Genomic DNA, 113,809 nt, shown 5'->3' on the forward strand with positions numbered 1-113,809 from the left:
CGCATGGGCTGCTTGTCACCCGGCAGGAACGTTACCTTTGGGTAGCCGACCGCGCCGCCAACAAGATCATCGTGGTCGATACCGAAACTGACGACGTAGTGAACGAGATAAAACTGGCTGGCGTCGTATCGCGGGACCCGGCACCGGACATTCTCGGAATATCGCCGAGCGGCGATCGGGTGTACGCGACGCTGCGCGGACCGTTCCCGCTCACCGGCAACAATCCGGAGCTCAATAACGCTCAGGGACAGACGCCCGGCATAGGGGTGATCGAGGTCAAACGAGGCGGCAAAAGCGGAATGCTGAAGCTAGTCGCCCCCGTCTCGAACGTCGACGATACTGACGATGAGGAGCGCGCCGACCCGCACGGAATTGCCGTGCGGAGTCGCTGAGGACCGAATGCGTAGCGAGTACGCCGGCTGGACTAAAGCGTCACAAGAGCTCGGGGGGAACGCACCCGCCGGTCGATTCAGCACCGCACCAAAACCCCGTCGCGCCGCCGACAGCGGTCGGCTTATCGTAGGCTCGCGCACGGGCAGATAGAGCGCGTTGCGTTGTGATAACTGATTGCGTGGTCATTGCTGGCGCTCTCCCGAGGCTCTAGCGGACGGTAACTTCGGCGATCATCCCTGCCTGGTAGTGTCCCGGAACATGGCAGCCGATCTCGAATCGGCCGGGTCGATCGAACCGCCAAACCAACTCTTTCGTTTGGCCCGGCTCTACGGTCACGGAATTCGGGCTGTCATGGGGCGTGTCGGGAGCGGCATGCATCTCCCCGGCGTGCGATTCCTGCTCCGCAACCGTACCGATGGTTGCCTCGTGCGTCAGTCGGCCGATGTTATTAACGATCAGGCGCAATGTTTCTCCGCGATTTATCGTAAGCGACGAGGGATCGTATTTCATGCTGTCCAGGGTTTTGATTTCGATCGTGCGCGTGACTTCGTCGGGTTTGCCGGGTTGACCGGCGGCCGATTGTTCAGAACCGGAGTGCTCTTCCGGCAGATGTTGATCTTTCGATACCGGCGATTCGAGGTCCTGCGCCTGCACTACGAGGGCAGACATGACTAAAGTAGCAAGAATGGCGGCGCGGTAGATCGAACGTGACATCACGATATTCTCCTTATCGAAATTCGAAGACGTTTTGTGGCGTGCCCTCAAACTACGACATAGATCTTGAGTGGCGCAAAAAAGTCCGGAGACCGCTTCTATTTCTTATCGGTGCCGAGCTACTAGAGCATTTTCTGATTCGGTGTAAGGGAGCCCCATATGTAGGTCGGCAATCCTTTGCCGACGTACCGGCTCGGCAAAGGGCTTTGTCGGCAAGGGATTGCCGACCTACGTTCTTCCCGCCCTACACGAATCCGTACACCGGGATGAAAAACGCTCTAATCCTCTCCGTATCTTCATTGCGCTTTCGCCGATTCCTGGAACCCCAGGCGCTCGCCAGGCTTGGCGACTTCATACCAGGCCACGACCCGCTCCGCGTCCGGATCGCCTTCCTCCGGAGCCCAAGCAGCGAAATCTTTGTCCTCGACGGGGCGGTAAGGGCCCGGTTTGACCTCGAACATGACCGTCTCGGGTGCCAGAACGACCACGGCATGCCAGGTGTACGGCGGAATTTCCACCGCCATATCGCCTCCCGCGGCGCTCAGGTCGATGCGCTCCAGGACGGTTCCTTTTTCGTCGAAGGTAATGATGGAAAATGCGCCGCGCACCGCCAGCATCAGTTCCCATCCGTCCGGGCGCGCGTGGCGGTGAGGGCGGACGTAGGTTCCGGGCTCCATGGCGTTGAACAGGCGCTGGATCGGGTCCTCTAGGTCGCGGTGAATGTTCAGGTTTTTCCGAAGCCTGGGAGAGGCTGCGGCCTCGCCCATCAGCCGGAGGAGCTGTTTGTCGCTAATCGTTTTCAAAACGTCCATGGTCGTCTCCTGATACGGCGTCGGCAAGCGCTTCGCGCAGCGGGTTATGGCCGGTTTGCCGGCTTTCGCGCGGCGCTTGTGCATCGCGAGTCTGAAATGGGTCTGCCGGTAATGATGAACGAAATCGCGCGGCCGGGTCTTGTCTGTAGAATTGCGCAAGGAGGTCGTAGATTTCCGGATATTCCATGCGCACCAAGTCTGGCGCTTCGAAAAAGTATTCGCTGAGCACCGCAAAAAATTCTCCGGGCGCTTCGGCCGCGTAAGGATCTATGGGAGTCTTCTCCTCCTGGTCCACGCGATCGTTGAAATCTTCGAACGCGGCCGTGAACGCGTCAGTCCAAACCCGCCGCGCCATCCCGCGATGCAAGTTCGGGAAACCGTCGGCTGCGCCATTGAGCATGTCCAGCTTATGAGCCATTTCGTGGATGACGACGTTATAGCCTTCGCAATGTCCGGAACCCTGCACGTCCGCCCACGACAATATGACCGGCCCGCGCTCCCAGGATTCACCGGTCAACACATCTTCCCATTCGTGCATGACGCCGATAGCGTCGAATTCCGAGCGAGGGCGTATGAATCCGCCGGGATAAACCACCACCGTACGCCATCCGTCGTAGCAGTCGAAGTCCAGATTGAGAATAGGGAGACAGGCCAGCGCGGCGATTCGGGTGCGCACCCGGTCGTCCAGAATCATCCCGCCCGCCGGTTCGAAAATCTTTTCGTGAACGAAAAGGGTGGACAGTTGACGCAGACGCTCCCGTTCTTCGTTATTCAAGAGATCGAAAATTCGAAGCCCCGCGAGCGACCAAAGCCAGGTCGATTCGGATATCAGCCCCCGCTGAAGCAACTTGCGGCGCCGCCGCCGGCGGAGTAGACGAAAGGGCGAGATCATGGCCGACCCAGGACAGCACTCGGACGGTCCGCGCTCATCGCGGCGCAGAGCATGGTTTCGGTCGTCCAGCACATGCTCCACGCCCCGCTGTGGTCCACGGCGATCCAACCGTATTCGCGCTTCCGCTCGACGGCTTCACGATAGGTCGCTTCCGAGGCTTGCACGATGTTGCGGCCGTCCCGAACACGCGTTTCGAGACGCACCGCAACGCCGTCATCGACGATTTGTTCTCCGATGCCGGTGCAACTGACGGCGGCGTAGCCGGAGGCATAATTGCCCGCCACCGTCGCCGAATCGGATATTCGTTCCGGAAAATTGAACCGGCCGCCGCCGGTGGACGTGGCGGCCGCCAGACGGCCCCGCTGGTCCAGGACCACCGCGCCCACCGTTCCGGCGCCGACCGAGGGCCCGGTCTGCCGCTCCAGATACTCCGCCCAGCGCCGCGCCCGCTCCGGGGGAACCGGGTTTTGCGGCGGCATGCCGAGTTCCCGGGCCAGAAGCTGGGCTCCCAAGGGACCGAGCACCGATTCCGCCCGGTTCTGGAGCGCCCGGGCAAGTTTGATGGGATGGACCAAGTGAGTCGCAAGCATGACGCCCGAGAATTTCAGGCGCTCGCCGTCCATCAGCGAGGCCGAGAGACGCGCAAGTCCGTCGCTTTGCAAGGCCGAGCCGTAGCCGGCGTTGAACAGAGCCGATTCCTCCAAGCGCTTGACGGTTTCCGTCACGGCATCGACGGCGGATTGGCCTCGGCAAATCTCGGCCCATGCCGACGCTGCCAAATCGCCGATAAAAGTCCAGCGTTTCTCGCTTAGTCGGGGATCCGATTCCGGGGAGCCGGCGCCGCCGTGGATCAGGAGAACCGGCGGGCGGGCAATCTCAGCAAAGCGTTTTTCCATGCGGCTTACTGCATATTGATGTTCGATTCGGCGCGATGACGTTTGTCGGTGTCATCCCGTGCAGGAATAACCCAGCGGGCAATTTGTCTAAGATGCGAACTTCGACATATCTTGTCAAAAAAGGGCTTTTCCGGTTCGCGGTCAAAGGATGGGGCAAGGCCGTTTCAACACGATAAAGATCGGCTTCGGGTTCTATGGAGACTCCCCTTCCCCAGATGTCCTGCTTACCGAAAACGACTTGCGTTTCATACATTCTGTGAGGAACCTCCTATGTACAACTATTTTGCCCTTTCTTTGGTCGCCCTGGTCGGCATCGTCGTGTTCGACGACGATCCGACCGGCGTCTCGCTACAGGAGTGGATACTCTACGCGGTGCTGCTCTATGCGGCGTTTTCGTTCTTTCGGCGCTATCTGGCGCAGATCCGGCAGCAGATTCGACGGGGCGGATAAGCGCTCTTGCCCATTTATGCGCCTCGGCCGCCAGGTGTACTCACGTAACATCCGGCGCGAACAACTCCAGGTTTTGCTGAATTCGATCATAGATCAGTCGCGAGCCGACGATTCGTGCGGCGGAATGCAGGTCGTGCCTACAGCTTTCGTTCGGCACGATAAGATGTTCGACAATATGTCCGCGCACCGTCAGGTAATCGGAAATCAGAGAGCGGTGGCAGCACGACGGATCTTTCTCGGCACACATGAACGCCGTCCGGCAGATTCGTGCCAGCCTTAGTATTTGTTCCACGGCTTCGCGGAAATCCGGCGTCTCCATATAGGCGGCATACGACCGGAATCCCGGATTCAAGACCCTGTGTTTTACATCGTCCGGTGTCGCCGATCGCCATCCGCCCAGATTGTCGCCTTCCCATTGATACTGAATGCCGGCCTGCGTTAAAGCCCGTTCCAGCGTAGGACGGTTGAATTGTCTAAAACGCGCGGAACCGGGCCTGCTGCGTACGTCGACCAGACACCCGATGCCATGCCTCTTGAGCATATCGATCAGTTCGTCAGAGCTTCTGTTGCTGTGGCCGATGGAATAGAGTTTCATGGCTTCACTTCCTTCTTGCTGATTGTTTTTTCCCATTTCCCGAACCGGCACACCCCGCCGGCAGTCCGCCGATGATTCGGGCGGACGTTCGAGTTCGTATGTAATGCACTTTTTGGACTCGAAAAACAATCAGAAGCATCCCGACATTCTGACCTATATCTCGAAATAAGCCGTTGCAGGCGGGCAATCCTTCGCTGACGAGACTTCGGCAGTTTCAGCCATAAGCAAGTTCCGGGCTTCTATAGTGTCTTCAAGTATTCGAGCACGGCCTTGCGTTCTTCCGGGCTCAAGCCGTCGCCGAAAACATGGCCGGCATTGGAGTGGCCGGGCAAGGTCGTATCGTAGATTTTTTTCCGTTCCCGCAGGTCGTCCGTACCGGCTTTCCCCTGCCCCAGCGCCGTGTAGCGCCAGCCCAGGCCGACCGGATCGTAATCGGCCGCGGACGACTCGTACGACCGCGTCCAATACTTCGGCCGTTTCGAACTGTCGAGCAAGGCTTCGATGGTCGGCACCGATCCGTTGTGGAGGTAAGGAGCGGTAATCCAGATTCCGTCCAAAGGCGGAGCGAAATAACCCGGCGCCGGGGCGGCGCGAGCCGTTTCGCCGTAATAGGAGCCGTTGAACCATGCGATGAACCGGTCCGATGCGCCGCCGACAGCGTGTTGCGCCAACACTGGATCGGTGCCGATTTCGTCGAGTCCCAGCACCAGATTGGGATAAATCGGCTGTTCGCCATAGGTACCGTGGCAGCCGGAGCATGTTCGCTCGAATACGGCGCGCCCCTGTTCGGCCAGCTTGCCGTCGAGACCGAAAGGCCACGGCGGCGGTTTGAGCGATGCAAAGTAAGCCAGAATATCCGGCGCGTAGGCATCGATATTTCGCACGGTATCGACGTCATCGGCGCAGAATATGGCGCCCACCATCATGGCCCGTGCGAGATCACCGCGGCCCTCGGCGTTGTAGAACAAGGCGTTCTTCTTTGCCATGCGCCACCAGGGCGGAATGCTGACCGGCGCGACCGATTTCGGCGGCGGCTCGATCAGCGGTTCCGGCGACCATGCCAGCGTTTCCGGATTCCGGTGAGCGATCAGCGCGAACGTCATATTGATGGCCGGATTCGCGCCCATCGTGTCGGTGATCATGTAAGGGGCAATGGCACGGATTCGGTCCGCCCAGCGCCGCCATTCCGCCGCTTCGGCCTCGTCCTCCACGTATGCGCCGACGCCTTCTGCGGCAGCCGTACGGTCCTCGGTGAAATCGAGATTTTCGTTGCCTAGGCCGATGACCAGCTTTCCGGCGAAGAAACCGGCATGGCAGGACAGGCAATTGTTCACTACGAGCTCCACGCCCTTGGGTGTCGTGTAAGCCGTGAGGTTGTAAGGCAACTCGGCGTTTCGGCCGGGTCTCCCCAGAATAAGCGTCATGGGCTCGGGCGCCGAGGCCGTCTGTTTGTAGGCCGAATAAGGCATGCCGCAGGTGATGTACGGCGCGTTGAGCAATGCCTCGTAACCTTTGTTCGGATCGCCTGGCCGCTGCTGTTCGGCAGGAACGGGTCCGGCGGGCGAATAGCTGACGGCGTTCGTCCGTTCCCTCGATTCGCAGGCCGCCAGCAAGAAAGCCGTAAAGACGATCGAAGCGACGGACGATGTTTTGGCATTCGGCATGTTCGACTCACAAGCTGGTTTTTTTAGCGGAAAAATTCTTTTTTTGGGAATCAAACCGTCAATAGCCGGCCAATTCGACGAAACCCCGCCCCGAAAGCGCTTTACCGCGAGGCCCGGTTCCGGACACCGAGACCGCGCCGGACCAGGCGCGAACGGACCGGACGATTTCCTGATCTTCGACTAAGGGAGAAAGGCGCAGTTCGGCTTCGAGCTTCGGCAGCCTCACGATCCAGCCTACCGGATAAGGAACTCCCGAGGGGTTAGACCAGTAGGTGGCGGGCTCGAGCCGAACGTCGTTTCCGGAAATCGGAACAGCGCGGCCATCGGATTCGATCAGGAGCCCGCTCGACACTGGCGGCGCGCTGCCGTCCTTGCGCCTCAGCTGGAAAAGCAGGAGCTCACGGCCATTGTCGAGCTGCAATTGATAGCGGTTCAGGACCAGTTGTCCGCCCGGCGGGGCTAGTTTTCCCCAACTGCGGCTGAGCCAGGCCTCGCCGGTTACCTTATGTCGATGCTCGCCCAACCGAACCGTTCCGGATATCGCCATACGGCTAAGCAAATATGCGCGAAGACGGCCTCCCGCAGCAGCCGGGAAGCTTTGCCCAGCCGGCACGACAGCGGGCTTTCGGGCCTCCAATCGGAGGTTGAGTTGCGTCCCGTCGGTGTCGGCCTGCAAGGCGAAGGACGTGGTTTCTCCCAGCGGCACCCTTAGCTTCCAGTCGTCCAGCCAGACCAGCCCGGAAACGGGATCATACCCGCTCATGCCCAGTGCCGCTCTTGCAAAACGCTCGGATGCCCGATAATGGCCATTGCTCGCATCGAGAAATGCAAACAGCCCCCGATACACGTCGCGGGTGGCCCAGGCCGATGGCCTTTCGGGCTGTTCCGGCTGAAGACCGAACCGCGTAAAGCTCAGTAGAAAGCCGTATCGGTGACCGTCCGGCGTGTTCATTTGGCCGGTGAATTCCCAGATTTCCATGGGGACGTCCGGATGAATCCCGTGATCGAACGGAAAAGACACGGACCGGTCGGAACGGTCCTCCGGAAACCTGTCCGCAATTTTTCGCAGCGTTTTCGAGAAAGACGAAAAAGGCATCGCATCGCCGGACGAAACTCGCTCCGGGGGCTGCCGGAGTGTCGACGACGGTACGAGCGACAGCATGACTGCGAGCAGAACGGCGGCTATCCGCACGATAATATTGCCGCGGCCAGTTGCCATATCACTGTTTCCGGCTGCTCCAAACTGTCTAATGCCTAACAAAGATCGTGGTCAGCATGCAAATCAAGCTTTTCAACCCCATCAAGCAGGCGCGCCAAAAACTCGACTCTTTCCACCGGCTCCGCGGCTTGGCGGCTTTGGTGTCCGCCTGGATCAAAGCGCTAGTCGGAGCCGTTCGTAGCGAAGGCTTGGATTATCGCGCCACGAGTCTCGCCTACACCACGCTTTTGGCCATCGTGCCGGGTCTCGCCTTGTGCTTTTCGCTCCTGAAGGCTTTCGGCATCAACAATCAGCTCGAGCCGTTCTTGCTGCAAATGCTCGCTCCTTTGGGCGATAAGGCGGGCGATTTGACGAAAGCCATTCTCGGCTTCGTGACCAAGGTCAACGTGGGCGTGCTCGGCTTCGTCGGTTTGGCGGTGCTCATCTACACCATTATTTCGGTGCTGGAAAAAATAGAAGCCGCATTCAATCACATCTGGCGAGTCACACAGGCCCGCAGCTTCGCCCGCCGGGCCAGCGACTACCTCAGTGTGATTCTGCTCGGTCCGGTGCTGATTTTTTCGGCCATCGGTCTCACGGCCTCGATGCCCCATGCCAGCGCAGTCCGGCGACTGATCGCCCAAGAACCTTTCGGCACCCTGTTCTATCTGGGCGGCAAGCTCCTCCCTTATTTGATGATCATCGTGGCGTTTGCGTTCGTCTACATTTACATTCCGAACACGCGGGTACCTTGGCGGGCCGCGTTATTCGGCGGTACCGTGGGCGGCGTGGTATGGAAGCTGGCGGGCCTGCTGTTCGCCAAGTTCGTGGTCGGCTCGACCAGTTACCACGCCATTTATTCGAGCCTGGTCATCGTCATTTTGTTCATGATCTGGCTCGATCTCAGCTGGCTGATCCTCCTGCTGGGCGGGCAAGCCGCCTTCTATTTCCAGCATCCCCATTACGTGCTGGGAAAAAGCCGTTTCTTTCAGCTCAGCAACCGCTTGAAAGAGAGGGTCGGACTCGCCGTCATGTACTTGATCGGCGAGCGTTTCGTTCATGCGGATAAACCCAGGACCATCGACGAGTTGGCGGAGCGATTGTCACTGCCGTGGGAAACGGTAAAAGACAGCCTGGACATACTGCAAGCCGGCGGGTTGGTCGTGGAAGCGGGAAAAGGCGATGAAAGCTTCATTCCGGCCCGCGATATCGCCGGAATCACCGTCTGGGACATTCTGACGGCCATGCGCACGAAACGCGAGGATGCCGCCCTTTCGTCCCATGCTGCTTTCACGTTGCCGGAACTCGCGAAAATCGCGGAGGATTTGGAAAATGCCTCGGCGACGACCGCTTCGGCCCGCCGTTCGCTGCGGGATCTCATCCTGGCTCAATCGCCGTCGACGCAGGGAGATTCAGAGCAGCTTCGTTCTTCGTGCTCTTAGCCATGCCGTGATGTCGAGAATTTTCTCGATTGACGTAACGCCCAGAGCGTCACGCCCTCCCGCACCGAATCGGCGCTCGGATAGCAGCGGACGGTCGTGACGCAAGGCATCACGGAGAGTAAAACGCGATAAATCCGTCACTGATCGGAACATCCGTGATTGCCCTCTGTCACAAGGCAGATACTGCCCATGAATCGTGCTCAGCGACGGCCAAGTCGCGGTACGGTTGGTAATCATCCTTCACGTAATGGAGTACGTCATGTGCCGTTTTCGCAACCCGCCTTTCATCATTTCCGCCTTAATCCTGTGGAGCGGCGCAGGCCTCGCTGCTCAGCCCGCCGATGCCGTGGCCACGATCACCGCCCACAATCAGGTGCGCTCCGCCGACGGGGTGCCGCCGCTCGTCTGGTCGGACGAGCTCGCCACCATCGCCACCGACTACGCCGCCACGCTGGAGCAGCAGGGCTGTCCGCGCGAACTGCCCCACAGCCCTGCCAGTGATCAGGGAGAACTGGGTGAAAACCTCTACTGGGCCGGCCCGGTGATGTGGTCCGATGGCCGCACCGAACCGCAGCAGCTTACCCCGGCTCAGGTTGTCAATTCGTGGGCAGCCGAAAAGGCCAATTACAACTACGAGACCAACAGCTGCGCCCCCGGCAGGATGTGCGGCCACTATACCCAGTTGGTGTGGGCCGCAACCACCGAAGTCGGCTGCGGCTATGCAGTCTGCACCAACAACGCCCAAGTGTGGGTCTGCAACTACCGCCCCGCCGGCAATGTTACCGGCCAGAGTCCTTACTGATCTCCCAGGCGCACACGCACCGCGCGATTGAACGTATTTCTCGCCTCCTACTTTGCGAAGGAGGCGAGACATGGTTGCGGCGTGCCGCCCGGATCGCCTGCGGTCCCACCCGCCACACTACATTGAGCCGTCGAGCGGCTCACCAAGGAGCCAGAGCATCTTCAGGATCGGTTTAGCGGTCCAGGGGATAGTAGGTCGGGAATCCTGTCCCAATCGCAAACGGACCTTTAGTCGGTCCCTTCCAATCGCAAACGGCCTGGCCAATCCGCCAAGTCGCGCTGTCGCTCGCATCACGATTTTTCCTGATGTCCTCCGAATTGCCAGCGCAAGGCGGACAGGAACTTGTCGGCAAACTCGCTGCGTCCGCGGGACGAGAACCGCTGAAACAGCGCGGCGCTCAACACGGGAGCGGGGACGCCTTCGTCGATGGCGGCGAACGCCGTCCACCGCCCCTCGCCGGAATCGGACACATGTCCCGAGAATCTCTCCAAATCCGGTGATTGCAGCAAGGCCGATGCCGCCAGATCGAGCATCCAGGACCGAACCACGCTGCCTCTCCGCCACAATTCGGCGATCTCGGGCAGATCGAAATCGAAACGGTAATACTCGGGATTGCGCAAGGGCGCGGTTTCGGCATCATGGGATTGGCGTTCGAAGCCGATTCCGGCGTTCTTCAGAATATTGAAGCCTTCGGCATAAGCGGCCATGAGACCGTATTCGATGCCGTTGTGAACCATTTTGACGAAGTGGCCGGCTCCATTGGGACCGCAATGCAGATACCCCTGCTCGGCGCTGGCCAACCCGGTGTTTTCGCGTTCCGGAATACGCGGGGCCGCATCCTGGGGCGGTGCCAAAGCCCGAAAAATCGGATGCAGTTTTCGAACGGGCTCCTCGTCGCCGCCGATCATCAGACAGTAACCCCGCTCCAGGCCCCATACGCCGCCGCTGACGCCAACATCGAGGTAATGGACGCCGCGCGGCTTCAAGCGTAGCGCTCTATTCATGCTGTCGCGATAGTGAGAATTGCCGCCGTCGACCAGGATGTCTCCGCTTTCGAGCAAGGGCGAAAGCTTGTCTATCAAATCGTCGACGAAGCCCGCCGGAATCATTAGCCAGACGACGCGCGGCTTGAGCAGTTTGTCCGCCAAATCCCGCAGGCTGTCGGCGGCTATGGCACCCTCCGAAGCCAACATCTCAACGGGTTTTCGCGAGTTGTCCCAAACCACGCAGGAATGATTGCCCCGCATCAGCCGGCGCACCATGTTGGCACCCATTCGCCCCAGACCGATCATACCGATTTGCATGGGCTGTCTCCTTTCCATTCGAGAGATATCGGTACGTATGCGCTACGAAATCTTCCTTGCGCGGAAGAACGAGCGCACGGTTCTCAATGCACGATCGCGTATCTCAATGTTGACAGTTCGGACACCAATAAGTTGAGCGCTGCCCTAGCCGCTGCGTTCGGATAAGCTCGCCGCATCGGCGGCATAGTTCGCCGGTCCGTCCGTAAATTTGCAGGGTTTGCTGGAAATACCCCGGACTTCCGGTTTCGTTGACGAAATCGCGTAGCGTGGTTCCGCCTTGTTCTATCGCTTCGGAAAGGACCTCCCGTATCGATACGACCAGTTTTTCGTAGCGAGGCAGAGCTATGCGGCCGGCCGGTCGGCGCGGATCGATGCCGGCCCGGAACAAGGCTTCGTTGGCGTAGATGTTGCCCACACCCACCACGATGCGGCTGTCCATGATGAAGGATTTGACGGACACGCTGCGGCCCCGGGCTTTTCCATGAAGATAGGGCGCATCGAAGTATTCACTTAAGGGTTCCGGCCCGAGTTCGGCCAGGAGGGGATGAGTCGAAGGATCGTCTTCCGTCCAGACGACGCAGCCGAAACGGCGCGGATCGTGGAAGCGGAGACAGGTTCCGTTGGCGAGGATGAAGTCGAGATGGTCGTGCTTTCTGGGCGGGCTGTCCGGGGCGAGGATGCGGAGGCTTCCGGACATGCCCAAATGAACGATCAGCGTTCCGCGGTTTGTGCCGATCAGGATGTATTTGCCTCGGCGCTCGACCGTCCGAATGGTCTGACAATCGAGCTTTTCCGGCAGATCCGGCGGAACCGGCCAGCGTAGCCGAGGCTGGCGAACGACTATCGCCTGAACGGTCTGCCCGGTTAGATGAGGCGAAATGCCGCGCCGCGTGGTTTCGACTTCCGGCAGTTCGGGCATGGCGGCGTTATCGGGCAGCGTCCGACAGCTTGAAGAAGCGTCAGTCCGCCGCCTCTTCCCCTTCTTCGCCCGGCTCTGCCGATTCTGCCGGTTCTTGCTGTTCTTCCGCGTCCGCTGGAGATTCTTCCTCGGTCTCCTCGTCTTCGGCTGGGGACAGTTTCGGCTCCTCGGGCTTGAGTTCCGGTTTTTGCAGGCTGAGCAGCTGTTTTGCGGCGTTTCCGGTCACTTCGTACTGAAGCCCCAGATCCGGTCGGACAAGAAGGAGATCCGGCTCCCGCTGCATGATGAAGAACTCGACCGGATTGCCCTCGGCCAGGGTAATTCGGATTACATCGCCTTGAGCGGGCTGTTCCACCCGCTTCACATCGATGGCTCTCGCCGTATTCCAGGCGTTGAGGAGATCCGAAATGCTTTGATTGGGTTCGGCCGACGGCTCCAGAATCCATTTGCCGTCCTGCCCCAAGGTAGCTTTCAAGCCCGGTATGAAAATCTCTTTGATTTTCGCGTCTTCGGGCAGGAGCTTCTTGTCCACGTAATCCGTGGCGGATGCGGTGAGGTGATGAAAGAAATCGTCGTTGACCAGGTGCAGGGTATCCCCGATTTGCACGTAACGCCGCATGTTGATGGGATCCGAGCCGCCGAACTTCATCGTGGTCGCATCCAGAATCAACGTGGCTTTCGGCTTGTCGAGCTCGAATTTGGGGAGGTCCTCGGCACTTACCGGGTACTGCGCTTCGCTGTTGGCCTCGGCGATGCCGATCAGCTGCCGGACGCGAATGTCGTTGGCCGGGGCATAAAACGGCTTGGTCAAGCGCCAGTGCCCGTTTTGCTTTTCGAAGGTGATGGCGTCCTTATTCTGCAAGGTGATGGCGGTAAGCGCATTTTCGTCGATAGCCGCGAGAGGCGTAGTCTCGGGCTTTTCCTTGCCGGGCTCGAAAAATGCAACGGCGGCAAGGACGGCTATGACGATCAATAGCGCTAGATTCAGGATCAGTCTCGATTTCATTAACGTCTCCGGCGTTTAAACCAAATGGCAGCTCCCGTGCCGATCAGCCCGGCGGGCAAGGCGATCAGGAAACCGATGGCGATCACGCCGGAAGCGACGGGCGACAGTTCCAGCTTCCGGTCCGGCGCCGTCTTGGCTGGAATATTGATCAAAGCCTCGTTTTGGCTCAGCCAATGAACGATGTTGAGGCCGAGATCCAGATTGCCGCCGTTGCCGAGAAAGGCATTCGACAGGAAGTCGCCGTCGCCGATCACGACGATTCGCTGTTCGGACGGCTTTTCACCAGCATCCTTGGCCGCCCCGGCTTCCGGTTGTCCGGCTTGTTCCGCCTTCGATCCTTCGTTCGGCTTAGCTTCAGACGGCTTTGCTTCGGACTTGCTTGCCGAAGCGGCCGGCTCCGTCTTATCCGTCGGTTTTATCTCGCGGGTCAAGGTGTAACCGATCTGGAGCGGGCCTTTGCGCTCGCCTTTGTCCGCGTCGAACTGGATTTTTCCTTCGATCGCTCCGGTCTCGGTCCAGGAGCGAGCCAGAGTGCTGAGCAGAGGTTCCCGCTGGAAATCTCCGTCTGCGCTTTTGTCCAGCGCCGCCGTGGCCGGGAATAGCGTCATCGTCTGAAAATTGAACGTGATCGGATGCGCCGGATATTCCGCGACAAGGGCGAAAGTGGGGTCGTCTATGCCGAAGAGCTGGGTGGATGCATCCACCACGGTTCCGGGCAGGAACTTGATTCCCAGCTGCTGGGCGAGCGGATCCAAACCATGCAGTTCGCCGGGGTCGGTCAGCCACAACAGATTTCCGCCGTTTTTCACATAGTTCTGGACCAGCGTAATTTCACCGGGAAGGAAGTTCGCTCGCGGCCCCGCCAGGACAAGCACGTTGGTGTTGTCCGGAATGTCGGGCGTCACCGCCAGATTCACCATCGACACCGTGATGCCTTTCCGCTCCAGTTCTTCGCCGAACTGGCCCAGATCATGGTTGGCCTGGCCTTGCGGCGACCGTTCCCCATGACCCTCGAGGAAGACCACGTGCCGTTCCTTGGCCACGGCCAAGCGCTGCAGGGCATTGGTCAAGGTGGCCTCCTCGGCGTTTTGAATTTTTTCGGTGCGGCCCTGGTAATCCACCATCATTTCGCCGTCCATGGTGATACCCAGCTCCCTGACTTTATCGGGCTGAGTATCCGGATTGACGAAATTCAGCGTCAGGTCGTTCTTGTAACGGCTGTAGCGTCCGACCTGGTCGCGGATTTGGTTTCGCAGCTGGGCGTTTTCCCGAGCGTACGCGGTAATCGTTACCGGTTCTTTGATCAGGTCCAAGACCTTGCGGCTGGCCTCGGAGAGAGTGTGACGGCCTCCCGCGGTCCAGTCGAACTGGGCCGTGTAGCGCGTGCTCAGCCAGGCCACAAGGCCGACAACGGCCAGAAACAGCAAGGTGAAGAGAAGGTTTTGCAGGCGTAGTTCGAGGTGCGTCTTGCGGTTGATCTTCATTTTTGCAGGCGATCGTTATCCAGACGATGGACGCTCAGAACGAGAAACGTGAGCGTAAAGAGCAGGAAGTAAATCAGATCGGTCGTCGATATCAGACCTTTCAGCAAACTCTCGTAATGGCGCAGGAGCGAGAGATATTCGAGCACGCCGCCCGCCGAGTTGCCGGTCCAGTCGATGATCCACAGCAGCAGCAATGCCCCGAACGTGCTGACAGCGGCGATAGTCGGCTGGCTAGCGAGCGCCGACATGTATAGCCCCACGGCGGCGAACCCGGCCAGCAGCAACATGAGGGCGATGATGCAGGCCGCCAGCTTGCCCATGTCCAGTCCGCCCCCGACCAGCAGCGACAGCGGCATCAGACCGATCATCGCGACCATGATGAGTAGGAAGGCGAACACGCCGAGATACTTCCCGAGAATGATCTCGGTCATCGACACCGGAGCGGTAAACAGAAGGCTCAGCGTGCGGTTGCGGCGCTCCTCGCTGATCAGCCGCATCGTCAGGAGCGGCGTCACCAATAGGAGAATGACGCCGGCATTACCGAACAGCGGGACGGCGATCAGGTCGGTGACTCCGGGCGCATCCTCCATGCCGGCGATGCGGGCTTGCAGCATCACGTAGTAGTCGAGCTGCGCCAGAAACATGTAGCCCAGAATGATCTGGATCACGCCCAGAATCGACCAGGCCAAAGGCGAAAGAAACAGCGTGCGGAGCTCTCGCCCCGCGATGACTAAGGCCATCATGCGGCTTGCTCCTCCATAACGGGAGTGTGTTGGGTGATGTCTATGAAGATTTCTTCCATGCTGCGCCGTTCGGGGGTCAGTTCCAGCAGTCCCCAACCCAGCGATACCGCCGCCTCGGAGATCCGTTCGGCCGGGTTTTTGTCCTTGTCGTGAAAGATTCGATAGCGCCGCTCTCCGAGGTCGTCGATTTTTTGAACGCCGTCGATGGCATAGAGCTTCATGAGATCGGCCCCTAAACGGGTTTCCAGCACCACGCTGGAGGCGCGCATCTGCTGTTCCAGGCCCTCGATGCTGTCGCTGAGCACCAGCTTGCCCTTGTGAATGATTTGCACGCGGGTGCAGGATTCCTGGACTTCGGGAAGGATGTGCGTCGAGAGAATAATCCCGTGCTGCTTGCCGAGCTCGCGGATCAGTTCGCGAATCTCCCGGATCTGGATCGGGTCCAGCCCCACGGTCGGCTCATCGAGAATGATGACCGACGGGGAATGCAGGATCGCCTGGGCGATACCGACCCGCTGCTGATAACCTTTCGACAGATTCCCGATCAATCGCTCGCCGACGTCGGTCAAGCCGCAACGCTCTTTGGCGCTATCGACCGCTGTCGGGATTTTTTCCCGGGGAATCTGATGCAGTTTCCCGCAGTAGTCCAGGTATTCGTCCACCGTCAGCTCCCGATAAACCGGCGGTATTTCGGGCAAATAGCCCAGCTCCCGCTTGGCCTCCTTGGGATTGTCCAGTATGTCGATCCCGTTGATGAGGATCTGCCCGGAGGTAGGCGCGAGATTGCCGCAGATCATCTGCATGGTGGACGACTTGCCCGCCCCGTTGGGGCCGAGAAATCCCAGAATTTCGCCCTTTTCCAGGCTGAACGTAACGTTGTTGACGGCGCAGTGATCGCCGTAATAGCGATAAAGTTGTTCGACTTGAATGAGTTGAGTCATAGCGCGCGTAAGATACAAAAATTTTTCCGAAAGGCAAGATACGGGCCACTTGGGCACCAGGTGCCGCACGCCCGTAAAAAATAGCGGAACCCAATAACGGTACCACAGAGCAGTCCTCGCCGTCCTGATCGTGTTATTTGGAAGCGGCGAGTGCGCCGACTGGACTGAGTGTATCCAAAAGCAAGGCGAGCCTGTGCGCCATCGTTTCGGACGCAGCACGCAAGCCTATCGCAAATGCCGTTCAGGACGCTTGCGACCGCCCCTCTCGACCGCTTCGAGCCACTTATCCAGCAAATTCCGATGTTTTCCTCCAGCAAGCTTTTCCCGGACCTCTACACTCTTATGGAGCAACGAACTCCACAGCCTGACTTTTGAACATTCGTCGGACAATTGATAATTGATGCAGCGGCGGAAAACCGAGCAAGTGAAGTCTATACGGCCTAAGGACAGTCCCGGGCGACGGGAAGCATCGCCGACCATCCGCGGTACCGGGGCCGCAACCAGCCGGGCGGCCGAGTCCTTTCTTCCCGATTTTTGCAGCCTCTCGACCGCCCTGATGCTAGTCGTTTCGGCCGAATTACTGGCTTTCGTTCTGACGCTCGCCGATTCGTCGTCCGATTACGGCTTCTGGTCCGACCTGGGGCTGCGCTCGCTATTCATCGTCTGGATCGCGCTGACCAGCGGAGTCGTCCTTTGCAGTATTCGCTCGCGGCTCGCCCGACTAGACGCCCTCTGGTGCGGAGTGGCGACCTTCTCCGTCATCCAGACCGCGACATTTCTGATTGCCTGGCTAGGCCATGACGGCCCGTTGAATCCGGGACATGCCATTTCCTTTGAAAACCTCGACGGTGTCTATTATTTGAAAATTCTCGGGGCCAGCAGTCTCATTACGGCGGCCTGGCTGCGCTACCTCTATATCCAATCGCGCTGGCGTCTGCAAATCCGGGCCGAAGGTGAAGCCCGGCTCGATGCACTACAGGCGCGGATGCGCCCCCACTTTCTGTTCAATAGTCTCAACACCATCGCCAGCCTCACTCGGAACGATCCGAAAATGGCGGAAGAACTTCTGCTGGATTTGGCCGAGTTGTTCCGCGCGGTACTCAAGAAAGAGACCAAATGGGTGGCGCTGAAAGACGAAGTGGGCCTGACTTGCCAATATCTCAACATCGAGCGGCAGCGTCTCGGCGAACGTCTGCGCATCGACTGGCGTCTGAAGGACGCTCCGGAGGACGCACTGATCCCTCCCCTGAGCATTCAGCCGCTGGTGGAAAATGCGATTTATCACGGCGTCGAGCCGTCTCAGCGTGGCGGCAAAGTGGAGATCGGCGGTCAACTCACGAAACGGCATCTCGTTCTGACGGTAAAAAACACTCTGCCGGAAGCGGATGCGCGCCGCTCGCGCCAAGGTGCAAGGATAGCTCTGGCCAATCTCCGCGCTCGTCTCGAAGCCTGTTTTCCGGGCGAGGCGCGTCTCCTCACCAGCGTGGTCGACAATTGCTACCAAGTTCGAATCGTCTTTCCTTATCTTCCGAAGAATCATGAAAATCCTGATCGCCGACGATGAGGCGCCGGCTCGAAGCCGTTTGCGGGATTTGCTCGGCGAGATCGACTCGTCATTGATCGTCGTCGGAGAAGCGGCCGACGGCGAACAGGCCTTGAGGCTCGCCGCTCAGATCCAGCCGGATGCGGTTCTGCTGGATATCCGAATGCCGTGGATCGACGGCATCGGAACCGCACGCGAACTCGCCCGATTGCCTCAGCCGCCGGCCGTGGTCTTTACGACGGCTTACGACGAACATGCATTGGAGGCATTCGAGGTCAGCGCGGTCGATTATCTCCTCAAGCCGGTGCGAAAGGACCGTCTGGCCGCCGCCTTGCGAAGGGCGGAACGATTTACCGAAACCGCGTGGAATAAACTCGAGACCGCCCTACCTGCCGGACAATCGACCCGTAGCCATTTATGCATCCACAGCCATGGCGACATACGATTGATTCCGGTCGACACGGTGCTTTATTTCCGCGCCGAGCAAAAATATACGACGGTGAGGACCCCCGACGGAGAAACCTTGATCGACGATTCGTTGAAGTCTTTGGAAGAAGAATTCGGAAAGAGCTTCATTCGGATTCACCGCAACGCCTTGGTGGCAATCGACCATATCGTCGCACTGGAAAAATCGTCCTCCGGCGGCACGGCGCTTCGTCTGCGCGGCATCCCCGAGACCTTGGAAATAAGCCGTCGGCACCAGCCTTCCGTAAGAAGCCAGCTAAAACAACTCGCTACGATTGGTGAGGACGGCTGATTTGATACAATGGCTTAATTTACGCACGGTCGATACTGATGCCACAACGTATACGCATCGCCACCCGCAAAAGCGCCCTGGCCGTATGGCAGGCGGAACACGTCGCGGCGCGCCTGAGGGCCGCATGCCCCGATATCGAAGTCGAATTGGTGAAAATGGTCACGCGCGGCGACAAATTGCTCGACGCCCCGCTGGCCAAGGTGGGCGGCAAAGGTTTGTTCGTGAAGGAACTGGAGGAGGGGCTGCTGGCAGAAACGGCCGATCTGGCCGTCCACTCCATGAAAGACGTGCCGGCGGAACTGCCCGACGGCCTGCATCTCGCCGCCATTCTGCCGCGCGAGGATCCCCGCGACGCTTTTGTTTCCCTGCGTTACCCGTCCTTCGATGTGCTGCCTCCGCACGCGAAGATCGGTACCTCCAGCCTTCGCCGGCAATGCCAGATCAAGGTCCGTCTCCCCGAATGCGAAACGCTCAATCTTCGGGGCAATGTCGACACCCGCCTAAATAAGCTCGAGACCGAGCAGTACGACGCCATCATCCTTGCTGCAGCGGGATTGAAACGGCTCGGCCTGAGCCATCGGATTACGGAAATACTTTCGACTGAGACCAGCCTCCCCGCGGTCGGCCAAGGCGCCATCGGCATCGAATGCCGCCGGGATGACATTTGGCTGAACGAGTGTCTAAAAGCATTGCACCACGAGGAAACGGCTATCTGCGTCACGGCAGAGCGAGCGCTCAACGAGCGCCTGAACGGTGGCTGCCAGGTGCCCATTGCCGGATACGCGGAATTGTCCGGGGAACATCTGAGACTGCGTGGGCTGGTCGGCACGCCTGACGGAAGATCACTGATTCAAGGCGAAATCGAAGGTTCTTACGCCGATCCGCAGGACTTAGGGACAGCCTTGGCCGAAGATTTATTATCGCGCGGGGCCGATCGCATCCTGAACGCACTCTATGCCTGACATGGCAAGCTCGACGAATGCCCCTCTAGCCGGCATAGGCATATTGGTCACCCGACCGCGGGAACAAGCCGATGGCCTGTGCGCTCTAATTGAAGCCGCCGGCGGCCATGCAATGAGGCTGCCGTTGCTGGAAATCGTCGCTGTCGGCGATCCTACCGCAGCGGCGGAACTTTTATCGCGGCAAGACCGGTGGGATTGGTTGATATTCGCGAGCCCCAACGCCGTCCGCTTCACTCTGGCGATTCATGGCGGGTCGTTCAATCCGCCGCGGCCGGCGCGAATTGCGGCTATCGGCCAGACTACTGCGGAAGCGCTGACCAAGGCCGGAATTCGGGTAGACCTGATACCTAAACCGCAGTTTAATAGCGAGTCGCTCTTGGCGTCGCCGGAAATGACTGATGTATCCGGCAAATCGATATTGATCGTCCGGGGCGAAGGCGGACGGGAGCATCTTGCGCAAACACTCAGGGCTCGTGGTGCGGAAGTTGCCTACGCGGAAGTTTATCGCAGAATTCTTCCCGCGACGGATATCGGTTATTGGATTGACCTGTGGCGCCAAGGCGGTATCGACATTGTAACCATCACCAGCGGAGAGGCTTTGAATAATCTTACGCAGCTCTTGGGCGAGGCCATACACGAGTTCGCCGAGCATACCCCGCTCGTGGTGCTCGGCTCGCGCGTCGAAAAACTGGCTCGCGATCAAGGCTGGCGTCATGTGATCAGTGCGGAGCCGGCCTGCGATCAAGCCATAGCGGAGACGATAATTCGTCATGTCGAAACGAAGAGAACCGCTCAAGACCGCCCGGCCAGCCGATAATCGGCCTGCTGATTTCGAGTCCTTTCTCCAATAAAAGCTATTAAGGTTCAATACTACGGGGATACAGCATTGGTTGACGTAAATAACGAATTGATGTCGGCCACCGGCCAGCCCGCCAATGGAGCGGAAACCGAGGCCGTAAAGACATCTGCCGCCCCCCCCAAGAAATCCCGCAGCTTCGCGTGGATCGGTTATCTCATCTTGCTCGGCATACTGGGTCTTACCGCCGGGGGCTGGTACTTTCTTCAAGAGCTACGCTCCAAGCAGGAAGGTCTGGGCGGCCAATTGACCAGCAAGGACCAGCAAATCATGGAGTTCACGCGGCAGTTGAGCGCGATGCAATCCGAGATGGCCACACTGCACTCCCAGCTCGCCACCCTTCAATCTCAGGTGACGACGGAGGATTCGAAATTCGAGCGGCTGATCGGCGATCAGTCCGCCCAGCTCAACGAGAGATTGAACCTGACGCGGAACGAACTGAATGAATCGGTTCAGCGCATCCAACGACAGCTCAACAAGACCCGTGGCGATTTGTTGGTAGCGGACGCCGAGTACCTTCTGAGCATCGCCAACCAAAAACTTCACCTGATCGGCGACGTGAAAGCCGTAATTGCTGCCATGGAGGCCGCGGACCAGCGCCTGCACGACAGCGGCGATCCGGCGGTGTTCAAAGTCCGGGAAGCGTTGGCCGAGGAAATCGAAACTCTCCGGCGGCTCAACGCTCCGGATATCGTAGGACTTTCCTCCAGACTGCTGGCTCTTGAAAGCAAGGCCAAGGATATTCCCCTGTTCTTACCCCATGCGGGCAAAGTCAGCGAACACGACGACACCCCCGAAACGGCCGAACCCGCCGCGGGGGCTGAAGGTGAAGGGCCGCTCGGTTCCGCGCTGGACAATATCAAGGACCTGGTAACGATACGCCGCACCGATCGGCCGGTAAATGCCGTTCTCCATCCGGAGCAGGCGGAGGCGCTACGTCAAGTTCTGCTGCTCAAGCTGGAAACGGGCCGAGCGGCGCTCCTCCGAGGCGACGAAGAGATGTACAAAGCCAATCTGGCCTCCGCGCGCGAGTGGCTGAACGAGCACTTCGATCCCGACGCGAAAAAAACCCAGGAGGTCGCCGCGGAAATCAGCGCACTGGCGGACCAGCCGATTCGCATGCCATTCCCGGATATCAGCAAGTCGTTAACTCTCTTGCGGAACATCGAAAAGCTACGTCTGGAAGCCGAGCAGGCCGAGACGAAGGCCACTGGGGAAAGGCAATCCGGCGAGGCACAACCTGCGGGAGCACAGCCGTGAAAAAAGCCTTCATCTATGTGCTGATCGCCGTCTCGATCGCCGTCGGAGTGGGCTTTTTCGTTCACCGCCGATTGATCGCCGGCGACGCGGGCTATGTCATCATCGGCTACGATCGCTGGGTGCTGGAATCCTCGCTACTCGTGATCCTGGTCACTTTGATCGTCGCTTTCGTTCTGTTCTACTTTTTGGTCCGCGTCGTCTTGCAGGCGATGAGCATTCCCAAAGTCCTCAAAAAGCGCGGTGGCGAACTTCGTAACAAGCGTTCCCAGGAAGCCTTGATCACAGGGCTCATCGAAACGGCCGAGGGCAATTGGGAGAAGGCGGAGCGGAATCTGATCCGCCATGCCGCAGACAGCGGCGCGCCGCTCATCAACTATCTGACCGCCGCACGGGCCGCACATGCACGAGGCGCCGTCGAACAGCGGGACGAATATTTGAAGCTGGCCCGTGAAATCGCGCCCGAGTCAGAGCTAGCGGTCGGCCTGACCCGCGCGGAATTGCAGTTGTCCAACAAGCAATTCGAGGAAGCGTTGGAGTCTCTGACTCATCTGAACAAGATCGCCCCGAGCCACGCCGCTGTCTTGAGGCTGACTCACCAAGCCTATGCCCAAATGGAAGATTGGGAAAGTTTGCGCAGCCTGCTTCCCGCCTTGCACAAGAACAAGGTTTTGATGGAAGCGGAGGTCAAACTGCTCGAAACGGAAACCTACAGCGCTCTGATCAGACAAAAATCCGAATCTCGCGACGTTACCGCCTTGCGGGAGGTTTGGGCGACCGTTCCCGAGCACATTCGCGCATCCACGGGAATTCAGTCCCTCTATTTCGCCGCCATGATCGAAGCCGGTGCCGGCGAGGAAATCGAGGACGAGCTGCGCCGCGCTCTCGGCGACGAGTGGGACGAGACCCTTCTAGTTCTCTACGGTTGCATCCAGCTATCCGACCGGGAAAAGCAGCTCAAGCATGCGGAAACCTGGCTGGGACCGCATCCGAAAGATGCCGTTCTGTTCAGGGTACTGGGCAAACTCGCCATCCACTGCAAGCTTTGGAATAAGGCCAAAGACTACCTGGAAAAAAGCCTCAACGTGGAACCCAGCGTCGAAGCCTACCAGCTCTTGGGTGACGTGCTGCATCAGCAAAACGACTTCGCCGCCGCCTGCCATTACTATCGCAACGGATTGATGTTCGCTTCCAGCGAAGTGGTCGCTCAGATCGAGCAGAATCCGTCCGGGGAGGCTATGGAGCCGGTGGAGGAAGAGCTTGTTTCGAGCGCGGCTCAGTAAAAGAGATGTGTTTTGCGACCAACAGAGCAGCCATCCGGATTCCCTCCGTTGAGACACACGCATCTTGCTGCTTCGTAGAGTATACACAAGCGCGGCATGCTATTGTTCCGGCCGTTTAGTGGAATCCTGTTTTGTGCGGCTTTCCGTTTTCCAATGATGGCCGGTATAGGATGGGCTGGGCCTGCGAAGAACGATGCGTGTCCTGAGCCCTGTCGAAGCTTGCATCGGGCGGAATAGCGTACTCGCGTATTCCGCCGCATGGAGAGCCGTCCCATTCGGCGCATTACGCTAAAGCTAATGCGCCCTACACCAAGGCGCCCTAAGCGATCTGCAAGATGGGCGTAAGGAAGTGTACCCCATAGTCGGTACATCGAACTAGAATGTGCTCTACGATACGAATCGATATCTCTTGACCATCGCCTGCTCCCCCCGACATGGAAAACGTCATGAACGACATTCGAGTCGCGAATTGGTCCGAGCTGATGCAGGCTCTGTACGACATCCCGAAAAATGCTCTTCAACGTTATCGATCGGATCTCGTCTACCGAGGCTTGGCCGACGCCTCTTGGGGACTCGAAAACAGCCTGTTGCGGCTCGGGGGTGATTACATCAACGTCGAGAAGCCGATGTTGCGGGGCTTCCGGAAATATGCGGAGCCCGGATCCATACCGGCGGAAACGCTCTGGGTGCAGTTGGCCGTTGCTCAGCACTACGGCTTACCGACCCGCCTTCTGGATTGGACCATTTCGCCTAAGGTCGCAGTGCATTTTGCCACTGCCGAGGAGCAATATTACGACCGGGATGCTGCGATCTGGTGCATCAATGTCGTCGAGGCCCGATCCCTGTTGCCGGAAAAGCTTCGCGAAGTGCTCAACCGCGAATCCGCATTTTTGTTCTCGGTCGAAATGCTGGAATTCATCCAGTCTCTAGACGAATTCGACCGCTTGGCCGAGAATGGCCGCTTCGTGCTGTTCTTCGAGCCGCCGTCGCTGGACGCCCGCATCGTCAACCAAGGCGCGATCATGTCGGCAATGCCCGGCGCAACCTTGGTCCTCAGCGAATTTCTTTTGAATCATCCAGCCCTTTATTACCGCATCATCATCCCGAAAGAAATTAAATGGGAAGTACGGGACAAACTCGATCAGGACAACGTCACCGAACGGATGCTCTTCCCCGGCCTCGACGGGTTGAGTCGATGGTTGAAACGCTATTACGGACCGGGTCCCTGCCGTACGCACTAAACGGACAGCCGGCTTAAGCATCGCGTTTACAGCCTTACATCAAGCCTTTAATCGCTGACGCCTTACTTGTTTTCACAATCCAGACCAACCGTGTCTCAGCCAGCAATTCTGTTCGATGGCGTCGGAAAAAAATTTCGCCGGTCACTGAAAGCCGATCTGCTCTATGGCTTCCAAGACGCATCCCGGAGCATGCTCCGCCTGAAACCGTTGGAGCGTTTGCGAAGCGAAGAGTTTTGGGCGTTACGCGATGTCTCCTTTGCCGGACGGGTCGGCGAATGCATCGGAATCATTGGCCCCAATGGAGCCGGAAAGAGCACGCTGCTGAAACTGGTGAATCGGGATTACCGGCCCGATCGAGGCCGCATAGCCATGCGCGGTAAGATCAAGTCCTTGATCCGCCTAGGCACGGGGCTTCAGCCCATGCTGACCGGCCGGGAAAACATTTATATCCAGTGTGCGCAACTGGGACTCGACAAACGGGAAACCGACGCCAAACTGGACGACATCGTAGCCTTTGCCGGACTGGAAAAGTCGATCGACGCGCCGGTCAAGCATTATTCCGACGGCATGTACGCACGACTCGAATTCTCGATCGCCACCTGCGTCCCGACCGATGTCCTGCTCGTCGATGAAGTCCTGGCCGTTGGCGACGTCGCCTTCCAGTTGCGTTGCCTGGAGCGGCTCAACAGCCTTAAACACAACGGGACGACGATTCTATTCGTATCCCACTCGGAAATGAATATTCGGCATGTAGCCGACCGCTGCCTGCTCCTCTTCGATGGCGAGGCGCTGGCGTTCGGGGAAACCGACCAGCTGTTTCTCAAGTATTACGAATCGATAGGCTATCTCAATCGGCAACTCAAACCGTTGGAAAACGCTCCCGAGATGCCGGCGGATTTTACCGGAGCGGCTTCGATACGAACGTTAGCAGTCAAAGGACAGGAAAACACGGACAGCGTGAAGGTTTTCACCGGGCAATCCGTGGATTTTGAACTGAGCTATGCTGCCGCGGTACCGGTGGAATCCGCCGGCTTGGTGCTCCAATTTTGGACCCAGACCGGCATATTGCTCGCTTCCATCTATTCCGAAATGGAGGGCAACCGGGGTTCACTTAAACCGACTGGCGGACAGTTACGGCTAACGTTGCCGTTCCTGTCGCTGACGCCCGGAATTTACCGCGTCGCGGGCGGCTTCGCCTCGGCCGGAGGCTGGCTCGGCTATTGCGGGAATCTGCTGACACTGACCGTCACCCAGAAAGACGAGCGAGCTTACGAAGGACTATTTGTGATGAATGCGACAGTCTCGGGTGCGGATGGGATGGGCTAGTACATTTTTCGCCGCAGCGGTGTGAATTGAAAACTCGGCGCGCCCTCAGAAGTCAGGCCAAAATAAGTCGTAGGTCGGCAATCCTGTGCCGACAAACCTGCTGTCGACCTGCGGCTTACATCCAAAATGCACACATAGCCCGCAACAAGGGATTGCCGACCTACCTCCGGTGCGGCCTCTCAGGCAGCGACCGCCAACTGATCGGGCAATTCGACTTCCATCGCGATGGGCAGGTGATCCGAGCAGGCAAAATTGATCACCTGGACATTCGTCACTTGAAGACTCGGCGTTACCAAAATGTGATCGAGCATTTTATGCGGGCGCCAGCTCGGAAATGTCTTCAACTCACACATCGGGTCGCAGAGCTCGGTTGCGGAAGTTAAAAGATTGAGCTCCGGCGAATTCGGCTCGCAGTTCAGGTCTCCCATCAAAACGACATACGACAGATCGCGGATCAATTCGCTGATAAACGCGATCTGCTTGAGCCGGGCACGCCTGCTCAACGCCAGATGCAGAATACACAGATATAACGCATCGTCGCCCACCGCCCCGAAGCGGGCCAGCAAGGCGCCCCGACCGGGCAGGCCAGGGAGCTTATAGTCATGAATGAAGTCGGGCTTGATGCGGCTCAACAGCCCATTGCTGTGCAGGGCCAGATTGCCGATGCGTCGGTTGACCTGGTTGTGCCAATAGGCAAAACCGGCGGTTTCCGCGAGATATTGGGTTTGAACGATGTGATGGCTGCGTGCGCCGCCGCCGTCGACTTCCTGAAGACCAACGATATCGAAAGGCTTGAGAAGATGAGCGATTCGAATCAGATTCGGAAGTCTCTTCTGAGAGGGCCAGATGTGCCGCCAGCTTCCGGTGATATAGTCCCTATAACTGGACGTTGTGATGCCCGTTTGAATATTGAAACTTGCGAATCTGACACGCCGCTTGTTAATCGGCGCAGTAGCCTCCAAAGAACTCGCAACAGCCCGAGATGTCATGACAGTACTAAGTGACACGATACCCCCAACCTGCTCGCCGGTAACCCCGGCTGCATAATGTTGATTCTTTCATGTAAACACAATTATTGGGCACCCTTTGCCCCACTGGATTCCTTTTCGATTAAATCGTTCATAATAGCGATCATCCGAGGAAACGATTTGGCCTGCTGAGGAGCGATTCGGTATTTCCCGTTGACAATGACGTTGGGCGTTCCCGTCACACCGTAGCGCGCCGCCATGGTTTCGGCCTGCCTCATCTTCGTATCCACGGCAAACGATTTATAGGCCTTGCGAAAATCGCCGTCGGCGACGCCATGGTCGGCGAAGAACTTGGCCAACTCCGTCTCGCTCTCCAGAGCTTGCTTCTTGTTTTGGATGGCGTCGTACAAATCGGCATGGACCTTATCGAGTACCCCGAGCGCTTCGGCCGTATAGTATGCCTTGGCGTGAGCCGCCCAGCGTGCATTGAAAACGGCAGGTTGTCGAATAAAAACCACGTTATCCGGCTTCTTCTTCAGCCAGGCATTTAAATCCGGTTCGAAGTGATAGCAGTGGGGGCAGCCATACCAGAAGAACTCCATGACCTCGACCTTGGAGGGATCGACAGTTGTTTGCGGCGGATTCACCAACTCGTAATCGACGCCTTGTTTGAACTCCTCCGCCTTAGCCGCTCCAAAAGCCGTAGCCGAAAACAACACCAAGCAAGCCAGCAAACTCAACGCCGATTTCATTAAACAAGCTCCGCTCTGAAATGATCCGAACCGCAAAAATGATCGAGAATCGAGCCGAACTTTCGCCCGGACTCGCCCAATGGTAGGGATTTTAAACCGAAAACCATAAAAAATGTGCCGACAATACCGAAAAATGAGCGATTTCGACTGGCGGATCTCATCGTAATCCCGACGTATAACTGGACACAGCGGTAATTTCTTCGTCGCTCAACTTAGCCGCGATCGCGCGCATGATAGAATTTGCATCGTTGGCTCGAGCACCTGCCTTGAAATCACTCAAAGTCTTTTCGAGATAAGCGGCGTACTGGGCGCGCAGAGCAGGAAATTTCGCGGACGGATTGCCGGCGCCGTCCGGGCCATGGCAACCGGCGCAAGCCGGAACGCCGGACGAGGCATTGCCGGTGCGGTAAATCGTCTCTCCTAGCGGATTAGGCGCCTCTGCCTTTTCCAGCGTGGTCTTTTGCTGGGCATAGTAAGCGCTGATGTCGTCTATATCCGCGTCGGACAGAGGCTCAGCCATCGCGGTCATGGTCGGATTGGCTCTTTTCTCGCTTTTGAATTCGTGCAACTGCTTCGCAAGATATGAAGCATGCTGACCGGCCAACTTGGGAAATATAGGCGCATTGCTGTTTCCGTCGTCACCATGGCAACCGGCACAGGGCTCCGATTTTTCCTTTCCTGCCGCCGCATTTCCTTGAGCATAAGCGAGGGAATGACCACTCAACAAAATGAAACAAACCCATAATGCACACTTCCCCATCATTGACTCCTCGCTCTGGCAAACCAAATAAAGTTCTCTCACGCCGACCTGCGGCTCGTTTTTTAGAGCGCCAATCAAATACAGGTAGACTACAAAAGTCAACAGCTTTCCCGATTCGATTCTCATGAAAACCGCTTATCAAAATACCCGGTACCTGACGAGTGCGCCGAGCGTAAAAAATGCGCCACCGGACGAAGGCTTCGAAATCGCCTTCGCGGGCCGCTCCAACGCCGGAAAATCGAGCGCGATCAATGTCATCACGCAGCAGAAATCGCTGGCGCGGGTCAGCAAAACGCCGGGGCGGACCCAGATGCTCAATTTTTTCCAAGTGGACGATCAGAGACGATTGGTCGATCTCCCCGGCTACGGCTATGCCCAGGTACCCGAGGCGATCCAGAAGAACTGGCGCCAGGCTCTGGAGTCTTATTTCAGCGAGCGCCGATCATTACGCGGGGTATTTCTGGTGATGGACATCCGCCATCCTCTGACGCCTTTCGATCACCGCATGATCGAGTGGTGCCATCACTGGAAGCTTCCGCTGCACATCGCCTTGACCAAGGCGGACAAACTCAGCCGGGGGGCTGCGCTCCAAACCTTGCGCAAGGTTGAAGCCGAATTGAACGCGCAAGAGGGATTAACGGTCAGCCTTCAGCTCTTTTCGGCACTCAAGCGGTTTGGATTGGAGGAAGCCTGGTCCGTGTTGGACCGCTGGCTGGAGATACCTCAATCGCAAGAGGCCAAAGCCCCATAAAAAGAAAAAGCTCCGAGGCAAATGGGGGGACATACCTCGGAGCGAAGTCCCGGCTTGGGGGGGATGCCGGGCGAATGACACTACTCAAAGGGAGGAGATGAGTAGTTCGCGTCGTTCCTGACACTTAATCGTTGTGACCGCCCCTATGGATAAAAGTTCAACCGCTTTGTCATGAGCTCTCACTTTTCGGGAGACGATGCGCCTCGTTTCGGACGCTAAAAGGTCTGGCGAAGCAGCAGACGCAGTTCCTTCAAGCTGCGGGAATTCAGCACGTCACGGGACTCCAGCCAGCCGCGTCGGGCCTGTCCGACGGCGTAGCGCAGATTCCTGAAGTCCAGGGTGCTGTGCGCGTCGGAGTTGAGACTGATCAGCACACCCTCGTCCTTGGCTAATTTGCAATGAGTATCGGCAAGATCGAGGCGCTCCGGATTAGCGTTGAGCTCGAGAAAACACCTTCGCTCTCTGGCCTTGCGGATGATGCGAAGCATGTCGACATCATAGGGCTCTCGGCGACCGATCAATCGCCCGGAGGGATGCGCCAGAATGGTGAAATAGGGATGATCCATCGCGCGAAGAATCCGCTCGGTCTGTTTGTTCCGGGGCAGATCGAATCGGCTGTGTACCGCACCGACGACGATATCGAGCCGGCTGAGCACATCGTCCGGCAAATCCAGATCGCCATCCTCCAATATGTCTACTTCGATGCCCTTGAGGAGAACGATGCCGTCCAAGGTTTCGTTCAGCCGATCGACCTCGTCCATATGCTTGAGCAAGCGGATCGGATCCAGCCCATGGGCTACCGTCAGCCGGCGGGAATGCTCGGTGATGGCGAGATATTCCAGGCCATGGCTTCTCGCGGCTTCAGCCATCTCCGGGATAGTATTGTGGCCGTCCGATGCTTTGGTATGGGCGTGAAGATCGCCCTTGAGATCGGACAGTTCGACCAGCTTCGGCAAACGACCCGCTCGGGCCGCTTCGATTTCGCCCCGATCTTCCCGCAATTCCGCCGGGATAAAGGGCAATCCCACAGCGGCAAAGACCGATTCTTCGGTATCGCCCGCAACCCGCTCGTCGCCTCGAAACACCCCGTATTCGTTGATTTTTAGGCCCCTCTCCTGCCCCAAATGCCGAATGGCGATGTTATGCGCTTTGCCGCCGGTGAAATAATGCAGAGCCGCGCCGTAGCTTTCCGCCGGAACCACTCTGAAATCCACTTGCAGTCCGCCGCGCAGCAACACACTGGCGCGCGTGGGACCTTGTGACAAAACCTCCGCAACGTCCTCGTACTCGACGAAACGCTGCATTACGGGGCTTCCCGATTCCGCCGCCGCCAAGATGTCGAGATCGCCCACCGTCTCCTTGGCACGGCGATAGCTGCCGGCAATCACAACCCGCTCGACGCCGGGAACCCCGTTCAAATAATCGAGCAAAGGCGCCGCGTATTGCTCGGCGGCGACGCGCGTGTAACGCCCGGCTCCGCCACCATGAGCCTCCAGCGCGTCGGCGATGTGCATCTCGGTTTTTTCACCAAAGCCGGGAAGTGCCTGTATTCGATGATCGCGTACCGCACGCCGAAGCTGAGCCAGAGTTTGAATACCGAGTTCGCGGTAGAGCGCTCTGACTCGCTTTGGACCCAATCCGGGGATTTTCAAAAGTTCCGCGATGGCCGGCGGCAGCCGTTTGTGAAGCTCGTCCAGCGTCTTGCAGTGGCCAGTGTCGACGATTTCTTTGATCTTGCCGGCCAAGTCGGCGCCGATGCCCGGCAATTCGGTCAGGTCCTCGCCCTTTTGCACCATCGCGCGAACGTCCTTGCCCAATTCCTGGAGTATGCGGGCCGCGTTGTGATAGGCGCGGACCCGAAACACGTTCGCACCGTCGATTTCCAGAAGATCGGCGATTTCCTCGAAGATCGCGGCAATGTCGGCGTTACGGATGGGCATAGCGGGTACTCACGGATTCGGAAAGACGCGCACCAAACCGGCGGTGGCCGAGGTCGATATCAATTCGACTTCGGCGATACCGAAACGCTCCACCACCCACGCATTGGTCGAAAGATGCCGGGTCATCGGATCGACCGAAAAAACGGACTCGCCGTCGGCCAGAGCGCAAGGCAACACCAATTGATCCGCCAGATGCTCGTCCACCGAGGCATTCGTATGATGGTGCTCCAACAGTTTTGCGCAGGCATCTTCGGCGACTTGCTCCGCCGGCTTCCCCCGCTCGCCCAAGGCGCTGAAACCGGCCAGAGAACGCTCGTAGCGCGCGACGAGGAAAATCCCCGCCCCCGGACAGGCCGCCTGAACGGAAACCGCGTCGATCTCGCAAGACATGTTTTTTCGTCGCAGTATGGTCTCTGCTCGGTCCGCCATGCGTTTGACCACATGCTCGGGAAGATTGGCGGCAAGCGCCCGGCCGGAAATCTCGACGAGTTCGCCTCGATCCGGCACATTAAGAGAGTGCAGCCTCTTTCTCGTTCCTACTCCGGTTCCTCTCGTCTCCAGCAGCACTTCACCCTTTCCGACCGGGTACCAGCCGGATCGTTCCAGACTGAGTTCGGCGCGTACGCCCATGAGCTTCAAATAAGGGAGCCACACGTCATGAAGATAATCGAACGGCGGGCTCAGGGGCACGTGCGTTCCGCCCCGCAACTCGACCCGTGAGCCGCCTTCGGTCAACGCCAAAGGCAGCAGCACCGTTTGTAGTACCAGCGACACTGCTCCCGCGCTGCCGCCTTGCCTCGCTTTCGCGACATCGAAGAGATAGTCGCCGGCCTTTGGCTTTGTCCGCGGCGTGAACGTCAGAGTCCTGGAACCCAATTCCGTCCCGCTCAGCTCGGCATCGCAAAGCTTAGCCGCCGCAAACACCGCCGTCAGATGCTGGGCAGCCAATCCCGGCTTTTTCCGCCTCGCACGGATGTTTTCGATACGTACCGGACGGCCGGTAATGGTGGACAGGCAGAGCGTGGTCCTAAGAATTTGCCCGCCGCCTTCGCCGTAGGAACCGTCAATAACGATGCGATCCATGGTCTCAGTCATCTATTCCTCAAGAATTTTGATCAATAGAACGAGCGTTCATCATTGCAATGAAATACTCCTCGGTGGCTTAATTAAGATGCTAGGCAAGGCGCCGCATACTTCCCGAGACTGCCGAGCGAATGCTGCCCAGGATAGAAACCACCGGGGCGGTGGTGGTTTATTAATCAGGCCCGTAAATACCCTCCTGGTATTTCGGGCCGCCGCCCAGGCCGGTACACGCCCGGCCTGGGCTCACGCGGCTTGTCGCCGCGCCGGGGCATCCCTGCCCCGGATTAACCCGGCCTATGTTTATAGGCCGGGTTAATAAGTCTCTAGGAATGAGGGTCACCGACCGATTCGGCCCTCACCGGACAGAACCAAGGAGGATTTTCCCATGTCCACAAGAAACTTCGTTATTCCCTTCTTCGCCTGCTTGTTGATGAGCAGCCTGCCCTTCAACGCCTCCGCAGCAGCACCCAGCATGTGGTGGGATCACTTGGACGGAGGAACCATGAGTCAAGCCGATTGCGTCAACAAGGGCGAATCGATATTAAACGCCGAGAAAGCAGGCAGAATCAGCAAGGACGAGGACTCGGTCCGCTCATGGAGCGAACATATCACCGGAGTGGTTGAATGTTTGAAGACGGACGGCGGTTTGATGATCATGGTTTTGGTAGGCAGCGATAACACGGTTGCAGGCAATGCCCTGTTCAACGCGCTGAAAAACGGAATGAAGCGGTAATTTCACTTGCCGGCCTGCCCGACCGCCGGGCGGGCCGGCGGAAACACGGATACCATTCTTTTCGGCCATCGCGCCTGAAAAAGATGGTTCGCGAATACCCGTCGAGTTCAGTAGCGCTTCCTTGAAAACGGACTCGGCGAAGCAGTCTGTCGCCCAATTTTCGCGTTACTCCGACCGCCTGTATACTGACCTCGGCTTCCCCCGGAGAACGCGTCATGCCCGACCAACTAAAGCGCTTCTACGGCAGAATCGGACTGGTCCTGCTGTTCGTCGCCGTGCTGTCCGCCTTCTTCGCTCTCGGAGGAAATCAATGGTTTAGCCTCGAATTCATCAAGGAAAATCGTGATCGGCTCATAGAATTTACCGAGCGGCATTACCTACTCATGCTGCTCGCCTCGGCATCCCTCTACGTCGCTTCGACGGCATTCAGCATTCCGGGTGGAGCGATACTGTCGCTGACGATGGGTTTGCTGTTCGGACGTTGGCTGGGCACTTTGGTGACGGTGATCGCGTCGACCCTGGGCGCTTTGCTGGTGTTTTTGGCGGCACGCTTCGTTTTTGCCGACCTCGCCCGCGCCAAATTGTCGAAGTCTCCGATGGCTACGAAAATCGTGAAAGGATTCGAGGGCGACGCTTTCCGCTATTTGCTTTTCCTGAGACTGGTTCCGCTTTTTCCGTTCTGGCTGGTCAATCTGGCGCCGGCCGTAACCAACATTACTGCCCGCACCTATTTCCTCGCCACGCTGATCGGCGTCATTCCCGGCAGTTTCGTTTACGTCAACTTGGGACAGGCTTTGGGCGAAATCAGCGACATCAAAGATATCTGGTCGCCGGAAGTGATTCTCAGCTTTACGCTCCTCGGCCTCCTGATCGTGCTTCCCGCTCTATTACGAAAAAACCACACTGAACCCGAGTAAACGACGCGGCCGCAACGATACGGCAAACGTGGTTCCACCGTCTTGACAGGGTCGGGAACTCATCGCCTTCCCGCTCTCTCGAAGGAACGAGCCATTCAACAAGCGATCGGAAAAATCCATGAACCGCGCGATCACCCTCAATTTCCATTTTGCCGTCTGGTTGTCGATCCTGGGCGGTATCGCTGTCCTCGGCAATCTCAACCTCGTCATTCCGGAAGCGGAGGGATTCTACGGCCCTATGCGGAACAACCTATTCATCGTCGTCGGCTATCTATTGATCAGCCAGATAGTGCTGTGGTACTTCCGTTATCGCCGGGGGAGCCGCGTCGAAGCGCTGCTTATGGGACTCATCTTTCTTTTGACCGCAGGCGGCGTCGAGCTGTACGCCATGCTCAACGACCTGCCCATCAGCCAGATCTTCGTCTTCGCCTTGGTTTACCTGGGCGCCTCGCACATCCTGTATTATTTCGGCGAGCACATGATGGCCGAACCGCGCACGGAACGTACTTCCGAACCGAAGCGGCGGGGCTCAGGGATCTAAAAAAACTAAGGCGCGGGAGCACTCATGAATTGGCTGCTCATATGCTCCTTGAGTTCCTGACCGTCCCGGTAAATGAACAAGGCCTTGAGTCCCTCCGTTTCGGCAATCCGGGCTCCCTCGATTTCACCCACGCATAACAGAGCCGTCGACCAGGCATCCGCCAAAGTCGGATCGTCATGCAGAACGGTGACGGACAGCAGATTGTGGGTCACGGGACGACCGGTCTTCGGATCGATGATATGGGAGTAAGCTTGCCCGCCCGATTCGAAAAAGTTTCGGTACGTACCGGACGTCATCACGGCCGCGCCGTTTTCCTGATGGATGTCCAGAATGCGCTGGACCTCCCGCACCAGCGGCGTGGGCTTTTCGATAGCCACCCGCCAAGCCGCCCCGTTGGCTTTGCGCCCCTTGACCTTCATCTCGCCGCCGATTTCCGCGAGATAATTGTGAATCCCCCGGCTTTCGAGCCGATCGGCCACGGCGGCCACGGTATAGCCCTGCGCGATGGACGACAAATCGATGGTGAGTTCGGGATCCGATTTGCGGATACGCCCGTTTTCCGCATCGATTTCCAATTTGCTCATGCCCACATGAGCCAAGGTCCGGTCGATTTCGCCCTGTTCCGGCACCCGGTTTTCGTGCTTGGAAAAACCCCACAGATCGAATAAGGGCTTTACCGTAAGATCGTAGCAGCCTGCCGAGCGCTGGTTGATCTCCTTCGCGATCGCCACCAACCGGATGATTTCCGGAGAGACCGAAATCCAGTCGGTCGTTTTCTGCTGGTTCACTCGGGAAATTTCCGAGTCCTCGCGCCAATTCGACAGTTTTTCGTCGACCAGCTTGAACACGGCTTCGACGTCGGTCTTGACCTGTTCCGGCGCCGCCTCGACCTTATCCATCACCATCTTGATGTGGTAGGTCGTACCCTGAATCGCCCCGGAAAGCTCGGTTTCGGCCGCTCGTTCGCAGCCGGTAAAGCTTAAGATGATCAGCAGACAAGAGATGTATCGAAACGTCATGAGAAAAAACCGAATGAAACGTGCGGCCGGTGCTATGGATGAAACGGCCACACCCAGGGAATGATACTCAGCGCCACGATCCCCATCAGAATGTTCAAAGGAACGCCGAAGCGAACGAAATCGCTGAAATGATAACCGCCGGGACCGTAAACCATTAAGTTGGTCTGATAGCCGATCGGGGTAGAAAAGCCCATGGACGCCGCGACCATTACGGCAACGATGAACGGCCAAAAACTGACATCCAGTTTGTCGGCAATGGCCAAAGCCAGGGGAAACATCAATACCGCTACCGAATTATTGCTGAGCAGTTCGGTCAGCACGACGGTCAAGAAATAAAACAGCACCAGCACCAAAAGCGGATTGTCTCCGGCGAGATTCAGAAAACCCTGCGCGATTCCCGATGCCGCACCGGATACCTCCAGGGCTTTGCCGAGACCGAACGAAGCCGCTATGGCAAGCAACACCTGACCGTCCAGGCTTTTCCTGGCGGTCGGCACGGAGCAGCACCCCGTCAGCAGCATGGCGGCCGCACCGAGCAGGGCCGCTTTCAGCATGCTCAACCATTCGAAAGAAGCGCTCAGCACCACGGCGGCCAAAATCAACCAGGCCATGCCTGCACGCTCGTGACGAACCGGCAAATACTCGGATACCTGACTTATCAGAAGAAAATCGTTGGAATTCCGATGCCGCTCCAGGAAAGGCGGGCGGACATCGAGCAACAGCGTGTCCGCCGGCTCCAAGCGAATTTCGCCGATTTTACCGGAGATACGCTGACCGTTGCGCGCCACGGCGATCACCGAGCCGCCGTAGACCATGCGGAAACGGCCTTCCTTGATGGTTTTGCCTACCAGCGCGCATTGCGGCGAAACGACTACCTCCACCAATACGCGCTCGCGGTGCTTTCTGTCCTCCAGGGTAAACGACTTATCGGCCGACGGGAGCAGACCCTTGATCCGCTGCAATTCCACCACCGAATCGCTCACGCCCGCGAAAACCAGTTGATCGCCGGGCTGGAGGCGCTCGTAAGGTCCGACCGCCGCCAACACTTCATCGCCACGTTCGATTTCGACCAGATAGAGCCCTTGTAAATGGCGAAGACCGGCCTCTTCGATGGTTTTACCCACCAAGGCTCCATTGTCCTCGACCGACATTTCGACCGTATATTCCTTGGGATTTTCGAACACGGCGCTGGCGGGTTTGCGCTCGGGCAACTGCTTGGGCGCCAACAACAAAATGTAGATCATCGTGAGAATCGAACACGGAATACCAACCCAGGCGATGTCGAACAATCCTAGCCCCGGCCTATTGCTGTGCAGTAGAAGCCCGTTGACGATCAGGTTGGTGCTGGTGCCGATCAAAGTGATCGTTCCGCCGACGACCGCCGCGTAACTCAGCGGAATCAGCAGTTTCGAAGGCGAGATTTGCAGGCGCTTGGCCCAGGTGAGAACGGCAGGCAGAAAAACAGCCACCAAGGGCGTATTGTTCATGAAGGCGCTAACCGACGTGACCGGCACGATCAGCCTCAGCAACGCCCCCCGCAGGGACTTCGGACGCCCGAGCACATGCTGGACCAGCATATCGACGCCACCGGTCTCCCGGATACCCGCCACCACCACGTACATCAGCGCGACGGTAATCATGCCTTCGTTGGAAAAACCGCTCAAGGCTTGATCCGGCGTCAGTACACCGGATACGAGTAGCATCACGACTCCGCCCAGCAGTATCAGCTCAGGCGCGGCGGACGTGAAAAGCATTAAGCTTAAGCACCCCAAAACCACGCCGACCGCGAGCCAAGCTTGTCCACCCATAACCGTTTTTTTGCCTCGGGAAAGATCGTTGCCGTTGAAAAACGGCCCATTTTAGACGGGATTCAAATTACAAAAAAGAATAGAAACACTTTTTTTTATAACAGATAATCAGGCATTCAAGCGTTCCTCGACCTTCTCTTTGAATTTGAGAAAGTGAACGGTTTGCAGCTCTTCCGGCGTATCCACGCCCAGAATGGAAAGCGGCAGGTCGATGTCGGTGATATAGATGGGATAGCGTTCCCCGCTCTGACGAAGCCGCATGATATGGGCCGCCGCCATGGAAAATACGTCCTGTCCCGCATCCATGGAAGAAAATTCCGAGTCGTTGCAGAAAATCGTGTAGGCCACGCGGCCAGGCGCGGTCTCTTGAGCGAATACTCGAATTTCCAGCATGCGACTGTCCGGGTTGGGCTGGAAACCGGCGGATTTCACGCTGTATCCGCCGGACGCCTGATGTTCCACCACGTAATATTCGATCCCGCCGGCGGCCAGTACATAGCGCTGCAAGATGTCGCCGAGAAACGAGGCGTAAGGCCCTAGCAAGAGTTGGGGTCCGACCGCCTCGTGGCTGCGGTAGAACAACGAACCCCGCTCGTCCAGAATGTAAACCTTTACCTGCCCGGACTCCGGTTGGCAAAAGATTTGAATAACTCCCGGCCGATTATGAGCGTATATCAAAGGCAAAGGGTCATTTTCGAGGGCGGCGCGATCGAAAATGACCGGCGAAAACATAGATCGGGGAGCGGACAGCTCGCTATACAAGCGATCCACGTCGGGTACGCCCCAAAAACGGACGCTCGTCCCCTGATTATCGAATAGGTAGAATTCCGAACCGCCCCGCAGGATATAGCGTAGCGATCGGTCCGGACTCGAAAACGCCGCCCTCAAATCCCGATAAAGCTCCTGAACTCTCAGGGCGATGGTTCGGGCCCGCCCGGCAACGAAACAGAAGCACTCGACGTGCGATTCATTGGAAAGCGATTCGTTGATGAGATCCGCCAGACAATCGAGGAATCCGACCAAACCTTGGTAACGCTTGATCAGGGTTTCCCGCCACGACGTCAAAATGACGGCATCGACTTGATGAATCAGGTTCGTCCGCTCGTAGCCATAACTCAGCGCATCATGACGATCGCTGGCCAGTCTGATTCCGTCGCGGCGCTCGGCATCGACGTCGATCCCCAGGTTGACGAACAACGCTGCGGCAATCACGCGCGGGGCTCGGCCGTAGTCGTCCAGATGTTCCGGCTCGCTCTGGTGCGACGCGAGAAAACGGTTCAACGCACGCAAATTGTTCTTGAGTTCCAAAAGCGTCAATGCGCTTTCGACGGTTTCCAGAAAGAGGTTGGCGCTCCGATCGTAAAGTCCGTTGAACGACAGCCAGGCCAAAAGCTCGACCAGGCTGCGCGCCTTTTTCAGATATGGCGCCTTGCCCGCATCCGCAGATGCCACCCGTCCGGAGTATAAGATCCATCCCATTTCGCCGTCCGCCAGGCGGACTTCGTGCACTGAGAAATCTTTAGGTTCGATGCAGTCGCCGCTATCGAGGCTCAGCCTTTCCACTTTACCGGGTTTAAGCTCCAAAGCGGCGGAAAGTCTGCGCCCCAAAAGCTTGATTTCCTCTCCGGCCGGACCTCCGATCTCGGAATGCTCCGCCGCGAACTGCCTCACGGTTCGATAACTCCGGGTCAATTCGTGGCCGATGACTTTTTGCTCCTGCAAAGCCTTGACCACGGTCCAGTGACGCCGCTCGTCCAGATCCCGGATGCGTTGACGCGGCCATCCCCAGGCGTGGACCATGGCGGTCAAAATCTCTTGCCGACGGCGTTTCTCCGCTTCCGTGCCCCCGCCAAATCTCACCAATTCGTTGAGCTTGAGATAAAAGCATTGCCGCGCCAACTCCAGCCGCTCGCGCTCCCCCCCCGCCAAAAAATAACGCTCGACGTCCCGATACATGAGGATATATGAGTCGAGCTCGCGGTCATCCAGACTCCCCTCATACACCGCCGCCTTCAACCGGGCGCAGAGCCATCGGGTGTGGGGATACTGGCTGGCGTAACTCTCCATCAGAAATAGTTTGAGCAATGACTTGTGCGGTGCATCGATCGCCTTGTGCAAATGCCACAGCGTGCCGCCGAGAAATTCGTCGGGCGGGATATATTCAAGCCCTCCGAAATCGATGAAATCGTTTTCATTGACGAAGCGTTTTTCTCTCAAGTGGTTCAGATATTCTCCGTACCGCGCCTCCTGGTCGGGCGGCACCAGCCACCAGGCGGTGGCGCGACCGGCCAGCCAGACGCTGGTGCGGTAGAACTCTTCGAGCAACAGATGATGCTGCACGCTGCCGCAGCTTTCGGAAGAAATCGGGGTGCCGATGCCGAGACGGAACCGTTCGCTATCGATGAAGAAGATATGGGCCTCCAATCCAAGGGATTGGGCCCATTTTTCCACGCCGGCCGCTTTGCGACGCAATTCGTCCAGTTGACTTTCGTCCAACGAGCCCGAATGACACAGCCAGATATCGAGGTCGCTTTTCCTGGAATAGGCAACACTGCTGACACTGCCCATCAGGTATATGCCATGGATCGGATATTCGGTCAGCGCGCGCCGCTTGTATTCGAAACTCTTGGTCAGCCGCCTGACGGCGAGCAGCGTCCGGCGCGCGGGAACATAGTCCTGGATGCCGGCCGGCGTCTCGGACGAGACGTAACCGGGCAGCATCGGGTGATTGCAGTGAAACAAGAGCGGCAACAAATCGAGAAAATCCCGCTGACGCGGCGTTTGATATTCCTGAATGCGCTGCAACTGAAGCCGATGCAGGTTTTGGAAGCGCCGAACGATGGCGGCCAAACTCTTCCGATCGATTTCCTCGCCGGGTCCGCCGAGCCTTATCGCTCGCAAAGTGGTCGCTGTCACGATAATTTCGGTCCGTATGGCTCGGAATGAAGACGCTGCATGAGTTTTCGCGCGTCGTCTCCTTTTTGCCAGGAGGCGACCGCGCAATCGATCCGCCACATTTCCGCGCCGGCCAAGGCCACGCGTTCTGCGCCGAACTTGGTGGCAAGCGCTTCCGCATCGGTGCGGACGGTTTCGGGAAGAATCAAAAGGAAAGCCGTCTCATCGAGGCGGCCGATTTGGTCGGCCCATCGCAGCTGCGCATTGAATTCCTGAGCGATTTCGCGCAGCGTGGCTTCCGGCAGCGATGCGCCACGGGGCGGCTGCAGGGTGACGCGAATCACCGACAAGGCATTGCCATAGCGCCGGCTGCGGCTCACGTGACCTTCCAAAGCCTGAAGAATCGCGTTCCGGTTCAGAAGCCCCGTTTCCGAGTCCTTGGTGTGCAGGGTGTTGACCAATTCTTGAAGACGGCCGCGAGCCGTTTCGATCCGCACGTTTTCGGTCACATCCTGGAAAAAATAAGCCTCGCTGCCGTCGGCGAGAGCGGCGCACTCGCGCTGCAGCCAAAACTGCTCGCCACCGCGCGTGACGCAAAGCCTATCGTCGCCAGCGAACAGAACGGCCAGCCCGATATCCTCCGCAGTCTTCGGGGCCCATCCGTCCAAATGATGCGCCAATTCGAACCACTGGGCCAAACGTTCGTTCACCCATAAAATTCGCCGATCCCGCATAATCGCAACGCCCATCGGCGCCCGATCCAGCGCCTCGACCAAGGCTGTCTGCATGGGGTTACTCGCTAAATTCGATTGAACAGGTTTAATTTTAATCGGCCGCGAAAGTTCTGCCCGCCACACGACCCGAGTAACGGTCTATTAACCCGGCCTATAAATATAGGCCGGGTTAATCCGGGGCAGGGATGCCCCGGCGCGGCGACAAGCCGCGTGAGCCCAGGCCGGGCGTGTACCGGCCTGGGCGGCGGCCCGAAATACCAGGAGGGTATTTACGGGCCTGATTAATAAAGAGCGATCGAAACGACAGATTACGGCGATGCTTCCCATCCGAGATCTACTCAACCGCATCCGCTGGGATGAAGACTTCGCGCGGGCCGAATTCGCTATCGGCTACTACGACCGCATCGAAAAGACGATTGTGGTGACACCGTTAAAACGGATCGACTTTCCTGGGGATCGCCCCGGCGTATTCGAACTCACCGATTCCGAAGGTGAAACGCACACTATTCCACTCCACCGCATTAAAGTGGTATATCGAAACGGAGAGCTTATCTGGCAACGTACGCACTAATTCAAAGGGGGCCGCATGTCCGCAAATATGTCTCGTTACGCAGAACTTATCGGACGAATTTTCATATCCATCATCTTTCTGTTGTCGGGCTTCAACAAGATCGGCGGTTTTGCCGGAACCCAAACCTACATGGAATCGATAGGGGTACCGGGCATGCTGCTGCCGCTGGTTATCGCATTGGAAATCGGAGGCGCGATAGCCATCATGATCGGCTGGTACACGCGGTGGTTTGCCCTAGCCCTCGCCGGTTTCTCCATCGCGGCGGCCTTGCTCTTCCACCTTAATTTCGGCGACAAGGTGCAAACCATCATGTTCTTGAAGAACATAGCGATCGCCGGAGGCTTCATGGTCATTTTTGCCCATGGCCCCGGCGATCTGAGTTTGGACAAGCGACAGGGCCGGTATTGAGATTTGCCCGGTCCCATCTGATCAGTGCGTTTTGTGCAGAGAGCTCGGCGCGTTCAGATCGGCGTCGTCGTCGACACCGACGCCCAGCCGGTCTACCAATTCGCCGCCCAGCCATCCGGTGATCAAGACCAATGCGAAACCGGCAAACGACAGAACGAAGGCCCAAGCTCCGGGGAAATCGATATTCCGCCGGAGCCACCAACTGGCGATGAAAAGCAGCAGTACCACCACATTGCCGACACCGTGCATCAGTCCGATATACTTGGCGCGGGTATTAGGCGGTATGGCCAGCCAGTCGATCAAGCCGAACGGCGCAGCAATCAGCCCGCCTATGATTCCTGCCGCGATCATCCAGAAGGCGACCGTCACAAAACTCGGCGAACCCGTCATCAGATAAATGATGTCGAAGACAACACCTGTGGACAGCAACCCGAGCGGAAATACGATCAGTATCGGATGGGCCGGGTGGCCGAGAATCTTAGCTTTGCTTTGCATACTGCCTCCTTGGAACTGGAACACCAGTCGCACGATTTGATGAGTTGAAAAGTCACCGCGGCAATCGCAGCCGTATCGAAGGCGGCTTGCGATACGCCCAAGCGACCCCTCGATTCATGATTTCCCCCAAACGATCTCCATGCCTTCCCTGTTACCCAAAGCCGTCCGCAGCAGACCGATCAACGCTCTATCGAGTCCCTGTTCCTCCAAAAACTCCAGCTGGGCTCGATTGACGAAATAGTCCCTGTCGATCGAGCTTTCTTCCTCCAATACATCCATCAACTGTTGAAGCTGTTGGTCGCTGATTTCTCCGACGAACGCGCCGGTTTCCTTGTCGTGAAGCTTCACCATGGCTGTTTCTCCAACCGCTCGCTGAGCCATTTAGCCGGCTCCGGTCGGCTTACTACTGTTTTTGACCAGCAAGGAACTGCGCCGTTACCGCGACCACGCGCCTGCCCTGAAATTTTGCCGCGGCCATGGCCACATCGTCCGGCTTGAGCTGCCCGTTGTTGCTCGTGAACGATACACCGTAAGGATTCCCGGCTTGGAACTGTATGGGATCGATGTAGCCCGGCGCGACGATGATGGCGCCCCAGTGATAGAAGGTATTGTTGAGGGCGACGATCGTCGTTTCCTGCCCGCCGTGAGGCGTCGCGGTACTGGTAAACGAGGAGACGATCTTGTTCACCAATTGTCCTTGAGTCCACAAAGGTCCCGTCCTGTCGATGAACTGCTTGAGTTGAGCGGTAGGCAGTCCGTAGCGGGTCGGTGTCCCGAAAACAATGGCATCGGCCCACACCAGATCGTCCAGGCTCGCCTCCTCCACATCCCGAGCTTCCTGCCGGTGCTCGGCCCAAAGAGGGTTGGACGCAATGGCATCCTCGGGAGCGAGCTCCTGCACCCTCCTAAAACGCACTTCGGCGCCCGATTGCTCAGCCCCTTCCTCGATACCGCGCGCCAATCGGTAAGTGGTTCCGGTGGCGCTGTAGTAAATGACCGCGAGCTTGACAGCCATGTTTCCTCCGTGAATTTGGGGTATATCCCTTTAGAAACGAGGCGGGCCGGAGAGTTTAAGGAACTTGTTTCAAAAAGGGTGAATAGGTCTAGCCACGAAACGCCCGCTCGAACTCCTCCCTGAGTTCGTACTCGCGGTCGTGGTAGATCGGCGAGAAATGGAACGGCACGGGAAACTTGACCCCGGCGCGCTGAGCCAGGCTGCCTGCTTGGCGGGCGGTCAGGTGGTATTTCTGCGCGGCGCGCTCGACGAGTTCTTCGCCGAAGACCGCTTCGATGAAGAACTGGTCGGCGCCCTTGGCCAGTTGAACGATGCGCTCGGCATTGGCGTCGTGATAGACGGCATCGGTCACGTAAGCAATTTTCTGTCCGGTCGAGATGTGGGCGATGGTTCCGGCCAGATAGTCCAGGCGGAACGTAATTTCGCCCCGTCCGCGCCGCCGGGCGGTGATCGGCGTATCGCCGGGCAATCCGTCGAGCACCGAGCGCTTGAAACTTTGAAGCCAGGGCCCTGGCTCGAGATCCAGATCGTCGAGGCGGTTCTTCCAGATATTGACGTGCAGCTTTTCCTGGAGCGCAAAAGCGAGACACGGGATCTTATGATCCAACAGGCCAAACCGGACGGTGTGGTTCTCCTCGTCGAGCAAAACGCCGTCCCTGATAGTCCATTCGTGCTCATTTTCGCGGCGAAATTCGGCCCGACAGCGGAAACGGGCGCTTCGCGCCTCGGTTTCGCTCAAGACCTCGGTCGCATCCAAGGTAAAATCGGTGTCGTAGTTTTCCACCAGATTCCAGGTATAACCCGCGAGCTTGGCTTCCACCTGGCCGAGAAAACCGGCCGGCCCGAACAACCGGATGCGGATTTCCCGCCCTAGGCACAGGCGCAGCAACCAATCGAAACCGAAGAAGTGATCCATGTGAGCATGGGAAACGAACACATCCCGAACCCTGAGGATTTTTCGCGTCGCCAGATTTCGCAAATCGCCCAGATCGAACAGCAGAGCACGCTTCTCGAACAGAAAATCGACATAAACCGCCGGATCGCCGAACACGTCGTTCACCAGCGCGGGATGAAACACCGGTTTCATGGAAGTCTCTCTGTTAAAGCTTTAAAGCCGGCTACGGTATGATGGGTTTGGGGCACGATATTAGACTCACCGGTTCGATCTTTCTCATCCATGTATCTCATCGAAAAAGGTTCGGAAGCCAGCTTCACCGTCAACCATTCGCGCTTCATCGGCTACGCCCTGCCTTGCGCCGACGAGTCGCAGCTGCGGTCGCGGCTGTACGAAATCGCATCGGCTCATCCGATGGCGCACCATCTCGCCTTCGCCTATCGGATCAAGACCGAGAACGGCATCATCGCCCATTTCAACGACGCCGGAGAGCCGAGCGGAACGGCCGGAAAGCCGATACTCGCGCATATGTCCGGCTTCGATCTCGTCAATGCGCTGGTCGCCGTCGTTCGTTATTTCGGCGGCATCAAGCTGGGAGCCGGCGGGTTGGTCCGCGCCTATGGCGGCACGGCCAAACTTGCCCTGGAGAAAGCCTCCCTCGTGCCCTATGTTGAATATGCCGAACTCAAATTGAGGATCGATTATCCAAAACTTCAGCCGCTCGCTTATCATGTCGAGAAAGCCGGAGGAAAGATCGTCTCGCGCACATTCGGCGAAAAGATCGACGTGGTCGTGCGTTTGCCGGCTTCCGAAGCGCCTGCCATTGATCGGCAGTTTAATGATTCGTAATTTTCAGTGAGACAACGGCATTGTCACCCGACGCTCTGCTCGACCTTTTGGATGCACCGGACACCGTCGTCGCCGTAGTGGGCGCGACGGACGACGAACGAAAATTCGGCCATGCCATCTATCGCGATCTGAAAGGCAAAGGATACAAAGTTTATGCGGTCAACCCGAATCGCGCGTCGGTGGATGGCGATCCCGCATATCCGGATCTTGCGCAACTTCCCGGCACACCGACCCTGGTCAATTTCGTCATACCGCCCGAGGCTACCTTGTCCGTCCTGAAGCAATGTCTCGAACTCGGTCTAAGGAACGTGTGGCTGCAACCCGGAGCGGAGAATGCCGAAGTCCTGAATTTCCTGGCCTCCAACGACTTCAGCTATCTGGCCAACACTTGCATCATGATCAAGAGCCACATCAAGCGTTAACGCCGGAAGGCTCTTACTTCATCTCGACGAGTTTTCCGGAGTTACAGGATTAGCCCACGGTTCTTAGTAAATTTCCCTAGAGACTGGGAAACTACCGTGTGTTAACAATGACTTTCCCGGTCGCGCCGGGAACATGGAACGAACTTTGGTGCAAAGGAGGCACGCCATGCGCTCGAAATTTCTAATCGGCTTACTTTTAGGCGCATTTATCTCATTGCTCGGCCTGAATCCGGCCCTTGCCGCGGATCGACCCATAGGGATCGCCGCTTACGTTAAGGCAGAATTCCAAAACGGCACTATGAAAGGCGATGTCATAGAGATCGTCAGAGAGGCGGCCGGGCGAGAAGGGAACGATAACGGCCAGTCGGGCGCCGGCAAGCGCCGGAATAACGAAAAAGGGATGTCCGGCACGGGCAAACGCAAGAATGGCGAACGCGGCACGCCGGAATCGGGCCAACGCCGAGGCACCGAGAGCGGAACCTCTGAACCGAGCCAACGCAAAACTCCCCAACGTCCGACGCCGGGTTCCGAGGAACCGTCGATGCCCGAAGAAATGCCCGAACCCGAAACCGGGAGCGGCGATTTCGAGTAAGCGCATCAGCCCTTGATCCCTGCCGCATTCCTTTCTCGTCCGAGAAAAGCGGCAACCGAGGGCTCCCCAATGACCGTGGAGTATAGGTATGGCCTGTGCCACGCCCGCTGATACGGCGATTTAGCCGTCCGAACATTTTTCACGGAGGAAAAAGCAATGTATTCCAAAATTTTGCTTTGTCTGCTTGCCGGCATAACTACGCAAACACTGAGTCCGGCTGCGGCCGCAGAACGATCCGGAGACAGCGCCGCATATTATGCGCAGTCGCAAACCGAAACCGGCCAAAGCGGAACAGGCGTTCGCGGGACGACCGGCGAAAGTAGCGGAGGCGGTCAACCCTATCCCGGCGGTACCGGGATGACCGGAACCGAAGGAAAAGGCAAGGCCGAAACGGAGGGTATGGAAAGCCATGTCAAGGAAGCGATGAAGCACGCAAAAGCCGCTGCCGACAGCGGCAAGAAGGGCGATGCCGCAGGCGTAGGCAAACACGCCGAAGCCGCAAAACCCCATGTCGAGGCCGCCATGCAGCAAAATCCCAATGAGCATCTGACCGCTGCGATGAAAAGTCTGGACAGCGCGATTCAGCACAGCCAAATGGGCCACGCCGATATGGCAGGGCAGGCCGCTGAGGAAGCGGTTACCCATCTCAAACAGGCCAAAAAATAGTTTTCATGCTGTCGCGACAAAACGGCAGACCGGATGGCATTCCATTCGTGGCTGCCGTTTTTCGTATTAACGATGGACTTGAAATTGACGTCGTGATATTTGTAACCCGCCCCATATTGGGGCATTCAAGAAGAACAACCCTTTAACGGAGAAATGGTTATGCGTGGAAAAATCTTGTCCGGATTACTCGCCGGCCTGTTCACATTGTCGCTAGGTTTCACCGCCGTTGCCGCCGAAGATCACAAAGGGGAAGCGATGAAGCATGCCCAAGCCGCCGTCGATAGCGGCAAACAGGGCGATGCCAAAGGTGTGGCCGAGCACGCGGAAGCCGCGAAAACTCACGCCACGGCGGCGAATCAAGCAAACCCCAATCCACACTTGGATGCGGCAATCAAAAGCTTGGACGGCGCGATCGAACACGGCAAGATGGGGCATGCCGATATAGCCGGAAAAGCGGCCGAAGAAGCGATGACCCATCTCAATGCCGTAAAACAGTAACAGCCACGCTTTCGTACTTTAAAGGAGCGGCAGCTATTTTCACTGCCGCTCCTTTTTTGCCCGATTGCTCCCGCCAACAACGCGGATTTTCTTTGATGATTCGACCTCTGATTCCAAGGTCGCTTTCGATAAAAAATTGGTTTTTGTAGGTTATTCGGCGGGTTACGCGGAGCCTGTCCTGAGCTTGTCGAAGGGCCTGTCCCGAGCGGAGCCGAGGGGCTAACCCGCCACCGATGGGTTTCGCTTCGCTCTACCCATCCTACGATGAATGTTCACTTGAATGTCGAATGGAATAAGCTCGACGTCTATTCATTCAGGCCGCTCAAAACCTCGTCGGATGTCAGTCGCCATTGGTCGCACTAAACTAAATTGCGAGAGCTCGATCCAAGCAAGATAGAAGACTCCGAGGCGGACACCGAACGATTATGAGTATTAACATCTGCCGTCACGGAACTGTCGATTGCCTCTCGTTAGCGATATTGTGGGTATTTAATATCGAAAAATCCTTCTTAGGCTCAAGGGATTCCTGAACGCTTCATCGGATGTTCATCCCGAAAATAGAAACCGAACCCCTTGCTTATTTTCACCCTATTCGGCCCTGGAATGATGAAAGTTATCGATCCCGAAGATTTACGTTCTGGAGTCGCTGACTTAATCTAAGTCTCTTTAGACGGAAGGGGTGACTTTTCCGCGCTAGGAGTCTTATAACGGTTGACTAGCAAACAGAAGACCAGCAGTGCAAGACAATAAATTGACGACCAAATATACCCTGCGTGCTCGCATCAGAGAATTCAAGATTCCGCCCGTTCACGAAGGCTTGGTGTTGGGGCGCCGCGCTACCATAGGCTGCAAAGCCATCCGAAAATCCCTGGAGCTTTTAATGACTTATCCGTTCGCTCACCTCGAATTGGAGGACGAGGTCATCAGCGACATTCTGGTACGCGAAGCGGTTCTGCGGCGTGTCCCCAAGGAACAACTCATCGAATTCGTGCTCCAGCGAATCAAGCCCTTCATGGACGACACCGAAATTCTTCACCTCGATGTCGAAACGGAATTGCACCTAGAGGAAACGTTTTAGTGCAACCGACCATCCTGGACGCTTTGGCGGACGGGCTGATCAAAGTCACTGACGAAGAACGCCCCAGACTCGGCCCAACTTCCACGCCGGCCCTCTTCGCCGTCTTTTCCTCCGGAAACGACCGTTTTCTGGGCTTTGTAACCAGTGAAGAAATCGCCCAATCGCCTCACCGAATCTTTGCCGATCTACTCCCGAGAACGATACCGCCGGCCATCGGACGGGATACATCCATCGTCGCGGCGCTCGCTCTCATGGAACGGGAGAACCACTGGATCTTGCCGGTTACGGACGATAGCGGCGCCTTCGTCGGAGCGGTTACCCGTCCGCGTTTGCTCGAGTTGCTGCTCGATCACTATCAAAAGCTGTCGGCCGAACTCGAAGAGGAGCAGCGGCAGCTTCGCCTGTGGTCGACGCGGCTCGGCGAACTGAATCAGGCGTCCCGCACGCTGATGGCTTTGATGGCTCATGTCGAAGGAGAGGAAAACATGGCGCAAAGCGGCATCAACGTGCTGGCGACTCTGCTGCGCGCACGGTACGGCGCCGTCGGGATAATTGACGAAAACGGAAAGCTGGACGGCTTTTTCGTCACCGGCGTCAGCCAGGAACAGATCGAACGAATCGGCCGCTGGCCGGAAGGGAAAGGACTGCTCGGCGTAGTGGTTCAAACAAACCAGTCGTTGCGGCTCGACGACCTGACCCGTGATCCGCGATCGGCGGGATTTCCGCCCGGCCATCCGCCGATGAAGAGCCTTCTCGCGGTGCCGATCGCCGACGATGGCAAGGTGTACGGCCGCGTTTATCTCTGTGACAAACTCAACGGGGAGCCCTTTTCCGAGGAGGACGAGGTTTTGGCCACCACTTTCGCGCATAGCCTGGCACTCGCTCTGATCCAGTCGCGCGAGCAAACGCAAAGGCGTAAAGCCGAGCAGGAAACCCGGCGGTTGCTGAATGAAAACCGCCAGCTGACCCGAAAATTGCTCAAGGCCCAGGAAGAGGAGCGCAAGAGAGTAGCGCGCGAACTGCACGACGAGCTTGGGCAATATTTGACTGCCATGCAGGCGGACCTCGCGATGATGTCCTCGCTCAGCGAACGAAGCCACCCGGAGATCCATCACAGCGCTCAAACCGTCGAAGCCTTGCTGATCCGCTTTCATGACACCGTCCGCAGCCTGATCGAGAATCTGCGTCCGCCCTTGCTCGATCAACTGGGACTGGCCGAAGCCCTCGAAGAATTAGTCAACGAATACCGATCACATTATCGCGACATCAGTTGGAAACTGACCATCATCGGCGATCTCGGCGTCCTGGATGAAACGCTTAAGATTACGGTGTATCGAATCGTCCAGGAGTGCATGAATAACATCGGCAGGCATGCCCGGGCGACGCAAGCCGAAGTCATGGTCTGCGAGAGTATCGCGTGCCAGGGAGAATCGTGTCAGCGGCATTTTGGACCTGTGCCCGGCGAGTCGGTTTCCGTCCGCCTGTTGATCAAGGACAATGGCGTCGGTTTATCGTCCCGGGAAACGAAGCGGGGACTGGGATTGATGGGCGTCCGCGAACGGGTCGAGGCGCTTGGAGGACTCTTCAGCCTGGAGAGCCAGAGCGGACAGGGAACCTGCGTAGCGATCGAAATTCCTAGCCAAGCCAGACCATGATCTCCGTACTGCTAGTCGACGATCATCCGGTAGTGCGCAGCGGCTACCGGCGCCTATTGGAGCAAGCGCCCGATATCACCGTCCTGGCCGAAGCGGCAGACGGGGAAGAGGCCTATCAGGCCTATCTGAAACACCAGCCGGACATCGTCGTCATGGACGTGGCCCTTCCCGGCATCAGCGGACTCGAAGCAGCCCGCAAGATTCTGAAACGCGATTCCCGGGCGCGAATTCTGATGTTTTCCGCTTATGAAAGCGAAGTGCTCATCGAGCGCGCGCGGGAAACCGGCGTCCGGGGGTATATCGGCAAGCGGAGCGCGGCCAAATTGATCGTGGAAGCGACACGGATCGTCTTCAGCGGCGACTTTTTCTTCGACAAACATCTGAAACGAGCCGCGTCGACTCAATCGCAAAAGCCCGTAGAGCTCTTGACGCCGCGCGAATTCGAGGTTTTCCGCCATCTGGCCCAGGGTCGTTCCGTGGCGGAAATCGCCGAGCTCTTGCACACCAGCCCCAAGACCATCAGCGTGCATCAAACGCATCTCATGCGAAAACTCCGGCTTGCGAATGTCGTGCAACTCACCCATCTAGCCTTGCGCCACGGACTGATTACCCTTTAAAAAATAAGAATTTTCTTACTGCAACCGGCTTAAAATCACTTGATCGATTCACCGATCAAGGGTTTCTTACCATTTTCCGGGCATTTCATGATGGAATTCCTGCTGAAAAAAAAGAACTTCGGTGTATGGCTGGAGTCCTCTTTGGATGGCATGGCGATTACGGACATCAAGGGAAAAATCCTTTTTTCCAATCCCGCGCTGGAGAAACTTTTCGGCTATGCCCGCGAAGAACTGGCGGAACTCACGGTCGAAGACCTCATGCCGGAACGGTTTCGCGGGCGGCATCGAGAAGAGCGTGCGGGTTACGCCGAACATCCCCGCTCCCGCCCCATGGGGGAAGGACTGGATCTTTTCGGCTTGCGCAAGGATGGAACCGAATTTCCAGCGGATATAAGCCTAATTCTCCTAGAGGCCGAGCAAGGTCGTTTCGTATTGGCTACGGTTCACGACATCAGTCGCCGCAAACTCGCCGAGAAAGCCTTGGCGAACCAGACGGTGCGGTTGCGCGCGATTCTCGAGACCGCCGTCGACGCCATCATCGTGATCGACGAGCGGGGGCTCATCGAGACCTTCAATCCCGCGGCCGAGCGCATGTTCGGGTACACCGAAGCGGAGGTAAAAGGTCAGAGCATTACTCTCCTGATGCCCTCCCCTTACCGCGACGAACACAACGCCTACATTGCCCGCTATCTCAGAACGGGGGAACGCCGGGTCATCGGCATCGGCCGAGAAGTCCTCGGGCTGCGTCGGGATGGATCCACTTTTCCCATCGAACTGACCGTCGCCGAAACCCCTCTGGGCAACCATCGCCTGTTCACCGGAATCATTCGCGATGTGACCGAACGCCGAAAAGCCCAGGAACAACAGGCTGCTCTCCTCGAACAGCTGACCGAAAAAAATGCGGAATTGGAGCGGTTCATTTACACCGCCTCGCACGATCTCAAGAGTCCCTTGATTACCATCCAGGGATTTTCAGGCATGCTGGAACAAAGCGCGACGCGGGGAGATTTCGAGCGTATGCGCGGAGACATCCGGCGAATTCGTGCGGCGGCGAGCCGAATGCAGACCTTGCTGGAAGATCTGCTGGAGCTGTCTCGCATCGGCCGCGTCGCGAATCCGCCCGAAAAGGTCTCGATGCGCGCTCTCGTCCATGAGGCGGTCGAGCTTGTCAGGGACCGGCTTCCCGGGCGTAAACTGCGGACCGAGATCAGCCGCGGTCTGCCCGACGCGGTCGGCGATCCGAAGCGGATCTTCGAGGTGTGGCTCAACCTGATAGAAAACGCCGTCAAATTCATGGGTGACCAGGATGAACCCTTGATCGAGATCGGCGCGGAAGCAAGAGAAGGAGAAATCGTCTATTTTGTACGTGACAACGGTATCGGAATCGAGCCAAGCTACCATACGAAGATCTTCGGCCTGTTCGAGCGGCTCGATCCCAATACGGAGGGTACCGGAATCGGACTGGCGATCGTCAAGCGAATCGTCGAGGTGCACGGCGGAAGTCTCTGGGTAGACTCGGAAGGTCAAGGGCTGGGTTGCACGTTTTATTTTTCCCTGAGGGATCCAGCATGAAGGGAGAAGTCCTGAATATCCTGTTGGTCGAAGACAATCCGGATCATGCCGAACTGGTCATCCGCTGTTTTCAGGAACACCGCGTGGCGAACCGGATCTATCATGTCAGCCAGGGCGCGGAAGCCTTGGATTATCTGCTGCGACAGGGCGCGTATGCCGATCCGCAAACCAGCCCGAGGCCGCACGTCGTCCTGCTGGACCTCAACCTTCCCCGCATAAATGGCATTGAAGTCCTGGGTAGAATCAGGGCATCGCCGTCCATTGCGAATCTGCCGGTCGTCATTCTCACCACCTCACGAGCCGAGCAAGACATCGCCAGAGCTTACGGCCAGCATGCCAACAGCTATCTCGTCAAGCCCGTCGATTTCGAGAATTTCACCCGGATGATGGAAGATCTGGGCTTTTATTGGCTGGCCTGGAATCACTACCCCTGGTCCGACCGAACTGTTCATGAAACCTGAGCCATCCGCAGCTGCGCCGATAGCCGACACCATCCTTCACATCCTTTTGGCCGAGGATGATACTAGCCACGCCGAGCTCATACAGAGAGCATTCGAGGCTCAAGGCGAACCCGTTCGTCTGACGGTGGTACGCCATCTCCGCGAGGCGCGGGAGGCGCTTGCCGTCGCCCTACCGGATCTCGTGATCACCGATTTGCGGCTGCCCGACGGGAAAGGTACGGAGCTTTTGCCGCAGGAAGGCTCGAATACGTCTTATCCGGTCATCGTTATGACCTGCTACGGGAACGAGGCGATCGCAGTCGAGGCGATGAAGGCCGGGGCTCTGGATTATCTCGTCAAGTCCGAGGCCACCCTGTCCGCCATGCCGCATATCGTCAAGTGCACCTTGAGCAAATGGCATGAGATTATCGAGCGGAAGCGGGCTCAGGAAGCATTGCGCCAAGCTTACGCCGAACTGGAAACGCGGGTGCAGGAGCGCACCTCCGAACTGGTGCAAGCCAATGAAACCTTAAGGCGGGAGATCGTCCAGCGCGCGCGGGTGGAGCGGGCGCTGCGCGAAAGCAAGCAGCGATTCCGCGCCCTAGCCGAGACAGTGCCGGATATCGTCTTCACGGTTTGTCCGGATGGGCGGGTCGACTACACCAACCCGCGCTTTCATGAATTCACCGGACAGCCGTGCGACTCAGAAAAGGGCTTCAGCTGGATGCGGGCTCTGCATCCCGAAGAAGTGGAACCCGTCAATGAACGCCGAAAGCATTGCCTCCAGACCGGCGAACCTTACGAGATGAAGCATCGGCTCCGCCATCGAGACGGCGAGTACCGGTGGGTGATGTGTCGCGCCCAACCGATCCGCGACGAGGCCGGCCACATCATCAAGTGGTTTGGCTCATGCTCGGATATCGACGATCTGATACAGGCCCAAACATCACTCCAAGAAGCCGACCACCGCAAGAACGAATTCTTGGCCATGCTGGCCCACGAACTGCGCAACCCCTTGGGCCCGATTCGAAATGCGGTGGAACTCCTGCGGCGGATCGGTCCGCAACATCCGCAACATCAATGGGCGGAGGATGTAATCGATCGGCAGACGGCCCATCTGGTCAGGTTGGTGGATGACCTTCTCGACGTTTCCCGCATCACGCGCGGCAAAGTGGAACTCAAAAAAGACACGATCGAGCTGAGCGATATCGTGGCCCGCGCCATCGAGGTCACGCGACCTCTCCTTGATGAACGGAAACACGCCTTCACCGTCACTCTCCCCTCCGCTCCCGTATACTTGGAGGGCGACAGCATCCGGCTGATCCAAGTCTTGGGCAATTTGCTGAACAATGCCGCCAAATACACGCCGAAAGGGGGCGCCCTCTGGCTCACCGCAAATCGGGACGGCTCCGACATCGAGCTTCGCGTGCGGGACACCGGTCTCGGCATACCGGCCGAGATACTGCCCCAGGTCTTCGATCTCTTCACCCAGGCCGAGCGCACGCTCGATCGATCCCAAGGCGGTCTCGGCATTGGTCTCACGATCGTCCGCCGCTTAGTGGAATTGCACGGAGGAACCGTGTGCGTCTCCAGTCCCGGTCCCGGCCAAGGCAGCGAATTTGTGGTCCGCTTGCCCGTGCTGCCGGAACTCTCACCTACCGACACGCTGCCCAAAAAGCCCATACGCTTGTAGGGACTCCCGCTTCCCGTATCCCTCTCTGGTCGGTGTCAGAGAGCCCGATAGGTAGGTCGGCAATCCCTTCCCAATCGCAAACGGTTGCTTTAGTCGCGACCCTTCCAATCGCGGCCTGCCCGTTTCAACAAGGTCCGAGCCGTGACCAAAAAGAAAACCGGCAGACGGCTCCGTCGAGCTCATCTGCCGGCTTCGGGAAAATCGCCGGGAGTCTTTAAAAAAGCTAAAGCATCCCGGCCGAAAGGCTAAAGTCGATTACACCGCATTACTGCTGCGCCGGCTGCTGTTGGTCGGAGCTGCTGTCGGAGGGAGATGCGCCGGAACCGGAAGGCACATGCTCGCCATGCCCGCCGTGCCCACCACGGCTGACGCCGCCGCCGCTCTGGCCGGGACCCGCACCGCCGCCGCCCGCTGCCGCGCTCGCGCCTTGGCGCTGGCGCAAGCCGATCGCGCCGCCGGACGCCTTGGCGATGTTCGCTTCGGTCAAGCCGCCCAAGGTCATGGCCGAATCGACCACGATGGTGGTGACGTCGGTGATGTCCATACGGTCGGCTAGTGAACTGGTTACCACGGCCTTGACCGGACCGCGACCCGGCGCCGGATTGTTCGGAGTGGCGGTCAGCACGATGGGATACGCAGTGCCCGCGGGGACGGTAATCGAGTACTGGTTCGAGGTGCTCGTAACCTCCGTCGTCGTCACTAACTGACCGTTCTTGTCCCGCACTTCGATCTTGGCATCCGTAACGGGACCGTGTTGATCCTGAACGTTCCCGCTGATTTTCGCTTCCGACATGGCCGGCGCAGAAGAACTGCCGCCGGGACCGGCATCGCAGCCGGCCAATAGCCCAGCCACGGCGATAGAGAAGGCGCAAAAACCATTTCTCAGAACAGAAAAGCGAGTCTTATCGAATTGTTGATTGGTCATACTCTGTAAACCGACTGTTTAGTTGAGTGGGTTCTAACTGTCCGCGTATTGAAACATCGGCGTGATAGCGCGGGGTTTATAGCATATAAGTTCTTTTTCTGTACATATTTCGGCCGCTTGACGAAAATCCGCGAAATTGCCTACGGCGGCCAAGGCGTTTGCTGGATCGGTTCACCCCAAAAGGCGGCATGAAAATCCATCATCTCCAACCCGATCAGGCCTTGACAAGCCTTCATACTCAACCCGAAGGGCTAAGTGAAACCGAAGCGGCCCGCCGGCTCCGTGAATATGGTGCCAACCGGCTTACGGAGTTCGAGCGGGAATCCGTCGCACTACGCTTCGCCAGGCAGTTCACTCACTTTTTCGCCCTGCTCCTCTGGCTTGCCGCGGCATTGGCGTTTTTCGGGGATTGGAAAGCGCCGGGGGAAGGCATGGAAACTCTGGGTTTCGCCATTATCGGCGTGATCCTCGTCAACGGGCTGTTTTCGTTCTGGCAGGAATACCGGGCCGAAAGAGCCATCGCCGCGCTGCAAAAGCTCCTGCCGCTGCAAATCAAGGTGATGCGCGAAGGCAGCGTGCGCCTTGCGGATGCTTCGGACATCGTGCCGGGCGATGTGATCCTGCTGCAGGAAGGCGACAACGTACCCGCCGACTGCCGGGTTCTGGAGGCTTTTGCCCTGAGGGTGAACAACGCCGCGGTAACCGGCGAAGCCTTACCCCAAGCCAGAGACGCGCAGCCCTCTGCGACGGACGAGCTCATTCACGCTCGCAATGTCCTGCTGGCGGGCACCGCCGTCGTCTCCGGCGAAGGCCGGGCGGTGGTCTTCCACACCGGCATGCACACCGAATTCGGCAAGATCGCCCACCTCACTCAAACGGCAGGCGAACCCGTTTCCCCTCTCCAAAACGAAATCCTCCGCCTGAGCCGGATCGTCGGCATGCTTGCCGTCTCATTGGGCATCGTCTTCTTTTTCATCGGGCGGGCGGCCGGCCTGTCGTTTTGGCAGGATTTCATCTTCGCCATCGGCATCATCGTCGCCAACGTACCGGAAGGCCTGCTGCCCACGGTTACCCTCTCCCTCGCCATGGCCACCCAGCGCATGGCCAAACGCAATGCCTTGGTACGCCACCTGCCATCGGTCGAAACATTGGGCTCGGCCACCGTCATCTGCACGGACAAGACCGGCACCCTGACGCAAAACCGCATGGCGGCGAGACAAATCTTCTTCGGCAATGAAGTCTGTCATCCGGAAGATATCGACGAACAACTCGCTGCAACCTACCCGAGACTTTGGGAGTGCGCGCGCAACTGCCAGAACCTCAAGGAAACGAGCCGCGACGGAAAGCGGGAGCTACTCGGCGATCCCATGGAGATCGCGCTGGTGCGGATGGCGGAACGGTTCCTGAACGATACCGCCGCCTATCCGAAAATCGACGAGATCCCTTTCGACACGGACCGGAAGCGCCTTTCGATTTTGAGCCGCACGCCGGAGGGGAACCGGCTGTACGCCAAAGGCGCCCTGGAAACCGTGCTGCCGCTGTGCTCCGACGTGCAGATCGGCGAAGAAATCGTGCCGCTGACCGAGGAAATGCGCCGCCGGTTTGTCTATGCCCAAGAAACGATGGCGGAACGCGGACTTCGCATCCTCGCCTTTGCCCATCGCGAAATCTCGGATACCTATAATCACGATCGATTGGAAGAGAACCTGATACTGACCGCCCTGGTCGGCCTCGAAGACCCGCCCCGTCCCGAGGTACCGTCCGCCATCGAAAAATGCCTTCAGGCAGGCATCAAGGTCATCATGGTCACCGGCGATCACCCTCACACCGCCAAGGCGATCGCCCGGGAAATCGGTCTGCTCCGCGGCAATCACCCCCACGTGATCACCGGCGACGAATTGCGGCGGCTCTCCAACACGCAGCTACAGCTCGCGCTCGACAAAGAAGAAGTCATCTTCGCCCGGCTCGGCGCCGACCAGAAGATGCGCATCGTCGACGCCCTGAAACGCAAACGGCACGTAGTGGCGGTGACCGGCGATGGAGTCAACGACGCCCCGGCGCTCAAGACCGCCGACATCGGCATCGCCATGGGCATTGCCGGAACCGACGTGGCCAAGGAATCCGCCGACATGATTCTCCTGGACGACAATTTCGCGAGCATCGTCAGCGCGATAGAGGAAGGGCGGGCGGTATTCGGCAATATCCGCAAGTTCATGTCCTACATACTCACGTCCAACATTCCCGAACTCGTGCCTTACCTCGCTTTCGCCCTGTTCAGCATTCCGCTGCCCCTGACCATCATCCAGATTCTGGCGGTCGACCTCGGCACCGATATGGTGCCGGCCCTGGGACTCGGAGCGGATCGCCCGGACCCCGTCTGCATGAAAAAGCCGCCCCGATCGGCCAGGGAAAAACTGCTCACCTGGCCGTTGCTCACGCGTGCCTACCTGTTCCTCGGAGTTCTCGAAGCCCTCGCCGCCATGGCGGCCTTTTTCTACGTGCTCCATGGAGCCGGCTGGCAGTACGGCCAAACCTTGGCCCGAGACAACCCGATTTATCTCCGAGCCACCACGGCCTGTCTGTCGGCCATCATCGTCATGCAGGTGATGAACGTCTTTCTGTGCAAACATCCGGACCGCCCCCTGTTCCGCTCTCCCCTTTTCAACAACCGATTAATCCTGGTCGGCATTCTGCTGGAAATCGCCTTGATCCTGTTCATCGATTACACGCCTTGGGGCAACAACATCTTCGGCACCGCGCCCATAGAGCTCGACGTCTGGCTGTTTACTCTGCCGTTTGCATTGGGAATGTTGTTGATGGAGGAAATGCGGAAGGGACTGGCGAGATTAATGGCGGCGCCCTAAACCGGTGGCAGAATCGTACACCGTTTCGAAAGCGCGCGGGTTAGGCATCGATCTTATTCCATTCGGCATTCGAGTGACCATTAATTGTAGGTGGGTTAGCGGAGCGTAACCCACCATCGATGGGTTTCGCTTCGCTCTACCCATCCTACAAAATGAATGCCTTATTGAAAGCGATTTGGAATTAACCCACCAAACAGCCGCGGTCTCTGCGGCTCTGCGGAACGAAATGCCGATTGCCCGGTAAGTCAGAAATTCTTTCGTTGCCGTGAAGCGGTTTTTGCTCTACTGACTCTTTCGGAGCGATAGATGAAACGCATGCCCATAATGAATGCGCCGAGAACGATCAACAGTACGGCAAACGGTATCGCCAAGGCGGTCTGACTCATGACCACGGCGGCCCCGATCAGAATCAGCACCAAAGGCTTCACTTCGTAAAACATCTTAACTCCTCGTCAACTCTTCTATGGCCGCACGGATCACGCGGGTTCGTTCGGCGCCTCGCGAGAAGTCCCGGTCGGCCGAAACTGGCCGACCGGGACCCACATGTAAACTGAGCCGTCGTTAAGAATAGCCGCAAGCCGATATTTTTATTGCCGCCTGCCCGATAACGAGTTCGTAAGATGCACTGAGTGCCCGAAACGCATTGATCGCGAACGATGCGGTTCGTCCCTCACCGCATCCTACCTTTTGGTATACCTGATAACGTCCACCCTACCTTTTTCTTCCCGTCAAAGACCCCAGCACGCCCCTAAGAAGCTGCCGGCCGAGTTCGCTGCCTATGCTTCGGGCGGCGCTTTTGGCGAAGGCCTCCATCGCGGTTTGCCGTTGTTTGCCCTTACCGCGCGACGGAGTGCCCAGAATGCTCCCGAGCGTATCGAAAATGCCTCCGGCTGCCGAACCGGAAGCAGGACGACCGGCTTCTTCGGTCCTTTGCTGGAGATCCTCGGCGGCACGCGCTTTGAGCATTTCGTAGGCCGACTCCCGGTCCACGGCTTTTTCGTAATGGCCCGCGATGGGCGACTCGCCGATGAGTTGCTTTCGTTGAGCGGCATCGATGGGGCCGATCTTGCTTTGAGGCGGCAGGATGAAGGCCCGCTCGACGATATGCGGACGGCCTTTTTCGTCGAGTAATGAAACCAAGGCTTCGCCGACGCCCAACTCGGTAATGACGGTCTTCTCGTCCAGGTCCGGATTGTCGCGCATGGTTTCGGCCGCCGAACGAACCGCTTTCTGATCCCGCGGCGTAAAGGCCCGAAGCGCGTGCTGGATGCGATTGCCGAGCTGTCCCAAAACCTTGTCCGGAACGTCCAGAGGATTTTGCGTCACGAAATAAACGCCCACGCCCTTGGAGCGGATCAGGCGCACGACTTGCTCGATCTTGTCCAGCAAAATCTCCGGAGCGTCGTCGAATAGCAGATGCGCCTCGTCGAAGAAAAACACCAGCTTGGGTTTGTCGCGATCCCCCACTTCCGGCAGATGCTCGAACAGTTCGGACAACAGCCAGAGCAGAAAGGCTGCATAGACTTTCGGTGCCTGCATGAGCTTGTCGGCGGCCATGATATTGATTACGCCCTGCCCGTCCGGCGCGGTTTGCATCAGATCGTCGATGTTCAGGGAGGGCTCGCCGAACAGCCGGTCTCCGCCCTGGCTTTCCAAGGCCATCAAACCGCGCTGGATGGCGCCGATGCTGGCGGCGGAGATGTTGCCGTACGAGGTGGTGAATTGGCCCGCATTTTCGCCCACGAACTGAAGCATCGCGCGCAAGTCCTTCAGATCGAGCAGCAGCATTCCGCTGTCGTCCGCGATCTTGAAAACCAGGTGGAGCACGCCCTCCTGGGTTTCGTTCAGATTAAGCATGCGCGAGAGCAGCAAGGGCCCCATCTCGGAAATGGTCGCCCGAGCGGGATGTCCCTGTTCGCCGAAAACATCCCAAAAGGTCACCGGAAATCCGGCGAATTCATGGCCCTGGATGCCGAGCAACGAGAGCCGCTCGACCATCTTCGGGCTGGCCACGCCCGGCTGGCTCAAACCGGACAAATCGCCTTTGATGTCCGATAAAAACACCGGCACGCCGATGCGGCTGAAACGCTCCGCCAGAACTTGCAACGTAACGGTCTTGCCGGTGCCGGTCGCGCCGCTGATCAGGCCGTGGCGGTTGGCCATGGACGGCAGCAGTGAAAGCGAATCCCGGCCTTTGGCGATTAACAATGCGTCGGTCATGAGTGGTCTCCGGCAAATGAAGTGATCCGTTAATAGTAATCGGCAACTAGCCGGTTGACCGGAAAAAGTCCGTACCCGGCGCGGGACAATGCTGTTGAACTAAGCCGTCATACCGGCAGGGAGTGCCGGTATCCAGTCGACAAGGACGTTACTCCGCAAGTCGTCCCGAACGTCTGGGTTCCGGCATTCCCTGCCGGAACGACGAGCCTGAGCCTTAACTCAAAACAGGAGCGGCCGAGCAAACTCAACCATCAATAATGACCGGATGATTGGCGAGCTCGTCGCCGTGCAGATCCGGTCCCGCGAAGTGCTTTTCCAAATGAGAGCCCACGGCTTGAACCCCGGCCACGATACCCGCCTCGAAGTCGCCTTTCCGGAAAGCCGCTTCCATCTCGTGGCAGATCCGCGCCCAGGCTTCGGCTCCGACCAACCGGTCGATACCGCGATCGGCGACGATCTCCACGTCCCTATCCGCGAGCAGCAGATAAATCAAAACGCCGTTGTTCCGCTCCGTATCCCAGACGCGGAGATCGGAAAACACTTCCAAGGCCCTTTCCCTCGGCGTCTCGCGCCGCAGCAGCCGCCGCCAATCGAGCGAAATTTCCACGGCAACGCGGATTTCTCCGCCGTGCTTCGTCTCGCTGTCACGGATCTCCTCGGCGATGGCTTTAAGCGCGTGGCGCGGCAGGACCCGCCGAAGCCGCCAGGGTCCGTAACACAGATGCTTTAGGATGCGACCGAAATGCTTGAACATCACCAGCGCCCCGAAGCTCCGCCGCCGCTGAAACCGCCGCCGCCCCCTCGGAAACCGCCCCCTCGGAAACCGCCGCCTCCGGAGGAGCCGCCGAATCCGCCGGGCCCGCCGTACCAGCCGCCCGGCCCTACCCGGCCGATGCCTCCGAACACCGCCATGAAGACGAAGAAACCGACGAACAGCGAAAACAGGATCGGCAAACCGAAAACGGCGACCAGCAGTCCGGCGCCCGCGCCGGCGATGAGTCCGCCGAGAAAGGGGCCGAACAGAAACCGGAGTATCCGGCCACCGAAGATGCCGCCCAGAATCGAAAGTCCGAAAACGCCGCCCAGATCTTCATCCGGAACTCTTTCGCCATCGGCTGGCGCGGGCAGAGGCTCCCCGCGAATCAGGGCGAAAAGGCTATCGATGCCTTCGGACAGGCCGCCGTAGAAATCGCCTTGTTTGAAAAACGGGAGCATCACGTCTTCCACGATCCGGTTGGCGACGGCATCGGGGATCACGCCCTCGAGCCCGCGCCCCACTTCAATCCTAACGGTACGGTCCTGCTTGGCCAGGAGGATCAGGACGCCGTCGTCTATCCCCTTGCGGCCCAGCTTCCAGGCATCCGCCACCCGTATGGAATACTGCTCGATGGTTTCGGGCTCGGTGGTGGGCACCAGCAAGATCGCGATTTGGCTGCCTTTCTCAGCCTCGAAGGCTGACAGCCGGCTTTCGAGTCCCGCCTTTTCGTCCGGCTTCAAGGTCCCGGTCAGATCGGTAACGCGCGCCTGTAGCGCCGGCACCGCAACCTCGGCCCTAGCCTCGGACCCGACAAACGCCAGAAGGACGGCAAGAATCCAAACCGGAAGCATGTTCGGCATCGATATCGACGTTCGCCTACCGGGCCGGAGCGGGGGCGGGGGCGGGGGCGGGGGCGGGGGCCGGCGTGCCGAAATCGACCGTGGGCGGCCGAGAGATTTCGCGTTCGTTTTCCACCGTGAAATTCGGCTTGACCTCCATGCCGAAAATCCGCGCGGTAATGTTGGTGGGGAAGGAGCGGACCGTGACGTTATAGTCCTGAACCGCCGCGATGTAGCGATTGCGCGCCACGGTGATGCGGTTCTCCGTACCTTCCAGCTGCGCCTGCAGATCGCGGAACAAACTGTCCGCCTTGAGCTGCGGATAGTTCTCCGCCACCGCCATCAATCGCGACAAGGCGCCGGACAATTCGCCCTGAGCCGCCTGGAACTGGGAGAAGGCCTGCGGATCGTTCAACAGTTCCGGCGTGGCCTGAACGGACCCGACCCTGGAACGCGCCTCGGTCACCTGGGTCAACACCTCCCTTTCGTGCCCTGCGTAACCCTTCACCACGTTGACCAAATTGGGCACCAGGTCCGCCCGGCGCTGATATTGGTTTACGACCTCCGACCAGCTCGCCTTGATCTGCTCGTCTTGCTGCTGCAGGGTGTTGTATCCGCATCCGCTCAGCAAGAGCACGTGTAATAAGACCAAGCCCGCGATCAATGTGCGCATGTTTTTCTCCCGAAAAGGCTGTCGGACGATGTCCGGAAAACGAATCCATAAAGTGTGCTACGTACAACAGGCATAAGACAATCTGTCAAAAGGCTTATTCGGAGTATCCCGTTCAGGAGTCCCGGCAACTCGTGTTTGTTCCGAAGTACGGATTCGTAGGATGGGTTAGGCGCGCATCGCACCGAGTCCGCAAAGTTCCTTCGGTGTTTCCGCGCGCCGTAACCCACCGGGGGGGGGCGTGGACCACACCTTTTGGTGGGTTACGGCGCGCTCGCGGCACAGTGACTAATACCAAATCTGTCGCTATGCGCGCCTAACCCACCCTACGAAATCCGGTTTTCAGGACAAAACGAGGATCGCCGACGAAGCCCGCGCCCATTTGCGGTACCGGCGAGTGCTTTAGTATCCTACAAGGTTTAATTCGGCGACCGAAATCCCCGCGTATGGAAGACATTTACAAGCCGCAGACCATCGAACAAGAAGCCCAGGACGCCTGGGAAGCCCAGGGCGTTTTCCGCGCCGTCGAAGACCCGGCCAGGGAAAAGTATTACTGCCTGTCCATGTTCCCCTACCCCAGCGGGCGGCTGCACATGGGCCATGTCCGCAACTATACCATCGGCGACGTGATCGCCCGCTATCAGCGCATGCAGGGCAAGAACGTGCTTCAGCCGATGGGCTGGGACGCCTTCGGACTGCCGGCGGAAAACGCCGCGATGCAGAACAAGGTCGCTCCGGCGGCGTGGACTTACGCCAATGCCGATTACATGCGCAAGCAACTCAAGTCGCTGGGGCTCGCCATCGACTGGAGCCGCGAGATCGCCACCTGCAAGCCCGATTATTATCGCTGGGAACAATGGCTGTTCACCAAGCTGTTCGAAAAAGGCCTGATCTACAAGAAGGTCGCCCCGGTGAACTGGGACCCCGTGGACCAGACCGTGCTGGCCAACGAACAAGTGATCGACGGCCGCGGCTGGCGGTCGGGCGCGCCGGTGGAAAAGCGCGACATCCCCATGTACTTCATGCGCATCACCGCCTACGCCGAGGAACTGCTCGCCGGGCTGGACCAGTTGCCGGGCTGGCCCGAACAGGTGAAGACCATGCAGCGCAACTGGATCGGCAAGAGCCACGGCTGCGAAGTGCATTTTCCCTACGAGGACGGCAGCGACGTCCTCAAGGTTTACACCACCCGCCCCGACACCCTGATGGGCGCGACTTATGTCGCCGTGGCGGCGGAACATCCGCTGGCCCTGGCAGCCGCGGAAGGCCATCCGGAATTGGAAGCCTTCATCGAGGAATGCAAACACGGCGGCACGGCGGAAGCCGATCTCGCCACCATGGAAAAGAAAGGCATGGCGACCGGCCGCTTCGTCATTCATCCATTAACCGGCGAAAAACTGCCGGTGTGGGTCGCCAATTACGTATTGTGGGGCTACGGCGAAGGCGCGGTGATGGCGGTGCCGGCGCATGACGAGCGGGATTTCGAGTTTGCGCATAAATATGGACTGCCGATCAAAACCGTCATCGCGTCCAAATCGGACGCTTATGAGACGGTCGATCCGGAGGGCGAGTGGATAGACGACTATGCCGAGTACGGCGTGTGCGTGAATTCGGGAAAATACGATGGCCTCGATTTCCAGCAAGCCTTCGACGCCATCGCCGCCGATCTCGAAGCCAAAGGCCTAGGCCAGAAGCGCACCCAGTTCCGCCTGCGCGACTGGGGCATCTCCCGCCAGCGTTACTGGGGCTGCCCGATTCCCGTCATTCATTGTCCGAACTGCGGCGACGTGCCGGTACCCGAAGATCAGCTCCCCGTGGTATTGCCGGAAGACGTCAAGATCGATGTGGGCTCTCCGCTCAAGAAAATGCCCGAGTGGTATCAAACAACCTGCCCGAAATGCGGAGGCCCGGCTGAGCGCGAGACGGATACCATGGACACCTTCGTCGAATCGTCCTGGTACTACGCCCGCTATGCCTGCCCGGACAGCCACGACGCCATGCTGGATCAACGCGCCAAATACTGGCTGCCGGTGGATCAGTACATCGGCGGCATCGAGCACGCCATCCTGCATCTTCTGTACGCGCGCTTCTTCCATAAGCTGATGCGCGACGTGGGCCTGGTGGACAGCGACGAACCCTTCACCAATCTGCTCACCCAGGGCATGGTGGTGGCGCCGACCTTCTACCGGGAGCAGGCCGACGGCAAGAAGCACTACTACAACCCGGCCGAAGTGGACGTGCAATTGGACGAGCGGGGAAGGCCGCTGGGCGCGAGCTTGAAGGCCGATGGACAGCCGGTCACGATCGGCGGCACCGAAAAAATGTCCAAGTCCAAGAACAATGGCGTCGATCCGCAAGCGCTGATCGATCGTTACGGCGCGGACACGGCGCGCTTGTTCATGATGTTCGCGTCCCCGCCCGAGCAGTCGCTGGAATGGTCGGACAGCGGCGTGGAAGGTGGATTTCGGTTCCTGAGGCGCCTCTGGAAACAGGTCGCCGTCCATGTCGACCAAGGCCCCGCCCCTAGGCTCGACAAGACGGCGCTCGACGAGGCGCAAAAGGCCATGCGGCGCCAGACGCACGAGACCCTTCGCAAGGTCAGCGACGATATCGGCCGGCGTTACACCTTCAACACGGCGATCGCCGCCAACATGGAACTGCTCAACGCCTTGGCGAAGTTCGACGATGCGAGCGATCAGGGACGCGCGGTGCGCCAGGAAACGCTGGAGCTCGTGGTGCTGATGCTGTCTCCCATCGTGCCCCATATTTGCCACCGCTTGTGGCACGAACTCGGACATCCCGAAACGGTCGCGACCATGGCATGGCCAAGAGTGGACGAATCGGCGCTGGTGCAAAACACCGTGGAGCTGGTGGTTCAGGTGAACGGCAAGCTGCGCGGCAAAATCACCGTGCCGGTGGACGCCGCCAACGACGCAGTGGAGACCGCCGCGCTCGGCGATCCCAACGTGCAGCGCTTCGTCGAGGACAAACCGGTCAAAAAGGTTATCGTGGTTCCGCGCAAGCTGGTCAACATCGTGGTGTAGTCAATGACAAGACGGTCTCTCGCAAAAGCGGCGGTTTCGGCAATTTTCGCCCTATTGCTCTCGGCTTGCGGATTCCATCTCCGCGGCAGCTTGCCGGCCACGATGGTCGCTAAAACCTTCTACATCGACGGTTTGGGGCGCGGAGATCTGTTCGTTCAGGAATTTTCGAATATTTTGTCTTATTCCGGCGGCAACCTCGCGGCGGCTCCCAACCAGGCCGGCGCGGTGATCCACATCGTCCAGGCGAGACAGGACCGCCGCCCGATCGGTCTGAGCAAGCAAGGCCGGGCCAACCTGTTCGATTTGAGCTATCGGGTCGTCTACGAGGTGTCGACGCCACAGGGCGAGATACTGCTGCCGCGCCAGGAGCTCGAGCTGAAACGGGATTATTTCAACGATCAGACCTCCCCGCTCAGTCAAACCCAGGAGGAATACCAAATCCAGCAGGAGATGCAGCGCGAGGCCGCCCAACTCCTGTTTCGCCGCGTCGCTTACGCACTGAGCCGCCCGCCTGCGGACAAGTCGTGAAACTATCCGCCGAGCAGCTGGGAGAGCAACTGAAGAAGCGTCTGGCTCCGGTTTATTTCCTGAGCGGAGACGAGCCCCTGCAGCTTGCGGAAGCGGCCGACGCGATACGGCAGGCAGCGCGTGCCGCCGGGTACGGCAGCCGTGAATTGTTCTACGCCGATACCGGCTTCGACTGGGGCAGCTTGCAGGAGGCAGCCGATTCGTTTTCTCTCTTCGGCGAAAAGCGCATTTTGGACCTGCGCCTTCCCGCGAAGCCGGACAAAGCGGCGGCGGCAGCCCTGGCGCGTTATGCCGAGCGGCCCGCGGAAGACGCAGTCCTCATCGTCAGCAGCGCGAAAATCGGGGGCGCCGAACAAAAAAGCCGCTGGTACCAGTCCATCGACCGCATCGGCGTGGTGGTCCAGGTCTGGCCCCTGGAGGGCGAGCAATTGCTGCGTTGGCTCGACCGGCGCTTGAACGCGAAAGGACTGTTGGCCGACCGCTCGGGCATCCGCATATTGGCCGCCCGCGTCGAAGGCAATTTGCTGGCGGCCGCCCAGGAAATCGAAAAATTGCACATCTTGTACGGCAAGGGCAAGATCGACGACGACCAGATCGTCAAGGCCGTCGCCGACAGCGCCCGTTACGATGTTTTCGATCTGGCCGAAGAAGTCTTGCGCGGTCACACTCAGAAAGCCTACCGCGTACTCACGGGACTCAAGGCGGAAGGCGTGGCGCCTGCGGTCGCGCTATGGGCGCTCACCCGCGACGTTCGCCTGATCGGCAACATCATGGCTCTGGTCGCCCAAGGCACCCCGACCGAATCGGCATTGGCGAAATGCCAAGTGTGGGACAAACGAAAATCGACCGTGCTCCAGGCACTGCAGCGCCTGAACCGCGACAGCATTCACCGGACCCTCTTGCTCAGCGCCAAGGCTGACAGAGTGATCAAAGGCATGGAAACGGGCGACCCCTGGGAAGAACTGTTGTCCGTCTGCGTAAGCCTCACGGCACCTTCGGGAACACGCATTACGGCGAAGCCTCATTGACGTTTCATAGCTCACCGCTTTCGATTATTCACCTTTCCTTGAACGACCCATGTTAAACGACCTTCAAACTTACATGCTTAGGGTGGGCGAGCAGGCTCGCGAGGCCGCCCGCTCGATGAGCCGTGCGGAGACCGCCGCAAAGAACAGCGCTCTCCTGGCCATCGCCGACGCGCTGAAAAGCGATGCGCAGGTGTTGATGGCGGAGAATCACAAGGATCTCGAAGTCGGCCGGCAGAGGGGACTCGACGGCGCGATGCTCGACCGGCTGGACCTCACCGAAAAGCGCATAGACGCCATGGCTCAAGGTCTACGCGAAGTGGCCGCGCTTTCCGATCCGGTGGGCGAAATCACCGGCCTCACCTATAGACCCTCCGGCATTCAGGTCGGCCGGATGCGGGTGCCTTTGGGCGTCATCGGGATCATCTACGAGTCCCGCCCCAACGTGACCGCGGACGCCGCGGCGCTTTGCCTCAAATCCGGCAACGCCTGCATCCTGCGGGGCGGGTCCGAAGCCATACATTCCAACAAGGCCATCGCCGACTGCATACGGGACGGTCTTGAGCAAGCGGGACTGCCCCGCGACGCCGTGCAACTGATCGAAACCACCGACCGGGCGGCGGTCGGCGAGCTGATCCGCATGGAACGCCACGTGGACGTGATCGTGCCGCGCGGCGGCAAGAGCCTCATCGAGCGCATCACGGAAGAATCCCGCATCCCGGTCATCAAACACCTGGACGGCATCTGCCACGTCTACATCGACGACCGCTGCGATTTCGACAAGGCCATCAAGATTGCTCTGAATGCCAAGACCCAGCGCTTCGGTGTCTGCAATGCGATGGAAACCTTGCTGATCGCTGCCCCGATTGCGCCCGTTCTCCTTCCGGACCTGGCGCACCTCTTTCGGGAAAAGGGCGTGGAGCTCCGCGGCTGCCCTAGAACCGTGCAAATCTTGCCGGACTGTACGCCGGCAACCGCGGAAGACTGGGACACCGAATATCTCGCGCCCATCCTGTCCATCCGCGTGGTCGAGGGCCTCGACGAGGCGCTGGATCATATCAATCGGCACGGATCGCAACACACGGACGCCATCGTGACCGAGGACTACACCCGCGCGCGCCGTTTTCTCCGGGAAGTGGATTCCAGCTCGGTAATGGTCAACGCCTCCACCCGGTTCGCCGACGGTTACGAATACGGCTTGGGCGCCGAAATCGGCATCAGCACCGACAAGCTGCACGCCCGCGGCCCGGTAGGACTGGAAGGATTGACCACCCAGAAATTCATCGTTCTGGGCGATGGACATATCCGCGCCTGACTTGCAACACCTAGGGCGGATTAGTATCGTAGGTCGGCAATCCTTTGCCGACGAATATGTCGGGAAAGGGTTCCCGGCCTACTGCTACGGCCTCTCCCCCCCAAGAGCGCTCATGATCGGCATATACGGCGGAACCTTCGATCCCATCCACTACGGCCACCTGCGGACGGCCCTGGAAGTCAAAGAAGCGGTCAAACTGGACGAGGTCCGCTTCGTCCCCTGCCGTTTGCCGCCCCACCGCGCTGCGCCGGAGGCCGAACCCGATCATCGCCTTAAGATGCTGGAGCTGGCCCTGCACGACGCCGAGCCCGGCTTCCGTATCGATACACGGGAACTAGACCGGCCCGGGCCGTCCTACATGGTGGATACGCTTGCGTCCATTCGAGCGGAAATCGGCGCTCGGCCGTTGTGCCTGATCGTCGGGCTGGATGCCTTCCTCGGCTTTCCCCGCTGGCACCGCTGGCGGGAGCTGTTCGATCTCGCCCATATCGTCGTCATGCAACGGCCGGGCGCGGCGCCCGATTTTGCGGGCGATTTGGCATCGCGCATCGCAGAACGCCGTACCGAACAGCCAGGTGCCATGCGCCCTCAGCCGGCGGGAGCAATCCATTTCGTCGAGGTCACCCAGCTCGATATTTCGGCGACCCGCATCAGGGAAGCCGTAAAAACCGGCAAGAGCGCCCGTTATTTGATTCCCGAGCCGGTCCGGCGATTCATCCAAAGCGAAGCACTTTACCGGTAGCCCAGAAACGGCAGTCCCGCGCGTCCGCAGGCGCGAGCAAGGATGATTTCAAGCATATCGAACGAAAGCGACCGCAGGTCCAATCCCTTTGCCGCGGTCGGCGTGTGGGTCTTGCGATGCGTTCCCGCATCGAGGCGAAGAGCGGAATGGGCCCGGCCCCGCGCTACTTTTGGCCGAATTCCTCCCGTACCCGAGATACACGCGGCGCTTATCGGCCGATGATGTTTGTTATGCGCGTAAAAGCACGCTGCGGCGCTTCTTGGCGGCCGTCACGCCGCTCAAACCGGCGAGTCCGGAGGCCAAGAGCCACACGGCCGCGGGCAAAGGCACCGGGGCCGGTTCGCCGCCGGACAGAACCGCGCCGATGGTCACGCGGATCGAGTTCAGATCGATCCAGGCCTCACCCTGACTGCCCACCGGAACGGCCCCCAGCATCGTCGTCAAGAGGACGTCCAGTTCTTCGCTCCGGGCAATCGACTGCTCGAACAGCGTGGTCCAGCTGCCCGCCTTTTCGCCGCCGCTGCCGCCGAGGCGGAAGGATTTTTCACCCGAGTCGCGGAACAGTTCGTCGTTGGTAAAGTCGTCGAGCCGGAGCCGACTGCTGGCCGAAGCGCTGCTGTTCTTTCCGGCGAGTGCGTAGTCGCCGCCCTCGGCCAAGTGAAACTGATCGATCAGAAATCCGTCCTTGGCGATGACCTGAAATTCCATGGTTTCCCTTAGGCGCTGGGAAGCCGAGGCGGCAGAACGATCGGAAAAGGCGAAGCTCAGGGTATCGCCGTCGATGGACGGTGTCCCGAAGTAATCCAGGTCCTCGTCCGCAAACTGGAAATAAACCGATTGGCCTTCCAGCAGGGCGGCCTGCGCGGCAGTCCCGCCGAAAAAGAAAAGAATCCCTGTGATCACACCGATAAATGTCTTCATGAGCAATCCACTCCCTAATCAGTCGGTTAAAAAGGCGAATCAGACGGCTTGCCGAAGCAAGCCGCCGATTGTTACAAGCACGTTTCATTCCACATACCGGATCAGCCAGAAATCGCATGCGCAAACGGATTATGGCGCGCCTTTTGCGGGAAATGCCTGGACCATAGGGCAAATGCCTCACCTGTTCGGCGTATTGTCACAAGAATTTAACATTCGTCGACTAGGGTTAAATATTTTTCGAATAATGCCAAGAATGAACGCTTTCACCGTAGCCGTTTCGTCAGCGCTCTCGCTGCTGACTTTCGCCGGTTCGGCCGACGCCGCCCCAACCGTCAAATCGGTCGAATTCATCGGGATGCCTGCTCCCGTCACCGCCGACGAGAAAACGGACATTTACAGCAAAGCCCGGATGAAAGTGATTTACCGGAACGGCAAGAGCCGGACTTACGATCTGAGTTATCACGAACTGATGGGCACCGCCGATTCGATCGCCGGGCATACCGTGGGCGGCTTGTACGACTACCATGATCACCCGCTGGCCGACACCTACGGACAAATCGCCTCGGATTCGCCGGACGGCAACTCCCTGATGGCGATACCGGGCATGAAGGCCCAGGATCCTCTTCGAAACGAAGCCCTGGCCCTGGTCACCCAGTACGAATACAAGGAACTGCCGCCCGCCGGGCAATCGGGACGCTTCTGGAGCAAGCTGCCGGCGACCGCGAGCTTTGCCAAGCTCGATCAAAACAAATCCACCGGCGCCCTGACGGTTGCGGATTACCACAACATCAGCTTCGGCAGCGTGAACGGTCTTTGGATAGCCTGCGCCGCCTCGCTTTCGCCCTGGAACACGCATCTCGGCAGCGAAGAATACGAACCGGACGCCAAGGTTCGGGGCGGCGGCGCCAAGACCGAGGACAGCGACGACACCACAGACATCGACTCGTTCAGCCGGTATTACTTCGGCGATGCCGCACACGCCAATGCCTATCACTATGGTTTGGTGCCGGAGGTAAAGATCGACGCCAACGGAACCGCATCGGCCGTCAAGCACTACGTCCTGGGCCGGTTTTCGCGGGAATTGGCCGAAATAATGCCCGACCGGCGCACGGCTTACATGGGCGACGACGGCGTCAATACCGGGCTGTTCATGTTCATCGCCGACCACCCCGAGGATCTGTCGTCAGGCACGCTTTACGCCGCCAAATGGAAACAAACCACGGCGTCGAGAGGAGGAGCGGCGAAGCTGACCTGGATCAAGCTGGGCTCGGCCGCGGATGCCGAAATCAGGGCCCTGGTCGATAACGGCATCAAGTTCGCCGACATATTCGACGCCAGCAATACCGACCCCCATGAGCATGGCTACAAGAAAGTCACCACCTACACCGGCACCGAATGGCTGCGGCTCAAGCCCCATATGGAAAAAGCCGCGGCTTTTCTGGAAACCCGCCGTTACGCGGCCTATCTCGGAGCCACGACCGAATTCTCCAAAATGGAAGGCGTCGCCCACGATCCGAGCGGACGCAAGGCGTATGTCGCCATCTCGCGTATCGAAAAAGGCATGGCCGACGGCACCGGCGATATTCGCCTGCCTCAAAACGACGGCGGGGCGGTTTACGAGCTCAAGCTGACCGACGGCCATGAAGCCGGGATCGATAGCCGCTTCGTGGCGTCCGCCATGAGATCCGTACCGGAGCTCCTGGGCGGGTGGCTGGGCAAGAATGACAACGGCGAAGACAGAAAGGATGCCGAAGGCAACCGCTGCGAGCAGGACAAGGTTTGCGGACCGGACAATCTCAAGTTTTCGCCCGCGAGCCGCACGCTTTTTATCGGCGAAGACACCAGTCGCCGCAACAATAACTACGTCTGGGCCTACAACGTAGACAATCGCCGCTTGGCGCGCATCCTTTCCACGCCGATGGGCGCGGAAGCGGCCGGTTTACAGATCGTGGAAAATGCCCACGGCTTCTCCTACATCATGAGCAATTTCCAGCACGCCGGCGAGGAAGTGAATAAAAACTACACAGGGCACGACAAGGATCTCGTGATCGCGAAGCTGAACGAGAAGTGGCACGCCCTGCATCGCGCGGTGATCGGTTACATCGGCACTCGCAAAGGCGCATTGCCCGCGTTGAAATAAGAGACGCAATCGGAGCGTTTTTCCGGTCGGTGCGGCAGTAGGTCGGCAATCCTTTGCCGACACACTGGGTCGACGAGGGCTTTGTCGGCAAAGGATTGCCGACCCACGCATTTCCCAATCCGCACCGCTAAACCGCGGGGAAAAACTCTAGGGCGGGCGCTTACGAGCATCGGAGCCTCAAACAGCGGAAGTTCGATGACTTCGCTGACCGGGATCGGCTCCGGTCATGAACGATTCGCACCCTTTGATCCAGGTCTTTTCACGCAATCGCTCCAAACGGCTCACCAGTTCGTGAACCAGACACGGATACGGGTGAACGTAATGCCGGGGCACCAGCCAGGTTTCCGGGAGTTCGCGCTCCGCAAGCCGGAAAAATTCGTCGCAGAACGCCAAACTGGCATCGGTAAGCCCGGTGAAATCCAATTCGATCCTGCGTTGAGGACAGCGGCGCAGCGCCGCGATGATGCGTTCGGCCTGGTATTCGGTTTCCAGCGCCTTGGTAAGAGGCTCGGCGAACCGGACCAACGGAATCGATAGCGGAGCGAGGGATATGGCGGTCATTTCGTTCCCGGATCAGCTGCTCTTGACGATCTTGAAGACGATCCGGCGCCCCATGGGCCGCCGCCTTCGCCGTGCGGCCAAGGGATGGTCGGCGTAGGGTTCGTGGTTTTCGAGACCGGCAAGATGGCATTCGCCGCCGTGGTCGCGATAGTCGTGGCGGAAATGGTCGAGGAATTCCATCACCGTATGGTCGATGAGGTAAGCGTCCGCCAGATCGAAGATCACTGTCTGACCGGCGGGCAATTCCGCCGCCACGCGCTTGAGCGCCAGAAAATTGGAAAATATCGCCGACCCGCCGATTCGGACGTGATAGGTGCCGGGCGATGTTTGCTTCAACGCATAATCGAGCCTGGCCAGGTGCTTGAGTTCCACGCCGCGAAAGATGTGGATCATCAGCTTGGCGGCAATGCCGATTGCAACCCCCACCAATAGATCGGTCGTCAGAATGCCCACAATCGTGACGCAGAAGAGCGCCAACTGTTCCTTGCCGATGTCCATGGTCTTGGCGAACTGGCGGGGCGAAGCCAGGCGAAAGCCGGTGTACACCAGAAGCGCCGCCAAAGACGCCAGCGGAATCTCATGGATGACATGGGGAAAAAACACCACGAAGAGGCCCAGCAGGAGGCCGTGAAAAAAGTTGGCCCAGCCGGTCTTCGCCCCGTTGTTGATATTCGCCGACGAACGGACGATCTCGGCGATCATCGGGAGCCCGCCGATCAGTCCGGATAGCAGGTTCCCCACGCCTACCGCGGTCAAATCCCGGTTCAGGTCCGAACGGCGCTTGTAAGGATCGAGCTTGTCAACGGCCGTGGCGCTCAGGAGCGATTCGAGGCTTCCGATCAGGCCGATCGACATCACGGCTCCCCAGAACTCGACCGTCGCGATCTTCGAAAAGTCCGGAAAGTAAAAGCTCGCCAGAACGTCTTCCGGAATCGAGACCAGGAACCTCGGCCCTATCGTGTACTCGTGGTGCGGCAGGAACAGGAAGACATGTTCGTGCTCCAGGTCGAAATACCGGCCCAGGGCCATGCCGACGACGATGACGATCAGGGGGGCCGGGATCATCCTGAGATACGGATTTCTGACCCACGACCAGATTATCAAAATAACCAGCCCCAGCAATCCGATCAGGGCGATTTCAGGGTTGGCGGCCATCACACTGCGCGGAATCCCGGCGATCGCGGAGAGTATTTCGCCGTCTTCCGGTTTCACTCCGAGCATCACGTGGATTTGCTTGGCCATAATGATGATCCCGATGGCGGCCAGCATGCCGTGCACTACCGCGGCCGGGAAATAGGCGTTGAGCTTCCCGGCTTTCAAGAGGCCCATGAGAATTTGCAGAACGCTGGCCATCACAATGGCGGCGAGAGTGTAGCGGTAACCCGCCATGGCATCGCCTTGGCCCAAGGATTGGACCGCCGAGAGGATCACTACGATGAGTCCGGCGGCGGGACCGTTGACGGTGACGTGAGAGCCGTTGATCCTGGACACCACAACCCCGCCGATCACGGCACTGATGATCCCCGCCATGGGCGGAAATCCGGAGGCCATGGCGATGCCGAGGCACAGAGGCAAAGCGATGAGAAACACCAAAAAGCCGGATACGAGATCCGATCGCCAATGGTCTCTAAGCCCCGGCAGACCGGTTCGGGGCACCCGGCGCAAAGCTTGGATCGAAACCATAGTCGCACTCACAAAACTGCATTAACCGAGTCCGGTGAAGCGACTTCCATGCCAGATGCAGAAAAATTCTATCTTATTGATTTTTCATATAAATGACTTAGTTGGCGAGGTATTTGAGTGTGGACTGGTTCAAGACCACCCGCTTAGGCGGTGTATTTGAACCGCATCCGGGTCACCGAATGAACCTCTCCCAGTCGTTCGGGGCGAGAGTTTTCATCATGCTTGTGCGGACACGGCAACGGGCGGGATGAAAACCATTCCGCCCGCCCTCTTTTGCACAGGGGAATCGAGAGGGATTCAAGACGCTTGCCGAAAGCCGGCACTACGTCGGCTCCCTCACCGTACAATCGAACTTAGAGTGCTCCGGCAAACCGGCCAGCAGAAACCGGAAACGGAACGAAAACCAGTCAAAAATGCGATGTCCTGTACCGGCACTGGGACGCGTTAGCCTCGTACCGGTGCTGAAAGCCGATAGCCGGATCAGCTCGATTCTTTCAGCCCGTACTTCCGGATGCGATAGCGCAGCGTTTCGCGGGTCGTGCCGAGGGCGCGGGCGGCGGCGGTGACGTTGCCGTCGTGGCGCTCCAGGGTGGTTCGGATGATGTAGCAATCCATATCGTCCAACGCCATGCTCCCGTCGAGCGGAATGAACAATCCGTCCGCGCTCGCGGCATCGATGCCCAACATCCCTTTTTCGCCGTGCCGGCGCAGCTGCAACCATTCGACCGGCAACAGCGGCCCCTCGGCGAACAGCACGCAACGCTCGATGACGTTCCGCAATTCCCGTACATTGCCGGGCCAGTCGTGCGCCCGCAATTCCGCCCAGGCCGCTTCCGGAACCACCTTGACGTGCTTGCCGGCCTTGGCGTTGAACTCGGCCACGAAAAGCTCCACCAAATCTTCCAAGTCCTCCTTGATGTCCCTGAGGGGCGGCAGGGTGAGCTTGAACACGCTCAAGCGATGGTAAAGATCGCCGCGGAATTCGCCGCGCTTGACCATGTCCTCCAGATCCCTATGGCTTGCCGCGAGGATTTGCACATCGACCGAGATTTCCTTCTCCGAGCCCAGCCGGCGGATTTTCCGGTCCTCGATCGCCTTGAGGAGTTTGGACTGAAGATCCGGAGCCATCTCGCCAATCTCGTCGAGGAACAAGGTGCCGCCTTCGGCCTGTTCGATCAATCCCCGGTGCCGTGACAGGGCGCCCGTGAATGCGCCGGCCTCATGCCCGAACAGTTCGGATTCCAGGAGCTCGCGCGGCAGCGCCGCGCAATTGAGCTCGATCAACGGGTTTTCCGCCCGTTTCCCGCCATAATGCAGGATGCGGGCCGCGAGGCCCTTGCCGGTGCCGGTTTCGCCGCCGATGATCAAGGCGCTGAAAGGCACTTGGGTCAAGCGCGTCAACATCTCGCGCACCCGCTGCGCCGCTCGGCTCTTGCCGACATAGGCCTCCGGCGAATAACGGCGATAGCGCTGGCGGACTTGCTGCGCCAGGCGCTTTTGGGCCTGGGCGCTGCGGGCGGCGGCGGCGATCACCAAGTCGAGCCGCGACATCTCGCACGGCTTTTCGAGGAAGTCGTACGCACCCAGGCGCAAAGCCCGCACCGAATCCGGCACGCTCCCGTACCCGGTGAGCAGCAGCCATTCGGTATTGGCGATCTGCCCTTGAAGCGATTCCATGAAATCCAGAGCGTTGCCGTCCGGCAGATTCATGTCGGACAGGATCAAGATCGGCTCGAATCCCTGTTCCAGCAGCAACTCTTTCGCATCCTTGAGGTCTTTGGCCCATTCCACTTCCCAACCCGCCTTGCGATAGTGGCGCGTCAGTTCGGAACCGAACAAGGCCTCGTCTTCGATGATCAGCAAGGTATTCAGCACGGCAAACTCAGACCCATTGACAAGGAAGCGTTAAACTCACCCGAGCTCCACGGGGCTCGACATTCGAAATATCCAGCTGCCCGCCCAGGTCGCGCGTGAAGCGCTGAACCATGGCCAGACCGAGGCCGGTACCGCCGGGCCGCCCGGTTGCGAAAGGACGAATGCCGGTTTGCAGGATCTCCTCGGGAAACCCAGGCCCATCGTCGGTCACCGTGAGGAGAACGTGGTCATCTCCTCGACAGGCACAAATTTCTATCGTTCCGTTTTGATCTCCGATAGCCTGCGCCGAGTTCAGAATCAGATTGAGCAAGGTCTGGCGCAGACGGCATCCCGGCAGCCGGCAGACCAAATCGTTCGATGCGCTCCAATCGAGCCTGATGTTGGGCTGGATCTGGTAACGGGTCAGCGTCACCAATTCGCGGATCAACACGCCGACGTCGCATTCGGCAACGGGCGCCGGGGTATGTCGGCCATTATCGAGCAGTTCGTTGAGGAGCCGTCCCATCCGCTTCAGCTCGGCGATGATCAAATCGACCCTCTCCGCCTGTTCGGTATCGTCGATCTCGTTGCGGAGATTGACGCAGGTCATCTGGATGCCGGCGAGAGGGTTGCGCAATTCGTGGGCGATACCGGCCGCCAGCTCGCCGACCGCCGCCAATCGTTCGGTACGGGACAGACTGGCCTGTTGCTCCAGCAAGGCCCGCGTGGCCGCGCGCACCTCCGCTTCGAGGGATTCCGCGTGGTGGCGCTTGACTTCCTCCAGCTCGGCCAGACGCTTGACCATATCGTTATAGCTATTGAACACCGGCAGCAAGAGCGGGTCGATCCGCGCGGTTTCGATCGGCGTGAAATCTTCGTGGGCGAGGCGCAGCAGCAGTTCCTTGAGGTTGTTCAGCGGCGCCAGGATTTGGCGGCGGAAGAACACTCCCCCGAACAGCAGAATGGCCGCCAGTACTCCGAATACCAGCGAGATTTCGGTACGGGTCGCCTGGCCGATCTCCTCCACCAATCTTTCCCGCTCCAGTGTCTCTTGGTCCAGCATGGCGCTGGTTATTTTGAGTGCGCGCAGCAAGAGCGCTTCCTGGCTCTCCGGGGGCAAGCGCTCCCGGCTGATTTCGACGATCAGTCTGCTGACTTCGGTCAGTTTGTTCGGCGTATCGGCCGCGACGTGATAATCATGCCGCGCCAGTTCCGCAAGCCGGGTGGAAAGCTCGGAAAGCTGTTGCGCATGCAAGCGGCGGTTTGACCCGGTCGTAAAGTACCCCGTCAGCGCGTCCTGCAATTTGAATGCGACCTCCTGAATATGATGGGCGTAGCCGACGTAGGCGCGCACGGTTTCAAACCGCTCCAGGTTGCGCCAAATCATGCCGCCGAGGAGGACGAGCACCAACAGCAAAAGGCCGAGCAGCGCCCAGCCCCTTACTTGGGCATAGCGATAGGAAAATGGTTTCACGGTCTGATTCTCAAAGGCGCGAAGATACCCATGCTCTGATTCTGTCCCCCGGCCCATGATTCGGCGGCAGCCGGTCGTTCAGGCTGCGTATTCTAGCCCAGAGAGCGAGGCTCGCTTCAAAAAGCGATCTGTCCGCCAACGGCATTCAAGTGTCGACGCGTCTGATAACGCAAGAGGACAAACAGAAAGCACATCGACAAGGAGTAGCCGTAAGCCGCGCCCACCGCGCCGAATCGCTCGGACAGATAAAAACCGAGTACCAGATTGATGACTACCGCATAACTGGTGGAAACGAATACGCTGCGGCTCTGCTTCATAAACTGTAGGTAATAGGGCGAATCCGAGAAAATGGCGTTGACCGAGGCGCCCACCGCAAGCACGCACAGCGCTTCGTAGCCATGGCTGAAATTGGGGCCGAACCAGTCGAGAATGGTTTGTCCGAGCACCACGACGACGGTCAGAAAAGCGATCGCCAGCCCGCCCACCACCATTAGCCTGTGCCGCATCAAACGCCGCAAGGACAAGCCGTCCGCGCGCTCCATGAACATCGACGTCAGCGGCAGATAAAACCGGTTCGCCGTATTGGCCAGAAGCACGATGAAAGTGCCGGTCTGCGCGGCGACGGCATAGGTGCCCACGATCGCATCGGACGGATAGAGCAGTTCCAAGACGATCACTCCCGATCCGGCCATCACGCTCAACATCCAACTGTTCAGCAACAGCGGCACCGCCCGCCGCACCCATTTGGCCCTCAAAAAGTCGGGCCGAGCCCGCCACGTATCTTCCGGCATCGTGAGCCGGGCCAACTGGTGTATCGCACTCAGGGTCCATAGCCAGGCCAAGCCATAACCGCAGGCGACGCCGACCGCCGTCATCGGCAAATCGAATAGAAAAATCAGGTAGACGAAAAAAAGAAAGCTGGTCGGCAAAAGCAAGCGGTAGATCATGACCGCCTCGATTTGCCTGCCGTTCGCCGTAACCACCTCGACCAGAAACAAGGCGGGGGCGATGGCGGGCAAGAACAGGACGAGAATGACCAGGGCGATGGGAGAATTCGCTCCCGAGGCGATGCCGAGCATCAACCCAATGAAGGCGAGGAGTAGGCTGAAAAGTACGATCGTACGCAGGGAGAAGGTCCAAAACCCCAAGCTGCGCGTCCAATCTCCTCGCTCCCGATAAACCGGAATGCAGCGCAATGCGTACTTGTCGAGTCCGAGCGTGGCCACGGTGGACAAAATGGTGATAGCGGACAGAGCTACGCTGAAATCGTCGAAATCCCGAACCGAAAGGTTGCGCGCCAGCGTGATATTGATCACGTAAAACAGCAGATAATTCACCAACGCAAGAACGCACAAGATCAGAGAGCCGGAATAATCAGCGCGCGATAAGGACTGAGTCAGCATGAATGCGAGTGTGGGTTATCGTGGAGTTCCGGCCAATCCGTTCGAGCCGATTTTGTTCTTGGTCATCGATGTGGATGTTTTGCTTGTTTTATGACCGACTGATGAAATTCGGCAATCGACTGCCCTAAAAGAGCCGCCTTGGCGCATGGTCTCCAGATTTCTATTATGCCAGTATCGGCTCGATAATTATTCGACATTCGACAAAATCATCGGGGCCTTCCCAGGTTTTCCCTAAAAGAACTTTTTCAAACATTCGTCAAAATCGAATCGCGCCGTTTCGGCGCCGTCTAAGTCAGGAAGACGTGATGAAACGACGCCGACATCCCCGAAAAACGGAGCATGATCATGAAACAGACAGGAAAAGCCCTGGCGATTATCCTGGGCTTGTGCGTCTTGAATCCACTCCTTCCGGCGGAAGAAAAACCGGCTCGACCGCAGGCGCGTTCGCCTGAAATCCAGGGAGGAGAACAACAGATAAAACGTCTGAAAGAGCGGCAAGAGTATCTATTGAAAATGCACGACCTGATGCACCAGATTCGAGATGCCAAGACTGACGAGGAGCGGGAGCGTCTCAAATTGGAGCACCTCAAACTCCTCCAGATTCGGACGTCCCCGCACGATCCGGATATGATGCAGGAACATATCCAAAAACTTATGGAACAAGGTACCGAGATGAAGGAGCGATCAAACAAATAATCAAAACCTCGCGGCCGATCTATTCGCCGGAAACGTTCGGCTCTTTGTTCCGTCTGCTTGCCTCATTTCCTCACATGCCTGCCTCGACTGCCGCCGTACAGCTTGGATTTTATTATTATTATAATTAGTTATAAGTTTTATATCTTTTATTCTTTTTAGTTTTAACCTTCGCTGTTAACATGCCTCCAACGACGATTCGGAAGCATGGCCTTGTCCCTCACAAAGCACACGGAATCAAGGCGCCCGAACGCGGAACCGTAGGATAAAGACTAAACAGGAAAATAGCCAAGGCTTGCGCTATGACGCTCAACAACCGTTTGCCTTATCAAGCTTCACAAACATCGCTGACAACCCAAAAGATCCTGGAAGCCTTGCAGGGGCTACGTTTTGGCTCGGTCGAGATCATCGTGCATGACGGACGCATCGTCCAGATCGAACGCAAGGAAAAGCTTCGCCTCAATCTCGCCTGTCCCGCCGCGTCCGCGGACTAAGACAGCGATCAGCAGTACACATTCTTTTTTCCATTATCGAAATCAGCCCACCGGTTCACCGGAGGTTCAACAAGAAAAATACGACTCGGCACGCTGACCGGATCACCGGAACTGCCTGAATGTGATAAGGGGTCACGATCATGCAAAACCGATGGTCTTTACTGTGGGCGGCGGGGGTGGGCAGCGCCTGGCTGGGGTTCGCACCCGAAGCTTCGGCCATTACTGCCGAACAGCGTTTCGAAAAGCTGGAACGCCACATCCTGGAACTCGAAAGACGACTCGAAGCCTCAGAGGCGGAAAACCAGAAGCTGCGTTCGAAGAAGCCCGCATCCACATCAACGGCATCCGAGCCGGACGTGAAAGCGCTCGATCAAAAGGTGAAAATTTTGGAACGCAAACTGGAAGTCGAACACGAGGTCACCGAAGCCAACGCCAAGAAAACGCCGCGGGTAGAAGCCGGTTCCGCCGGTTTCAGAATCACCTCGCCGGATGGGGACCACCAACTCAGGTTACGCGGCTACGTCCAGGCCGACGGCAATATCTTCATGGACGATTCCTCGGGCGATGCCATCGCGGACAAGTTCACCATCCGCCGAGCACGCTTGAACTTCGACGGCACCTTGTTCAAATACGCCGACTTCCGCATTGCGCCTGACTTCGGCGGAGGTCAATCCCGGCTCTTCGACGCCTACCTGGATCTCCATTACTTGCCTTTCGCCAGTCTCAACGTAGGCAAACAAAAAGCGCCGATCAGCTTGGAGCGTTTGCAGTCGGCCACCGCATTGACCTTCGCCGAACGCGCTTACCCCACGCAATTGGCACCGAACCGTGACGTCGGCGTTCTGCTGCACGGCGAATTCGCCAAACCCGGCTACACCACCCAGTATGGCGGTCCGCACAATTTCAACGACTTCATCACCTATCAGTTGGGCGTATTCAATGGCGCTCGCGACAATGGATTCATCGACACCGATTTGAATGACGATTTCGAGTTTCAAGGACGGGTGTTCGCCCATCCCTTCCAGCACAGCGGCATCGGACCTTTGGAAGGACTCGGTCTCGGCGTTGCCGGCAGTTGGGGACACCCGCGCAACGAAACAAGCATCCCCGGACTTACCAGCCCCGGACAGCAAAGAATCCTGAGGTATAGCGAAGCCAACAGCACGGCCACGGCCACCTCGGTAAACGGCTATCACTATCGGGTCTACCCGCAGCTGTACTGGTATTGGGGACCGTTCGGACTGCTCAGCGAATATGCCATCTCATCTCAGGAACTCCGCCGATCCACAATCACCGGCCCTACCATCAATGCGAAGACGAGGCAGGACAATACCGCTTGGCAGGTGGCGCTCTCCTATGTCCTGACCGGCGAGGACAGCAGCTTCAACGGCGTAAAGCCCCGCCATGCGTTTAATCCGTTCAACGGCCAATGGGGCGCGTGGCAAGTCGCGGGACGTTGGAGCGAGCTGGATGTTGATGACGATACCTTTCGCGATTTCGATCCGCGTGCGACCAGCACGCTCTTTTTCGCCAACCCGGCCCAATCCGTCAGCAAGGCGACCTCCTGGGCGCTGGGCTTGAACTGGTATTTGAACAATAACGTAAAAGTCATGGCCGATTACGAGCAGACCCATTTCGACGGCGGCGCAGCCGGCAACGGCGACCGGCCCACCGAAAAGATCTTTTTCACCCGATTCCAGTTCTCTTATTAAAAGGAGCCAGCCTCATGACACTCAAAAATTTAAGAAACACCTTGAACACCGCTCTGCTCGGCATAGCCTTGGCCGCTTCGTCCACCACCGAAGCCGCCGCCGTCAGCCTGCTTAATGTCTCCTACGACCCCACCCGCGAGTTTTACGAAGAATACAACGCGGCCTTCGCCAAGTACTGGCGCGAGAAGACCGGGGACACGGTTACCGTCAAACAATCCCACGGCGGCGGCGGCAAGCAGGCTCGCGCGGTAATCGACGGGCTGGACGCGGACGTGGTGACGCTGGCCCTGGCTTACGACGTCGACCAGTTGTATCAAAAAGCCAAGCTGATTCCGGAAAACTGGCAGTCGCGTCTGCCCAATAACAGCGCCCCCTATACCTCCACCATGGTGTTCCTGGTGCGCGAGGGAAATCCCAAGGGCATCAAGGAGTGGGACGACCTCGCCAAGCCCGGCGTTTCGGTGGTCACGCCCAATCCGAAAACATCGGGCGGCGCCCGCTGGATCTATCTCGCCGCCTGGGGCTACGGACTGAAAAAGCACGGAAACGAGGCAGCCGCCAAGGACCTGGTGCAGAAGATCTACAAGAATGCGGCGGTATTGGACACGGGAGCGCGCGGCTCGACCGTTACGTTCGCCGAGCGGGAAATCGGCGACGTACTGGTCACCTGGGAAAACGAAGCCCATTTGATACTCAAGGAATACAGCCGATCCAGCAGCACGGAATACGGCAGACAGAAGTTCGAGATCGTCACGCCGTCCCTCAGCATTCTGGCCGAACCGCCGGTTACGGTGGTCGACAAGGTGGCCAAGCGCCACGGCACGGAAGAGCTTGCAACGGCTTATTTGCAATACCTCTACAGCAAGGAGGGCCAGGATATCGCCGGCAAGCACTTCTATCGGCCCGGCGATCCGGAAGTTTTGGCCAAATACGGCAATCAGTTCAAGAAGCTCGAGCTTTTCAAGATCTCGGATGTTTTCGGCGACTGGAACAAGGCCCAAAAGACCCATTTTTCGGATGGCGGCGTGTTCGATCAGATTTACGGCTCAGGACGCTAAGCGTTTTCCGGTTTGCCTGAGTAGGTCGGCAATCCCTTGCCGACAACAGCGTCGGGAAAGGATTCCAGACCTACTTGCCGACCGCGGGAGCCTTAAACCCGCTGGCAGACCGGGATCGTCTGCCGCCTCTGTGGTTACTTTATGGAATCTCTGATTAAGTCCTTCGACAGGCCTGTCCTGAGCTTGTCGAACCATGAACGGAATCCACTTGTTCAGAGCTTCCTTATGCAAAGGAGCTTTCCCATGCCTCTGCGACAACTCGTGGAATATTTCAATCAGCGCTTCGCCGAAGAGCAAGGACTTAACAGTCCGCCGCTCCGGCTTAAAGGCACGCGGGTCGAAGGATATCTCGGGGATCTGCATGTCGGCAGTATTCTCCAGCCGGTGCGGCTTGCCGAATCGCCGTCGCTGGTAATCGGCCACGACGCATCCTCGTTCATACCGGACGAGACGAATGGTTCGAATCGGCCGCTTCACGGCCCGGCCGCGGATGAAGCTCTCAACATCGTGAACCTCGACCGTCTGACCCGTACGGTTCACATGCTCAACTACCTGCCGGTCGCCCACCAGGACGGACACCTGTTCCTGCACGTGCACCCGCGCCATGTCCTCGCGGTGAAACGGGACCACGGCGCTTATTTCGAAGAAATCATCCGACGCTGCGGCCTCTCGACCCGCCGCGTGGTCATTACGCTGCAGATCAGCCCCATTTACGACCGCCATCTGGTTCTGCTGCTCGAAAGGCTGAGAAACTACCGCGACCGCGGCTACTCGACGGCGATCAAATTCGACGACCGCGCCGGCGAAAGCTTCCTTGAGCGGTATTGCATCGAATTCCTCTACCGCTTCACGCCAGATTTCGTGCGGTTCGACACCCGATTTTTCCCGAAATTGGCCCGCGATGCCGAGAATTACCGACGGCGATCTTCTCTGCTATTGGCCGTTCGCCGCTTGGACACCCAATTATTGATCGAGGGCGTCAACAGCGAGGCCGATGCCGACGTGGCGAAGCTGCTACAGGCCGATTTGGTCAAAGGAAGCTACTACGAACGGAATGCCGTTCGGGGGGTGGAGCGGAGCCTCGCCGATTGCATGGAATAGCGTCGTGCTCTCGTTGCGGTGGACGGCGTCGGCTATATCCTGTTTCTCGATCGCCTCGTAATGATCGAATCGGATATCCATGAAATCGGTACGGATGCCCGCATAGCCTTCGTTCAGAAGCGGAGCGACCGGGGAGCCCGTATCTTCGACCTCGAGCACCTTGGTCCAGTCGGCCCCGAGTAGAGGATCATTCAGATAAAGCGCAATGATGACATTGCCGGCAGCATTGTCCGATATAACCGTTCTCAAACCAATCCATTGGTTGGTAGGAATAAGATTGGGTTTAGAAACGCGGTCATATCCCCCCTGATAGATCCCTACGGTTTTCAGCGTATAGTATTTCCCGTTGAGCTTTTTCTTGATTACCGCATAACCATCGACACGTATTCCGGCGTAATACAGATTATCGCCGTTCTGATATCGATGAAAAAACAATACTCCATTGGATTCGTTCCGATTCGGACTACCCGACGCATTGATCCGCTCGATATTGAAATAGACTTGTTGAGTAAAATTCTTGAATTTCGATCGTGTGACTAGGCGGAATATATTTTGTGGCCGATACCCATCATCGGTATCGACCGGATTGGTCGTGGCATACAGCAACCGCCACTGATCATCGTCGGCAAGCTTTCCCTGCACGGTCATTCCTATTCCGCCTGACCGGTAGAAATAGGCCCCGGAGTTCAGCCACCAATCGTTGTCGTTACTGTCGCTCATGTCGGCCGTCTCATAAAGCACGACATCGCTATCGAATCCGTCCGAAAATCCCGAGGCCGAAGGTGCAGCAATCATCCCGACCGCGGCAACGAACATGGTTAAAGGTTTGAACAAGCTCACTGCGTCCATGTCTGATTGATCCTATTCCTAGTCAATTGTCCCTTGAAGCCGATAAAAATCCTTCAGATACAGCCCGTCGGAATGAGTGTCAAAACTCGATCAAGGCGCCGGCGATGGCAGCAAAGTTAGAATAGGTCGCAGCCTCGTACCTCGAAGCCGTTACATACAAACTAAAGTTGTCGGCCACGTTCCATTTGACACTGCCACCCGCACTCAGCTGAAAACTAAAATCGGTGCCGGCTTCTTTGCCAACACCCGGAGCCACGGTGACCTCTGCGGAGACCGCATCGCCGAGCCGGGTTCTTAAGCTGAAAGGCGCCATCAATCCGAAATAGTTGTCCGGTGTCCAGAACAAGTCGCTCATTTTACGCGTATCGTCGAAGGTGAACTGTGCGCCTATGCTAAAGTCCGGATCTTTCCAAAACCTGTTTTCGATAAGAACTTCGGTCCGGTTACGCTCGTTGTTATCGCTATAAGAGAAGAAATAATGGTTGGCCGCTAAGCTGAGCGTATCCAAGGCCCTGAGCTTGAATCCGCCTACGGCCCTGAAAAACGAGATATGATTGGCTATGGCGCCCGCCGTGTTGACATAGCTGTGATCGGCTCCGATCGAGAAATCGACGTTATCGCCTATGCCGGTATTGAAATGAATCGAGCCCAACGGATAGGTCGGAGAGGAGTCTGGGGAACCGGCGGGAGACGATCGGCTCGAAAAACCGGCAGCCCCCGCCGAAAATGCGATCGCTGAACGCGGCCCCAGCTCGTTCAGCTCATACCGCAGTTTGCCCTCGAATTGGTGGCCTACTGCCTGAAAGTCCGTTTCCACCGGCGCTCCGCCCGTTCCTGACGGCCTCAAGTCGACGGTCTGATCGAAATCGATGTATCTGTAATAGCCCCAAAAGGAAAGTCTGTCCGAAATACCGTAATTCACGGATGGCGCAATGCTGAAGTACGACCGATCCGAGTTGTCTTCAAAGTACAGTCCCTCGATTTGCATAATCGGTCTGAGACGGCGGTCTAGCTCGGCCAGCTCGTGGCGAATCACCGGGTCATTCGGACGAAGAACCGTCGCCTTCTCCAAACGCTCGCGAGCACCCGCATGATCTCCGCTCCACCGGAGCACTTTTCCCGTCCTGACGAGCAGTTCCGCATCGTCCATCGCCCCTTCCCGCCCTAACCGATCGAAGATCTCCATGGCTTGCGAATATCGGCCCGCACTGGCGTAAAGCAACGCCAACTCATTAGAGGTCGATGCGATAGGATCGATGGCCTTCAAGCGCGCAACAAGATCGTTTCCGGTGTACTCGCGCGGAACTTCAAACCGTGGGAGATAGAATCGAGGAGAATTCCTGGTCAGGAGATAGTCATTCTCCACGTGAAAGGCCATCCGAAAATATTTTTCCGGAAGCTGCCGGTTGAGCTTGAAAGCGGCAGGCTCATTGGACAGCGATTTATGTCCTTGGTCGCTGTAGGGAAACGAAAAGGCGATAATCTTCGAACCCGGCACTTCCCGACTCAGAACATCCCGGCAGTCGCGATAATCCGCTTCGATCCGAGCGGCGTACTCCTCATAGGTTTCCAGTCGGCCCTCCCCGTCCAGCCACATTCGGTTGACCAGAAACCTTCCCAAATGGCCGTCCTTATCGACGGGCACATAGTGCTGTCCTTCGGTACTGTGACATTGCATATCCCAACGTCCCGTCGCAAAGTAGCGCCTGATTTCCGGCCAGGCGACGGTATAGGCGCCGCGGGTGGCAACATCCGCCACCGGCACGAACATCGTTGCCTTGAATCCGGTCTCCGCGAGAACCGGATCCGCATTCCGAAAACTGTCCGAGCGAGCATCATCGAAGGTGATGAGTATCGGTTTAGGGGGCAGATTCGCATCTTTTTTCTCGAGAAAATCGAGAAGCTGATCCATGGTGATGGATTGATAACCTTCTTTCTTGAGCGCGATCAGCTGGTCTCGGAATTGCCTCAGCGGCACCGTATCCTCTCGATTCGAGCCGGTGATACCGTGATAGAGAAGAACCGGAATGCTCGGCGATTCGGTGTTTTCATAAAGTGCGTTCAGCGCCTCCAACGCGCGGCCCTGTTCGCCGCTATAAAACGTCAACTTGGCCAGATTCTGCTGTAGGGTGACTTTGCCCGGATATAGAGGTTCCATCACTTCAAGCATATCGCGCGCGGCAGAAAAATCGCCCTGCCCCCAATACGCATTGACCAGCTGTTGGAGCGTACGGCCAGAATTCGGATACTTCGCATGAAGCTGTTCGGCGAGCTCGACGGCCTCGGCGATCTATCCCCGCAAACGTTTTGCCTCTATGAGCTCTATCGGCCCTCCGCTCTTGATCGGATCCAGTGCCGCGGCATGCTCGAATTCCTGAAGCGCCACCGCGTAATGAATGGCAGAAGCCTCCTGCTTACCCTCTTTGTCGAGGCGCCCAGCCAGTTCAAGATGCAGATTTCCGAGCCGGATCAACCGGTCCGGAGATGGCGCGACGGCGGTCAGCCGCGTAAGCCAGCGAACGCCAGCCTCGGTGTCTCCGGAGTAGACGGCATCATCTGCAATCAGGCCTAAGGCATTTACATTGTCCGGTTCTTGCTCGAGGACCTGCTTGGCGAGCCGTACCGCGTCCTCATGACGCCCTGCCCAAACCAGAAGCCGAGCAAGCCTGATTGTCCATTTACTGTCTTCCGGATGCTTGGCAACGAGGAATCTCCACTCCGACTCCGCCCGCTCCCAATTACCGAGCGCGGTATAGTGCTCGGCGAGCCTCGCGCGGGCGACATCCTTCTCGGGATGGGCTGCCAAATAGCGTTTCAGGACTTCGACGGCTTCATCGTACCGATGCTCATTCCAATACGCGTGGGCAAGACCCAATGTCGCCAGATAATCGTCGGGCGAAGCCTGCAGACTCTGTTTCAGATAGGCAATCGACTCCTCATTTCTCCCGAGATCGGCCAATAGGGTGCCTAGGCGGCGCAAATGCTCGGGGGCGTGATCAAGTTCCACCAGCGATCGTAAAATGGCCTCCGCCTCCTTCCGATTTCCGGTAGAGGTCAAGTTCTCGACGAGAGCCAGTTTGGCTTCCACATTCTCGGGCGAGCGATCCAGGATGGACCTGATCTCTCGCTCGGCCGAAGCATAATCCTTCTGCGCCGAGAAAATCCTTGCTCTGCCGAGGTGCGCCGCTTCGTCCCCCGGTGCTTTTTGCACCACCTGCGCGTAATAATCGAGCGCCTGAGACAAAAGCTGGTCCTGCTCGCTAGCCCGGCCGAACGCCAAAAGAGTCGGTACGTCGCCCGGAAAATCCTTCAAAAGACCGCGCCAAATCTCATAGGCCCGCTGACGCTGTCCGAGCCGCCTAAGCTTTGAGCCCAACTGACGCCAACCCGCGACCAAATCATCGTCACGCTGAATCTGAAGACATTTTCTGTAATATTCGGCCGCTTCCTCATATCGGCCGAGCTCGGCCAGGGTGTGGCCAAGGCGCCGCTGGTTTGCCGGCACCGGTTCCGCCTTTACCAAGGGTCTCAAGATCTCCTCGGCGTCTTTGTACCGCTGCTGGCCTATCAAGGCATCGGCAAGAAGCGAGCTCACTGCGGCATCCGCAGGAGCACGCTTCATCACGGCCCGAATCTCCCGCTCGGCAGGCTTATACGCTCGCTGGGCCAAAAAAATCCGAGCCCTTCCGAGATGAGCCTGTTCCTCTTCCGGATCGTTTTTCATTACCCGCGAATAATAATCAAGTGCCCGGTCCCAATGGCGATCCTGCTCAGAGGCCTTGCCCAGAGCCAACAGAATCGACACATCGTCGGGAAAGGCCGCGAAAAGATCCGTCCAGATTTTATAAGCACGCGTCTTCTCGCCCAGCGCCCAATAGCTCCAAGCGAGCCCCCGCCAAGCCGCCACCGAGCCTTTATCGATCGCGATCGCCCGCTCGTACTCGCGGCGAGCGTCTTCATACTTCTTCTCGGAATAGAGCGCATCGGCGTGGTTCAAAACCGTGTCGGCGGATTCGGAAGTCGACTCCTCTGCCGTGACTGCGGCCGCGAATACGAGGGCGATCAGGCTGAGCAATACACGTTCGAAGATGAGGCTTGCGGCCGACGGGCCGAAGAAATGACAGTTCCCTAACATCACACGCTGACTCTTCTTAGTTTGAATTCGTATCGAGCAACGGAGCCGGATTCACCGCGCGGATACAGCAAGCATCACACAGCGATGAAAAGCCAACGGCAATCCGGCCGTTGTCATTCGCTTGCGTATCCGCGACGGCTAGCCGCCGCGGATGCGCAAGCGCAGAGATGGACTTCACTGAATCCCGAGCGCTGAAGTCATACAAGATCGCCGGGGGGATCGTCGCCGGACGCTGGCAATCGATCCATGAGGCGCCGCCCGGCAAGAGTCCCCGGAAACCGGACGCGCAGCGGCAGGGGGCGTGCGCTGAGGCAGCACATTGCGTGCCCGCCCGGAGAATAAGAATGGTAATGATGAGACGCCGCGAGAGGCATCGCGGGCGAGGAGTATGGCGGCTGCGATAGGCGGCAGCCCCGCCAGCGACAGATCGAGAATCGACAGTACTTTCCTTTTCCTCCTTGGCCTGCCTACTGCTCCAACCGAAGTCTTCCCCACAGTCATCGTCCTTAAGATCGACAAGCTTTTCATTATTTGACCTCCTCTTCTTGGATAGCCGAAACCGCTACCCTCATCCACTCGTACCGACAGCCCGTGTCCTGCCGACTGCCTATCCGATTATAGCCATACTTTACCGCTGGCTGTCCAATACGATGAATCCGATGATTTGTTTCATCTGCTTGCCAAGATCTGTGCCATTGGAAATTTTCTGCGCCACGTTTCCCGTGGCTCCGACTGCCGTCACGGCACAGAAGCCACGGTATATTCATCTTCAGAGACTATGTTGCCCCCATCCTTCACCAGCACCAAGTCGTCGCGGCTGAGAGAGAATACGTCCTGCCCTATGTCGCCAACCATGGTGACGGCCAAGATCTTGCCCTTCGCCGCCATGCGCGCGTCGAGATTGGCGAGAAAGTCTTTCGATTGCCGATCCCCGGCGGTGGAGCGTTTCATGATGATGTTCAGGCCGTCGAATGCTGGGTCTGCCGCCCAATTCAATGCCTGCTCGGCCAGCGCGACGGTCTCGGATGACCGAATGTTGTCCTCAAGGATCAAGGCCGGCAAAAACTTGAGCCGATGATGGCGGGCGAAGATCTCCACGGCAAGGTCGCGATTCTCTACCTCTTTATGCGTGCCCCCGCTCGCCCAGGTGAAATACTTTGGGCTGAGCATGTATAGATCATCGACTTCGCGGCGAAGCTTTGTCCAGGCGGCTGCCCCGGGTATCGCGGCCACGATCCCGTATTTTTGCGGCAACGGTTCTGCCTTTACCCAGTTCAGGCGCACGGATGCGCTGCCCGCGCCCGCCGGATCCTCATCGCTTTCGTTCCAGACCGCGAGCGTTAAGGGACCGTAATCGGATCCCGCAGGCATCTCGGCCGGCCGCTTTAACAGCGGACGTCCGTTTACCGATGCGACCACTCGGGAATCAACGACTCGCAACGCTAAGGTGATAGTCCCTGAAAGCACTTCCCGACTCGCGAGTTGATTGAAGCTACCGTCCTTATTGCGTGCCTGGAGCAGAGCCAGCCCCTCGGAAACGCCCAGCCGGACGAACGGCTCGCCTTGTCGTTGCCGCAAGGAAATCCAAAATTGACCTTGCGGTTGTCCCTCGAGTTGCACTTCCACGCCGGCATTTTGCCAATGCTCCGTGCCGCCGAGCATGACCAGCGCCCCCTGCTCTCCCTCCTTGCTGGCCACCCGAAGCGCGCCATCCTCGATGGCGATTTCGCCTCTGTCCACCACCCAGTCCGGGGCAGAACGAGCGGCTTGAAAGTGATCGATGAAAGGCTTCCGGCGCGGTGCATGGGCTTCGAGCCGAGCGAGCAGATCCGCTTCGCTCCACTCCTTCGACACCCGAATTCGTCTGAGACCGGACCAGGGGTCATCCCGGTAGTTGGCTCCCCAAAGACCGGTAACAAAACCCACGGAAAGAGACGCCGCTTTCAAGGTCTGGGGCCAGATGTCGGCTTCGCCGCTCTGATCCGCGTTCCAGGCACGCGAACAATCCGCGGCGATAATGGGCTGTCCGAGCCGCTGCTCCAGTACCTTGCGCTCTCGGGCGTATCTCTGCGCCAGAACTTCGGTCGATGTAAAGCCTCCAACACCGGAATCCTGACAGCCGGATACGCCCACTTCCCAGCGACCGCTCTTGACCAGCTGTTTGAGTCTGTGCCAAGAAACCATGTGGATATTGGCCTGATCCAGCAAGCTCGGATTGACGAATACGACTCCCGTCATGCCCACGGACGCGAACACCTCGTCCGCGGTCTCCAGGGTTTCCCTGTACGCTTCGTCGAATGTCAGCAGCAGAGGTTTTTCCGGCAGCGCAGCCTCGTCATCAAGCTGCCACCGGCGCACTTGTGCGAGCCGCACCGTGGAATAACCGGCCTTTTTCAAAGCTGTCATATCAGCCCGGAATGACTCCGTCGGAATCGCGGAGTCGCGCGAGGAGCTGATCTTGCCGAACACCAGCGCGACGAACGCTTCTCTCTCCTGCCCAGCCATAATCGGGGCCGGCGGGGGCGAGGACGACGCGCTCGACATGTATTCCACACCTTGCAGAATCGCTGTCACCGTGACGGCCAAGGCTATCCACCAAAACAGATTGCGCCAATGTCCGACCGGGTGCGCGCTGCTGGGAAACTCGCTTACGACAACTGTTTGCTTCGTGGCCATCACCGCGTCCCCCATCCGTTGTTTCGCTGAGTGGCAATCGCATACGGCATCTGCCAGACCAAGAAGATCATGTAATAAATCGTAAAATAAAGGCCATAAATCCAGTTTCTATCGGATTTCCAGAAAAGGTAATAAGCCGAAAACATAAGCCCTATCATTACCGTGCCGAGAAAGTACACCATCGGCGATATGAAATCGTTATTGGCGATCGGCAGCCATAGACACATACGAAGTATCAGGATGGGAGCCACTATCGGGAACAGCAATTGGGCATAAAAAGCGACGGCTGCAAGCGGAGGTTTTTTCCACATAAAAGTCGCTGCGATTAAACTTTCTCGGAACCACGACTTTTTCCAGCGCAGCTGCTGTTTGAGAAATTTCCGATGCTTTTCGGGGACGATAGTCGTAGCAATCGCTTCTCCCGAGTAAATCACGCGATATTTGCGCAGCAGCATATTGGTCAAGCTGCGGTCATCTCCGAAGGTAGCGCGAACGCCGAGAAAATGCTGGTTGAGCCAGCGATCGAGAACCTCCATCACACAACTACGGCGGTAAGCGGAGAAACAACCGGGACAGCAGGTAACGGCGCCGAATATACTCTCAGCGGCCTTGATAACTCGGAATGCCACATAGTAGCGTGCCTGTTGCATCCGGGTGAGGCCATTTTCTGCGACGTTTGCGACCTCGGTATGTCCGGCTACCGCGGCGACCGTGGGATCGGCAAAGCCCTGGACGATTTTTTTTATCCCATCTCGCCGGACAAAACTGTCCGAGTCCACATAAACCAGGATTTCCCCGCTCGATACGCGGGCTCCGGCCGCCATCGCCTCGCGTTTCCCTTTATTGCGATCGAAGGACACCAGTGTGAGTTGCGGCCAGCGTTCTTGAGCGCGACTGACTTCCCTCAATGTACCGTCGGTCGATCCATCGTCGACGACAATCACTTCGAAATTCTCGGGCGGATAATCGACGGAATAACAGCATTCGACAGTTCGGTAAATCGCTTCTTCTTCGTTGAAAGCGGTAATGATGATACTGACTGTAGGCGCTATACCGACATCCTTCGGCGGTTTATAGAAAACGGAAAGCACGAAGCGCGAAATAATAAATACTCCAACCGTAATCGAGTAGGCATTCACGAACGGCTGGTACCAGTAATAGGTAAAATTGCTCCAGCGTACCCCCAATACGACCGCCATGCATAATGCTATCAATGCTATTGCGATCAGACGAATGAATGTGCGGTTAAATCCCGTAGATTCGGGATTAGTGGGGTGCTGAATATTCTGGTCGGGCAAGCTTTCTAAAGACAGGAAATATTCCGTTGTTGACATTCGTTTTCTCCTTAAAACAGCTATTGACCGGCAGCAATAGCGGAATGTCGAAAGCCTCGATGTGGTGGGCCGAGGCCGATCAAAACCCGATCGGGAAATCGAGACAGCTTTTCAATAAGCTTGATTGAAACCTGGCGACGCTCGCGCTATCGAGGACCACCAGACTAGCCTGCATTTCTCACACCCTTTCGTCGCGAGGGCGTCGAGACGCCGCTGTGGCGCGCCGCACGGACTGAGCGACGGCGAAGGCGTAGCTGACACTACGTCGAGCCGGCGAGAGGGGCGAGGCGGAGAAGCCCATCCTCCGGTGAAGGATGGGCCCGCTGAGCGGGCGGCCACGGAAGGCTGCCCTGGACTTTGTGCGCAGCCGGATGGCGTAGCGCAAAGACGGCGTGTCACAGTGAGTGGAAGGGTCGCGACTAAAGCGACCGTTTGCGATTGGGCGGCGTCCGCAGTAGGAAGGGTCGCTTCGGCGCTCCGGGAGCGACCGTTTGCGATTGGAAGGGCATCTCTGACGCTCCCAGAGATGCCGTTTGCGATTGGAAGGGGCCGACTAAAGGCCCGTTTGCGATTGGAAGGGGTGTGAGAAATGCGGGCTAGTACTTTTCCTGCAATCGTTTTCATACGACATCATCCTTATCCTTGTCGGTATGTAGGCGTGAAGACAGCAAATGCCGATTATTTCGCCCGGCCGCGTCCTTGAGATCCGCGAGTCTCGCTCGACGAATGCCCCTCGCCGGGAAGCAATCCTAATCAAAGATGAACGGCCGGATTGCGCACAAAGCGCCTTTTCCAGACGCTGCCACAGTTCAGTCAATTTTTGTGCCAGACATTCATCTATTTGTTCTTCAATACACTTTCTAGGTAACACGGAAATTGGCGCCGTAAAGTCCCTGAAACATCCGGATCCTTCGATGTTTCGTAGAAACCTGATATGCAGTTAGCTTTGAAAGCTCAGCCTTGCCAAAAACCTGACCTGATCTTTCGTAAAAGTTTGATTTTTCTTAATTTCGTGATAGCAAATGTGCTACCGGCGACCGGCCCATGACTTGTAAAATTTTCTGACACCGGGGCGGCGGAACCCTTGGTTTTTTTATGATGCTTTGGAGACTCAGATCACTGCGCAAGCGGTGGCTCTTCCACCGCCGGTTCGCCTGTCACGAGAACATGCCCATAGGATCGTGCCGGTGGTGGAAGCAAACCAAGCCCGGACGGATCTACCGTCGGCACGAGGACCAGGCACCTGTGCCTGCGGTGACGAATCGCTCTCACCCGCTCGGTAGCGTGTCCCACACAACCGGCGGGCGAGATCATCGCGCTGCCAAGGATCTCTCATACGACCCATGCGGCTGCGTTGAGCCAAAACTGCTTCCGAAATTTCTGCGGCAAGGTGACACTCCAATTGCCGTGCGATCAGATAGCCAAGCCAGGTCGATTTCATTGAGTGACCTTGGCCGGTTGTACCTGCCCAATAATGACTTCTGGTTATAAGAACAAGCATTTTTATTATTTTTGAGAATAACCGTGCGCTGTTATCGTACAAGCAAACAACCTCACACCTGATGGGAGTTCTCTTGGCGATGCTGAAAAAACATGGAGTATTGCCCGGTTTTTCGATAACCCTGGGATTCACGTTGACATACTTGAGTCTCATCGTGCTGGTGCCCCTCTCGGCAACGGTTCTGAAGAGCGCCACGCTGGGCTGGGACGGATTCTGGACAGTGATTACCGCCCCGCGGGTTTTGGCCTCTTACAAGCTGACTTTCGGGGCCGCGCTGGCCGGTGCCTGCATTAACGCCGTATTCGGGCTGCTGGTGGCCTGGGTTCTGGTCCGCTACGACTTCTTCGGCAAAAAGCTCGTGGACGCCTTCGTCGACTTGCCGTTTGCCTTGCCGACCGCCGTGGCCGGCATCGCGCTGGCGACACTTTATTCGAGCAAGGGCTGGATCGGCCAGATCTTTACTCCCTTGGGGATCAAGATCGCGTACACGCCGCTAGGCGTGATTCTCGCGTTGACCTTCATCGGCCTGCCCTTTGTCGTCCGCACGGTTCAGCCGATCCTGGAGGATTTCGAGACCGAATTGGAGGAAGCCGCGGCCAGCCTCGGCGCCAATCGCTGGCAGACCTTTCAAAAGGTTATCCTGCCGACGCTGCTGCCGGCGCTCCTGACCGGATTTGCCCTGGCCTTCGCGCGCGCCGTCGGCGAATACGGTTCGGTCATTTTCGTCGCCGGCAATATTCCTATGGTTTCGGAAATCACGCCGCTCCTCATCATCACCAAGCTGGAACAGTACGACTACGCCGGCGCCACGGCCTTGGCCGTGTCCATGCTGATCGTATCGTTCGGCCTGCTGCTGGCCATCAACGGGCTCCAGCGCTGGAGCCAACTGCGCCGCGCTTAACATTTGCAAGGAATACCAAATGTCTTCGATTGCCCTCCCTTCATCGATCAGCCGAACCCGCACCGCCAGCCGTACGAATCGCGAGCCGGCGCTCGTCCGCTGGCTGCTGACCGCTTTGGCCCTGGCTTTTCTGTTCGGCTTTCTGTTTTTGCCGCTGACCGTCGTATTCACCCAAGCCCTCGGCAAAGGCTGGGCTGCGTATGGAGCCGCGCTGATCGAGCCCAATGCGCTTTCCGCCATGTGGCTGACGGTCTTGGCGGCGGCCATCGCCGTGCCGCTGAACCTGGTGTTCGGCATCGCTGCCGCCTGGGCTATCGCCAAATTCGAATTTCCGGGAAAAAGCCTGTTGATGACCCTGATCGACCTACCGTTCTCGGTATCGCCGGTGGTCTCGGGACTGATCTACGTGCTGCTGTTCGGACTCCAGGGCTGGCTCGGCCCGTGGCTGCAAGAGCACGACATCAAGCTGATCTTCGCCGTCCCCGGCATCGTCCTGGCCACGATTTTCGTCACCTTTCCGTTCGTAGCCCGCGAACTCGTTCCGCTCATGCAGGCGCAGGGCACCGAGGAAGAGGAAGCCGCGATCGTCTTGGGCGCCTCCGGCTGGCAGGCCTTCTGGCGCGTCACCCTGCCCAACGTCAAATGGGGCCTGCTCTACGGCGTGATCCTCTGCAACGCGCGCGCCATGGGCGAATTCGGCGCGGTATCGGTGGTGTCCGGCCATATCCGGGGAATGACCAACACCGTCCCGCTGCACGTGGAGATTCTGTACAACGAATACAACAGCGCCGCGGCGTTTTCGGTGGCTTCCGTGCTGGCGCTGCTGGCTTTGGTGACGCTGGCGGCCAAGAGCATTCTCGAATGGCGCATCAAACAGCAGACCGTCGATCGATCGTAGGTCGTAGGGCGGGTTAGCGCAGCGTAACCCGCCGAAAGCGTAACCCGCCGAATCAGAAGGTCCATCCCTGCTAAGCCGCTCTACAAAAATCCAGGAGCACTCGGATATGAGCATAGAAATCAACGACGTGGAAAAATCCTTCGGCCGATTCAAGGCTCTTAAGAACATTACCTTGAACATCGGCAGCGGCGAACTGGTGGCGCTCTTGGGGCCTTCCGGCTGCGGCAAGACGACCTTGCTGCGCATCATCGCGGGGCTGGAGGCACCCGATTCGGGCTCTATCCTGTTTTACGGCGAGGATGCGACCAACCGCCACGTACGGGAACGGCAAGTCGGATTCGTGTTTCAGCATTACGCCCTGTTCCGGCACATGACGGTATTCGAGAACATCGCCTTCGGTCTTCGGGTCCGGCCGAGAGGCCAGCGGCCTTCGGAAAGCGAGATCCGGCGCAAGGTGCACGATTTGCTGAACCTGGTGCAGCTGGATTGGCTGGCCGACCGTTATCCCGGCCAGTTGTCGGGCGGCCAGCGCCAGCGCATCGCCTTGGCACGGGCCTTGGCGGTCGAACCCAAGGTGCTGCTCCTCGACGAACCGTTCGGCGCACTCGACGCCAAGGTCCGCAAGGATTTGCGCCGCTGGTTGCGACGTTTGCACGACGAATTGCACGTCACCAGCGTGTTCGTCACCCACGATCAGGAAGAGGCTCTGGAAGTGGCCGACCGCGTGGTGGTGCTGAACGAGGGCCGGGTCGAGCAGATCGGTACGCCCGACGAAGTTTATGACCACCCGGAAACGCCCTTCGTCTACCACTTTCTGGGCGACGTCAACCTGTTCCACGGTCGCGTCCACGACGGCCATGCCCGCATCGGCGAAACGGAGGTGGACCTCACCGGCGGCTCCGATCATCCGGAATCGGCGATCTTCTACGTACGGCCCCATGAAATCGAGATCCTGCGAGACGGCGGCGGCACCGGCACCATCGCCGCCAAGATACGCGATATCCGTCCGCTGGGAGCCACCGTGCGCATCGAACTGGAACGCATCGACGATCGCGGGTCCGTGGAAGTCGAACTGACCCGCGACCAGTTCGGCCGCAAAGGCTTGAGCGAAGGCGATAAAGTTTACTTACAGCCGAAGCGCCTTAGGACATTCGACGGCAACACGAAGCGGGAAACGACGCTGGAAGCCGTCAATCGGTAGCCGGGGATCATCGACATGGCTTATCGACCTGCGCCCGTCCGACGAGACGTTGTACCGATAGTTGAGGTTCGCATTCAAAACCCGGTACTCATAGTTCCCGGTATCGGCAACTCCGGGTCCGAACACTGGCAAACCCGATGGGAAATCAAGCATCCCGAGTTCCGCCGGGTTCAACAAAAAGAATGGAATAATCCGGTTTGCGGCGACTGGATCGAGCAACTCGAAATCGCCGTATCGGAATCCGGACCGCACACCGTACTCGTTGCACACAGCTTGGGGTGTCTCCTCGTTGCCCACTGGGCCCAGCAGATGGGGCGTTCGATTCATGGCGCATTGCTGGTCGCACCTCCCGATCCCTCTTTGGCGACTTTTCCAAGTGGAGCGGTAGGCTTTTCGCCGGTGCCCCGCATGAACCTCCCATTCCCGAGTACGGTCGTCGCCAGTCCCGACGATCCCTACGGCAGCCCGGATTACGCTCGGCGCTGTGCGGCGGCTTGGGGCAGCCAACTTGTCGAGATCGCGCCGTGCGGACATATCAATGCATCGAGCGGCTTGGACAATTGGGAAGAAGGATTCGAACTGCTGCGCCGGTTGATAGACGGTTAAAATATGTCGCGGCCGTTATTGGGTCGCCCAAGGTTTCGGCACCAATAATCCTAGAAACGGCAGTTGACCGCTTCGATGCACCAGAAAAGCCCGATGAATCCTGAACGTCCCGCCCTGCATCAATCTCACCTTTTGGGTGAAGCCGCTACGCACCCGATTGCACGGCGGGCGGGCCACCTGGCGGCGTTGCTCCTTCTTGCGGGAGACTACCCCGCGGCGGCGTCGCGCCTTGCCAGGCGACCCGCCCGCCGCACACTCCGTCACGTCCAACTGCCGTTTCTCGGATAATAATGGATCAGCAAAACGGCCCGATCGAATACCTCGCTACAAACGAAAATCCCACCGTCAACTTCGGCGAAGCCTTGCGGTTCTGGCTGAAACTGGGCTTCATCAGCTTCGGGGGGCCAGCCGGGCAAATCGCCATCATGCACCAGGAACTGGTGGAACGGCGGCGCTGGATTTCGGAGCGGCGCTATCTTCATGCCCTCAACTACTGCATGCTCCTGCCGGGGCCGGAAGCCTTGCAACTGGCCACCTATATCGGCTGGCTGCTCCATGGCCTCAGAGGCGGAATCGCCGCCGGCGTCCTGTTCATCCTGCCCTCTCTGGCCATTCTGATCCTGCTGTCCTGGATTTACATGACTTTCGGCAGTCTGCCGGCGGTTGCCGGCGTGCTCTACGGCATCAAGCCGGCGGTGGTGGCGATCGTGGTTTTCGCCGCCTATCGCATCGGTTCACGGGCACTGAAAAACGGCGTCCTTTGGAGCATCGCCGTGCTGGCCTTTCTTGCCATTTCGGTGCTCTCCGTTCCTTTCCCCGCCATCATTCTGGCTGCGGCCCTGCTGGGTGCCCTGGGCGGACGTCTCGCACCGCGATTTTTCCGGGCCGCGGATGATCACGGCAACCCCGACAAGAACTTCGGTCCATCGATCATAGACGACCGCACGCCGACGCCGGATCACGCCAGGCTGTCCCGGCCGAGGCTGATGGCCCTGGCGATCGTCGGACTGATTTCGTGGGGAGGAATCCTGGCGCTCCTGGATCAGGATCGGGGCTGGCAGGGAGATGCCGTTCAGATGGGCTGGTTCTTCACCAAAACCGCCCTGCTGACTTTCGGCGGCGCCTACTCGGTGCTGCCTTACGTTTATCAAGGGGCGGTCGAGCATTACCACTGGCTGACCGCTCCCCAAATGATGGATGGGCTGGCATTGGGAGAAACCACGCCGGGTCCTTTGATTATGGTGGTTACCTTCGTGGGCTTCCTGGCCGGCTGGAGCAAGGATTTGATCGACGGCGCGCCCTTGCTCGGAGGTGCCGCCGGGGCGGTGATCGCGACCTATTTCACGTTTCTGCCGTCGTTTCTGCTCGTCCTGCTGGGCGGGCCGCTGGCGGAAGCGACCCATGGCAACATCAAGTTCACCGCGCCCCTGACCGGCATAACCGCCGCCATGGTGGGCGTGATATTGAATCTTGCCGTGTTCTTCGCTTATCACCTGTTCTGGCCCAACGGCCTGAACGGCCCTGTCGATTGGCTGTCCGTGGGAATCGCTCTAACCTCGGCGACGGCATTGCTCCGCTTCAAGCTGGGCGTTATTCCTCTGATCGGTATTTGTGCCATGGCGGGGCTCGTTTATCGGCTCGCGGTTCTTTGATCGGGTTTCGGCATTTCCGAGCGACCGTCTGCGATTGAAAAGGTGGCTCCGGCGCTCCTGGAAGGGTCGTTCTAGCGCTCCCAGAGAGCGTTTTCCGAATCGGTGTAAGGGATTCGGATATGTAGGTCGGCAATCCCTTGCCGACGTATCGGCTCGGCGAAGGGCTTTGTCGGAAGGGCAGCTCTGGCGCTCCCAGAGATGCCGTTTGCGATTGGAAGGGACCGACTAAAGGTCCGTTTGCGATTGGAAGGGACCGACTAAAGGTCCGTTTGCGATTGGAAGGGTGCGAGACGCAGGCCGGACACAAACGGCTTCCTCATTTGTTCGGGGTTTCCCTAGCTATCGGATGCTATTGTTCTCTATACTTTTCTGGATATTTTTTACCCATCCATCAAGAGAACTTCTATGCGCCGCGTTATTTTCAATCAAAAGGGGGGCGTCGGTAAGTCCACGATTGCCTGCAATCTCGCCGCCATCAGCGCCGCCGAAGGCAAGAAAACCTTGGTTGTCGATCTCGATATCCAGGGCAACTCCACCCATTATTTGCTGGGCCAGAAGGTGGCCGATCCGGACGCCAGCATCGCCCACTTCTTCAAGGACACCTTAAGCCTGAACCTGTTCGGCAAGAGCCCGAACACCGGGCTGGATAGCGCCATACACGAAACGCCGTTCCCTAACCTCTATGTGGTGCCCTCGCATCCCGAATTGGAACCGCTGCAGAGCCGGCTCGAATCCCGTTATAAGATTTACAAGCTGCGCGAGGCGCTGGATGCTCTCGGCGAATTCGAGCGCATCTATATCGACACGCCGCCGGTACTCAACTTCTACAGCCGATCGGCCTTGATCGCCGCCCGGCGCTGCCTGATTCCCTTCGATTGCGACGCCTTTTCGCGGGAAGCGCTGTACAACCTGCTGGCCGTGATCGGCGAGATCAAGGCGGACCACAACGACGCGCTGGAAATCGAAGGCATCATCGTCAACCAGTTCCAGGGCCGCGCCAATTTGCCTCAGCAACTGGTCAACCAGCTGATCTCGGAAGGCCATCCGGTATTGCAGACCAAGCTTTCGCCCTCGGTGAAGGTGCGCGAATCCCATAGCGAATCCAAGCCGCTGATCCATTACGCGCCGGAGCACAAACTCTCCGAGGAATACAAGGCACTGCACCGGGAAATTCACGAGAGGCATCACTAAGGTTTTTCCATAGCCCCATGAGTACGCTCGCATTTCTCGATCGAATCGCGGAAGAAAAAATCCGGGAGGCCATCGCGCGCGGCGATTTGAACGATTTGCCCGGCGCCGGCAAACCCGTACCCGACGAAGAGGAACTGGCCCTGGTGCCTGCCGATCTGCGCATGGCGTACCGGGTTCTCAAGAACGCCGGCTATGTTCCCGAGGAAGTGCGTTTGCGGCGGGAGATCGAAGACGTCGGCCGACTGATCGAGCTGTGCGACGATTCATCGGCGCAATACCGGGAGGGTTTAAATCGGCTGCATCTGCTCGTGCAGCGGCTGGGAGAAATGCGCGGCGGCAACCTGGCGCTGCACGACCGTTATTACAAGCAGGTCGCCGAAAAATTCGGCGAGCGGCATACCGCTTCGAAACGCGATGAATAGCCTATAAGGACCAGAGCCGGTGCAAACGGAGGACATTCAAAAGGCGACCGAAGCCGCCCAACTTTTACGCGCACGGGCCTGGTTTCTCGGGACCCGCATCGATATTCGGGATCTGGAGCGCGGCAGTCGGCTCGCCGTGGGACCGCTGACCATGCTGGTGGGTCCAAGGGGTTACAGCCTCATTTTTCGCTTCGGCGTCGTCGTGCTCGTCGGTCTCACCCGATCCGAAGAAACGGAAATCCTCGAGCGCCTGGCACCGTCGGTCCAAAATCCGTTTGCGCACCCCGAATCGGACGAGGTAGACATCATCATCGATCCCGACCGGCCCGAGCGCTTCGATACAAATGGGCGATTGAGTCTTACCGAAGCGACTACGGGCCGGCTGCAAGTCGTCGCCCACGTGCTGGCGAAAAGCTGCGTGCTGGGTTATTACGAACGCAGCGTCGGAGAGGTCTTCGACCGCGTCGAGCGGCTGGCGGAACGCCTGAGCCAGGGCCTAGGCCCCGCCCGGGACAAGAAAGAGATACTCAACGAAATCGGCAACGTCTTGTTGATTTTGACCCGGACCGTGGGCCGCGTCGAAGTCACCGAAAAGCCGGAAATCACCTGGGAAGACATCGAACTCGACCGCCTTTATGAGAGGCTGGCCTACGAATACGAACTGCGTGATCGGGATCTGGCGCTATCGCGCAAGCTGGAACTGATCTCCCGCACCGCCGAAACCTATCTGGACCTGGTCAACAGCCGTCAGACGCTCCGCGTGGAGTGGTACATCGTCATTCTCATCGTGATGGAAGTCATCCTGTCTCTGCACGAGAAGTTCTTCTGACCGTCCTGCCCCCGTTTTCCGATATTTCAGCGCGCGCAGGTTTTTTCCCGTACCTGCGTATATAGAGATATGAAAGCGTTTTCGCGAATTTCCCCGGTACCAATCTCTTTTGGTAGGTCGGCAATCCTTTGCCGATACATGCGTCGGCAAAGGATTGCCGACCTACGATGCTCGCCTATCGGGGACGCCGATCCACTCACCGCCGTTCCGATCGAATCGGCGTACCTAAACAGCAACTGGTCGTGAACGATTTGTCCTGCTCGATCATGACATCCGGAACCGGATTTCAGTCCCGCCGACAGGAGCAGAACGGCGATACCGCATCGATCCGCGACGAAATCCTCATGAGTCGGGTCGCTCAAGGCGATCACGACGCCTTTTCCTTACTGGTGCACCGCCACACGCCCCGAATGTATGCGCTGGCGCGGCGGATCAGCGGAGTATCGGCCGAGGCCGAGGAAGTTGTGCAGGAAGCTTTTCTGCGGGTTTGGGTGAACGCCGCGGCGTGGTCCCCGCAAAAGGGCACTTTCGCCGTCTGGTTGGGACGGATTGTCGTCAATCTTTGCATCGATCGCCGCCGCAGGGACCGATACGAGCCCTGGGGCGACGACGAACCGCTTATTCAAGCCGCAGATTTGGAATCCGTGCTGACTCAGCAACAGCAGGCCGAACAGATCGCCTCGGCGGTCGAGGAACTGCCGATGCGCCAGAGGAGCGCCCTGGTTCTGTGTTATTACGAAGGGTTCAGCAATGCCGAAGCCGCCGAAATTCTCGAGATCTCGGTGGGCGCTTTGCAAGCTTTGCTGGTCCGGGCGCGCCGCACACTACGCGAACGTCTGGCCCCATTGATCCGAACTTAGGAGGAGTCCGATGCTATTGACCCGCCTCAAACATCATTTCGCCGCCTTCGGCGCCGATACCCGGCGTTGGCCGACAAAGCCGCATGGGATCTGGCGCCGGCTGGCGGGCTCTTCGCGCTTTCGAGCAGAACGCACCGAGGCCGAGCGCATCGACCGTCTGCTCGATCTCTGGCGCATCGAAACGCCATCCGAGCAGCTTGCGCAACATATCTGCCAACGAGCCCTCGCATTGCCGCAGCAGCCCGTTTCCGCTATCGCGCCGCCGACCGACATCGTCGTTTGGCCGTTTGCGTCGTATTGGCCGGGCGTGGCCACCTTCGGTCTCGCGCTCATCATGGGTTGTCTTTTGGGTTGGTACGGCGGAATCAACGGCACGACCTCCGAGGACTGGCTCAACACGGCTGCCCTTACCCCCATGCAAGAGGATTTCAGCGATCGATGAAGCCTTTCAGCTTGTCGTCCCGAACCACCGCCTGGATTCTTCTGGGCTCGCTCCTACTCAACGTGTTTCTGTCAGCCTGGCTCGGCGTCGGCACCTATAAACACACGCACCGGCGTCCGTGGTTGTCGATCGAATCTTTCGAAGAACGGTTCACGTCACGATTGCCGGAGCACGATGCCTCGACGTTCCGCAGCATCCTGGATGCGCAGCGGCCGGAACTCGTATCTCGCATCGAGGCGGTGCGCGCCTCCCGCGACGAGGTCAGACGGACGCTCCAAGCCGAGCCGTTCGACCGGCACCTTCTCGAAGCGGCATTGGAGCGAAGCGACCATGCTATGACCGCCCTGCAAACCACGCTGCACACGGTGATCTTGACGGCCGCGCCCGAATTATCGGGTGAGGGACGCCGGCGCTTGCTCGAAAAACCCGAACGCTAAGAACGCATGAATGCCAGACCACGCCCCGCGTCCGGGCTGAGATTCTTATTGTTGGCCGGCATGCTCTTGGCCGACGATTTGCCGGCGGCGGAACGTCCGCCGTTTCTCGAAGATCCCCTGGACACTCGCAAAGCCGTGGCGCCGACTCCGGCGCGATCGGTCCGGAAACCCGGACTGGGCGATCCCTGCCCGGCGGATGCACGCGCCGGCCAAGCCTGGTCCTTGCTCGAAATCATCGACCAGGCGCTTTGCCACAATCCGCAAACCCGCCAAGCCTGGGCGAACGCACGGGTTCAGGCGGCCCAGTTCGGCGTGGCGGAAGCCGCCTACCTCCCTACCGTCAACCTGAACACCACGGCCTCATACGGCCAGACCGGCTCCGGAAGCGTATCCCAAAGCCAATTGCAAGGCTTCCCCCTGGGAACGGGGGTTAGTGGCGGAACCTTCGGGGGCAGGGAACAATTCCGGATCACGCCCTCGGTAAGCCTCAACTATCTGCTGTTCGATTTCGGCGGCCGATCCGCGCGACTGGAAAATGCGCGGGCGGCGCTCGATGCCGCCAACTGGAGCCACGTATCGACGCTGCAGAACGTGCTATTCACCGCAGTGCAAGCGTATTACCAGTTGTTCGCGGCCCGCTCGGCGCTCGAAGCCACCGAAGCTTCCGAACGGTCCAGCGAGGAAGCATTCGAGGCGGCGGCATTTCGTTACGAGGTCGGCGCGGCAGCTCTCGCCGACAAGCTGCAAGCTCAAACCGCCTACGCGCAAGCCAAACTCAACCGCCAGAGAGCCACCGGCGACGCGCAGAATGCCTTGGGAGTTCTGGCCAACGCCATGGGCCTCAAGCCCCATGCGTCGTTGGACATCGAGCCGCCCGCCTTCATCGAGCCGGATGCGGAACGGGAACGCGACGTGCAAGCCTTGATCGAAGAAGCGAAAGCGTTGCGTCCGGATTTGGCTGCGGCCGAGGCCCAGGTCCGAGCGGCCGAGGCGAATGTGAGATCGGCGCGCTCGGGCAGCCTGCCGACTGTTTCGCTGGTGAGCAATTACGCCTACAGCGATTCCAGCATCTCGCAAAGCTTCCAAAGCTGGTCGGTCGGTCTGCAACTCAGCGTGCCGCTATTCACCGGATTCGCCAATACCTACCAGATTCGGAGCGCCGAGGAACAGGTATCGGTCCAGGAAGCCACCCGCGATCAATTGGATCAAACGATCGCTCTCGACGTGTGGCGCGCCTATTTCGATTTGAATACCACGCGGGAAACGCTGTCCAGCACGAACGATCTCTTGGCAAGCGCGACCCAGGCGGAAAAGGTAGCCTTGGGCCGTTATAAAGCCGGAGCGGGCAGCATTCTGGAACTTCTGAACGCCGAAGCCGATCTTGCCAATGCCCGCTTGCAGCACGTCCAGGCCCGCTATAACTGGCACATCGGCAAAGCCCGCCTCGCGCAGGCGATAGGCGCTCTGGATCCGACCGAGATCGGCGCCAGTTCGCGGGCGGTGGAAAAAAAGACCAATCTCCCTTAATCAAGGTTCATGATGTCGCGTTCGAAACTCTTAATCTTGTTGCTCATCTTGGCCCTGGTCGCCGGCGGATTCGTACTGTGGAACAAGAACCGGCATGCCGCCGATGCCTCCGCCTACCGCACGGCTCCGGTCGCCCGGGGCGATATCCAGCAAACCGTTTCCGCCAATGGAACCTTGAATCCCGTGGTGCTGGTCAACGTCGGCACCCAGGTGTCCGGTACGGTCCAGACGCTCCACGCCGACTTTAACGATCGAGTCCGCGAAGGCCAGGTGCTTGCCGAATTGGACCCGGCCCTGTTCCGCGCCCAGCTCGATCAGAGCCGCGCCAACGTGGCCAATGCCCGCGCATCTTTGCAGCTGGCGGAGGCCAACGAGCGGCGTGCTCGCGCCCTGTTCGGGCAGGACTATATCTCCCGCGCCGAATTGGATGCGGCGATACAGGCGTTGGGTGCGGCCAGGGCGCAAGTGGCCGCCGCCACCGCTCAGGTGCATCGCGACGAGACCAATCTGCGCTACAGCGTGATCGTCTCGCCGGTATCGGGCGTTGTGGTGTCGCGGAACGTGGATGTGGGCCAGACCGTAGCCGCGAGCTTCCAGACCCCTACCCTTTTCACCATCGCCCAGGACCTGAAGAAGATGCAGATCGACACCACGGTCGCCGAAGCGGACGTGGGCAAGGTGAGAGTCGGCCAAACCGTACATTTCGCGGTCGACGCGTTTCCGGGACGGGATTTCGTCGGAACCGTGCGCCAGATCCGTCTGAACTCGCAGGTTCTCCAAAACGTCGTGACCTATAACGTCGTAATCGATGTCGACAATCCTGACGAGATCCTGATGCCCGGCATGACGGCTTTCGTCACCATCGTCGTCGACGAGCGCAAGAATGTACTTAGGCTGCCGGTGGCCGCGCTACGCTACGAGCCGACGGAAGGCGCGGAAGACACGAAAACCCCCAAGCCCAAGGGGAAGGCGGTTTATCGCTTGGAAGAAGGAAATCCGGTGGCCGTCCCGGTGCGCACGGGAATCACCGACGGCAAGTTCGTGGAACTGGTCGAAGGCGATCTCAAGGAAGACGATCCGCTGGTCACCGAAGACCAGCGAAAAGACGCTGCCGATTCGGGCCGAGGCAGCGGCGGTACCGGCGGCTCCTTTAGGGTCAGGATGCATTAAGGGTATGCCTCCGTCACTCATCGAAGTCGTCGATCTGGTCAAGACATATCCTGTCGGCGATTCCGGAACCGTACCCGTGCTGCATCGTCTGAACTTCACGATCGATGCCGGCGAGTTCGTCGCCATCATGGGGCCTTCGGGCTCCGGCAAATCGACCTTGATGAACATCCTGGGCTGCCTCGACATTCCGAGCGACGGCCGTTACGTGTTGAACGGCACCGATACCGCCCGACTCGGGCCGGATGAACTGGCCGCATTGCGCAACCGCACCATCGGCTTCGTCTTCCAGGGCTTCAACCTGCTGCCCCGGAAGACGGTCGAGGACAATGTCGCGTTGCCGCTTCTCTATGCCGGCGTGGGACGCGAAGAGCGCGAGGCGCGCGCGCGGAAGCTGCTCGAAGCAGTGGGCCTCGGCCACCGTGTCGGCCATCGGCCGCCGCAACTCTCGGGCGGACAGCAACAGCGGGTAGCCATCGCCCGCGCTTTGGCCAATTCGCCGAAGCTGATTCTGGCGGACGAGCCCACCGGCAATCTGGACACCCATACCAGCGAAGAAATCATGGCTTTATTCGAACGACTCAATCGAAACGAGGGCCTGACCATCGTCCTGGTGACGCACGAGCCCGACGTGGCGCGCCATGCCCAGCGCCTGATTCATGTCGTGGACGGGCATATCGCCGAGGACGGTCCGGTGGAAGAGATTCTGGGAGGAGTACATTCATGATGTTCGGCACCTTACTGGAAGAAGCGCTGCAGGCGATGGGCGCCAACCGGCTGCGGAGCGCGCTCACCATGCTCGGCATGATCATCGGCGTCGGCGCCGTGGTGCTGATGATGGCGATCGGACAGGGCGCCCAGGCCATGGTGAGCGAAGCGATCGCCTCGATGGGCAGCAATCTTTTCATCATATTGACGGGCTCGTCGACCTCGGGCGGCGTGCGCATGGGCGGCGGAACCGTGCCCACCCTCACCGTCACCGATGCCCAGGCCATCGGCGAACTGCCCGAGATCGCCTCGGTCGCACCCGCCTATTCCAACATCGCGCAAGTGATCTACGGCCCCAACAACTGGGCGACTTCCATCATGGGCACCACCCCGGCCTATTTCGAAGTGCGCGACTGGCATCCGGTTTCCGGCACCGTCTTCACCGACAGCGACGTACGCTCGGCGACGCGGGTGATCGTGCTCGGGCAGACCGTCGTTCAAAACCTGTTCGGCAATGAGGACCCGGTCGGCAAGACGGTCCGCGTCAAGAACAGCCCGTTCCTCGTTGTCGGCGTCCTGGAACCCAAAGGGCAGAGTCTCGACGGACGCGATCAGGACGACACTTCGATGGTGCCCTTGACGACAGCGCAGCGCCAATTGTTCGGCAATCCGTTCCCGGGGATGGTCCGGTTCATCATGGCGAAAGCCCGCTCCAGCGAAGCGATGCCGCGCGCGGAGAAAAGCCTGATCGAACTCTTGCGCACCCGGCACCGCATCCGGCCGGGCCAGGAAGACGATTTCACGGTCCGCAACCTGACCGCCCTCGCCCAAACCGCCGCCGGAACCACCCGCACCATGTCGGTCATGCTGGGCGCCATTGCCTCGGTATCGCTTCTGGTGGGCGGCATCGGCATCATGAACATCATGCTGGTCTCGGTGACCGAACGGACCCGCGAAATCGGCATCCGCCTCGCCATCGGCGCGCGGCGGCAGGACATTCTGCTGCAATTCCTCCTGGAAGCCCTGATCATCTCCCTGGCCGGCAGCCTGATCGGCGCCGCCATCGGGTTCGCCGGGGCCTGGCTCGCCGCCAGCCTGGGCGGCATGACCGTGGTCGTCACCCTCTGGTCCATACTGCTCGCCTTCACCGTCGCCGCGGCAGTGGGCATCTTCTTCGGGTTTTATCCCGCCCGCAAGGCGGCCGAACTTCGGCCGATCGAGGCGTTGCGGTATCAGTGATGAACGTGGGTAAACCGCCTTAATTTTCGCGATCTATAGTAGGATTAAGTTCAGTTACGTTTACCAACCGGAAAATCCATGAATTTCAGTATCGAACACGAGCAAGAAGAGGATGGCCGTTGGCTTGCCGAAGTTCCTGAATTGCCGGGCGTGCTCGCCTATGGCGCAAATGCCGAGGAGGCCATGGTCAAGGTTGAAGCTCTTGCCCTGCGCGTCATTGCCGAGCGCCTGGAACAAGGAGAAAGTCGCCCAATTCCGATTCATTTCTCGCTTGCTGCCAACGCATGAGTCAATGGCCGTTTTGCGGAACCCCAGCTTCACTCTGCGTTCGCGGCCTATAAAAACTGGGGCTTGTTTCTCTGACCCAGCCTACAGGCGAATCAGGGCTTTCCCACCAAGCAATCCGACAAGCCGCCAGCCTTCTTGATAAACCGCTCGTCGAATGTTTTCAGGGACGAATACCGCTCGCTATTCGCCAAGTGGAAAGCATCGGCGAAATCCAGACCGGCTTCGTGCCAGTTGATCACCCGCGCGACAAGCTGGGCATTGTTTACATGAACGTTTTTGAGCCCAAATAGCTTTTTGAATGCGGAGCAGATTTCCGCGGGTTTAAAGTCGTACGCATAACGCAGCACCCATTCGGTTTCCAGGATCACCGTATCGGGTATGAAGATCTCGGCCGTCCGGAAGAGCTGGTAGCTGGCCTGGTATTGAGCCTGATCGTCCCGGGTGAGAAGTCGTACGACAATATTGGCATCAATCGCTATCACGCCATTCCTTCCTTACGTGCTGGCGTATCGCTTGATCGATTTCTTCATCGCTCTTGGCTTTCCCTTCGAACCGCAAGCAGCCCGCAACCTCGTCGAGAACGGTTTCCTCGAAAGGCACTTTAGGTTTGAGCAGAATGCCGTCGCCAACCTCGATGGCAACCAGCTCCAGCCCTGCTTCCCAACCGTGGGCCGCTCGAAACCCTTTGGGAATGATCACTTGGCCTTTGCTCGAAAGTTTGGTGGTCTCCATGGCGCATACCCAATGTAAGACAAACGTAAGATTTTGTGCTTAAGAACATCATCCGTCAATAAGCCAACGAAAAGAGATTCTTGCTTTTTGCTCCGATTGGACGAGTCAGTCCGTCATCCAGAATGCAACCGTGCAGAATCCGAGCTCAAACCGGCATCTACAGACCTTGCGAATGTCGGTCTCGTTCGCCGCCCCACTCTACCGAAACGTTTTCCGGAGCTGAATCCTCCCACTCTACCCGGCTTGAACGCTTGTCAAGACAATGACGTGCGGGCGTTCTGTCTTGCTTTCAGCTGTAACACATGCCGGACAGAAAGCCACTTACGTCATGCGAACAGACCGAATCTGGACCTTGACAGGTATCTTTCAGAAGCGCACTGTTGGGTCAAATCCCACGCCCCCTGCTAATTTCCATGGATCGGAGAACATCATGAAGGAAGTGGCCTCCTGCAATGTTTTGATGATCTATCCGCGCTTCAAAGCGGAATCGTTCTGGAATTACCCCGAAGCCTGCGAATTGGTGGGCGCACGTTATCCGGCCGCTCCGCTTGGCTTGGTTACCGTAGCTTCATTGCTGCCTCGAGAATGGAATATCCGTCTCGTCAACCGGAACACCGAGGAGCTTAGCGACGAGGATATCGCCTGGTCCGATATGGTGATGACGGGGGGCATGATTACCCAGCAGCCCGATACGCTCGACTTGATCGAACGAGCCCACATCATGGGCACGCCCGTGGTCGTGGGCGGGCCGGATGCGACCTCGAGTCCGCACGTTTACCGTTCGGCGGACTTCCTGGTTCTCGGAGAAGCCGAGGGCATTATGCAGACGTTCGTGGATGCCTGGGAGAGTGGACAACGATCGGGGATGTTCACCGCCCCCAAGTTCCAGATCGATGTCACGAAGAGCCCGATCCCGCGTTTCGATTTGCTCAAATTCGAGCATTATCTTTACGTTGGTTTGCAGTTCTCACGGGGCTGTCCGTTCACCTGCGAGTTCTGCGACATCATCGAGCTTTACGGACGGGTGCCGCGCACCAAAACCGCGGCGCAGGTGTTCGCCGAACTCGATGCACTCTATTCAATGGGTTACCGGGGGCACGTCGATTTCGTGGACGACAACCTGATCGGCAACAAGAAGGTGGTAAAGGCGTTCCTGGCCGAACTCATAACCTGGCAGGAAGCCCATGACTTTCCTTTCGAATTCTCGACCGAAGCCTCGATCAATCTCGCCGAAGACACCGAGCTTCTCGAACTCATGAAACGGGCGAACTTCTTCCTCGTCTTCATCGGCATCGAGAGTCCGGACCCGGAGACTCTGATCGCGACCAAGAAAAGGCAGAACACCCGCCGCGACTTGGTCGAGAGCATCCACAAGATTTACTCCTACGGCATGATGGTTACTGCCGGGTTCATCGTCGGATTCGACAGCGAAAAGCACTCGATTGCCGATGCCATGGCGGATTTCATCGAGGCGGCGGCGATTCCGGTGTGCATGGTGGGGCTTCTTTATGCATTGCCGAATACACAGCTGACCCGGCGGCTACAGCGGGAGGGTCGCCTCCATCCGGGCCATGACATCATGCCGGACGTGGACGCCGGCGACCAATGCACCAGTGGTTTGAATTTCGACACCTTGCGCCCGCTCCGGGATGTGCTTGACGACTACCGGCGCATTCTCCAGCGCGTGTATGACCCGGTCGCCTACGTCGGACGGATCAATCGGCTGGTCAGCCTGCTGGACCGATCCGATCGTCCTCGCGACTTACCCAAAGGGGACGCCCGGCGAAAAGTCGGCGCCGTCGAAACGGTCAACAAGGTTTTCAACAAATTGCCGGAATTGCGCGACGCATTCTGGCAGACCTTCATGAACTGCGCAAAAACCAACCCGCAGGCCTTGCGTCTCGCTGTCAGTCTCATGGCGATGTACCTGCATCTCGGCCCGTATTCGCGTTACGTCATCGGCGCCATCGATCGTCGGATTGACGAACTCGACCGGGACACGAACCAAAACTGGCTTCGGTATCAATCCAGCATATCGGCCGAAGGCTGAGCCCGGCCTTGCAAGCCTTTCGCACGAGGCGACCAGGCCGGTTGTCATGGCTGTTGACTTAAGCAATTCCGCCCCCCTACACTTTAGTTTCGTCACGAAACTATATAACAACAAGACTTGCTGAGGAAACAACCATGCGCAACGTAAAATCCCTTACCTTGACCGTAGCTCTTGCGATCGCCGCCCATGCACCGGCCGGTCACGCGGACGGCTACTTTTCCGAGGTAGGCGACAAGTTCACGAGGGGATTTGCAAATCTGTTTACCGGGATTGGGGAAGTTCCGAAAAATATCGTAGGCGCAAGCAAGAAGACCAATCCCGTCGTCGGGAGCGCTGGCGGCTTGATCATGGGTACGCTGGACACGCTCGGCAGGACCGCATCCGGCGTTTTCGACGTCATCACCAGTCCGATTCCGACCAAGAGCCTGGTCGAACCGGCCTATGTGTGGGAGAACTTCGAAAAATCCACCTCCTATGGTGACGCTTATTTGTAATTCGTAAGCGTTTCGAACGATCCGTCGTCCGACTTCCAGCCAAGAGTCGCGGGATGTGGGTGAAAAACGAGCCACATCCCGCGAACTTCACCGCCTCGCTGCGTCGCTCCTGATCGGCCACCGTTCCGCTCACCGAGGTACCGCCTTGCCGTCCGCCCTTTTACCCTTTGATATACTCCGGCGGCTCGGAGAAGCGGTCGATCCGCGCCCGCATTCGATAAGACGCAAACAGAGGAGGCGTTCATGCCCACAGTCGATTCCCTGCTGAAAACGGTTCGAGAGATCGAACCGATCATCCGCCAATATGCACCGGCGGCCGAACGCGAGCGCAAACTGGCAATACCGGTGGCGAAGGCGATGCAGGAGGCGGGCCTCTATCGATTGTGGCGGCCGAAGGCATTCGGCGGACTTGAGGTCGAGCCGATCTCTGCTTTTCGCGTAATAGAGGAAGTCTCCCGTATCGACAGTGCGGCGGGTTGGAATCTGCAAATCGCCGTTGCCCACGATATGTTCGCCCCATGGTTCGGCGACCAGGCCGCGCAGGAGATTTTTGGGTTCGAGGCAATTCCGGTCGGCTCCTTCAACCCTGCGCGCAAGGCCGTTCCGGTCGCGGGCGGCTATCGCATCTCGGGACGCACGACCTTCGTGAGCGGCGCGCACCATGCGACGGCCTTTCTCGGCTTTGCGAATATCTACGATGATGGCGAACTGCGCGTGGCCGCCGATGGCAATCCGGAAATGCTGTTGATCGCGGTTCCCGCGCCCGAAGCCGAAATCGTCGACAACTGGAACACGATGGGCATGCGCGGCAGCGGCAGCCATGATGTCGAGATGCGGGACGTATTCATCCCCGAGCATTGGGCCGCGCCATGGCGACCGTTAGAGAAACCGGGCAGCGCCTATCAGGGATCGCTTTACCGGCTGACGGTCTGGCCGGCGATCGCCGCCCTCGTCCCGCCGGCGCTCGGTATCGCACGCGCGGCCATCGATGAAGCGGTCGAGCTCATCACCCGAAAGACGCCCGCGTATGGAACGAAGACGCTCAAGAATCAGGCCGTCGTTCAATCACAGCTCGCACGAGCCGAAGCCAAACTCGGTGCCGGCCGACTCTATTTCTACCAGGCGTTCGAGGAAGCTTGGAAAGAAGCCGTCGCTGCGAGATCCGTCACGATAGAGCTCAAAGCCAAAATGCAACTCGCGATGACCCACGCCGTTCTCGAATCCGCGGCAGCGGTGGACCTCATCCACGAGATCGTGGGAGCCTCGGGAATCCGAGAAGAATATGAGTTCTCGAAGCACTTCCGCGACATCCACGTCATCACCCAGCATGGCTTCATCAACGCGGGCAAGCTGGAGGCAGTCGGACAAATCATGCTCGGACTCGAACCCGAGTGGCCGTTTTTCCAGTTCTAGCGCCATTGCCGACATCAAGAGGCAACGCTCTCGGGACAAATCCCGAGCACGCCTGATATATTAGAATTCACTAATTAAATAACACCGGAGCATACGTATGGATCAGAGCATGGGCGAACTGATGAACCACACGGCTGACATGGGTCAGGCCCAGATGTTTTCGAAAGCCTGGTACAACGAATATTTTCGGCGTGCAGCCGAAAGCCCGACCCATTCGCGCTTCTGCGAGGCGGTTTACGGCCGGGACTTGTGCCAGCACGGCATGATGGACACGGACGAGATGGATTTCCTGGCTTCGCTGCTCAAGCCGGGTGAGAAGGTTCTGGAAGTCGGCTGCTCCAACGGATACATCACGGAGTATCTCCATCAGCGCACCGCCTGCACCAT

General features: G+C 58.4%; 106 protein-coding genes (2 of these 106 only partly in view). 61 read left to right on the forward strand and 45 right to left on the reverse strand.

Annotated features, from left to right (window positions below; translation table 11 throughout):
* Nucleotides 1-392, forward strand: partial view of a YncE family protein gene (locus ACWJJK_RS17315; protein WP_156879493.1) — the 3' portion only. Its footprint begins 847 nt before the window's first position; the window shows 392 of its 1,239 coding nt (coding positions 848-1,239); its start codon lies beyond the left edge, outside the window; it ends in the stop codon at nucleotides 390-392.
* A gap of 208 nt (nucleotides 393-600) precedes the next feature.
* Here the strand turns inward: ACWJJK_RS17315 and ACWJJK_RS17320 are convergent, their stop codons facing one another.
* The 4 genes from ACWJJK_RS17320 to ACWJJK_RS17335 form a co-directional block, all read right to left on the reverse strand.
* Entirely contained in the window at nucleotides 601-1,107 is a 507-nt protein-coding gene (locus ACWJJK_RS17320) for a cupredoxin domain-containing protein (RefSeq protein ID WP_077727937.1), read from the reverse strand.
* 296 nt (nucleotides 1,108-1,403) lie between these two features.
* On the reverse strand, nucleotides 1,404-1,919 hold the full coding sequence (locus tag ACWJJK_RS17325; protein ID WP_205780630.1) for a WbuC family cupin fold metalloprotein: 516 nt from the start codon (nucleotides 1,917-1,919) through the stop codon (nucleotides 1,404-1,406).
* On the reverse strand, nucleotides 1,897-2,811 hold the full coding sequence (locus ACWJJK_RS17330) for a M90 family metallopeptidase (RefSeq protein ID WP_077727936.1): 915 nt from the start codon (nucleotides 2,809-2,811) through the stop codon (nucleotides 1,897-1,899). The genes ACWJJK_RS17325 and ACWJJK_RS17330 overlap by 23 nt, the downstream gene beginning before the upstream one ends.
* Nucleotides 2,808-3,707, reverse strand: a complete 900-nt coding sequence (locus tag ACWJJK_RS17335; protein WP_077727935.1) for an isoaspartyl peptidase/L-asparaginase — start codon at nucleotides 3,705-3,707, stop codon at nucleotides 2,808-2,810. The genes ACWJJK_RS17330 and ACWJJK_RS17335 overlap by 4 nt, the downstream gene beginning before the upstream one ends.
* A 270-nt stretch (nucleotides 3,708-3,977) precedes the next feature.
* Between ACWJJK_RS17335 and ACWJJK_RS17340 the strand changes: the two genes are divergently transcribed.
* Nucleotides 3,978-4,157, forward strand: coding sequence for a hypothetical protein (locus tag ACWJJK_RS17340; RefSeq protein ID WP_077727934.1), 180 nt, complete (start codon nucleotides 3,978-3,980; stop codon nucleotides 4,155-4,157).
* Nucleotides 4,158-4,197: 40 nt separating this feature from the next.
* Here ACWJJK_RS17340 and ACWJJK_RS17345 read toward each other — a convergent pair whose 3' ends face one another.
* From ACWJJK_RS17345 to ACWJJK_RS17355, 3 genes are all read right to left on the reverse strand, one after another.
* On the reverse strand, nucleotides 4,198-4,752 hold the full coding sequence (locus ACWJJK_RS17345; RefSeq protein ID WP_168175309.1) for a DUF488 domain-containing protein: 555 nt from the start codon (nucleotides 4,750-4,752) through the stop codon (nucleotides 4,198-4,200).
* 239 nt (nucleotides 4,753-4,991) lie between these two features.
* On the reverse strand, nucleotides 4,992-6,416 hold the full coding sequence (locus tag ACWJJK_RS17350; RefSeq protein WP_156879492.1) for a c-type cytochrome: 1,425 nt from the start codon (nucleotides 6,414-6,416) through the stop codon (nucleotides 4,992-4,994).
* Between the two features lie 58 nt (nucleotides 6,417-6,474).
* A complete protein-coding gene (locus ACWJJK_RS17355) occupies nucleotides 6,475-7,635 on the reverse strand; it encodes a lipocalin-like domain-containing protein (protein ID WP_156879491.1) in 1,161 nt (386 codons plus the stop codon).
* Between the two features lie 56 nt (nucleotides 7,636-7,691).
* Between ACWJJK_RS17355 and ACWJJK_RS17360 the strand changes: the two genes are divergently transcribed.
* Both ACWJJK_RS17360 and ACWJJK_RS17365 read left to right on the forward strand, forming a co-directional pair.
* On the forward strand, nucleotides 7,692-9,056 hold the full coding sequence (locus tag ACWJJK_RS17360; protein WP_156879490.1) for a YihY/virulence factor BrkB family protein: 1,365 nt from the start codon (nucleotides 7,692-7,694) through the stop codon (nucleotides 9,054-9,056).
* A 259-nt stretch (nucleotides 9,057-9,315) separates the two neighbouring features.
* Nucleotides 9,316-9,858 carry a CAP domain-containing protein gene (locus ACWJJK_RS17365; RefSeq protein ID WP_168175308.1) on the forward strand — a complete coding sequence of 181 codons (543 nt, stop codon included), beginning with the start codon at nucleotides 9,316-9,318 and terminating at the stop codon, nucleotides 9,856-9,858.
* A 290-nt stretch (nucleotides 9,859-10,148) separates the two neighbouring features.
* Here the strand turns inward: ACWJJK_RS17365 and gnd are convergent, their stop codons facing one another.
* The 6 genes from gnd to ACWJJK_RS17395 form a co-directional block, all read right to left on the reverse strand.
* The gene (gene gnd, locus ACWJJK_RS17370) at nucleotides 10,149-11,162 is read right to left on the reverse strand and encodes a phosphogluconate dehydrogenase (NAD(+)-dependent, decarboxylating) (RefSeq protein ID WP_077727928.1); all 1,014 of its coding nucleotides are present in this window, start codon (nucleotides 11,160-11,162) and stop codon (nucleotides 10,149-10,151) included.
* Between the two features lie 103 nt (nucleotides 11,163-11,265).
* Nucleotides 11,266-12,081, reverse strand: a complete 816-nt coding sequence (gene mutM, locus ACWJJK_RS17375; RefSeq protein ID WP_077727927.1) for a bifunctional DNA-formamidopyrimidine glycosylase/DNA-(apurinic or apyrimidinic site) lyase — start codon at nucleotides 12,079-12,081, stop codon at nucleotides 11,266-11,268.
* 40 nt (nucleotides 12,082-12,121) lie between these two features.
* The gene (locus ACWJJK_RS17380; protein WP_077727926.1) at nucleotides 12,122-13,087 is read right to left on the reverse strand and encodes a DUF4340 domain-containing protein; all 966 of its coding nucleotides are present in this window, start codon (nucleotides 13,085-13,087) and stop codon (nucleotides 12,122-12,124) included.
* Nucleotides 13,087-14,571 (reverse strand): GldG family protein, encoded by a 1,485-nt coding sequence (locus ACWJJK_RS17385; RefSeq protein ID WP_156879489.1) that lies wholly within the window; start codon nucleotides 14,569-14,571, stop codon nucleotides 13,087-13,089. The genes ACWJJK_RS17380 and ACWJJK_RS17385 overlap by 1 nt, the downstream gene beginning before the upstream one ends.
* Nucleotides 14,568-15,314 carry an ABC transporter permease subunit gene (locus tag ACWJJK_RS17390; RefSeq protein WP_156879488.1) on the reverse strand — a complete coding sequence of 249 codons (747 nt, stop codon included), beginning with the start codon at nucleotides 15,312-15,314 and terminating at the stop codon, nucleotides 14,568-14,570. The genes ACWJJK_RS17385 and ACWJJK_RS17390 overlap by 4 nt, the downstream gene beginning before the upstream one ends.
* Nucleotides 15,311-16,255 (reverse strand): ATP-binding cassette domain-containing protein, encoded by a 945-nt coding sequence (locus ACWJJK_RS17395; RefSeq protein WP_156879487.1) that lies wholly within the window; start codon nucleotides 16,253-16,255, stop codon nucleotides 15,311-15,313. Before ACWJJK_RS17395 ends, ACWJJK_RS17390 begins: the two co-directional genes overlap by 4 nt.
* Before the next feature lie 424 nt (nucleotides 16,256-16,679).
* Between ACWJJK_RS17395 and ACWJJK_RS17400 the strand changes: the two genes are divergently transcribed.
* The 8 genes from ACWJJK_RS17400 (at nucleotide 16,680) to ACWJJK_RS17435 (ending at nucleotide 25,480) form a co-directional block, all read left to right on the forward strand.
* Entirely contained in the window at nucleotides 16,680-17,819 is a 1,140-nt protein-coding gene (locus ACWJJK_RS17400; RefSeq protein ID WP_454128314.1) for a sensor histidine kinase, read from the forward strand.
* Nucleotides 17,794-18,555 carry a LytR/AlgR family response regulator transcription factor gene (locus ACWJJK_RS17405; protein WP_077727921.1) on the forward strand — a complete coding sequence of 254 codons (762 nt, stop codon included), beginning with the start codon at nucleotides 17,794-17,796 and terminating at the stop codon, nucleotides 18,553-18,555. The genes ACWJJK_RS17400 and ACWJJK_RS17405 overlap by 26 nt, the downstream gene beginning before the upstream one ends.
* 38 nt (nucleotides 18,556-18,593) lie before the next feature.
* Nucleotides 18,594-19,517 carry a hydroxymethylbilane synthase gene (gene hemC, locus ACWJJK_RS17410; RefSeq protein WP_347257965.1) on the forward strand — a complete coding sequence of 308 codons (924 nt, stop codon included), beginning with the start codon at nucleotides 18,594-18,596 and terminating at the stop codon, nucleotides 19,515-19,517.
* Nucleotides 19,510-20,334, forward strand: coding sequence for a uroporphyrinogen-III synthase (locus tag ACWJJK_RS17415; protein WP_347257964.1), 825 nt, complete (start codon nucleotides 19,510-19,512; stop codon nucleotides 20,332-20,334). The genes hemC and ACWJJK_RS17415 overlap by 8 nt, the downstream gene beginning before the upstream one ends.
* 69 nt (nucleotides 20,335-20,403) lie before the next feature.
* Nucleotides 20,404-21,633 carry a uroporphyrinogen-III C-methyltransferase gene (locus ACWJJK_RS17420; protein WP_133717001.1) on the forward strand — a complete coding sequence of 410 codons (1,230 nt, stop codon included), beginning with the start codon at nucleotides 20,404-20,406 and terminating at the stop codon, nucleotides 21,631-21,633.
* A complete protein-coding gene (locus ACWJJK_RS17425; protein ID WP_077727917.1) occupies nucleotides 21,630-22,913 on the forward strand; it encodes a heme biosynthesis HemY N-terminal domain-containing protein in 1,284 nt (427 codons plus the stop codon). The genes ACWJJK_RS17420 and ACWJJK_RS17425 overlap by 4 nt, the downstream gene beginning before the upstream one ends.
* Nucleotides 22,914-23,359: 446 nt before the next feature.
* On the forward strand, nucleotides 23,360-24,154 hold the full coding sequence (locus tag ACWJJK_RS17430; protein ID WP_454128315.1) for an FRG domain-containing protein: 795 nt from the start codon (nucleotides 23,360-23,362) through the stop codon (nucleotides 24,152-24,154).
* 90 nt (nucleotides 24,155-24,244) lie between these two features.
* Entirely contained in the window at nucleotides 24,245-25,480 is a 1,236-nt protein-coding gene (locus ACWJJK_RS17435) for an ABC transporter ATP-binding protein (protein WP_454128316.1), read from the forward strand.
* 179 nt (nucleotides 25,481-25,659) lie between these two features.
* On the opposite strand, the gene ACWJJK_RS17440 is transcribed toward ACWJJK_RS17435, so the two are convergent.
* The 3 genes from ACWJJK_RS17440 to ACWJJK_RS17450 all read right to left on the reverse strand — a co-directional run bounded on the left by ACWJJK_RS17440 (nucleotide 25,660) and on the right by ACWJJK_RS17450 (nucleotide 28,086).
* On the reverse strand, nucleotides 25,660-26,487 hold the full coding sequence (locus tag ACWJJK_RS17440) for an endonuclease/exonuclease/phosphatase family protein (protein WP_240502353.1): 828 nt from the start codon (nucleotides 26,485-26,487) through the stop codon (nucleotides 25,660-25,662).
* Nucleotides 26,488-26,552: 65 nt separating this feature from the next.
* The gene (locus tag ACWJJK_RS17445) at nucleotides 26,553-27,200 is read right to left on the reverse strand and encodes a thiol:disulfide interchange protein DsbA/DsbL (protein WP_077727913.1); all 648 of its coding nucleotides are present in this window, start codon (nucleotides 27,198-27,200) and stop codon (nucleotides 26,553-26,555) included.
* A 157-nt stretch (nucleotides 27,201-27,357) separates the two neighbouring features.
* Nucleotides 27,358-28,086, reverse strand: coding sequence for a c-type cytochrome (locus tag ACWJJK_RS17450; RefSeq protein WP_434101741.1), 729 nt, complete (start codon nucleotides 28,084-28,086; stop codon nucleotides 27,358-27,360).
* On the opposite strand from ACWJJK_RS17450, the gene yihA reads away from it, so the two are divergent.
* Nucleotides 28,085-28,711, forward strand: a complete 627-nt coding sequence (gene yihA / locus ACWJJK_RS17455) for a ribosome biogenesis GTP-binding protein YihA/YsxC (protein WP_086133070.1) — start codon at nucleotides 28,085-28,087, stop codon at nucleotides 28,709-28,711. The genes ACWJJK_RS17450 and yihA overlap by 2 nt on opposite strands.
* Nucleotides 28,712-28,926: 215 nt before the next feature.
* Here yihA and polX read toward each other — a convergent pair whose 3' ends face one another.
* On the reverse strand, nucleotides 28,927-30,651 hold the full coding sequence (polX, locus tag ACWJJK_RS17460) for a DNA polymerase/3'-5' exonuclease PolX (RefSeq protein ID WP_454128317.1): 1,725 nt from the start codon (nucleotides 30,649-30,651) through the stop codon (nucleotides 28,927-28,929).
* Nucleotides 30,652-30,660: 9 nt separating this feature from the next.
* Nucleotides 30,661-31,734, reverse strand: a complete 1,074-nt coding sequence (rtcA, locus tag ACWJJK_RS17465; protein WP_077727910.1) for an RNA 3'-terminal phosphate cyclase — start codon at nucleotides 31,732-31,734, stop codon at nucleotides 30,661-30,663.
* Between the two features lie 385 nt (nucleotides 31,735-32,119).
* Between rtcA and ACWJJK_RS17470 the strand changes: the two genes are divergently transcribed.
* The 3 genes from ACWJJK_RS17470 to ACWJJK_RS17480 all read left to right on the forward strand — a co-directional run bounded on the left by ACWJJK_RS17470 (nucleotide 32,120) and on the right by ACWJJK_RS17480 (nucleotide 33,925).
* Nucleotides 32,120-32,467, forward strand: coding sequence for a hypothetical protein (locus ACWJJK_RS17470; RefSeq protein ID WP_240502352.1), 348 nt, complete (start codon nucleotides 32,120-32,122; stop codon nucleotides 32,465-32,467).
* A gap of 215 nt (nucleotides 32,468-32,682) precedes the next feature.
* Nucleotides 32,683-33,384 carry a TVP38/TMEM64 family protein gene (locus ACWJJK_RS17475; RefSeq protein WP_086133068.1) on the forward strand — a complete coding sequence of 234 codons (702 nt, stop codon included), beginning with the start codon at nucleotides 32,683-32,685 and terminating at the stop codon, nucleotides 33,382-33,384.
* Between the two features lie 118 nt (nucleotides 33,385-33,502).
* Nucleotides 33,503-33,925 carry a hypothetical protein gene (locus tag ACWJJK_RS17480; RefSeq protein WP_156879480.1) on the forward strand — a complete coding sequence of 141 codons (423 nt, stop codon included), beginning with the start codon at nucleotides 33,503-33,505 and terminating at the stop codon, nucleotides 33,923-33,925.
* A gap of 5 nt (nucleotides 33,926-33,930) precedes the next feature.
* Here ACWJJK_RS17480 and ACWJJK_RS17485 read toward each other — a convergent pair whose 3' ends face one another.
* The 4 genes from ACWJJK_RS17485 to ACWJJK_RS17500 form a co-directional block, all read right to left on the reverse strand.
* The gene (locus tag ACWJJK_RS17485) at nucleotides 33,931-34,944 is read right to left on the reverse strand and encodes an FAD:protein FMN transferase (RefSeq protein WP_454128318.1); all 1,014 of its coding nucleotides are present in this window, start codon (nucleotides 34,942-34,944) and stop codon (nucleotides 33,931-33,933) included.
* 32 nt (nucleotides 34,945-34,976) lie between these two features.
* Nucleotides 34,977-36,752: an SLC13 family permease gene (locus ACWJJK_RS17490; protein ID WP_077727907.1), complete on the reverse strand. Its 1,776-nt coding sequence runs from the start codon at nucleotides 36,750-36,752 to the stop codon at nucleotides 34,977-34,979.
* Nucleotides 36,753-36,860: 108 nt separating this feature from the next.
* Nucleotides 36,861-39,668, reverse strand: a complete 2,808-nt coding sequence (locus tag ACWJJK_RS17495; RefSeq protein WP_454128319.1) for a class I adenylate cyclase — start codon at nucleotides 39,666-39,668, stop codon at nucleotides 36,861-36,863.
* Nucleotides 39,665-40,435, reverse strand: coding sequence for a GGDEF domain-containing protein (locus tag ACWJJK_RS17500; protein WP_454128320.1), 771 nt, complete (start codon nucleotides 40,433-40,435; stop codon nucleotides 39,665-39,667). Before ACWJJK_RS17500 ends, ACWJJK_RS17495 begins: the two co-directional genes overlap by 4 nt.
* A 262-nt stretch (nucleotides 40,436-40,697) precedes the next feature.
* Here ACWJJK_RS17500 and ACWJJK_RS17505 point away from each other — a divergent pair, with 262 nt between their 5' ends.
* Nucleotides 40,698-40,952: a DUF504 domain-containing protein gene (locus ACWJJK_RS17505; protein ID WP_077727904.1), complete on the forward strand. Its 255-nt coding sequence runs from the start codon at nucleotides 40,698-40,700 to the stop codon at nucleotides 40,950-40,952.
* A gap of 15 nt (nucleotides 40,953-40,967) precedes the next feature.
* Entirely contained in the window at nucleotides 40,968-41,360 is a 393-nt protein-coding gene (locus ACWJJK_RS17510; RefSeq protein WP_454128321.1) for a DoxX family protein, read from the forward strand.
* Nucleotides 41,361-41,381: 21 nt separating this feature from the next.
* On the opposite strand, the gene ACWJJK_RS17515 is transcribed toward ACWJJK_RS17510, so the two are convergent.
* The 4 genes from ACWJJK_RS17515 to ACWJJK_RS17530 all read right to left on the reverse strand — a co-directional run bounded on the left by ACWJJK_RS17515 (nucleotide 41,382) and on the right by ACWJJK_RS17530 (nucleotide 43,957).
* Nucleotides 41,382-41,855 (reverse strand): DUF2231 domain-containing protein, encoded by a 474-nt coding sequence (locus ACWJJK_RS17515; RefSeq protein ID WP_077727902.1) that lies wholly within the window; start codon nucleotides 41,853-41,855, stop codon nucleotides 41,382-41,384.
* Between the two features lie 114 nt (nucleotides 41,856-41,969).
* A complete protein-coding gene (locus tag ACWJJK_RS17520) occupies nucleotides 41,970-42,236 on the reverse strand; it encodes a hypothetical protein (RefSeq protein WP_205780628.1) in 267 nt (88 codons plus the stop codon).
* Nucleotides 42,237-42,258: 22 nt separating this feature from the next.
* Nucleotides 42,259-42,870, reverse strand: coding sequence for an NAD(P)H:quinone oxidoreductase (wrbA, locus tag ACWJJK_RS17525; protein ID WP_077727900.1), 612 nt, complete (start codon nucleotides 42,868-42,870; stop codon nucleotides 42,259-42,261).
* An 88-nt stretch (nucleotides 42,871-42,958) separates the two neighbouring features.
* The gene (locus ACWJJK_RS17530; protein ID WP_077727899.1) at nucleotides 42,959-43,957 is read right to left on the reverse strand and encodes a ribonuclease Z; all 999 of its coding nucleotides are present in this window, start codon (nucleotides 43,955-43,957) and stop codon (nucleotides 42,959-42,961) included.
* 90 nt (nucleotides 43,958-44,047) lie between these two features.
* Between ACWJJK_RS17530 and ACWJJK_RS17535 the strand changes: the two genes are divergently transcribed.
* The 11 genes from ACWJJK_RS17535 to ACWJJK_RS17585 all read left to right on the forward strand — a co-directional run bounded on the left by ACWJJK_RS17535 (nucleotide 44,048) and on the right by ACWJJK_RS17585 (nucleotide 53,847).
* The gene (locus ACWJJK_RS17535; protein WP_077727898.1) at nucleotides 44,048-44,614 is read left to right on the forward strand and encodes an IMPACT family protein; all 567 of its coding nucleotides are present in this window, start codon (nucleotides 44,048-44,050) and stop codon (nucleotides 44,612-44,614) included.
* A 20-nt stretch (nucleotides 44,615-44,634) separates the two neighbouring features.
* Nucleotides 44,635-45,036, forward strand: a complete 402-nt coding sequence (locus ACWJJK_RS17540; RefSeq protein WP_347257400.1) for a CoA-binding protein — start codon at nucleotides 44,635-44,637, stop codon at nucleotides 45,034-45,036.
* A gap of 166 nt (nucleotides 45,037-45,202) precedes the next feature.
* Nucleotides 45,203-45,628 carry a hypothetical protein gene (locus ACWJJK_RS17545; protein ID WP_077727896.1) on the forward strand — a complete coding sequence of 142 codons (426 nt, stop codon included), beginning with the start codon at nucleotides 45,203-45,205 and terminating at the stop codon, nucleotides 45,626-45,628.
* A 156-nt stretch (nucleotides 45,629-45,784) separates the two neighbouring features.
* A complete protein-coding gene (gene smbP / locus ACWJJK_RS17550) occupies nucleotides 45,785-46,294 on the forward strand; it encodes a small metal-binding protein SmbP (protein WP_077727895.1) in 510 nt (169 codons plus the stop codon).
* Nucleotides 46,295-46,453: 159 nt separating this feature from the next.
* Nucleotides 46,454-46,792, forward strand: coding sequence for a small metal-binding protein SmbP (gene smbP / locus ACWJJK_RS17555; RefSeq protein WP_240506766.1), 339 nt, complete (start codon nucleotides 46,454-46,456; stop codon nucleotides 46,790-46,792).
* 736 nt (nucleotides 46,793-47,528) lie between these two features.
* Entirely contained in the window at nucleotides 47,529-47,870 is a 342-nt protein-coding gene (locus tag ACWJJK_RS17560) for a hypothetical protein (protein WP_240502350.1), read from the forward strand.
* Nucleotides 47,870-49,525 carry a GAF domain-containing protein gene (locus tag ACWJJK_RS17565; protein WP_086133063.1) on the forward strand — a complete coding sequence of 552 codons (1,656 nt, stop codon included), beginning with the start codon at nucleotides 47,870-47,872 and terminating at the stop codon, nucleotides 49,523-49,525. Before ACWJJK_RS17560 ends, ACWJJK_RS17565 begins: the two co-directional genes overlap by 1 nt.
* Entirely contained in the window at nucleotides 49,522-50,142 is a 621-nt protein-coding gene (locus ACWJJK_RS17570) for a response regulator (protein ID WP_077727892.1), read from the forward strand. The genes ACWJJK_RS17565 and ACWJJK_RS17570 overlap by 4 nt, the downstream gene beginning before the upstream one ends.
* A gap of 87 nt (nucleotides 50,143-50,229) precedes the next feature.
* A complete protein-coding gene (locus ACWJJK_RS17575) occupies nucleotides 50,230-51,714 on the forward strand; it encodes a PAS domain S-box protein (RefSeq protein WP_156879473.1) in 1,485 nt (494 codons plus the stop codon).
* Nucleotides 51,711-52,175, forward strand: a complete 465-nt coding sequence (locus ACWJJK_RS17580; protein ID WP_086133062.1) for a response regulator — start codon at nucleotides 51,711-51,713, stop codon at nucleotides 52,173-52,175. Before ACWJJK_RS17575 ends, ACWJJK_RS17580 begins: the two co-directional genes overlap by 4 nt.
* Complete coding sequence (locus ACWJJK_RS17585) at nucleotides 52,165-53,847, forward strand: ATP-binding protein (protein ID WP_156879472.1); 1,683 nt, start codon at nucleotides 52,165-52,167, stop codon at nucleotides 53,845-53,847. Before ACWJJK_RS17580 ends, ACWJJK_RS17585 begins: the two co-directional genes overlap by 11 nt.
* Before the next feature lie 265 nt (nucleotides 53,848-54,112).
* On the opposite strand, the gene ACWJJK_RS17590 is transcribed toward ACWJJK_RS17585, so the two are convergent.
* A complete protein-coding gene (locus tag ACWJJK_RS17590) occupies nucleotides 54,113-54,772 on the reverse strand; it encodes a hypothetical protein (protein WP_205780626.1) in 660 nt (219 codons plus the stop codon).
* Nucleotides 54,773-54,960: 188 nt separating this feature from the next.
* Between ACWJJK_RS17590 and ACWJJK_RS17595 the strand changes: the two genes are divergently transcribed.
* Nucleotides 54,961-57,636, forward strand: coding sequence for a cation-translocating P-type ATPase (locus ACWJJK_RS17595; RefSeq protein ID WP_156879471.1), 2,676 nt, complete (start codon nucleotides 54,961-54,963; stop codon nucleotides 57,634-57,636).
* 245 nt (nucleotides 57,637-57,881) lie between these two features.
* On the opposite strand, the gene ACWJJK_RS17600 is transcribed toward ACWJJK_RS17595, so the two are convergent.
* The 5 genes from ACWJJK_RS17600 to ACWJJK_RS17620 all read right to left on the reverse strand — a co-directional run bounded on the left by ACWJJK_RS17600 (nucleotide 57,882) and on the right by ACWJJK_RS17620 (nucleotide 62,125).
* On the reverse strand, nucleotides 57,882-58,076 hold the full coding sequence (locus tag ACWJJK_RS17600) for a hypothetical protein (protein ID WP_077727889.1): 195 nt from the start codon (nucleotides 58,074-58,076) through the stop codon (nucleotides 57,882-57,884).
* 271 nt (nucleotides 58,077-58,347) lie between these two features.
* Nucleotides 58,348-59,856: a helicase HerA-like domain-containing protein gene (locus ACWJJK_RS17605; protein ID WP_156879470.1), complete on the reverse strand. Its 1,509-nt coding sequence runs from the start codon at nucleotides 59,854-59,856 to the stop codon at nucleotides 58,348-58,350.
* 244 nt (nucleotides 59,857-60,100) lie between these two features.
* Complete coding sequence (locus tag ACWJJK_RS17610) at nucleotides 60,101-60,610, reverse strand: TPM domain-containing protein (protein WP_156879469.1); 510 nt, start codon at nucleotides 60,608-60,610, stop codon at nucleotides 60,101-60,103.
* Nucleotides 60,610-61,464, reverse strand: a complete 855-nt coding sequence (locus ACWJJK_RS17615; RefSeq protein WP_156879468.1) for a TPM domain-containing protein — start codon at nucleotides 61,462-61,464, stop codon at nucleotides 60,610-60,612. Before ACWJJK_RS17615 ends, ACWJJK_RS17610 begins: the two co-directional genes overlap by 1 nt.
* Before the next feature lie 25 nt (nucleotides 61,465-61,489).
* On the reverse strand, nucleotides 61,490-62,125 hold the full coding sequence (locus ACWJJK_RS17620) for a LemA family protein (protein WP_454128322.1): 636 nt from the start codon (nucleotides 62,123-62,125) through the stop codon (nucleotides 61,490-61,492).
* Between the two features lie 443 nt (nucleotides 62,126-62,568).
* Here ACWJJK_RS17620 and leuS point away from each other — a divergent pair, with 443 nt between their 5' ends.
* The 5 genes from leuS (at nucleotide 62,569) to nadD (ending at nucleotide 68,776) form a co-directional block, all read left to right on the forward strand.
* Nucleotides 62,569-65,166 (forward strand): leucine--tRNA ligase, encoded by a 2,598-nt coding sequence (gene leuS / locus ACWJJK_RS17625; protein ID WP_156881936.1) that lies wholly within the window; start codon nucleotides 62,569-62,571, stop codon nucleotides 65,164-65,166.
* A gap of 3 nt (nucleotides 65,167-65,169) precedes the next feature.
* On the forward strand, nucleotides 65,170-65,694 hold the full coding sequence (locus tag ACWJJK_RS17630) for an LPS assembly lipoprotein LptE (protein ID WP_156881937.1): 525 nt from the start codon (nucleotides 65,170-65,172) through the stop codon (nucleotides 65,692-65,694).
* Nucleotides 65,691-66,722 (forward strand): DNA polymerase III subunit delta, encoded by a 1,032-nt coding sequence (holA, locus tag ACWJJK_RS17635; RefSeq protein WP_454128323.1) that lies wholly within the window; start codon nucleotides 65,691-65,693, stop codon nucleotides 66,720-66,722. Before ACWJJK_RS17630 ends, holA begins: the two co-directional genes overlap by 4 nt.
* Nucleotides 66,723-66,771: 49 nt before the next feature.
* Complete coding sequence (locus ACWJJK_RS17640) at nucleotides 66,772-68,034, forward strand: glutamate-5-semialdehyde dehydrogenase (RefSeq protein ID WP_077727881.1); 1,263 nt, start codon at nucleotides 66,772-66,774, stop codon at nucleotides 68,032-68,034.
* Between the two features lie 112 nt (nucleotides 68,035-68,146).
* Nucleotides 68,147-68,776, forward strand: a complete 630-nt coding sequence (gene nadD, locus ACWJJK_RS17645; protein ID WP_156881938.1) for a nicotinate-nucleotide adenylyltransferase — start codon at nucleotides 68,147-68,149, stop codon at nucleotides 68,774-68,776.
* A 228-nt stretch (nucleotides 68,777-69,004) separates the two neighbouring features.
* Here the strand turns inward: nadD and ACWJJK_RS17650 are convergent, their stop codons facing one another.
* Nucleotides 69,005-69,697: a VPLPA-CTERM sorting domain-containing protein gene (locus ACWJJK_RS17650; RefSeq protein WP_454128324.1), complete on the reverse strand. Its 693-nt coding sequence runs from the start codon at nucleotides 69,695-69,697 to the stop codon at nucleotides 69,005-69,007.
* Nucleotides 69,698-69,950: 253 nt separating this feature from the next.
* On the opposite strand from ACWJJK_RS17650, the gene ACWJJK_RS17655 reads away from it, so the two are divergent.
* Nucleotides 69,951-71,837, forward strand: a complete 1,887-nt coding sequence (locus ACWJJK_RS17655; protein ID WP_454128325.1) for a PhoX family protein — start codon at nucleotides 69,951-69,953, stop codon at nucleotides 71,835-71,837.
* Nucleotides 71,838-72,014: 177 nt separating this feature from the next.
* On the opposite strand, the gene ACWJJK_RS17660 is transcribed toward ACWJJK_RS17655, so the two are convergent.
* The 5 genes from ACWJJK_RS17660 to ACWJJK_RS17680 all read right to left on the reverse strand — a co-directional run bounded on the left by ACWJJK_RS17660 (nucleotide 72,015) and on the right by ACWJJK_RS17680 (nucleotide 78,812).
* Complete coding sequence (locus ACWJJK_RS17660; RefSeq protein WP_156881941.1) at nucleotides 72,015-72,398, reverse strand: hypothetical protein; 384 nt, start codon at nucleotides 72,396-72,398, stop codon at nucleotides 72,015-72,017.
* 12 nt (nucleotides 72,399-72,410) lie between these two features.
* On the reverse strand, nucleotides 72,411-74,081 hold the full coding sequence (locus ACWJJK_RS17665; RefSeq protein ID WP_086133048.1) for a SulP family inorganic anion transporter: 1,671 nt from the start codon (nucleotides 74,079-74,081) through the stop codon (nucleotides 72,411-72,413).
* A 480-nt stretch (nucleotides 74,082-74,561) separates the two neighbouring features.
* Nucleotides 74,562-75,956 carry a sigma-54-dependent transcriptional regulator gene (locus tag ACWJJK_RS17670; RefSeq protein WP_454128326.1) on the reverse strand — a complete coding sequence of 465 codons (1,395 nt, stop codon included), beginning with the start codon at nucleotides 75,954-75,956 and terminating at the stop codon, nucleotides 74,562-74,564.
* A 7-nt stretch (nucleotides 75,957-75,963) separates the two neighbouring features.
* The gene (locus ACWJJK_RS17675; protein ID WP_240502349.1) at nucleotides 75,964-77,409 is read right to left on the reverse strand and encodes a sensor histidine kinase; all 1,446 of its coding nucleotides are present in this window, start codon (nucleotides 77,407-77,409) and stop codon (nucleotides 75,964-75,966) included.
* Between the two features lie 116 nt (nucleotides 77,410-77,525).
* Complete coding sequence (locus ACWJJK_RS17680; RefSeq protein WP_077727872.1) at nucleotides 77,526-78,812, reverse strand: oligosaccharide flippase family protein; 1,287 nt, start codon at nucleotides 78,810-78,812, stop codon at nucleotides 77,526-77,528.
* Nucleotides 78,813-79,157: 345 nt separating this feature from the next.
* Between ACWJJK_RS17680 and ACWJJK_RS17685 the strand changes: the two genes are divergently transcribed.
* From ACWJJK_RS17685 to ACWJJK_RS17705, 5 genes are all read left to right on the forward strand, one after another.
* A complete protein-coding gene (locus ACWJJK_RS17685; RefSeq protein ID WP_143735027.1) occupies nucleotides 79,158-79,508 on the forward strand; it encodes a hypothetical protein in 351 nt (116 codons plus the stop codon).
* Nucleotides 79,509-79,807: 299 nt separating this feature from the next.
* On the forward strand, nucleotides 79,808-79,999 hold the full coding sequence (locus ACWJJK_RS17690) for a YezD family protein (protein ID WP_077727870.1): 192 nt from the start codon (nucleotides 79,808-79,810) through the stop codon (nucleotides 79,997-79,999).
* Between the two features lie 140 nt (nucleotides 80,000-80,139).
* Complete coding sequence (locus ACWJJK_RS17695; protein ID WP_086134948.1) at nucleotides 80,140-81,711, forward strand: OprO/OprP family phosphate-selective porin; 1,572 nt, start codon at nucleotides 80,140-80,142, stop codon at nucleotides 81,709-81,711.
* A 14-nt stretch (nucleotides 81,712-81,725) separates the two neighbouring features.
* Nucleotides 81,726-82,769 (forward strand): sulfate ABC transporter substrate-binding protein, encoded by a 1,044-nt coding sequence (locus tag ACWJJK_RS17700; protein ID WP_454128327.1) that lies wholly within the window; start codon nucleotides 81,726-81,728, stop codon nucleotides 82,767-82,769.
* Between the two features lie 243 nt (nucleotides 82,770-83,012).
* Entirely contained in the window at nucleotides 83,013-83,870 is an 858-nt protein-coding gene (locus ACWJJK_RS17705) for an EAL domain-containing protein (protein WP_133716755.1), read from the forward strand.
* Here ACWJJK_RS17705 and ACWJJK_RS17710 read toward each other — a convergent pair.
* The 5 genes from ACWJJK_RS17710 to ACWJJK_RS17730 form a co-directional block, all read right to left on the reverse strand.
* Nucleotides 83,784-84,719 (reverse strand): hypothetical protein, encoded by a 936-nt coding sequence (locus ACWJJK_RS17710; protein ID WP_133716754.1) that lies wholly within the window; start codon nucleotides 84,717-84,719, stop codon nucleotides 83,784-83,786. The genes ACWJJK_RS17705 and ACWJJK_RS17710 overlap by 87 nt on opposite strands.
* A gap of 79 nt (nucleotides 84,720-84,798) precedes the next feature.
* Entirely contained in the window at nucleotides 84,799-86,877 is a 2,079-nt protein-coding gene (locus ACWJJK_RS17715; protein WP_454128328.1) for a polysaccharide deacetylase family protein, read from the reverse strand.
* 132 nt (nucleotides 86,878-87,009) lie between these two features.
* The gene (locus ACWJJK_RS17720) at nucleotides 87,010-88,854 is read right to left on the reverse strand and encodes a tetratricopeptide repeat protein (protein WP_454129051.1); all 1,845 of its coding nucleotides are present in this window, start codon (nucleotides 88,852-88,854) and stop codon (nucleotides 87,010-87,012) included.
* 738 nt (nucleotides 88,855-89,592) lie between these two features.
* Nucleotides 89,593-91,530: a polysaccharide deacetylase family protein gene (locus ACWJJK_RS17725; RefSeq protein WP_166642502.1), complete on the reverse strand. Its 1,938-nt coding sequence runs from the start codon at nucleotides 91,528-91,530 to the stop codon at nucleotides 89,593-89,595.
* Nucleotides 91,530-92,864 carry a glycosyltransferase family 2 protein gene (locus ACWJJK_RS17730; protein ID WP_077727863.1) on the reverse strand — a complete coding sequence of 445 codons (1,335 nt, stop codon included), beginning with the start codon at nucleotides 92,862-92,864 and terminating at the stop codon, nucleotides 91,530-91,532. Before ACWJJK_RS17730 ends, ACWJJK_RS17725 begins: the two co-directional genes overlap by 1 nt.
* Nucleotides 92,865-94,447: 1,583 nt before the next feature.
* Between ACWJJK_RS17730 and cysT the strand changes: the two genes are divergently transcribed.
* From cysT to ACWJJK_RS17810, 16 genes are all read left to right on the forward strand, one after another.
* Nucleotides 94,448-95,266: a sulfate ABC transporter permease subunit CysT gene (gene cysT / locus ACWJJK_RS17735; protein ID WP_434152143.1), complete on the forward strand. Its 819-nt coding sequence runs from the start codon at nucleotides 94,448-94,450 to the stop codon at nucleotides 95,264-95,266.
* A 19-nt stretch (nucleotides 95,267-95,285) separates the two neighbouring features.
* On the forward strand, nucleotides 95,286-96,164 hold the full coding sequence (gene cysW, locus ACWJJK_RS17740; RefSeq protein ID WP_454128329.1) for a sulfate ABC transporter permease subunit CysW: 879 nt from the start codon (nucleotides 95,286-95,288) through the stop codon (nucleotides 96,162-96,164).
* A gap of 106 nt (nucleotides 96,165-96,270) precedes the next feature.
* Nucleotides 96,271-97,365, forward strand: coding sequence for a TOBE-like domain-containing protein (locus ACWJJK_RS17745; RefSeq protein WP_434148218.1), 1,095 nt, complete (start codon nucleotides 96,271-96,273; stop codon nucleotides 97,363-97,365).
* 15 nt (nucleotides 97,366-97,380) lie between these two features.
* Nucleotides 97,381-97,971, forward strand: a complete 591-nt coding sequence (locus ACWJJK_RS17750) for an alpha/beta hydrolase (RefSeq protein ID WP_133716748.1) — start codon at nucleotides 97,381-97,383, stop codon at nucleotides 97,969-97,971.
* A 290-nt stretch (nucleotides 97,972-98,261) separates the two neighbouring features.
* Complete coding sequence (gene chrA, locus ACWJJK_RS17755; protein ID WP_077727857.1) at nucleotides 98,262-99,623, forward strand: chromate efflux transporter; 1,362 nt, start codon at nucleotides 98,262-98,264, stop codon at nucleotides 99,621-99,623.
* A 405-nt stretch (nucleotides 99,624-100,028) separates the two neighbouring features.
* Nucleotides 100,029-100,814, forward strand: coding sequence for a ParA family protein (locus ACWJJK_RS17760; protein WP_077727856.1), 786 nt, complete (start codon nucleotides 100,029-100,031; stop codon nucleotides 100,812-100,814).
* Between the two features lie 17 nt (nucleotides 100,815-100,831).
* Nucleotides 100,832-101,236, forward strand: coding sequence for a DnaJ family domain-containing protein (locus tag ACWJJK_RS17765; RefSeq protein ID WP_077727855.1), 405 nt, complete (start codon nucleotides 100,832-100,834; stop codon nucleotides 101,234-101,236).
* Nucleotides 101,237-101,255: 19 nt separating this feature from the next.
* A complete protein-coding gene (locus ACWJJK_RS17770) occupies nucleotides 101,256-102,065 on the forward strand; it encodes an RMD1 family protein (protein ID WP_240502348.1) in 810 nt (269 codons plus the stop codon).
* A gap of 167 nt (nucleotides 102,066-102,232) precedes the next feature.
* Complete coding sequence (locus tag ACWJJK_RS17775) at nucleotides 102,233-102,925, forward strand: sigma-70 family RNA polymerase sigma factor (protein WP_434111673.1); 693 nt, start codon at nucleotides 102,233-102,235, stop codon at nucleotides 102,923-102,925.
* Nucleotides 102,926-102,935: 10 nt separating this feature from the next.
* The gene (locus ACWJJK_RS17780) at nucleotides 102,936-103,367 is read left to right on the forward strand and encodes a hypothetical protein (RefSeq protein ID WP_077727854.1); all 432 of its coding nucleotides are present in this window, start codon (nucleotides 102,936-102,938) and stop codon (nucleotides 103,365-103,367) included.
* On the forward strand, nucleotides 103,364-103,804 hold the full coding sequence (locus tag ACWJJK_RS17785) for a periplasmic heavy metal sensor (RefSeq protein ID WP_077727853.1): 441 nt from the start codon (nucleotides 103,364-103,366) through the stop codon (nucleotides 103,802-103,804). The genes ACWJJK_RS17780 and ACWJJK_RS17785 overlap by 4 nt, the downstream gene beginning before the upstream one ends.
* 6 nt (nucleotides 103,805-103,810) lie before the next feature.
* Nucleotides 103,811-105,331, forward strand: coding sequence for a TolC family protein (locus ACWJJK_RS17790; RefSeq protein ID WP_156879625.1), 1,521 nt, complete (start codon nucleotides 103,811-103,813; stop codon nucleotides 105,329-105,331).
* Between the two features lie 36 nt (nucleotides 105,332-105,367).
* The gene (locus tag ACWJJK_RS17795) at nucleotides 105,368-106,501 is read left to right on the forward strand and encodes an efflux RND transporter periplasmic adaptor subunit (RefSeq protein WP_240507085.1); all 1,134 of its coding nucleotides are present in this window, start codon (nucleotides 105,368-105,370) and stop codon (nucleotides 106,499-106,501) included.
* 4 nt (nucleotides 106,502-106,505) lie between these two features.
* Nucleotides 106,506-107,225 (forward strand): ABC transporter ATP-binding protein, encoded by a 720-nt coding sequence (locus tag ACWJJK_RS17800; RefSeq protein WP_156879626.1) that lies wholly within the window; start codon nucleotides 106,506-106,508, stop codon nucleotides 107,223-107,225.
* Nucleotides 107,222-108,445, forward strand: coding sequence for an ABC transporter permease (locus tag ACWJJK_RS17805; protein WP_205781123.1), 1,224 nt, complete (start codon nucleotides 107,222-107,224; stop codon nucleotides 108,443-108,445). Before ACWJJK_RS17800 ends, ACWJJK_RS17805 begins: the two co-directional genes overlap by 4 nt.
* A 78-nt stretch (nucleotides 108,446-108,523) precedes the next feature.
* Nucleotides 108,524-108,733, forward strand: a complete 210-nt coding sequence (locus ACWJJK_RS17810; RefSeq protein ID WP_133716742.1) for a type II toxin-antitoxin system HicB family antitoxin — start codon at nucleotides 108,524-108,526, stop codon at nucleotides 108,731-108,733.
* Nucleotides 108,734-108,825: 92 nt separating this feature from the next.
* On the opposite strand, the gene ACWJJK_RS17815 is transcribed toward ACWJJK_RS17810, so the two are convergent.
* Both ACWJJK_RS17815 and ACWJJK_RS17820 read right to left on the reverse strand, forming a co-directional pair.
* Nucleotides 108,826-109,215: a type II toxin-antitoxin system VapC family toxin gene (locus ACWJJK_RS17815; RefSeq protein WP_086134956.1), complete on the reverse strand. Its 390-nt coding sequence runs from the start codon at nucleotides 109,213-109,215 to the stop codon at nucleotides 108,826-108,828.
* A complete protein-coding gene (locus ACWJJK_RS17820) occupies nucleotides 109,202-109,465 on the reverse strand; it encodes an AbrB/MazE/SpoVT family DNA-binding domain-containing protein (RefSeq protein ID WP_086134957.1) in 264 nt (87 codons plus the stop codon). Before ACWJJK_RS17820 ends, ACWJJK_RS17815 begins: the two co-directional genes overlap by 14 nt.
* A gap of 430 nt (nucleotides 109,466-109,895) precedes the next feature.
* Between ACWJJK_RS17820 and ACWJJK_RS17825 the strand changes: the two genes are divergently transcribed.
* From ACWJJK_RS17825 to ACWJJK_RS17840, 4 genes are all read left to right on the forward strand, one after another.
* Nucleotides 109,896-111,515, forward strand: a complete 1,620-nt coding sequence (locus ACWJJK_RS17825) for a B12-binding domain-containing radical SAM protein (protein WP_156879627.1) — start codon at nucleotides 109,896-109,898, stop codon at nucleotides 111,513-111,515.
* Between the two features lie 134 nt (nucleotides 111,516-111,649).
* A complete protein-coding gene (locus ACWJJK_RS17830) occupies nucleotides 111,650-112,009 on the forward strand; it encodes an exosortase system-associated protein, TIGR04073 family (RefSeq protein ID WP_077732753.1) in 360 nt (119 codons plus the stop codon).
* 243 nt (nucleotides 112,010-112,252) lie between these two features.
* Nucleotides 112,253-113,422 (forward strand): acyl-CoA dehydrogenase family protein, encoded by a 1,170-nt coding sequence (locus tag ACWJJK_RS17835; protein ID WP_156879628.1) that lies wholly within the window; start codon nucleotides 112,253-112,255, stop codon nucleotides 113,420-113,422.
* Nucleotides 113,423-113,519: 97 nt separating this feature from the next.
* Nucleotides 113,520-113,809: the 5' end (the start) of a class I SAM-dependent methyltransferase gene (locus ACWJJK_RS17840; RefSeq protein WP_454128330.1), read on the forward strand. The gene runs 559 nt beyond the window's last position; 290 of the gene's 849 nt are visible here — the first part of the coding sequence; the start codon lies at nucleotides 113,520-113,522; its stop codon lies beyond the right edge, outside the window.

The organism is Methylocaldum gracile (assembly GCF_053646815.1).

What these genes read in the sequence shown, in the direction of transcription:
- ACWJJK_RS17320 (WP_077727937.1), bottom strand. Translation starts at nt 1,107, where the DNA reads ATGTCACGTTCGATCTACCGCGCCGCCATTCTTGCTACTTTAGTCATG.
- ACWJJK_RS17325 (WP_205780630.1), bottom strand. Translation starts at nt 1,919, where the DNA reads ATGGACGTTTTGAAAACGATTAGCGACAAACAGCTCCTCCGGCTGATG.
- ACWJJK_RS17330 (WP_077727936.1), bottom strand. Translation starts at nt 2,811, where the DNA reads ATGATCTCGCCCTTTCGTCTACTCCGCCGGCGGCGGCGCCGCAAGTTG.
- ACWJJK_RS17335 (WP_077727935.1), bottom strand. Translation starts at nt 3,707, where the DNA reads ATGGAAAAACGCTTTGCTGAGATTGCCCGCCCGCCGGTTCTCCTGATC.
- ACWJJK_RS17340 (WP_077727934.1), top strand. Translation starts at nt 3,978, where the DNA reads ATGTACAACTATTTTGCCCTTTCTTTGGTCGCCCTGGTCGGCATCGTC.
- ACWJJK_RS17345 (WP_168175309.1), bottom strand. Translation starts at nt 4,752, where the DNA reads ATGAAACTCTATTCCATCGGCCACAGCAACAGAAGCTCTGACGAACTG.
- ACWJJK_RS17350 (WP_156879492.1), bottom strand. Translation starts at nt 6,416, where the DNA reads ATGCCGAATGCCAAAACATCGTCCGTCGCTTCGATCGTCTTTACGGCT.
- ACWJJK_RS17355 (WP_156879491.1), bottom strand. Translation starts at nt 7,635, where the DNA reads ATGGCAACTGGCCGCGGCAATATTATCGTGCGGATAGCCGCCGTTCTG.
- ACWJJK_RS17360 (WP_156879490.1), top strand. Translation starts at nt 7,692, where the DNA reads ATGCAAATCAAGCTTTTCAACCCCATCAAGCAGGCGCGCCAAAAACTC.
- ACWJJK_RS17365 (WP_168175308.1), top strand. Translation starts at nt 9,316, where the DNA reads ATGTGCCGTTTTCGCAACCCGCCTTTCATCATTTCCGCCTTAATCCTG.
- gnd (WP_077727928.1), bottom strand. Translation starts at nt 11,162, where the DNA reads ATGCAAATCGGTATGATCGGTCTGGGGCGAATGGGTGCCAACATGGTG.
- mutM (WP_077727927.1), bottom strand. Translation starts at nt 12,081, where the DNA reads ATGCCCGAACTGCCGGAAGTCGAAACCACGCGGCGCGGCATTTCGCCT.
- ACWJJK_RS17380 (WP_077727926.1), bottom strand. Translation starts at nt 13,087, where the DNA reads ATGAAATCGAGACTGATCCTGAATCTAGCGCTATTGATCGTCATAGCC.
- ACWJJK_RS17385 (WP_156879489.1), bottom strand. Translation starts at nt 14,571, where the DNA reads ATGAAGATCAACCGCAAGACGCACCTCGAACTACGCCTGCAAAACCTT.
- ACWJJK_RS17390 (WP_156879488.1), bottom strand. Translation starts at nt 15,314, where the DNA reads ATGATGGCCTTAGTCATCGCGGGGCGAGAGCTCCGCACGCTGTTTCTT.
- ACWJJK_RS17395 (WP_156879487.1), bottom strand. Translation starts at nt 16,255, where the DNA reads ATGACTCAACTCATTCAAGTCGAACAACTTTATCGCTATTACGGCGAT.
- ACWJJK_RS17405 (WP_077727921.1), top strand. Translation starts at nt 17,794, where the DNA reads ATGAAAATCCTGATCGCCGACGATGAGGCGCCGGCTCGAAGCCGTTTG.
- hemC (WP_347257965.1), top strand. Translation starts at nt 18,594, where the DNA reads ATGCCACAACGTATACGCATCGCCACCCGCAAAAGCGCCCTGGCCGTA.
- ACWJJK_RS17415 (WP_347257964.1), top strand. Translation starts at nt 19,510, where the DNA reads ATGCCTGACATGGCAAGCTCGACGAATGCCCCTCTAGCCGGCATAGGC.
- ACWJJK_RS17430 (WP_454128315.1), top strand. Translation starts at nt 23,360, where the DNA reads ATGAACGACATTCGAGTCGCGAATTGGTCCGAGCTGATGCAGGCTCTG.
- ACWJJK_RS17445 (WP_077727913.1), bottom strand. Translation starts at nt 27,200, where the DNA reads ATGAAATCGGCGTTGAGTTTGCTGGCTTGCTTGGTGTTGTTTTCGGCT.
- yihA (WP_086133070.1), top strand. Translation starts at nt 28,085, where the DNA reads ATGAAAACCGCTTATCAAAATACCCGGTACCTGACGAGTGCGCCGAGC.
- ACWJJK_RS17450 (WP_434101741.1), bottom strand. Translation starts at nt 28,086, where the DNA reads ATGAGAATCGAATCGGGAAAGCTGTTGACTTTTGTAGTCTACCTGTAT.
- polX (WP_454128317.1), bottom strand. Translation starts at nt 30,651, where the DNA reads ATGCCCATCCGTAACGCCGACATTGCCGCGATCTTCGAGGAAATCGCC.
- rtcA (WP_077727910.1), bottom strand. Translation starts at nt 31,734, where the DNA reads ATGGATCGCATCGTTATTGACGGTTCCTACGGCGAAGGCGGCGGGCAA.
- ACWJJK_RS17470 (WP_240502352.1), top strand. Translation starts at nt 32,120, where the DNA reads ATGTCCACAAGAAACTTCGTTATTCCCTTCTTCGCCTGCTTGTTGATG.
- ACWJJK_RS17475 (WP_086133068.1), top strand. Translation starts at nt 32,683, where the DNA reads ATGCCCGACCAACTAAAGCGCTTCTACGGCAGAATCGGACTGGTCCTG.
- ACWJJK_RS17480 (WP_156879480.1), top strand. Translation starts at nt 33,503, where the DNA reads ATGAACCGCGCGATCACCCTCAATTTCCATTTTGCCGTCTGGTTGTCG.
- ACWJJK_RS17485 (WP_454128318.1), bottom strand. Translation starts at nt 34,944, where the DNA reads ATGACGTTTCGATACATCTCTTGTCTGCTGATCATCTTAAGCTTTACC.
- ACWJJK_RS17490 (WP_077727907.1), bottom strand. Translation starts at nt 36,752, where the DNA reads ATGGGTGGACAAGCTTGGCTCGCGGTCGGCGTGGTTTTGGGGTGCTTA.
- ACWJJK_RS17500 (WP_454128320.1), bottom strand. Translation starts at nt 40,435, where the DNA reads ATGCAGACAGCCTTGGTCGAGGCGCTGGATCGGGCGCCGATGGGCGTT.
- ACWJJK_RS17505 (WP_077727904.1), top strand. Translation starts at nt 40,698, where the DNA reads ATGCTTCCCATCCGAGATCTACTCAACCGCATCCGCTGGGATGAAGAC.
- ACWJJK_RS17510 (WP_454128321.1), top strand. Translation starts at nt 40,968, where the DNA reads ATGTCCGCAAATATGTCTCGTTACGCAGAACTTATCGGACGAATTTTC.
- ACWJJK_RS17515 (WP_077727902.1), bottom strand. Translation starts at nt 41,855, where the DNA reads ATGCAAAGCAAAGCTAAGATTCTCGGCCACCCGGCCCATCCGATACTG.
- ACWJJK_RS17520 (WP_205780628.1), bottom strand. Translation starts at nt 42,236, where the DNA reads ATGGCTCAGCGAGCGGTTGGAGAAACAGCCATGGTGAAGCTTCACGAC.
- wrbA (WP_077727900.1), bottom strand. Translation starts at nt 42,870, where the DNA reads ATGGCTGTCAAGCTCGCGGTCATTTACTACAGCGCCACCGGAACCACT.
- ACWJJK_RS17530 (WP_077727899.1), bottom strand. Translation starts at nt 43,957, where the DNA reads ATGAAACCGGTGTTTCATCCCGCGCTGGTGAACGACGTGTTCGGCGAT.
- ACWJJK_RS17535 (WP_077727898.1), top strand. Translation starts at nt 44,048, where the DNA reads ATGTATCTCATCGAAAAAGGTTCGGAAGCCAGCTTCACCGTCAACCAT.
- ACWJJK_RS17545 (WP_077727896.1), top strand. Translation starts at nt 45,203, where the DNA reads ATGCGCTCGAAATTTCTAATCGGCTTACTTTTAGGCGCATTTATCTCA.
- smbP (WP_077727895.1), top strand. Translation starts at nt 45,785, where the DNA reads ATGTATTCCAAAATTTTGCTTTGTCTGCTTGCCGGCATAACTACGCAA.
- smbP (WP_240506766.1), top strand. Translation starts at nt 46,454, where the DNA reads ATGCGTGGAAAAATCTTGTCCGGATTACTCGCCGGCCTGTTCACATTG.
- ACWJJK_RS17570 (WP_077727892.1), top strand. Translation starts at nt 49,522, where the DNA reads ATGATCTCCGTACTGCTAGTCGACGATCATCCGGTAGTGCGCAGCGGC.
- ACWJJK_RS17575 (WP_156879473.1), top strand. Translation starts at nt 50,230, where the DNA reads ATGATGGAATTCCTGCTGAAAAAAAAGAACTTCGGTGTATGGCTGGAG.
- ACWJJK_RS17580 (WP_086133062.1), top strand. Translation starts at nt 51,711, where the DNA reads ATGAAGGGAGAAGTCCTGAATATCCTGTTGGTCGAAGACAATCCGGAT.
- ACWJJK_RS17585 (WP_156879472.1), top strand. Translation starts at nt 52,165, where the DNA reads ATGAAACCTGAGCCATCCGCAGCTGCGCCGATAGCCGACACCATCCTT.
- ACWJJK_RS17590 (WP_205780626.1), bottom strand. Translation starts at nt 54,772, where the DNA reads ATGACCAATCAACAATTCGATAAGACTCGCTTTTCTGTTCTGAGAAAT.
- ACWJJK_RS17595 (WP_156879471.1), top strand. Translation starts at nt 54,961, where the DNA reads ATGAAAATCCATCATCTCCAACCCGATCAGGCCTTGACAAGCCTTCAT.
- ACWJJK_RS17600 (WP_077727889.1), bottom strand. Translation starts at nt 58,076, where the DNA reads ATGTTTTACGAAGTGAAGCCTTTGGTGCTGATTCTGATCGGGGCCGCC.
- ACWJJK_RS17605 (WP_156879470.1), bottom strand. Translation starts at nt 59,856, where the DNA reads ATGACCGACGCATTGTTAATCGCCAAAGGCCGGGATTCGCTTTCACTG.
- ACWJJK_RS17610 (WP_156879469.1), bottom strand. Translation starts at nt 60,610, where the DNA reads ATGTTCAAGCATTTCGGTCGCATCCTAAAGCATCTGTGTTACGGACCC.
- ACWJJK_RS17615 (WP_156879468.1), bottom strand. Translation starts at nt 61,464, where the DNA reads ATGCTTCCGGTTTGGATTCTTGCCGTCCTTCTGGCGTTTGTCGGGTCC.
- ACWJJK_RS17620 (WP_454128322.1), bottom strand. Translation starts at nt 62,125, where the DNA reads ATGCGCACATTGATCGCGGGCTTGGTCTTATTACACGTGCTCTTGCTG.
- leuS (WP_156881936.1), top strand. Translation starts at nt 62,569, where the DNA reads ATGGAAGACATTTACAAGCCGCAGACCATCGAACAAGAAGCCCAGGAC.
- ACWJJK_RS17630 (WP_156881937.1), top strand. Translation starts at nt 65,170, where the DNA reads ATGACAAGACGGTCTCTCGCAAAAGCGGCGGTTTCGGCAATTTTCGCC.
- ACWJJK_RS17640 (WP_077727881.1), top strand. Translation starts at nt 66,772, where the DNA reads ATGTTAAACGACCTTCAAACTTACATGCTTAGGGTGGGCGAGCAGGCT.
- nadD (WP_156881938.1), top strand. Translation starts at nt 68,147, where the DNA reads ATGATCGGCATATACGGCGGAACCTTCGATCCCATCCACTACGGCCAC.
- ACWJJK_RS17650 (WP_454128324.1), bottom strand. Translation starts at nt 69,697, where the DNA reads ATGAAGACATTTATCGGTGTGATCACAGGGATTCTTTTCTTTTTCGGC.
- ACWJJK_RS17655 (WP_454128325.1), top strand. Translation starts at nt 69,951, where the DNA reads ATGAACGCTTTCACCGTAGCCGTTTCGTCAGCGCTCTCGCTGCTGACT.
- ACWJJK_RS17660 (WP_156881941.1), bottom strand. Translation starts at nt 72,398, where the DNA reads ATGACCGCCATATCCCTCGCTCCGCTATCGATTCCGTTGGTCCGGTTC.
- ACWJJK_RS17665 (WP_086133048.1), bottom strand. Translation starts at nt 74,081, where the DNA reads ATGGTTTCGATCCAAGCTTTGCGCCGGGTGCCCCGAACCGGTCTGCCG.
- ACWJJK_RS17680 (WP_077727872.1), bottom strand. Translation starts at nt 78,812, where the DNA reads ATGCTGACTCAGTCCTTATCGCGCGCTGATTATTCCGGCTCTCTGATC.
- ACWJJK_RS17685 (WP_143735027.1), top strand. Translation starts at nt 79,158, where the DNA reads ATGAAACAGACAGGAAAAGCCCTGGCGATTATCCTGGGCTTGTGCGTC.
- ACWJJK_RS17690 (WP_077727870.1), top strand. Translation starts at nt 79,808, where the DNA reads ATGACGCTCAACAACCGTTTGCCTTATCAAGCTTCACAAACATCGCTG.
- ACWJJK_RS17695 (WP_086134948.1), top strand. Translation starts at nt 80,140, where the DNA reads ATGCAAAACCGATGGTCTTTACTGTGGGCGGCGGGGGTGGGCAGCGCC.
- ACWJJK_RS17700 (WP_454128327.1), top strand. Translation starts at nt 81,726, where the DNA reads ATGACACTCAAAAATTTAAGAAACACCTTGAACACCGCTCTGCTCGGC.
- ACWJJK_RS17705 (WP_133716755.1), top strand. Translation starts at nt 83,013, where the DNA reads ATGCCTCTGCGACAACTCGTGGAATATTTCAATCAGCGCTTCGCCGAA.
- ACWJJK_RS17710 (WP_133716754.1), bottom strand. Translation starts at nt 84,719, where the DNA reads ATGGACGCAGTGAGCTTGTTCAAACCTTTAACCATGTTCGTTGCCGCG.
- ACWJJK_RS17715 (WP_454128328.1), bottom strand. Translation starts at nt 86,877, where the DNA reads ATGGAACCTCTATATCCGGGCAAAGTCACCCTACAGCAGAATCTGGCC.
- ACWJJK_RS17720 (WP_454129051.1), bottom strand. Translation starts at nt 88,854, where the DNA reads ATGTTAGGGAACTGTCATTTCTTCGGCCCGTCGGCCGCAAGCCTCATC.
- ACWJJK_RS17725 (WP_166642502.1), bottom strand. Translation starts at nt 91,530, where the DNA reads ATGGCCACGAAGCAAACAGTTGTCGTAAGCGAGTTTCCCAGCAGCGCG.
- ACWJJK_RS17730 (WP_077727863.1), bottom strand. Translation starts at nt 92,864, where the DNA reads ATGTCAACAACGGAATATTTCCTGTCTTTAGAAAGCTTGCCCGACCAG.
- cysW (WP_454128329.1), top strand. Translation starts at nt 95,286, where the DNA reads ATGTCTTCGATTGCCCTCCCTTCATCGATCAGCCGAACCCGCACCGCC.
- ACWJJK_RS17745 (WP_434148218.1), top strand. Translation starts at nt 96,271, where the DNA reads ATGAGCATAGAAATCAACGACGTGGAAAAATCCTTCGGCCGATTCAAG.
- ACWJJK_RS17750 (WP_133716748.1), top strand. Translation starts at nt 97,381, where the DNA reads ATGGCTTATCGACCTGCGCCCGTCCGACGAGACGTTGTACCGATAGTT.
- chrA (WP_077727857.1), top strand. Translation starts at nt 98,262, where the DNA reads ATGGATCAGCAAAACGGCCCGATCGAATACCTCGCTACAAACGAAAAT.
- ACWJJK_RS17760 (WP_077727856.1), top strand. Translation starts at nt 100,029, where the DNA reads ATGCGCCGCGTTATTTTCAATCAAAAGGGGGGCGTCGGTAAGTCCACG.
- ACWJJK_RS17765 (WP_077727855.1), top strand. Translation starts at nt 100,832, where the DNA reads ATGAGTACGCTCGCATTTCTCGATCGAATCGCGGAAGAAAAAATCCGG.
- ACWJJK_RS17775 (WP_434111673.1), top strand. Translation starts at nt 102,233, where the DNA reads ATGCTCGCCTATCGGGGACGCCGATCCACTCACCGCCGTTCCGATCGA.
- ACWJJK_RS17780 (WP_077727854.1), top strand. Translation starts at nt 102,936, where the DNA reads ATGCTATTGACCCGCCTCAAACATCATTTCGCCGCCTTCGGCGCCGAT.
- ACWJJK_RS17785 (WP_077727853.1), top strand. Translation starts at nt 103,364, where the DNA reads ATGAAGCCTTTCAGCTTGTCGTCCCGAACCACCGCCTGGATTCTTCTG.
- ACWJJK_RS17790 (WP_156879625.1), top strand. Translation starts at nt 103,811, where the DNA reads ATGAATGCCAGACCACGCCCCGCGTCCGGGCTGAGATTCTTATTGTTG.
- ACWJJK_RS17800 (WP_156879626.1), top strand. Translation starts at nt 106,506, where the DNA reads ATGCCTCCGTCACTCATCGAAGTCGTCGATCTGGTCAAGACATATCCT.
- ACWJJK_RS17805 (WP_205781123.1), top strand. Translation starts at nt 107,222, where the DNA reads ATGATGTTCGGCACCTTACTGGAAGAAGCGCTGCAGGCGATGGGCGCC.
- ACWJJK_RS17810 (WP_133716742.1), top strand. Translation starts at nt 108,524, where the DNA reads ATGAATTTCAGTATCGAACACGAGCAAGAAGAGGATGGCCGTTGGCTT.
- ACWJJK_RS17820 (WP_086134957.1), bottom strand. Translation starts at nt 109,465, where the DNA reads ATGGAGACCACCAAACTTTCGAGCAAAGGCCAAGTGATCATTCCCAAA.
- ACWJJK_RS17825 (WP_156879627.1), top strand. Translation starts at nt 109,896, where the DNA reads ATGAAGGAAGTGGCCTCCTGCAATGTTTTGATGATCTATCCGCGCTTC.
- ACWJJK_RS17830 (WP_077732753.1), top strand. Translation starts at nt 111,650, where the DNA reads ATGCGCAACGTAAAATCCCTTACCTTGACCGTAGCTCTTGCGATCGCC.
- ACWJJK_RS17835 (WP_156879628.1), top strand. Translation starts at nt 112,253, where the DNA reads ATGCCCACAGTCGATTCCCTGCTGAAAACGGTTCGAGAGATCGAACCG.